Origin of the sequence: Bacillus sp. 196mf (assembly GCF_003217275.1) — a bacterium.
In the GTDB taxonomy this organism is placed as follows: Bacteria; Bacillota; Bacilli; order Bacillales; family Bacillaceae_G; genus Bacillus_A; species Bacillus_A thuringiensis_S.
On record NZ_QJTG01000003.1, the window covers coordinates 115,343 to 230,685 of the forward strand.

Sequence of the window (115,343 nt, forward strand, 5' to 3'; positions counted from 1 at the left end):
TCATTGGAAGTATTCGTTTTATAAATGAGTTAACGGGTGAGAAGGAAGTTTTAACAAATGTGAGCTGGACTTTCTTAATGACGTCTCTTTGCCTAGTAGCTACCGGTATTTTCTTTGCGATTCGTTTGGCGAAGTCTCTTCATAAACCAATTGATCAGTTGAGACAAATGGCACAGCGGCTCGCGAATGGTGATTATAAGAGTAAGATTGAGTTAAATGAGTACGTGGAAATCGCTCAGCTTTCCGCATCTTTTAACGCGATGGCCGATGGAATTGAACTGCATATTAAGCAATTGCAGGAGGAGAAAGAGAAGCAGAAAGATTTCCTAGACCGCATTACGCATGAGCTAAAAACACCGCTAACGGCAATTATCGGTTATGTTGATTTAATTCCGAAGTTACAATCGAAAGAAGATGTACAGGAAAGTCTTCGTTATGTGGCGGTGGAAAGTGAGCGTTTATTATCACTTGTAGAGGAACTGCTTAAGTCTTCGAAATATGGGACGAGTACGTTTGAGGTGTCTCCTACAGTTGTGAATATAAAGGAATTGGCAGAAGAAGCAGTTTCAATTGTGAAACCTCGTCTAAATCAGTTTGAAATTGAAGTGATAAATGAGTTAACGGATGTACATGTTGTTGCAGATTTTGATAAGACGAAGCAAATTTTCTTAAATGTGCTTGATAATGCAATTAAGTATAGTGATGCTTCGCACATTCGTATGAATGTAATTGTAAATGAGCAGGAGGCGAAGGTTTTTGTTCATGATGATGGGATCGGTATAGATGAAGTGGTGCTTGCAGAGTGGAATGAGTCTCCGAAAGGAAAGGCACTTCCGTCTAGTTACGGGAATGGTTATGGTTTGTATATTTGTCAGGAGATTATGAATAAGCAGGGCGGAAGCATGCGGATTGAGAGTAGTGACGAAATAGGTACTACAATATTCATTACATTTTTGCTTCCGAGAAGGATGGAAGACATAAAAAACTTGAAAGCGGTTAAATGATACATTTATGAAACAATTATGCGGTATTTTCGAAACAACGTTTTTTTATCTTGGAGGTAGGCAGAAATGAAAAGGCTATCATTTCAAATTCTTATGTTTGTCATTTGTATGATTGTTTCTCTTGTTTTGTTTTATGTTATGGAGAAGCAAATCTATAATCGAATTAACATTGTAAATGATAAACAAGCCGTTTTACAAAGGGTGAATGAATCTCTTCCAATTGAAGTGAAAGTAAGACATGAAAAGTGGGGAGAAATTGTTGTAACGGATGAAGTTCGTTTGCATACGATTGTTTCATTCTTTGACCGAATTCGAATAGAGCCTGAGGGCGTTAAGAGCCAAGAACAAGTATTTACTGGAGAAGTAACGTACTTGAATGGACATAAGCGTACTTTTGCAGTAGGTGACTTGTTCCAGTATGGGGAAAATGTATACGGAAAGAATGGCATGGATCCGATGATTTCAGCACTTCAAACGTATTTATTAAGCCTGTATTACACGCCAGAGCGTATTAGTGATTTCTTTGCTTCAGCAAAGGACGTCGTAGTACGTCAAGGCGATGTGGTACGTACTATCAATCTTACGCACATACTTGATTCTATTCGGTACGCAAAGCAAATTACAGATTACGGAGAAATTCAGAAGTTATTACAATCGCAGAATGAACCGATTGCTTATATTACAGCTTATAAAACAGGTAAGCGTGTAAAGAATGATCGTGAAGATATTCTTACGATTTCTGTGTATCCATCGTACTTTGTTGTGCAATATCTCGGTGATAATAACGGGAATGTCATGTATATGAAAGGCTCTCTAGCAGAGTTACTCGTAAAGGAGAATGCGTCATGAGAAAGATAGCCTTTTTCTTCTTTTTGCTAGTAATTGGAGGAGCGATGTCTAGTTGCTCTCGAGATACAACCTCTATTAAATATAGTAAAAATGGTCTCCCTATTTTGGATGATCGTCATATTGTTGCGTATGTAGCGGCTCGTGAGGAAGTTGGTGAAGCGTTACTTTCATCATTTTGTAAACCGCGCGGATGTACGTATGAATTTATTCGTCTTTCAACAGAAGAACTTCTTCGTAGAGTGGAAGAAGAAGCTGGCAATCCGAAGGCGGATATTATTATTGGCGGTACAGTAGATGCGCATCAAATGATGAAGCAAAAAAATCTTTCTATTCCTGTGATAAGCCAACATGCAAATCGTATTTCGAAAACCGTTAAAGATAAAGATGGTTATTGGTACGGTTATGAAGTGGAGAAGCTGGCAATTGCGATTAATAAAGAGCGGTGGAACGAGGAAATAGCGCCGCTCGGTCTCTCGTATCCATTAAGATGGAAAGATTTATTGAATCCAGTATATAAGGGAAAGATTGTCATGCCCGATCCAAATGTTTCAGGTACAGCATATACGTTTTTCCAATCACTTATTGATACATTAGGTGAAGAGGAAGCGAAGGAATATGTGAAGAATCTGGCAGAACAAGTGGGAGAAGTAACAGTGAATGGTTACATCCCAGCAGAACTTGTTGCGAGTGGTGAATATATGATAGGCATCAACTTTATGGGAGATCAGAGAATGCTTCAAAAACAAGGCTTTCCGATTTTAAGTAACGAACCTGAGCAAACAGGGTTATCCGTTAATGCAATTTCTAAACTAAAACGTGCACCGAGTGGTATTATTGCGGATTTATTTATTGATTATTGTTTATCAGAAGAAGCGGGTCACATTTTAGAAAAAGTGTCGTTTGGCGTACCAACGATGTTTGCGAAGAATGAGAAAGAAATAGAAGGACAGCCGGTTAGAAGGACGAATCAAAATATATCAAATAGCGGAATAATCGAGATATGGAATAGACAGCGTCTCTCTCTGAAGTGAGAAAAGGAGACGAAAATATATGTTTAAATGGCTCAAGCCAGCACCTGCAATTGAAAGATTGCCAGCGGATATGATCGACCGTGTATATCGATTACTACGTATTCGTGTGTTAATCGGGATTTCAGTTGGATATGCTGCTTATTATTTAGTTCGTAGTAACTTTAATTTATCTACTACGTATTTAGTAGATGAGTTCGGATTTAGCACTACACAAATTGGATTATTAGGTGCAGTAATGGCTGTTGTTTACGGACTTAGTAAATTCTTTATGGGTAATTTATCGGATAAGGCATTTGCTCAACGATTTATTGCAGTAGGTTTATTTTTATCTGGGCTTGTTAATATTTGTTTCGGTTATGCATCTTCCTTTGGGATGATTTTAACATTACTTGTTCTAAACGGTATTGTACAAGGTATGGGAGCACCACCTTGTAGTATTGTTATGACGAAATGGTTCTCGAAGAAAGAACGTGGGACGAAAACAGGTCTTTGGAATATTTCACATAACGTTGGTGGATTACTTGTTCCACCATTCATTGGAATTGGTGTAGGTATCTTCGGTGAAAGTCATTGGCAAGGTGGCGTATTTATTTTCCCAGCGATTATCGCAATGGTAATTGCAGTTCTTGTTTGGATTAATGCGAAAGATACGCCAGAATCTGAAGGTCTTCCTCCAATTGATGAGTATCGTAATGACTATGAAAATCTTGAAAAAGCAGATAATGCTAACAAGATGTCTCCAAAAGAAATTTTAATGAAATATGTAGTAAAAAATAAATTTGTTTGGTTCTTATGTATTGCAAATGCATTTGTTTATTTAATTCGTTTCGGTGTTATTAACTGGGTACCGATTTACTTAACTACAGTTAAAGGTTTTACGAAAACAGAAGCACATGCAGCATATTCAATATTTGAAGCAGCAGCGATTCCAAGTTCTTTAATTGTCGGTTTTTTAAGTGATAAATTGTTCAAAGGAAAACGTATGCCATTATGTGTTATTAGTATGGCTGGAGTTGTTGTTGGTACAATTGTATATTGGCAAGCAACTAGTATACTTGTTGTAAGTATTGCAGTTTCTGTAATTGGTTGTTTAATTTATGTACCACAGTTCTTAATCGGTTTAAGTGCAATGGAATTAGTACCGAAATTTGCAGTAGGTACAACAGTTGGTATGTGTGGTCTGTTCGGTTATGTTGGAGGTAGTTTCGTAGCAAACGCAGCAATTGGTATTATTGTTGATCGTTCTGGCTGGGATGGTTGCTTCATGTTACTGTTAGCAGGCGGCATATTAGCAACGATATTCTTACTGATTGTTCAAATGGGACATGAGAGAAAAGCTTCTAAGGTAGCATAATATTTTATTTGAAAAGGCTATCCAATTGTGCGTGATTGGATAGCTTTTATATTAGAAAAAACAAACAGTATGTAAAATTGCAATTTAATATATAAATGATTTTTGTTAATTAATATAATTTTTTTAGATTTAATAAACCAATTACGTACATAGTTAGACCGAAAAATCCGCCAGCGCAACCCCAAAGCACAACATCAAATAAAGAAATAGAGATTTCTTCTGAGCCTACATAGGGAAGGATATAATTCATAAAAACAAACATTTGAAAGCCCCAAAGCAGACCTGCTTTTAAGCCAGCTTTTCTTAATTTTTTCTTGTGTTGTAAATATTCTTCTTTTGTTGCACATTCAGTATCACTTAAACTTTTTTTCTTGAATTTAAAGGCTAAGTAATTAGCGTAAATCATATTAGATAGAAAAATGAATATTGTCCCTATAGATATTGTGTGATTCATAGTATCAACAAGTAACATAATAAGCATTACCAACATATTTAACCACCACAAACCAATTCCAGCTACAGATAACTCTTTATTGATTTCTTGTTTTTGGTATTCATCTCTCTCACTTAGTGTTCCAACAAAACTATTATAAACTCTTTCTTTCCATTCAATTTTCATCATTTAATCTCCCTCCCAAAATAGACTATTTAAATCTGTTTTTAGTGCTTTTGCTAATTCGATACATAAGGCTAAAGAGGGATTATATTTATTGTTTTCAATTAAATTTATTGTCTGTCTCGCTACGTTAACTTTTTTAGCTAATTCTAGCTGCGATAGGCCTTCAGATTTTCGATATTGTTTAACGTTATTCAAATATAACCCTCCCATTGATGGTTGTAGACCTCGTGTACCGAAATGTCATTTATATGTGACATTTTATAATTGAATAGATGAAATGTCAAATATATATGACAAAATAGCGATGGTGCAATTAGGGAAATGATTTTAATAATTCATTTTGGCAAGAAGTTTGTTAATAAAGAATGGCTTCCATTCAATTAAAATTGCTCTTTTTCCTTTCCTTAAATCTATCTTAAAAGATATAATGTCATATTTCTAATCATTGGAATTTTTGTTACAATATAAATGGATGTGTAAAACTTTGTAAAAAGATTGTAATAATATACAGTTTATTTTCAGAAAGTTTTATACAATTATGTTATTTATTAAACTATTAATTTATAAAGGGAGAGAGAATATGTTACCAAATACGGTTCGTACTCCAAACAAGAAGAAGAAATGGATTATTATTGGGGTTATTGCACTAATTGTTATTGTAGCGGCAATTAATATTTTTGTTATGCAAGGTAAGAAGAAGGGTGCATCAACAAATGCTGATGCTGTAAGTTTTGAGAAAGTGACAGAGCGTAAGCTGAATAATACAAAGTTAATTTCTGGTCAGGTGAAGCCTGGTAATATCGAAAGCTTCTATGCAGATCCGGCCAAAGGAAAAGTGAAAGATATTGAGGTAAAAGAAGGGCAAGAGGTAGAAAAAGGTACGAAGTTATTCTCTTATGACAATGAAGAGATTAACCTTCAAATGAAGCAAGCTGAGCTTGATCAGAAGATGGCGGATATGCGTTATGATCAAGGAAAGAAAAAGATTGATTCGCTCAAGAAAGAAATTAAGAAGGCAAAAGATAGCGGAGCTGGAAAAGAAGTAACAGATCCGATGGAAGAGCAAGTAAACGAGTTAGAGATAGCTCAAAAGACAACTGACCTTGAGAAAGAAAAAGGAAAGTTGCAGAAAGAAGAGTTAAGTAAGAAGCAGAAAGAGCTTACGATCTATAGTAATTTCGCTGGTGTTGTTCAAAAGTTAGATAAAGATGCGACACAAAGTTCATCTCAAGCGTTAGGTGGTCAAGGAAAAGCGTTTTTACAAGTAGCTTCTAAAGATCCATTCCAAGTTCAAGGTACGTTAACTGAGCTTCAGAAGTCACAAATTCAAAAGGATCAAACATTCACTGTAACAGCGAAAGCAAATAATAAGAAGAAGTGGACTGGTAAGATTACAGAGGTAAGCGAATTCCCAACAAGTGCAGAGATGGCGCAAGCTGGCGGCATGGGTGAAGCAACTCAAAATATGTCCCAATATACATATAAAGCTAGCCTTGATAGTCAAGATGGTTTATCTCCAGGTTATCACGTTTCCCTGCAAGTAAACTTAGAGAATAAGACGATGATTGCTGTTCCAAGTAAAAGCATTGTAGAAAAAGGCGATGATGCATTTGTTTATGTTGAGGATAAAGGGAAGCTTCGTAAACAAAATGTGAAAAAAGGTTCTACTGATGGAGACTGGACAGAGGTTGTAGAAGGCGTAACAGTGGGGCAAAAGGTGGTTAAAAATCCTTCCGACGATGTGTATGACGGAATGGAAGTGAAAGAGAAATGATTACGTTAAATAATATTGCTAAAACGTATTATCAAGGAAAATTGGCGGTGCCGATTTTGCATGGTATTAGTTTAACGATTCAGAGCGGTGAGTTCGTTTCGATTATGGGACCGTCTGGTTCTGGTAAGTCGACGCTTATGAATATTATCGGTTGTTTAGATCGTCCAACAGAAGGCGAATATATGCTGAATGACGTGAATATCTTAACAGCAGACGAGTCAAAGCTTGCTTTAATTCGTAATGAATATATTGGCTTTGTATTCCAGCATTTTAATTTACTGCCTCGTCTTTCCGCAGTGGAAAATGTTGAGCTTCCGCTCGTATACGGTGGCGTGAAGAAAGCGGAGCGTCGCAAGCGTGCTTTGGAGGCGTTAGGTAAAGTTGGATTAGCAGACCGCGTGCATCATTTACCAAATGAGTTATCCGGTGGACAGAAGCAGCGTGTAGCGATTGCAAGAGCGATTGCGAATAACCCAACGTTCATTATGGCCGATGAACCGACTGGTGCACTTGATACGAAGTCTGGTGAGCAAGTTATGGATATTTTCACGAAGCTTAATGCAGAAGGTACAACAATTGTTATGGTTACGCATGAAGAGGAAGTAGCAGCGTATTCTTCCCGCCGCATTGTACTGCGAGACGGGAAAGTTACAGAAGATAGAAGGTGTGCGGTATGAGTTTACTAGATAGTATAAAAATTGCCCTATCTTCTATTTTAGCTCATAAACTACGTTCAGCTCTTACGATGCTCGGTATTATTATCGGGGTAGGTTCGATTATTACTGTCGTTGCAATTGGGCAAGGCGGGGAAGCTGCATTGAAATCGCAGTTTGTTGGGGCAGGTAATCAAACGGTTCCGATTCATTATAGTGCAGATATAAACGATCCTTTCGGTATGGGAATGGTAGAAGCACCGAAGATAACTGAAGAAGACATTTTTGAAATTAAAAAAATTCCAGAAATCGCACATGTGGTAACAACAAATTCAACCATGGAACCACTTGATATTGAAGATAAAAAAGAAATGGTGAGTATTACTGGATTAGATAGTGAGTACTTTGCAGTAAATAAAGTAAAGTTGTTAAAGGGACGTTCTTTACAAGAATCAGATGTGGATCAAGGTAATAACGTTGTCATGATTAGTAAACAAATGGAAGAAAAGGTGTTTAAGGATGCCAATCCAGTCGGTAAAATTATTGAAATGAAAGGTCAACCGATGCAAATTATCGGTGTCTACAAATCAGATAATGAGTTTATGGGAATGGGACCATCAGAAGCACTAGTTCCAATTTCGTTATGGCCGACACTGTATGGGAAAGATGAAATTCAAAATATCTCTGTTCAAGCAAAAAATGTAGATAATCTAGAAAAAGCAGGTAAAAAAGCTGCAGATGTATTAAATAGTCGTAAACCGACTGATGCAACTGGTAAATATGAAGTTATGAATTTAAAAGAAATTCAAGAAGGTATTTCGAAGATGACCGGTATTATGACAATGATCATCGGTGGTATCGCTGGTATTTCATTAGTCGTTGGTGGAATTGGTGTTATGAACATCATGCTTGTATCTGTAACGGAGCGTACGCGTGAAATTGGTGTACGTAAAGCACTTGGAGCAACGCGTAGTAAAATTTTATTACAGTTTTTAATTGAAGCAGTTATGTTAACACTTCTAGGTGGTTTGATCGGAATTGGTCTTGGGTATGGCGGAGCATATATCGTTTCTACATTCGCAAAATGGCCACCACTCGTTTCATGGGAAGTTGTCGTTGGGGGCGTACTGTTCTCGATGACACTTGGTATTATTTTCGGATTAATTCCAGCGAACAAAGCTGCGAAATTAGATCCAATTGAAGCATTGCGTTATGAATAATTAATAGTGTGGTAGAACTACACATTACCGTTCTAGTGGGCGGTTCGTAGCCTCTTGCATGAGGAAGTGAACCGCCCGTTAGAACGGGTTATATAAATAGAAGGAGGCGTTATAATGGAAGCGAATATTAATACGCAAGATGTAGTTTCAAAAAAGCCATCATTATTTGGAATGATTACTTCTCCAGGTGAGCAGTTTGAGAGAATGAAGACGAGTAATGCAGTTTGGGGTGCATTTTGGCTACTTGTTTTAATAGCTGGGCTTGTTGGGGGATTTGCTGCTTATGTATATTCTCTAACACCTGAGGCAATTAACCTTAATAAGGAATTAGGTGTTACTGTTTCAGCTGCAATGACATACGGTATGGGATTTGGGGTAATTGCTATTAGTATGGCATTTGTCTTTCTACTTAGTGCCGTGGTGTATAAAGTGTTAATGGTGTTTATAAGCAATGATACTTCTTATAAAAAATTATTAGCGATTACTGTATATTCAAGTGTTATTTCATTACTTGGTTTATTAATAAATACGATTTTAGCATATATTTTAGGTGGAACGGGTCAAGAAATGTACACTGGCCTAGAACCGATTTTCGCCTCAAGTAGTGGTGTTGTAAAAGGTATTGTAAGTAAATTTGAAGTGTTTACAATCTGGGGATATGCAGTTACATGGCTAGGTCTTCAAATTACAGCAGGTTTAACTAAAAAGCAGGCAACAATTATTACTATTGTTTTCTTTGTTTTAACTCTTGGAATGGGAGCTTTACAAGGTATGTTCCAATAAGGAAATAAAATAGAAAGGGTGACTCTTCAAGAGAGTCACCTTTTTTATTTTTACCCTTATTTCAAATACCACCAACAAAATTTCAAATACTACATAGTGTAATTTCAAATTCCGTCGGTAGTATTTGAAATTACCCACAGTGAAATCTTTTCTTTATTTTTATATTGTGAAGGTACCGCGGAATACTAGAAAGGTATACCTTTTAGAAACGGGTACTGTGTGAAGCCAGCGACTTTTACAGAGGCAGTTGTTTTGTATGAAGGGATGATTGTAAATCAAATAAAGAAATTAGGTATTCGCCAAGATTATGAAGAGTATTATCAATGTGGTTTAATTGGTCTTTGGCATGCATATGAAAGATTTGATGCGGAGAAGGGGTGTTTCCCTGCATATGCACTTGTAACGGTGCGTGGTTATATATTAGAAAGATTGAAGAAAGAATCTACTGTACAAGAAAGATGTGTATGTGTAGGTGAGTATGAGGATATTTTTCATTTTGAAGATGTTGAAATAAGAGTGAAGGATTTTATGAGTGTGTTAGATGAGAAGGAGAAGTATATTATTTTTGAACGTTTTTTTGTAGGAAAGACGATGGGAGAAATCGCTTTAGAGACGGAAATGACATATTATCAAGTAAGATGGATGTATCGGCAAGCACTCGAGAAAATGCGAGATAGTGTAAGAGGATAAAAATAGCAAATAGAATGGAAGGTAAGGAAATACTACCTTCCATTCTATTTGTTATTAAGGTGATGAATCTTGCATGTTCATTTGGGATAATACATATCCAGCTTTCCATAATTGCTGACTTAACTTATGGGAACTAATTTGTATCGTTACGGTAGCTCCGTTTGAAAAATGAATTTTAGCTTGTTTAGCTTTTTGGAAAAATTCTATTGTATGAACATGTTTGAAGAAAAGCCAAATACAATTTGGAGAAGCAGGAGATTCTGTTGGGAAAGCACAAATATATTCTCTATGGTTGATCGGAATTGGGACGTTTTGTTTAAATTTAAATTTTGTTTTTACGGCATTACGTCTCCCTTGATAAGTAGAATGAATATTTGTTAGACAAGATTTCTGTATAAGTTGGAGAGCAGTCTGACAGGAGTAAAGATGGTTTCCGCTACTGTCGATGATTTTTGTACGGTAATAAGGGTGTTTACATGGTTCAAGCATCATTGTAGAACTAGAAATAAAAATGTTGTTTTCATTATCCATAATTTTATATCCTCCCTTATAATTCTCATTCTGAATATAATTATATATAAATTAAGTAAATTAATTGTTAATATTCTATTTCATATTGTAAATTTTGGCTATTCGTTTACAATCAATAGGTGATAGTCTTTCTAATTTGCATCGCTTGTACATATATATGAAAATAGAAAAGAGTAGGCGGTGATATAGTATGAAGAAAAAGTATATTATTATGGCTTTAGTTGTCATTCTCCTAGTATATTTAGCAAACAGCAATCCGAGTAAAGGAGAATATACAGAATGGGCAGCGAAGCAGTTTATGAAGCGTAATGATGTGAGTAAGAAGCTAGATGAAGTTCAAAAAGAGAATGAAGAGGGTCTCCTTGGCGACTTGGCATCGGCCGGTAAAAAGTTAGCGAAAAAGTATGTTGAGCCACAAGTTGGGTTATTAATTGATCATTATACGAAGCGAAATGATTATATATTCTTCTCAACATATACGACTGAGTTTGATATAGGTGAAGAACATTATAAGTACGTATGCGTCGGTTTTTCAAAGATTTTTATTCCGATTGAAATGCCGAAGAAAAAAGACGAATCTGCAAAATGATGCAGATTCGTCTTTTTCATTTTATAGAGTAATTGGAACTTCAGATACATTTTTTTCTACAAGGCGAGCTCCCTTTTTTCTTGTATTTTCATCAATGGATGAAAATACAGATGAGGCAAGGATTGTATCCATTACTTGATTTACGACTTGTGCATCGATTGGTGTGATGGGCGTATTGATAGAAAAAACGACTGTTTTTCCATCTTCTTTCGCGAAAATTAACTCTAGTACTTGCATGTGTTATTCCCTCCTTTGTATTTATCCCGCTATTTACGGGACTCGGGTCTGCTGGTTAAATTGCGGCTAATAATCAGCGGGGATGAATAAAATCCCCACTGATCCGAGTTTTACTTTATAGTTTAGAAAGATCTGATGTGCTAACAAGTTGTACAGCGTGAAGTGGTGATGCTTGTAAGGAAGCGAGAGCATGAGCTACGTTGTGTACTTGATCTAAGCTCGCATTTGTTTTAACACGTTTAAATTGTTTGCTCTTGAAAACTGTTTTGCCGTTCTTATCTAATCCGTTGTTTAAGACAAGACGTAAAGTTAAATCCATTACGATTGTTTCAATTGCCATGTGTATCACCTCCTTTCACTTTATAAATAGGGTACAAATGTCATGTTTTGGCGTGAAATTTTTTCTTTTTTTTGGTACCCTTAAAAGATTAAGAGAGGAGAATTCTGGATAATGAATCGTAAATGGTTATTTTGGATTCCTGTATTACTATGGATGGGGCTGATTTTCTATTCTTCGGCACAACCATATAAAAAGCAGGATATGCGTTCAGATATTGAACAATATGTAAATGTTGAATTTGTGAAAGAGCATTTTTCATGGGTATCTATCGATTATGGTGGAGGAACCCCTGTTAGTATTGCGAATAAAGGTGTAGGCGGATTTATTGAGTTTTTCCTTCGTAAAGGTGCTCATTTTATGGTGTTCTTTATGCTAGGTTCATTGATTTATTACGCTTTTCATCGATCAGGTCATTCGAGGAAAAGATGTTTTATATATGCCCTTCTTTTCGTTACAGGTTATGCAACATTTGATGAAATCCATCAATGGTATACGGGGGACCGTACACCAATGTGGCAAGATTCATTGCTTGATACGTGCGGCGGATTAACCGGGATTATAATAAGTAATTGGTTTTGGAATAGAAAAAAGAGCTAATCTCATTTCGAGATTAGCTCTTTTTTTGCGGGTAGTAAAATTTCCCGTAACTGGCCTGATTAAAGTTTCACTTTATCCCGCATTAACGGGCAGTAAGACCCCCACCTCAAAATTCAGCGAAAGCAAAGGAGTTAGGGAGGTGATCAACTGCCCGTAAAAGCCCGATTGGTTCAACTAATAATCAGTGGGGATGAACAAACCCCCCACTGATTAAAGTTTCACTTTATACACCAAGTAATTCTTTTAGTTCGTCTGTTGATAGTTCAGTCATCCAACTATCGCTTGTGATGACCGCATTGTTTAGAGATTGTTTTCTTTCTAGCATTTCATCAATTTTTTCTTCTAATGTTCCTGTTGTAATGAGTTTGTGAACATGAACAAACCGTTTTTGACCAATGCGATATGCGCGGTCTGTTGCTTGATTTTCCACAGCTGGATTCCACCAACGATCGTAGTGAATGACATGGTTGGCAGCGGTTAAGTTTAGTCCTGTTCCGCCAGCTTTTAAGGATAAGATAAAAATGTCATACGTTCCATTTTGAAATTCCTCAATCATCTTGTCACGATCTTTTTTCGGTACACTACCGTTTAAGAAGAGGACACGCTGGCCGAATTTTTCTTCTAGCACACGTTTTAGCATGTTCCCCATGCCGATGTATTGAGTGAAGATGAGGCAACTTTCATTTTGATCTTTTATATTTTCGATGAGCTCCATTAATATTTTTGTTTTCATGGAGCGTTCAACGACATTTTGTGGCTCTTCTTCTTTTAAATAAAGAGCTGGATGATTACAAATTTGTTTTAGCTTGTTCAGCATAAGTAATATAAAGCCGCGTCTTTCAATTCCGCTTAATCCTTCTACATTTTGCAGTGTATCTTGAACAAGTTGTTCATATAAGGAAGCTTGTTCACCAGTAAGAGGACAATAAGCTTTTTGTTCTTGTTTATCTGGTAAATTTAATGCGACTGTTTGATCTTTCTTCGTTCGGCGCAGTAAAAATGGTGAGATAAACCGTTGAACTTGCTGGATTTTTCCTTCATCACGATCTTTTTCAATCGGTGTGACGAAGCGGCGCTGGAATTGCCCTAAGCTTCCGAGATATCCATGATTAATAAAGTCAAAAATGGACCAAAGTTCAGCGAGGCGATTTTCCATCGGCGTACCAGTTAAAGCGATTTTGTGATTTGCTTGCAAGTTTCGTACTGCTTTCGACTGTTTCGTATGTGGGTTCTTAATATTTTGTGCTTCATCCAAAATAACAGCATCCCAGCATAATGAAGTTAGTTCTTCCTCATCGAGTTGAGCCAATGCATAAGATGTTAATACAACATCTGCTGATTGAAGGAAATCTTCAAATGAATTGCCCTTATCTCTATTACTTCCGTAATGTAATTGAACACGTAAATTCGGTGCGAAACGCTCAAATTCTTTTTGCCAATTTCCAAGAACAGATGTCGGTGCTACGATTAATGCAGGGCCTTTTTTGAGATTGTTTTCTTTTATATATAGTAAGTAAGAGATTGTTTGAATACTTTTCCCGAGTCCCATATCGTCAGCTAGCAATGCTCCAAATCCAAGCTTTCGTAAATATAATAACCATTCAATACCGTGTTGTTGATACGGACGAAGTGTTGCGTTTAGTGAAGTAGGGACATCTACTTTTGGAATATCTCCAATATGAAGCAGCTTCTGGAAGAGTTCTTCATAATATCCATCTAGTTCGATTTCAATATCAGTAAACGGGCTATTATCTTCTACAATTTCCGTTTCAGCCGTATTTGATAAATGTTGCTGCAGGACATCTTTCATCTCTAGTCCGTATTTATCGGCACGGTTCATGAGTTTTCTTACTTCTTCGATAAAGGCTGGATCTAGTCGCATCCATTGACCGTTTATATTAAATAGACGTTTGTTTTGTTCAACGAGTTCGAAAAATTCGCTTTCCGATAAATCAATGCCGTTCGTCGAAATGCGCCAGTCAAAATTAACGAGCGTATTCATACCGAAGAACGATTGTGTTTGTGCTGTATTTTGCTTCAACTGAACACGTAATTTCGGTTTTGTTGCTTTTAAATTTTGCCACCATGATGGTAGTAAAATTGTAATGCCGGCTGCAAGTAATTCATTGCTTGCTTCTGTTAAGAAGTTCCACGCTTCGGTTTCAAAGAGCTCATTTCGGAACGTATCTCCTTCTTTTAACCACGGTATGAGCTTACTAAAACCTTCTTGTGTCTCTGTAATCCGTTCTTCGTAATCGTGCCATCTTTTCGGTAAGGAATCGATGTTTTCATATACATATATGCGATGCGCCCCGCGCTTTGGTGTCACAATTGTTTCAAGCTTCCACATTTCAAATTCTTCTTGTGGTTCTTGCAATCTTAGTCCGATTGTAAACGGAAGATCATCTTCAATATAACCAATTTTTCGAAGCCAATCTTCTTCATGTAGTGCTGTTTCCAATTGTCTTTTCGTAAAGTCGTAATGTTCATATAGTCTTTTGGCATCTTCCCAGCCGTCATTTGAGCGATTATCTTGTAATATGCTTTCATTAACTGCTGCTGAGAAAAGAGATGCTAATGTGTCATCTTCAATTGGTGTATTTTGAACTTTCCAAGATGGTTGTTTGGACCAATGATTCATATCTGGTACGAAGCTACCACTCGTAAAGGCATCCCATAATTCATTTGCATCTTTCGTAAGGGCTGTAATAGGTCCGTTTATTTGCATATGTGCAAATGAATTCATCGGTTTGTTTGCAATGTATTCAAAGGCTTGTGCATTTGTTAGCAGCACACCTTGTTTTCCTTCGAAGGTTGCTTCTTTTAGAGAAGTACCGTAGAAAGAAGTGGAGTGCCATGTGAATGCATTTCGTTTCCAACTTGTTACGGATAATGGAGTACCGCTGTCATCTTCTCCCCAAAGGAACCAACCTTGACTAACATGCTGGAGCCTAATTGTTACTTCAGTTTGATTGATCATCGATTAATTTTCCTTTCCGTAATTCCTCTTGTAGTGCACGCAGACGTGAATGGAGATTGGCGATGTGAATAATGAAAGCATCCCATTCATCGGTGCGTTTTAATCGTTTATATAATGTGCGTAATTTCTTTAAGTAACGAACTGCGCGTTTATATGATTTGCGATTTCGTTCTTCAATCGCCTCTACAGCAGCAAGATGGTAAAGAGGAAGTGCCGCTTCTGGCGCTTCTTTTTCAATATCTTTCAGTGGCTCTTTTAACAGTTCAATTGCTTCAAATCCATATAGGAGATGAAGCTCTGCCCATGTGCGATACTGTTTTTTCGCGAGTACGTACTGTTCATAGTTTGTGAAACTATACGGTAATAGTTCTTGTAAGATCATTTCGAAACCCGCTTGTTCATTTGTATGTGTTGCATATGTTTCATACATGATTACAAATAGGCGAACGACATCTTTTATAAAAATCGTATTTTCGTGATCTTGGATTGTTTTCTTTACTTGTTTATACGTAAAGGAAAGCCAATTTTTCGCACGATCCCACTGCATGGCACTTAATAGTTCTTCTAACCAATAGAAGTATAGACTCACAACAGAAGCAGGCTGTTTTTTTAGTAAGTCCATCGCTAGTAGATCTTCGTCATTCAAAAAGAGAAGATGGGAAGACGCTAACGCTTTGGATAGTGGATTGATTTTCGTATCGATTCGTTTTTCTTCTTCTTGTATTTTCTCTTTATTGTTTAAAAGTTCACTCCATATGTGACGATAAATGAAAAATCGCTCTTGCGTATAAGTGTCGGTAGAGAAGAATACTTCATGAACGAGACGAGCTGTTTCTTGTAAAATTATTTCAGACTCTGAAGGAATCGCTTCTGATTGTAAGTCCCGAACGATGGATTCCACTTTGTCTACAAATAGGCGAATGACATTAACAGGTTGGTGATAAGAATACGTTTTGTTTGCGTCGAATGCCTGAATTTCTTCTAATAACTTTTGAAAGCAGTAAAGTGCTGCGTGTAACCTGAATAATTCATGTATCGCAATGACACGCGGAGCTTTCCGCTCAAGTTTCGTATAGAAATCTGTAAAGATACTCATAAGAAAATACATTTGTTTATAAGTAAGCCGAGCTTGTTCTTTTTTAAATGATTCATATTCTTTTTCAAAATACGATTGCCAACTTTTATAATCGGTTTCTTCAAAAGCTGATGATTGCAATACTTGTCTTGCAGTTCGAATAGGAGGAAGGGAAGGTTTCGTATTATTTTTAAATAAAGTTAATACATCTCCTACTTGCCCGAAACTAGACGCTGCAGATAGTAATACAGCAAGCATATGCTCACATTGTGTTGGTGCGAAGCAATCACAATAACTTTCAGCGACGTTACGAATCGGAATATGAACGCAAAATACGTTGCCTTCCGCATCTACAGTTCCTGATAGTGTATAACCATCAAAGTCAACATTGTAGACAACACCACTACGATATAGGTGCCGAGCTGTAGCGACATGTTCCTGATCAGCTGTTTGCTGTGGATCTAGTCCTTGAACGAACTCATTCGCAATCATCATAATTTCATCTTTCGTAATTGAGTGTTGCAGCATAATATTCCTCCGTACACATATTTCTTTCCTTTACCATTATAAACAAAAAATGCTCAAAACAGAAAAAATGAAATTTGGATTACATAACTTGAAAATCATGGTAATATATAAAATGTTAATTTTATATATGAATATATACGTATAGGAGGAGAAATGATTTGTCAGATTTACAGACGAAGTTAGGTAGTGGAATGAATAAGTTACAAGAAGGAATAGAACAAGGGAAAATGAAGTTGCAAGTTGCACAAGAAATTGCTCAATTGAAAAAAGGAATGCAAGTGCAAATGCAGAAAAAAGCAGAGGTTCTATTAGAGGTTGGACAGCAAGTGTACGTTCAATTAAGAGGAAATGGAGTAAATGAAGCGAGCTTAAAAGAAATGATTGCTCCAGTTCAAGAATTTGATGTAGCTATTTATCAAGCAAGAAAACGCATTGTTGAATTGCAAAAACAACAAGGTGAAAAAGCTACATGTGAATGTGGTGGACCTTTATCAATAAATGATAAGTTTTGTGGTTCGTGTGGAAAGCCTAACCCGATGTTAGCAGTAGAAAATGAAGGTGAAACGGTAAATTGTATTTCATGTAATGAGCATATCGATAAAAACTCTACTTACTGTCCAGTTTGTGGAATTAAGCAAAGTGGGGAGTGAATTAAATGTATTGTCGCACATGTGGAAAACAACATGGTGAAGAAGTAAATTATTGTCCAAATGAAGGTAGTATGGAGATTGCAGGAGCTATAGATGCAATAACATTAGAAAAAGATACTGCAAAATACTGCAAAGGTTGTGGCAATGAAAATGCTCAAAAAAATTTATATTGTCAAAAGTGTGGGTATTCTTTATTTGTTGCGAAGAAAAAAGAACAATCTGTAAAATTGCCTACAATGGATGGTGCTCCTAAAGTTGAATTTAAAGCAGATAAAGCCGTTTTACAAAAAGGTTTTATTGGTGGGGCTGTTGCAAGTATTCTCATGTTAATTGCTGGTTGGATTGGTAGTTTATTATTTGCTTCTATAATAAGTGAGATGTTTAGCAAATTTGCGAAAGAATTAGATATGTTGCCGAATTTTTATTCGAGTGCAACTTCTACGATGTTAAGTTATCATTTACTTGGTTTTACAGCTAACGACGATAGTGGATTGATATTTTCTTTATCTTGGCATACTCCATTTACATTACTATTAATCATTCCATTTATTATTTTCGCTGGTACAGGAATTTGGTTAGGGAAGCAGCATGTTGCGAAAACGATTAAAGATCAAATTTTTATGGCATCAACAGTTGGTATTATTTATGGCATCTTTTTATTCATTATAAGTTTTATAGCATCACAATCTTTTGCAATTCCATTCTCAGAAGCAGGTAAGATTACGGTTGGCTATTCAGCGATTAAGAGTTTATTGAGTGGTTTTGTATGTGGGACATTATTTACTTTATTAGGATTTATTGCTCATACAAGCAAAAACAATATGGCAGCAGCATTTCAAGAGTTAATGCCATATGGAGCGTCTGTTTATTACGGTGTTTCAGCTATGATAAAAGGACTTTTAGTAACAGCAGTAGCGGTTTGTATTATGGCGTTAGTAAGTAAGGAAGATGGTATTGAACCATTAAAAGAAATAACAACTTTAAAATCAGAAAGTACATTATTAGCATTAGAGTTAACACCTCAATTATGGAGTATGGCTCATTTTGCGCCGTTAGAAGTATCAAGTCCAGCACTTAGTAAGGAATTTACTGGAATTGGTAAGAAATCAAAAGCATATGAGAGCACACTATCGTTTTCATTTATATCAGGCGTCTCTGTAAATGGCGTAGAGCTCAGAGAGATATTGATTTCAAAAGGAGCAAATGAGGAAAGCCTTGCAGAATTTGATAAAGTGAATAACGTATTCCATTATGGTTTATTACTGCTTATTATTCCATTGTTCTTTATGTTTAGAGCGGGAAGAAAGTTAGCTAAATTACCGACTGCCAATATATATATTACATTAGCGGTATGCAGTGGTTCTTACACAATTATGATGATTATAATGAATATGATTTCTAAGTTCCAAATTAATGTTTCAGGAACTGTAACAGGTTTATTTGGAACAAGTGGAACGGTATTATCTATGCAAAATTCATTTATATATTTAACTTTGTTTAGCTTGATTGTGACATATGTAGCAGCATTTGCTGGAATGAAATTAGCTAAAAAATAGGAGGAGAGCACGTTGAAGTTTTGTGGAACATGTAAAAAGAACGTTGCAGACCATTTGAACTTTTGTCCTGAGTGTGGGAGTAAAGTAGAAGTAATCGTTGATAACACTGCTGCTTCATATACAGAATTACAAAGTGAGACAAAACCAGTGAAAAGTAAGAGGAATTTATTTTTAATCATTGGTTTTGCTATTATTGTTATTTTATTATTTGGGGCATATAAATTTGGAGCATATAAGTTTTCAAAAGAAAAGCAAGTAAATGTAATGATTGAAGCATTCCAAAAGAAAGATATTAACGCAATTGATGAGTTTGTGAAAGCAAATGATTCAAGTTTAAAGATTAAGACAGAGGATATTAAAGCGTACATGCGTTATTTAAAAGAGAATCCTTCTTACAACAAACAATTGTTGTCTTATTTACAGAAAGAGACAGTAGATCAAAAGTTAACAAAAGATAAACCTGCATTTAAAGACGGGGAAATAGTAGAAGAGGGAAAAGAGTGGTTCTTATATCCAAAGTATAAGTTCAGCATGAAATCTTATTATATGAATGTAAGTACAACTGCAAAGAATGCAGAAATATATGTGAATGACAAAAAAGAAACAGAGCTTTCTAGTGATAAAAATTCGAAAGAGTTGGGGCCATACTTCCCAGGTACATATGTTGTAAAGGCAACGGCGAAGACAGAACTTACTGAATTAGAAACAGAGAAAGAAGTAGATTTAGCGGATGAGCAGAGTGAGAAAGTGAAAATTGATTTATCGCTTGAAGGCAAGTATGTAAGCATTTCTTCTGATGAAAGTGATGCAACTGTATTTGTGAACGGGAAAAAACGTGGAAAATTAAGTTATGGAAGTTATAAGCTTGGTCCTGTATCCACAGATGAAACAGTAGAAGTACATTTAGAGAAAACTACTGATTTTGGTGTGATGAAATCTGAAAGTATTAAAATTGGAGACCAAAGCACGTATTACTTAAAATTCCCGAAAGAAACATCAAATTCAGCAGTGGGCGAATTTGTAAAAAATCATATTTATGATAACGTACGTGCAATTTCATTAAATGATTTTAGTTTAATTGAAAATAATTATGATAAGAGCGGGAAATCGTATAAGGAAGACCGTGATTATATACAGTATTTACACAAAAAAGGAATTACAGAAGACTTATTAACGATGGAAGTTCGTAATGTAGAGCGTCAAAGTGATACGAAATATAAAGTAACGACATATGAAGAGTATCACATTCGTTACGGTGATGGATCTGTGAAGTTCAAAAGTTTTAATAACGAACATATTGTAACTGTGAATGGAAATGGAAAGATGTTGTATCATTCTCTTGGTGCAAATAATACGTTGAAATCAGAAGATGTATCTGGTCCAACTCGTTAATATGAAAGAGGCTGTTCAATATTTGAACAGCCTCTTTATTTTGTAGCTAAATCGATATTTCGTGTCAAACCGTTGATATATCGTAAGTTATGATAGATATAATTGAAAAATCGTTGATATATTGCGATTTATGATAGATATATTCGAAAAATCGTTGATATATCTTTTTTTCAATTATAAGTGCGTTTCTTTTAATATCGCTTGTACATACGGATCATGTAATATTTGCTCTATAATTGGCAACATATTTTGTTCAAATGGAATGTCGATAGGAAATGGTTTTTGAGAGCCTGGTTTTATTCCATATTGCACAATTTTGTAATGTGTATTGTTTTCAGACTTGAGCACAATTAACTTATAGCGATTATCATCGCCAGCAAGTGAGAAATCAATAGAAGTAGCGTTATATGTTACTTCATCTTTATATATGTACGGCTTTGGCGTACCAATCCAGTCTACTTTTGCTTGTACATTCATGGGCATAGCCTCCTTATATGTATTATAAATAAATAAAAGCCAGCTCTCAATAAAGAGAACCGGCTTGTAATTTAGCAGTCATTGGTTATTTTAAAATTTTCACTTTAACAGTTTTGCGTCCCCATTTTTGAGCAGCGCTATCTGATCCAAGTAAGATGTCGATACGGTTACCTTTAATTGCACCACCAGTATCTCCAGCGATAGCTTCTCCGTAACCTTCTACCCATACTTTAGATCCTAATGGGATTACTTTCGGGTCAACAGCGATCATTTTCATGTTTGGATTCGCAGTTAAATCATGACCCATTGCAGTTAATACACGGCCGCCATATGTGCCACCGTTTTCGCTCGGGTGAGCTGTATATGCTGTAGCTACAACTGTTAACTCACGACCACCAGATGGTGTGCTAGTTTCAGCAGCTTTCACAGCAGGCTTAGCAGCTGGTTTTGCTTGTGCTGCAGGTGCTTGAGCCTTAGCTGGTGCTTCAGCTTTAGCAGGAACAGTCGTTTCTTGTTTCTCAATTACAGGTGCTGTACCTGTTAAGAAAGGAACATGAACATAAGCTGTTTTCCCGTTATATTCAAATTGTAACCACTCATTTTGTACTTGGTTCGTTGTTTCGATTACATCGTCTTTCTTCAACTTTCCAAGAATTTCTGAGTTTGTGTTCGCTTCAGCACGTACGTTTAATACGTTAGCTGTTACGTAGTAGATGCTTTTTGTGAACTCTGCACTTACGAATGCGTCTTTACCGTCTAAAGTAACTTTTGACCATCCGTTCTCTGTATTTTGAACATCTATCTTATTACCGTTTAGTAATTTACCGACAACTTTTGATTCCGTAGTAGGGTTTTCGCGTACGTTTAGTACGTCTGTTGTTACAACAGTTTCTGCATTAGCAGATGATGTGAAAATCCCAAGACCAAAAACTGCTGCTGTTGCTATACCAATTAATTTTTTCATGATAGCCTCCATTGCGTTTGTTTTCGTGTCCTCATTATAGCAACAGATTTTTTCGGATTTGGGGAAAACACACAATTACAAACCATTCGTAATAAGTCGTTAACATCCTGTAATATAACAAAAAATATAGGAAAGCGTTTTTCATTCTATATGACTCATAGGTTTCTAGTTATATTCAAAATATTTAATACAACATGTTTTTTTCGACGTAAATAAGAATATTACAGGGATGTTACATGATGTTTACTAAACGATTACATTCCTTGAGTGTTTTACCGTTTTATGGGTAATATAGTTATATAAACATAAACATTTTGTTTGTGAAGCTATAAACACGTGCTATATACTAGCAAAAAAACCGCATAATTGTTACAAAACGAAAGGGTTGCAAGGAAGAACTTTGCCCTTTTTTACATATGTAACACATCCTTTTTTAGGAAAATACATTCCTATCCGCGTTTTTCTCACACAATTTGACAGCAGTATTTCTAACTTGTAGCTCTTGCAGAGTGAAAAGGTTATACGAAAGGTAAGGCTGTCCATAAGAATTCGAATTGGTGAAGGTGAAAGTAAGAAAATCACCGCAAAATTATAGTTTTCTATCCGATTTTACATATCGGAATTTATGTTATTTACAAAAACGAAACCTACGAAGGGGGATTTGATGAGGAAACTGACAAAAACATTCATCGTTTCATTAACATTATGTATTGCATTTACAATTTGGGGGATTATTCCCGAATCTATTATTGGAAAAGGTAGCTTAGGAAATGTAACAACCGCAATTCAAACTGCATTAGTTAGTAAGTTTGGATGGTTTTATATTATTTCCGTTTCTATTATTTTAGGTGTATCTATCTTTTTAATTGTTTCGAAATACGGTTCTATTCGTTTAGGTAAAGATGATGACGAACCTGATTATAGTTATATGACATGGTTTGCTATGTTATTTAGTGCTGGTATGGGTATTGGCTTAGTTTTCTGGGGCGTTGCCGAACCATTAAACCATTTATACGCACCTCCGTTTGGGGATAGTGCAACTGAGGAAAGTGCGCGCCTTGCACTGCGTTTTTCATTTTTCCATTGGGGATTACATCCTTGGGGACTATATGCGTTTGTAGCGTTATGTATTGCTTACTTTACCTTTAGAAAAGGAAAAGCAAGTACGATTAGTGCGACAGTAGGCCCGTTATTTAAGGGCGGGGAACACGGGCGTATTGCTCATTCATTTGATGTGTTAGCTGTTTTCGCAACTGTGTTTGGTGTTGCAACATCATTAGGTCTCGGTGCAAAACAAATTGCAGGTGGTGTTAGTTATTTAACATCTATCCCGAACTCATTAACGACTCAGTTAGTTATTATTGCAATCGTAACAGTATTATTTATGTTATCTGCGCAAACAGGTCTTGATAAAGGAATTAAATATTTAAGTAATACGAATATTATTTTTGCGTTTGCACTTATGATTATTGTATTATTTGCGGGTCCAACAAACTTTATTATGAATTACTTCACTTCAACAATCGGTTCTTATATTCAGGAATTACCAAGCATGAGCTTCCGTTTAAGTCCATTAGACGAAGGTGGAAACCAATGGATTCAATCGTGGACAATTTTCTATTGGGCATGGTGGATTGCATGGTCACCATTCGTAGGTACGTTTATTGCTCGTGTTTCACGAGGTCGTACGATTCGTGAGTTTGTTATCGGTGTGTTACTTGTGCCGACCGTAATTGGTGCACTTTGGTTCTCTGTGTTCGGCGGTACTGGTATTCATATGGAGCTGTTTGGTGATGCACATATCTTCGACAAAGTGAAAGAAATGGGAACAGAAGTAGGATTATTCGCTATGTTCGATCAGATGGGCAGCTTTGGATCAGCTTTATCGGTTTTAGGTATTTTACTTATTGCAACATTCTTTATTACATCTGCAGACTCTGCAACATTCGTTTTAGGGATGTTAACGACACATGGTAGTTTAAACCCACCAAATCGTATTAAAATGATTTGGGGTATCGTTCTAGCCGCGATAGCTTCTACGCTATTATATATTGGCGGATTAGAAGCCTTACAAACGGCAGCTATCATTGCAGCATTCCCGTTCGTCTTTGTTATTTTCTTTATGATGGCAGCATTATTTAAAGAGTTACAAAAAGAAGGACGTATGAAGCGTCATTAATAATAGAAGGAAAAGAGCTGATTTCATATCAGCTCTTTTTTTATCCCTCTATTTGCTGAGCAGTAAGAACCCCACCTCAAAATTCAGCAAAAGCAAATAAGTCGAGCTGCTTGTAAAAGCCCGATTGGTGATGGCTAATGAAAGTTTCACTTTATATAGAAGGAATTTGAAATGCGGGTAGGGGAAATAAAATACTTTACCATATAAGTAGTATGCCTTTTATACGAAGAAAAAACGATAGGTTTCGACAATATTCGATACCTTACGAATTCTATTCGTATTTTTGTCAAAAATATGTCGGAAATGTGTTGTCACGTTTATATATATGTGCTATATTATTTCCTGTAAGCGATTTCAAATAGTTTTAAAGCGCATTCAAGGGGGACATCTAGAATAATGAAACGTTACGAAAGAAAGTGGAAGCATATTTGTTTGAAACGTGTGGCACATCGTAGTGTCCAAGAAAGCACGGAACCTAAGACTGAAACGCGCAAAGAACAGCAAGAGAAGCAATTGGTTCTACAAAAATAGCAATCACTTTTTCGTATATAAATGAAGGTCGATCGTTCGTTGGGGGATGGACGTGAAATTACTTTCAGCTAAGGGGTATTGTCTGATATATAATTTATACGGCAATAAATAAGCACAGAGCATACGGCGCTCTGTGCTTATTTTTATTTATCTTTTTTAAATCGAACTGTCTTATCCCAGCCAATGACCTGTTTCTTGCTCTTCGCACGTAAGTATAAGATTAAGCTGCGAATAAATAAGTACGTAAAGAGCTGTGCGTACGTAAAGTACATAATAACGCTAATAAAAATATTAGTCGGTGTAAAGGTTCGTTCGACACTCTGGGCACTAAATAATTGAGAAACATATGTAATATATGCGACATACCACATAAATAGTAGCGGAATGCTATATTGAATTTGGAATATCCCGAGTAGCCCAATTACAAACCAAACGTTCGAAATGATTAGGAATAGCCAAAATACAACATACACTAGAACTTGTTGTAAGGAATGGACGAGAAGTTTTCCTTTAAAGAAACTTAATGATGAGAACATTTTTTCTAAAATGTATAAATTCCCTTGGAGCCAACGTGTACGTTGTTTAATAAGGATTTTTAAATGCTCTGGTTCTTGTTCCCAAGTAACTGATTCTGGGACGATTGGTAAGAGATAACCTTTTTGTGTAATTCGTAATGTTAATTCGGCATCTTCTGCAATTGCATAAGGGTCATAGCCACCAAGCTCTTCTAGTGCAGAGCGACGAAGAAGCATGTTTGTTCCTGTCAGTGAGCCTGTTTGGAATAGTAACCAGCGTCCAGATTGCATAAGGAGCTGGAAGATTTGAAATTCTAGCGAAATCATTCGCGTCAGCCAGTTTCTTTTTTCGTTTACTGTACGAACATGTCCAACAGCCCCAACAGCATCTTCAGTTGTTTCAGCGTGCTCTACAAGCATTCGCAGTGCGTGTGGTTCAGGTTGGTTATCTGCATCGTACACACAGAAGTATTCACCATCTGAAATACTAAGGCCGTAGTTTAATACGCGTGATTTACCCTTCGGTTCACCGGACGGAACACGAATGTGACGAATGTGGGCATAAGCTTTGTCGAAATCATCGCCGATTTCAGGTGTTTCATCTTGAGAGTTATCATTTAATAGATAAATGGTTAGCTTTCCTGGATATTCAATCTTCGCCATTGCCTCTAAAGTATCTTTAATAACGACCCCTTCATTATGAGCAGGGATGAAAATATCAACGCTCGGATAATGTTCTAGCGTACGATCTTTTCGTTTACTATTTCGGTGAATTAAGCCCGCGATTGTTAAGAAAGAGTAGTAAACGAGTAAGCCAGAGAATAGAAAGGCCGTAAAAATAAGAACATATTTAATTGAAAATGTGATACTGATCCAAAAAACGAGTACGCAAAACAGAAGAAATAAAAGAAGTATAACGAGAGTCATCATAACAATGTCTGTCCTTTGTTTCCAATTTGCTCACGTGAAATTTTTATATCTCGGATTGCTTCAGCTGCAAGCCATTGCTCCATTTTTGGCTTTAGGCGGTTCATTACAATATCAGCACCAGCTTCATTTGTGTTTTGTAATAAAATAACTAGCGTATTATTATCATATTCAGCAGCAAGGTCAAAATCATTCCTTACGGTTTCAACTAATAAGGAAGCTACACGGTCCATAACACTTTCCTTCGTATATTTACTAAAGGAAGTGAAATCAAAGTAAACAATAAAGCCTGTTTCGTTACGACGATTCATTGCAGTCGTTAATAAAGCTTGGCGTCTCTCGAATTCTTGTCTCGTTAGTAATTTTGATTCTCCAATATATTGTTCCAACGTTCTCACACGCTCAGTCAAAGTTTTATTTTCATGAATCACTTTTTTCAATAGGTGAGTTGTTATGTATACAATGAAGAAGTTAGCTGCCATCAGGAAGTGGGTAATCATATATTGCCATTGAACTGATGTACTCCATAAATGAAGCCATGCTTCATAAAATAAATAAAATACGGAAATGATGGTTCCTAGTATGAAGAAAATAAATGCTGTTTTGTCAGCTAAAAATAAGAATAGTACATTTACGATTACGTATATTATTGTAAAAATGAGCGCATGCTCATAATTCGTCACATGTACAGTAGTAAAATAAAATACAATTTGTAGAATCCACATAGAGAGGATTTTATAGAACTTATCTTTCACAAAACTTTCCTCCTTAAAGCTATTTCATCCATAGATACTTGTAGTATGCGCAATTATTAAGAAATTGACTATGTCGTTAAATTCTTTTGAAGGGCAACAACAAGTAGTATTTCTATTTTCATCAGAAAAATAAAAAGATCTAAACATTATTGTATCATAATGTTCTTATATTTGGGATAAGGTGGTTGATAGATATATATAATACGTTTGGATTGCATGAAAAAAGTCTTCTCTTGGAGAAAGAGAAGACTCTATATAAGTTTATAGGAACATCATACCTGCAACTGCTGCGTTTAAGAAGTTCGCTAATGTACCAGCGATAACTGCTTTAATCCCTAATTGTGCAATTTGTTTACGGCGAGTAGGAGCTAAAGTTCCTGTTACACCTAATTGAATTGCGATAGAAGAGAAGTTTGCGAATCCACAGATTGCAAATGTTAAAATTAGATTTGTTTTGTCAGAGAACTCTGCCATGTGTGGCCCTAAGTTTGCGTATGCAACGAATTCGTTAATTGCAAGTTTTTGACCGATAAAGCTTGCTGCTTGTACAGCTTCACCTGGAGAAACACCGATTAAGATTGCAAATGGTGATAATAAGTAACCGAAGATTAAATCAAGGCTAAGTTTAATATCGAACCAAGAACCAACCCATCCTAATAATCCATTTAATAAAGCGATTAATGCGATGAAAGCCATTAACATTGCTGCTACGTTAATAACAAGTTGCATACCTTCAGATGCACCGCGTGCAGCTGCATCGATAACGTTTGCATCTTCACGTTCTGTAGAAAGTTCAACGTTATTATCTACTTTTTCTGTCTCTGGCATGATTAGTTTTGCAATTAATAAGCTTGATGGAGCTGCCATAATTGCAGCTGCTAATAAGTGCTCTAACGGAATACCCATTGCTGCATAGCCGACAAGAACGGATCCAGCAACAGCTGTCATACCGCTTACCATAATAGTGAAGAATTCACTATTTGTTAAGCGTGCTAAGTAAGGTTTAATTAAAATTGGAGCTTCAGTTTGTCCTAAAAATACAGTCGTTACTGAGTTTAAGCTTTCTGCTTTAGAAGTACCAAGAAGTTTACTTAATGCACCACCAACGACGCTAACAAATTTCTGCATAATACCGAAATGATATAAGATTGCTACTAATGAACTAATAAATACGATTGGAAGTAGTGCTTGAATAAAGAATACAAATCCCCAAGGTCCTTTTGCGTTGACTAAATCCCCAGCAACGAACTTAATTCCCTCGTAAGAAAAATTAATTAATCCTTGAACACCGTCAGCAGCGTGTTTTAAACCTGCTTTACCAGCATCCCATCGTAATACGATAAATGAAAATGACATTTGTAATGCTAGCGCAATTAAAATTGTGCGCCAATTAATAGCTTTGCGGTTGGAAGATAGTAAGAAAGCAATTGCTAATACTCCAATCACGCCGCCAATTCCCCATAAAAGATTCATGCAGTGTATGCTCCTTCCTCATAGTAAAAAAAGTGTATAAACCAGTTGTCTATACTTTTGCGAATATACATCTTAAGTAACTTATCATAATGGACATCGGAGGTCAAACGTCTAACGAAAAGTTTAAATAAAAAGAAAATTCTTCAAAAAAACACATATGAAATGAATGGACATGAAATAGGTTATGTTTTTTATGAGAATATATACATTATGATAACGTTATGGATTATTTTTGCAGAATAAAGTGTATGAAATGGAAGAATGGATACATTATTTTTATAGAGAGAAGGTAGGAGAAAGGGAGTAATATGTTGAACTCATAGCAAAAAGCCTTCTAGTAAACTAGAAGGCTTGGAAACTATTAATTAAGGTGCTTTCGTGTATCCTAAGAAGTGGCTCTTCCAATAAGAGTTACTTAATGAAGCGATTGCTACACCTTTATCTCCAGCTTGGATAAATGATCCGCCCCCAAGGTAAATACCCATGTGAGAAGGACCTGATTTATAAGTGTTTTGGAAATAAATTAAGTCACCTGGTTGTGGATTTGAAGTTTGTGGTAGGCTACTCCAATATCCCGCAACACTTTGACGGCTAATGTTATGACCAAATTTCTTAAATACGTGGTAGATGTAGCCACTGCAGTCTACGCCGTTAGCAGAAGTTCCGCCCCAAACGTATGGTACACCTTGCATTGATTTTGCATATGCAAGTACGGAAGAACTGTCGCCACTATTATTGCCTGTATTATTATTGTTGTTATTGTTTTGATTGTTATTTTGGTTATTGTTAGGCTTATTATCTACTGCGCCTCCAACTGGTGTTTTAGATAGGTAACGTGTTCCGATATAACCATTTTGACCGTTGTAGTTAATTTTGCTCCATCCAGAGTTTTCAGAGATTACTTGAACCTTCTGACCTTGTGGAAGTGCGCCTATGATTCTATAATTTGTACCTTCGCCGCTACGTACATTTAGTGCAGAAGCATTAATGTAATAGTCGCCAATTGCACCTTGGTTAGGTTTTTCAGGTTGTTTTGGTTGCTCAGGAGTAGTAGTGCCACCTTTAACGAATTTTACAAATTCGCTACTAACAAATCCTGTTTTTCCTTGGTAATTTACTTTAAACCAACCGTTTTCAGATCCAACTACGTTTAATGTTGTACCGTTTAAAACGCCACCAATTACACTATGGTAAGCGGCAGGGCCTGTACGAACACGTAAAGATGTAGCGTTAACTACGTAAGAACCACCAGTTTGAATAGTTCCATTATTATTGTTTTGCTCTTGTTTGTTGCCTTCTGTAACGTTTTCGTTAGAACCGCCTTTTGTTACGTAGTCTTTGCTTATATAAGCAGTTTGTCCTGCGTAATTGATTTTGAACCAATCTTGAACTTCGCCGACAACTTGTACTACTTGTCCTTTTTTGACAGAACCTACAGTTGTGTGAGAAGTGCTAGGACCTGTACGAACGCGAAGGGAAGATACATTTACTGTATAGTTTCCGCTTGCTGGTTTTACTTCTTGGTTGTTATTATTCGTATTGTTGTTTGAAGAACCCCCATTAGAAGAAACGCCAGATACGAATTCGCCACTTACATAACCTACTTGTCCATTATGGTTAATTTTCACCCAACCATTTTCTTGTCCAATTACGTTTAATGTTTGTCCTTCATATACACGTCCAGAAACAGAACTAGAAGTGTTAGGAGCTGTACGTACACGTAATACATCAGCAGTAACTTTATTGTTTCCACCTGTGCTTACATTGTTGTTTGCTGCTCCACTTTTTGATACAAATTCGCCACTAACAAAGCCTGTTTTTCCGTTAATGTTAATTTTGAACCAACCATTTTCTTCGCCAATCACGTTTAGTGATTGACCGCTATAAACGCGTGAGATGATGTCGTGAGAAGTGCTTGATCCTGCACGAACATGTAATACGCTCGCGTTTACCTTATAAGATGAGTCGTTTGATGCAGAAGCTTGGACAGTTGTAGCAGCTTTTTGTGTATTTTGTTCAGGTGCAGCTTGAACACTATCAAGTGTAGGTGCTGCTCCCCCTGCTACAGACACTGCCGCAAGACCGGCAAGGTACTTTTTCATAATTTGTCGATTCCTTTCTGTCTGTAATGTAGTGAAGAAATATTTACCAACTGTTAAAAATTCTAAAGAGCATGTCGATTACTGTCAAGACTTATATAGGAATCTGAATATGACAAAAAGATTACAAGAAAAAAATCAAGGCATAAAATTACACCTTGATTTCCATTTAAATGCATATATTGAATATGAAAGGACAGAAATTATTCGTGTTTAAGAAGATGCCATATTGGATTGTAACAAGATTTGATTAAAAGATTTTTGCAGTTTTTTGGTGATAGGTCCAACTTGCCCATCTTGAATCGCGGTTCCATCAAGGTGGGTCATTGGTAAAATTTCAATCGTTGTGCCTGTAAAAAAGCATTCATCTGCTTGATAAACGTCACGAACGCTGAAAAGTTCTTCCTGTACAGGAATGTGAAGAGTATTGGCTAAAGAAAGGACATATTGACGAATAATACCATTTAAAATAAGGTGATTGGCTGGATGTGTGTAAAGAGTTCCGTTTTTAATTAAGAAGAAGTTGGAATGGCTTCCTTCCGTTACAATACCATTCCTTACGAGAAGTGCCTCTTTACAGCCTTTCCGTTCAGCTTTCGTAGCAGCTAGTACGTTTGGTAATAAATTTAATGATTTAATGTCACAGCGTAGCCATCGTGTATCGGGTTCTGATATAGCGCGTATACCATATTCGATCCATAACGCTGGCCTTTCTTTTTTTGTAATATAGGCATAAATTGTCGGAGGGTTGTCATATGAAAATATATGTGTGCGAGCTTGTACACCGCGAGATACTTGCAAATAAATTGTGCCATCTTCGTGGAAATGGTTTCTTTCAATTAATTTGTAAAGTAAAGTGATGAGTTCAGCTTTTGAGAAAGGGAGCGATAATTCTATTTCTTCCATGGATCGATATAATCTCGTTATGTGCGGATCTAATAAGTGAAAGTTCCCTTTATATAGGCGAATAACCTCGTAGACACCATCTCCGAACTGCAAACCTCTTTCTTCAAGTTCTATGTACGTTTGTTGTTTTGTTGTATCAATAACTTCATCATTCCAAAGTACAAATTTTTCGTATGCCAATTTCCGTCCCATCCTTTCGTAAGTACGTAAGTAACGTGAAACTTTCATTCATGCGAGATAAGAATCACTATAGTAATTTTTATGTAAGTAATTCTCTACATATGCCCGTAAATGCCCGATTGGTGAGGGCTGATTAAAGTTTCACTTTACAGCATTTTGTATATACAAATTCGAAAATAAGAATGAGAATCCTGCTTTTAAATAAAAAAAAGCAACATTCTTATGGAATGCTGCACAAGGAGGGTAGCTATCTTTCATAGGGACATTGTCTCGTTGAATGCTTTGTGTATGGAAACAAAACATGTTGAAAGACAATTATAAGAAAGTAGAAACAAAAGATTTACACATTTCTTTAAGGGATCTTACGAAAGATGAGAGATAAGAAATATGTAGAACCTTGTTTATATATTTTATTATAGAGATTCTCCATTAACACTATGTGAATATTTGGTAAAGGTTATGTAATTTTAAAGTTAATGAATATAAGTAGTTGTATGGAAGAAAATAAAAAAAGAGGCTGAGATTACTCAGCGCTCTTCTTTTCTTCTTTAATAGCTGTTTTTACTTCACCAGTTTTGATCTTATTACTTTCAGAGAAGCGAAGTAAGTCACCTTCAATGATTTTATCAGACATGTTCAATTCATTTTGGGCACGATCAATTAGTGGTTGAGATTCTTCTTTCGGTAATTGTACAACTTCGCCAGTAGCACGGTCGTAGAATGTACTGTTTGTGTACATGTATTTATCTGTAACGAAGCTACCGTCACGAAGAACAACAAATCCTTTATTATCAGGTGAGAATACATCATGACCGAATCGAACGTCATTTGTAGAATCTACACCAAGTAAGTTTAGAATAGTTGGTTTAATGTCAATTTCACCAGTTGGTTTCGAAATTGTTTTACCTTCTTTTTGACCTGGAACGTGAATAAACATCGGTGTTTTTTGTAAGTTCATATGGTCAAATGCAGTGATTTCTTCTTTTCCTAAGAACTGTGCCATTGCACGGTTATGGTTTTCAGAAATACCGTAGTGGTCACCGTAGAATACGATTACTGAGTTGTCGTAAATACCTTCTGCTTTTAGACGCTCAATAAAGTGTTTCATTGCTTCGTCTAAGTAACGAGCAGTTACCATGTAACGGTCAAATACTCCATCACCAGAATTATATTCGTCGATTAATTTTGTACTGTCATCGTAAGTGAATGGGTAATGATTCGTTAAAGTAAGGAAGCGAGTATAAAATGGTTGCTTCACTTCTTTCAACATATCAATAGATTGATCGAAGTATTCGATATCTTTTAATCCCCAGTTTAATTTTGTTTCCGGCGTAATCTTGTAATCAAGCTCGTTGTAGTAACGATCATAACCAAGTGCTGGATACATAATGTTACGGTTCCAGAATGTTGCGTTGTTTGCGTGGAATACCGACGTGTGATACCCTTGCTGACGTAAAATTTCTGGAGTTGCTGTATATTCATTGTTACCGTGTGTGAAGAATACAGCACCGCGGTCTAGTGGATATAAAGAAGTATCTACTAGGAATTCAGCATCAGATGTTTTACCTTGCCCAGTTTGATGGAAGAAGTTATCAAAGTAATAACTTTCTTTCGTAAATTGGTTTAAGAATGGTGTAACTTCTTGTCCGTTAACTGTTGCGCCAATTAAGAATGTTTGTAATGACTCAAGAGAGACAACAATTACGTTTTTCCCTTTTGCAGTACCGAACATATTTGGATCTGGTTTACTTTGTGTTGTTTTCACGTAGTTTTCTGTTTCTTGTAATTTACTACCGTCAGCGAATGCTTTTTGTGAACTTGATTTCGCTTGTAAGCCAAGATCGTATACTTGGTGTACATATAATCCTAAGTTTTTAACAAGCATAACGCGGTCGAATGAACGTGTTAATAGTTCTGGGCGTTCAGCTTCTGCAAGTCCTAAGTTTGCGAAGAAAATAGCAACTGTTGATACGAAGTATAGAGAACGCATCGGGCGTGCTACACGCTCTGTAGGTGCAAAGTTTTTCATTTTCTTCAATAGAACGAAGAATATGATAATGTCTGCAAATGCAAGAATAATTTTGTAGTTAAATAATTCTTTCACACTAGAACCTAAACTTCCGAAGTTAGATGTTTGTCCGAGTACTGGTAAAGTAACGAAGTCATTGTAGAATCCGTAGAACATTACGTTACCAACAAGAACGATTGTTAAGATAAAATTAATTCCAAGTGCTATATAGTTACGTTTTTTCCCTTTTGCAAATAATGCAAGACCAACAAGCAGTAATGATGCTGCTAATGGGCTAAGGAATAAAATGAATTCTTGCATGAAAGATTCAAGTTTTAAATCAAAGCTTGTACGTGTAATAATGTAAGTTTTCAGCCATAAGGCTAATGCTACGAATACAGTGAAACGCACATTTTGAAATTGTGATTTCAAGGTTTCTTTCATTCATTTCCACCCTTTCTCTATCAGGCTTGGTCGATTTTGGAGCGAAAAATGCTAAAATAAAAAATACATAGTTTTCTTGGCCATAATTAAAGGTTCTATATTCACCCATATACGACTATAACTATGCATACCCTTTTGGTTTCTTTTGTTGCTCATAAGCATAACGTCATTTCTGTATTATACAACAAAATTCATTTCTGAGAAACACTATAACATTTTACATTTTTTGTATAAGATTTGTCACTACCAGAGAAAACTTTAACATTCGTTTATATGTCCGTCAACTAGAAAATATAACAAAGATAGAGCAGAATGTTAAGTAGAAGTGAAAATTTTCTTTGTTGAGAAATAAGAAACGAAGATGGGTAAGGGTTATCTAGAAATCTATTATATGAAGGAAATTGTGTAAAAATTAACGAACACTTGTTCTTTTTCGGTTTGTTTGTTACAATGAAAGTTCATTGATAGGTTTTGTGTAATTTCTATGAACTTTTACTGATAACATATTGTAGCTTATTTCTTTTTAAAAATAGGGAGGCTTTTACATGAAACAAAAATTTTCAGTTGAAGCGTTTTGGAAGAAAGTAAAACATGTTGCAAAGCAAGCAGGGCAGTCGGTCATTTATACAAGTTTATTACTGTTTTACGTTTTGCAAAGACCCGATGTTCCAAAACGAGTGAAAATTATTGTAATTGGAGCACTTGCTTATTTTATTGCACCGATTGATGCGATTCCAGATTTCATTGCTGGAATTGGCTATACGGATGATTTAGGGGCGTTAACGGCCGCACTAATACAGGTGTCGTTATACGTCAATGAAGATGTGAAAGATAAGGCACGAGTGAAGTTGGCAGAATGGTTTGGTTCGGATATAGACACAACATTTATCGATCAGAAATTAGGTCAATAGGTGAAACCTGTCATAAGGTGACAGGACGAACGTAAGCGAGGAAGTGCATTATGCCATCAGGAAGAACGCATACGAAAATAAACTTAATATCCCTTCCGGTTGTTTTGTTTTTGCTTTTTTCGTATGGATTAACAAATTTTGATTTTTTATTAACTTTTGCAATTGGTTTTTTAGTAGGTACTTCATTTTTAACACCGGATTTAGATACGTACAGTAATGCTTATAACAAATGGGGTTTCTTACGTATATTTTGGTATCCTTATAAAAAAGTAATGCCGCATCGATCTTTCTTTACGCATACGATTATACTTGGTGATGTGATTCGTATTGCGTACATGTTAATCGTCTTTTCTCCATTTTTATTCCTATTAAATGTAATCGCACTGGATGGTAATTTAATAGAAATTGCGAAGAAACATGAGGTTGAAATTGTAACGTTCTTAATGGGAATTGTTGTGGCAAGTACGCTCCACATTATAGCGGATAAAGTGAATACGCGCCGAAAGAAAATGATGAGAAAAAAGAAGAAACGCAGAAGATAAAGTGAACGGAAAAGGACCCTTGCAATTTGCAAGGGTCCTTTTTTAAACAAACGTTTGTTTAAAATTAAGCTTTCAGTACTTTAATTCCTTTTACAATGTTCCAGATGAAGTAGTATAAGCTGATGATTCCGCAAATAGCTAAGACAATCATTGATCCAATTCCAAGTGTTACATCTGGTTGATCAGATCCAAGACCCATAATTCCTAAAATAGTTAAGCCAATGAATGTAGCGATACTTGGAATGATGTGTGTCCATAGAGCACGTTTTGCATGTGGTTTTGTTTCAGCGTCTCCTACAATCCAAACGATAATAGGGAATAAGATAGGGGCAAATAGTACACTAAAGTATGATAACGCAGCTAATATTTTATTTCCGTTCATATATATCACCTCATGAATAATTTCTGTTGTTATACTATTATTATGCAATAATTTTGGCAAACTTCCTATCGATGAACATTACAAGAACGTGACGATTTTGTAAGATTTCCTGTTAAATAATAAAATTTTCAAAAAAATCTTTTTTAATAGAAATTGTTATGGTACAGTATAAATGAAAGTTTTTGAAAACGTTTTCTTAAACGTTTTTTTATTTTTAGACTTAAAGGTATGATGACCTGATAGTCTATTGATAAGGTTGTATTTATTTAAAAGGGGATTCTTTAGGGGGAGAGGACAATGAACACATGGACACAAGTTTATGATCCGTTCGGTAATATTTGGATTTCAGCAGCAGTAGCACTTATTCCGATTATCTTTTTTTTCTTAGCTTTAGCAGTTTTCCGCATGAAAGGGTATGTGGCAGGATTTATTACAGTTGTACTTACAGTTTTAGTAGCGTTATTCGCTTATAAAATGCCGTTCACGATGGCAATGGCAGCGACCGGATATGGTTTCTTATACGGATTATGGCCGATTGCTTGGATTATCATTATGTCGGTATTTTTATATAAAATTTCTGTAAAAACAGGTCAATTCGATGTGATTCGTGCATCGGTATTATCGATTACGAACGATCATCGTCTACTCGTTATTTTAATTGGATTTTCATTTGGAGCATTTTTAGAAGGAGCGGCAGGATTTGGGGCACCAGTAGCGATTACAGCAGCGCTTCTTGCGGGGCTTGGGTTAAATCCTTTATACGCAGCAGGTCTTTGTTTGATTGCAAATACTGCACCAGTGGCGTTCGGAGCGATGGGAATTCCGATTACAGTTGCTGGACAAGTAACGGGTATTGATCCACATAAAATTGGACAAATGGCTGGACATCAATTACCGTTCCTATCATTATTTGTTCCATTCTTTATCGTATTTTTAATGGATGGATTTAAAGGGATAAGACAAACGTGGCCTGCGTTACTTGTAGCGGGTAGTTCATTTGCAATTACGCAGTTCATTACAGCGACATTTTTAGGGCCGGAACTTCCGGATATTACATCGGCACTTGTAAGTTTAATTAGTTTAGCGCTGTTCTTAAAAGTTTGGCAGCCGAAAGAAATCTATCAATCCGAGCAAGCAAATAGTGAAGTAGCAGCAACAACGACAGCAGCATCGATGCCGAAATTAACGTTTGGAAAAGTAGTAAAAGCATGGTCTCCATTTATCGTATTAACGGTTATGGTAGTCATTTGGAGCCAAAGTTTCTTTAAGGCATTATTCGCTCCAGGAGGGGCTTTAGCAAGTCTTGTATTTAAGTTTGAAATTTCAGGTCTGCATAATCTAGTAATGAAAGCAGAGCCGATTGTAAATAAACCAACGCCTTACGAGGCAATTCTGAAGTTTGATGTATTATCAGCAACCGGAACGGCGATTTTAATTGCTTGTATCATTTCCATGTTTATTTTGAAAATGAATGTAAAAGATGCAGTAGTGACATTTAAAGAAACGTTAAGTGAATTAAAAATGCCAATTCTATCAATCGGATTCGTACTAGGGTTTGCATTTATCGCAAACTATTCTGGTCTATCTTCTACGTTAGCGTTAGCACTAGCAGGAACTGGCGGACTATTCCCGTTCTTCTCGCCTTTCTTAGGCTGGATTGGCGTATTCTTAACAGGGTCTGATACGTCTGCGAATGCACTGTTCTCGAATTTACAAGCCATTACAGCGCAGCAAGTCGGCGTATCTGAAGTGCTTCTTGTTGCAGCAAATACAACAGGCGGTGTAACAGGTAAAATGATTTCTCCGCAGTCGATTGCGATTGCTTGTGCAGCAGTTGGTCTTGCTGGAAAAGAATCGGATTTGTTCCGTTTTACAGTGAAGCATAGTTTGTTCTTCGTAATTATTGTTGGTATTATGACTTATGTTCAGGCTTATTATTTAACGTGGATGATTCCATAAACAACAAAAGAAATAAACTTTTAATTTTCCAAATTATGGTGTATGATGGAAAAGTATTGAAAATTAAATCAGTGATAAACTAGGGGTGCCTAACGTATGCGTAGGCTGAGAGAGAAGCGCGTGAACTTCTTAACCCCTTTGGACCTAATCTGGCTCGTACCAGCGTAGGGAAGTTAACGGCTTTACATAATGATGTCTTTATGAGCCAGGTCCTTATTTTTTTATGGACCTGGCTCTTTTTATGGAAGATGCGCAAATTGGGAATACCGACAGTAGTGGATAGGGTTGTTCAACAAGCAATCAGTCAAGTGCTTGGTTCAATATTTGAAAAACAATTTAGCGAATCTAGTTACGGCTTTAGACAAGGGCTCTTTTATGTTTGTATTTCGGAACTTCATCATATTTCTTTAAATAATAAGCACGGTAAGTAGCTTCACGAAGTTGTACAGAGTTGGCAGCTTCAACCATGTAATAACGAAGATACTGGTTTCCCGTTCGTGTCATGGGTGTTCGTTCCGATTCAAAGTTTCCAGATTGCGATTTTTTCTAGTAAAGACCGGTGTATTTGGCCAATTGTGCTTCGTTCTCAAAGCGTTCAATTTGTCCAACTTCCGCAATGATTCCCGCGGCGTATACGACTCCAATGCCTGGAACACTTGTTAAATATCTCGCTTCTGGAATGGCTTAGAATAAAGCAGTAATGATTTTTTCTATCTCTTTGATTTGTTTTTTCAATGTTTGAATCAATCGTGCATAAGTGGCTAATACAACGTCCACAGAGTCTTGAACGACCTTACCTAGTCGGTAGGAGTCACGTATGGCTTTCTTGATGGTTTTCGCTAAATCTTCCGGGTCGCTAAAGCGTCCTTTCTCCTTTTTCTGAAGAAGAGTAGCGAGTGCTTCTAGATCCATTTCTGCGATTTCATCCAACGAAAGGGAATCTGAGAGTATTTCCATCATCGTCGCACCAAAAACAGAGGTATTTAACTCTTTCGATAACGTATTACATTTGTAGTAAAGGTTCTTCAGAAAGTGTTGCTTACATTCTGTTTGCTGGTGAACGAGTTGATATCTAGATCGTGTTAAACGTTGAAGGGCAACGTATTTTTCCTCCTTGATAAGAAACTTATTATACCGTCCGATTCGTAAAAAATCGGCAATACGGAAAGCATCTATTTTATCGGTCTTATCTTCTTCAAAGAGTTTTTTATACCGATGGATGGCTTTTGGATTTTGTACGACCACTTCCACGTCTAAAGCCCTCAAATCCTTATCTTCCGTTAGGAACATGGAAGGATGGAAACTATAGACGGAAGTAGATTCCATGCCAATGACAATTTTTTTATAGTTGTACAACTGGTGAAAATGGAGAACATCCTCCTTAATGGCGTTGGCACCATTCACATCGTTTGAAAGACAAATTTCTTTCAAAACAGTGTCATGACTGTCAAGAAAACATACATCAAGTTTTTCAGAGCTTACATCAATAGCTACGAATAATCTCAAAGAAAGGACCTCCTTTCTTTGAATAGTATTTGGAATGAGCTTGGATACTGTGGGATCTTCCTAGAGTCCAAAACATAGCCACAACCTCGCGTATGAGTATTCAATGATTGCCTTCATCTAAGCTGCCCTCCCACCACTATGAGAGGTAAGTGAAGGAAACCGATACAGCTTGTGCGTATGCAGTGCATTTTGGTCTGGGTCACAGTCTTTTAACGTGGTCGAACTACAGGAGGAGTAAGCATATTCCCGATGGGTCCATTTCCGCACTTCCATTATCTGGAGAAATCCCCCAGTATCCAAGACTAAATTTTACCCATACATCATTTTTTTGATGTAGCTCTTGAAGATAAAAACTATTTAATTTTCAAGGAACAGTTATTAACTTAAAACTTATTATACGAGGAGGGTGTATCATGAAAAAAATATGCTTTGTATTAATTGTCGACGCTGGTATAAATTATGGTTCAATATTTTCTCTACCATTTTTAAGGAATCAGAATGATTTGAAGGAATATTTTTCTAAGTATTATGATGTTTCAATTAATTATATCAGGGATAAAAACTCAGTTGACTATTTGGTAGTTCCCAAACCGTGTCCAGCTTTTGATAATGAAAATAATCTTCCAATAATTGAAGTACCAGCAATCTTATTTATGGAAAAGAATTTTGAAAAAATAAAGACTTATATAGACAATTATTTTTCTAATAACTCATAAAGAAAATAAAAGTACAGTAAAAAGAAGTCCGATAAAAAACGAGTGGTGTAGAATATTTCTACTAATCATTCGTTTTTTTTTATATTTACATATATTTTTTAAAAGAGGATTATAGACGTTCTGAAAAAAATTAATTATAACAAGAACAGTGTTCGTGCTACTATCTACGGTTATTTTTTATACTAAGTACCCCTTTAACTAACAAGACAACAAAAAAATATTAACATATTAAGGAAAAAGATTAACATATTAAGGAAAAAGATTAACATATTAAGGAAAAAATGTTGCAATAAATGTAAGAGCTTTCTCTTTGATTTTTAGCTCTGAATAATAAAGATAGTTAAATCACTAAATGGAGGAGAAAGTAATGACTAATTTATTGCGTAAACTAACAGATGAAGAAATGGAAACGTCGCTACCTAATGGAGGAGCAAGTTACCTTTGTTCCTTGTATAGTAAATTGTTACCTATCGCTATAGCAGGTTGTATGGCAAAAAACGATAGCAGTTGTAACGAAATGCAGCATTACACAGACTTTCTTCGTAAAAACTGTTAATAATAATTATTTTTTCAAAGTAAGATAATACAATAATATGGAGGAGCAGGTCAATTTTGTTCCTTGTATAGTAAATCGTTACCTATCGCTATAGCAGGTTGTATTGTGGGGAACAATAGCAGTTGTAGCGAAATGCAGTAGTACACAGAATATCTTCATAAATACTGTTAATAATAATTTATTTTTCAAAGTAAGATAATACAATAATAGAAAAGTGATTTAACTATCTTATTATTATAATTTTAGGAGGATGAAATGAGTCAATCATTTTCAATAGTCGTTATATGTAAAAATGAAGAAAGAGTAATAGAGAGATGTATAGAAGCTATACATGAGGACTTACGAGAAGGTGATGAAATAATAGTTGTTGATACTGGTTCAACAGATAATACATTGAGTATCTTAGCTACAATGGAAAATATAAAAATCTTTCAGTTCGATTGGAACGATGACTTTGCAGAAGCTAGAAATTTTGGAATCTCTAAATCCAGTAAAGATTGGATCTTTTTTATAGATTCTGATGAAATTTTAGTAAAAGGTAGTATTGATCATCTTGATGATGCTATTAAAAATACGTTGAAACATGCTAACAATAGAGAAAGAATTGTTTTTGCACCGAAAATAATAAATACAGATGATTCTGTTCTTTATAATGCTGGTAGAATTCTGCCTAACGATAACACCGTTAAATTCGAAGGAGTTATTCATGAATACCCTATTGTGATAGAGGAAAGCTTAAATCTAGTGTCTATAAAAATATCTAAAGTAGTGGTAAAACATGATGGGTATGAAGATGTCGTGATAAAAAATAAGAATAAAGCACTCAGGAACACAACTTTAATAGAAAAAATTCTTAAGCAAAATCCCAATAATTCTAGGTACTATTATTTTTACTATAGAGATGCTAAGCCGATGTTGACTGACCAAGAGTATGAACAAGGAATGCTTAACTTTTTAAAAAAATTTCCTGATGACTCTTATAGTAACCAGGTTGCTAAGGATTTAGGCTTTTATTATTTAAGCAAAAATAAAAATGATGAAGCAGAAAAGTATATTACTATGCTTTTTGAAAGTGCTGAGAGGGGAACTGTGGAAGATCGTTCTGTAGCAATATATCTCACAGGAATAAAAGAAATTCAAAAATTGAAATCCCAACAAAAAGAATTACTTAGGTTGCTAATTTATACTAGAGACAATGTTTTAAATCAAGAAGAATCACTGTTTGAAAATGGATATGCATTTGATGATTTAATAGGATTATTATTTTTTGAGTTGCAAGATTACAAAACTGCTTATGAAATAGCTCATAAGCTCAATTCAAATAATTTTTCTTCTAATCTTTCAAAAATGTTAAAAAAGCTTGGTCAGATATATGAATAAATTCAAAAAAATCACTTAATATAATTTTCAATAACATTAAAAAGTAACTGATTTTTCAGTGTAAGGAGAGTAATTATGAAATATGAAGTCATTCCTCAGATTGGTAAGGAAGACTGTGGCGCCGCGTGTGTCGCTATGATAATGAAGAACTATTTTGCAAAAAAGTCTCAATCTGTGAAGTGCGACCATTAATTAAAAATAATTCGTTGGGGACTAACTTTTTGGATTTAAAAAGAGGTCTAAAACGTTTGGGAATTAATGGAACTGTTTCACAAGCAACTAAGCAGAGAGAGGTATTTGATGAAGTTTCTTATCCGTTTATTACACAAATTGAGAATGAAGAGGGAATACATTTCGTTACAGTTTTTGAAAAGAAAAAATCTAGTTTAATTATTGGAGATTCTACTAAAGATAAGCAACAAGTAATGACAATAAAGAAGTTCATAGAAATATGGCAACCGTATGTATTAGAAATTGATTTAGAAAATTCTGAAATAAAGTGCGAAATAGAACAAAACACTAAAGAAGTAAGTATCTGGAGAATTTTAAAATTAGTAAAATGGCAACTTGTTATATCATTTGTCCTATCAATTGTAATTTATCTCCTGGGTGTAGTGCTTGCAAATATTTATTCTCTGTACTTCAACTTTCTGATACCACAAAAGCTAAGTGCACTTGTATTAGAATTAATGGGTGTTTATCTAGTGATAAATATCTTAAATTTCGTATTATCTTTTACTAATAATTTTATGTATAACTTGATGAGTAAAAAAATTGACAAAATAATTATTGAAAAATATTTTAAAGGCTTGTTAGCTAAACCAAATATGGCAATTGAATCTTATGAGGTAGGAGAATTGCTTACTAACCTCTCAAACGTATTAATGATCCGACAAAGATTTTTAACTTATCTTCAAATGATTCCGGTGAATGTTATAACTATGGGATTCAGTTTTTATTTGTTATTCAAATCTGAAAGTAGATTATCCGGTCTTGTTCTTGTATTAATTGTTACGCTTTTGCTTGTACTTTATTTATCGCAAGGACGTTATGAAAAATTGAGTAAATCGTTGGTCAAAACGGGCCAAGAATTTAATACTACAGTAGTCAATATTTTTAGCAACATGAGTATTATTAAACAGCTTAGTTTAGAAACTGAATTTGGAAACAGAGGAGTAGATAAACTTACGGACTATATTGGTACGAGAACAAAAATGTTTAATTTTGATTCTATGCAAAATCAACTTAAAATATTTATTTTATCTTCATTTAACATTTTGCTATTTTCATGCGGAGTGTATCTAATTATTAATAACCAATTATCAACGGGTGTTCTGCTAACATTTAATGCATTACTTTCTTATGTGACAAATCCAATTCTTAATCTTGCTAACTTACAGTCATCACTGGTACAAGGAAAAGTAGCACAAGCTAAACTCTACAATATAATTGAATCAAGAATTAAATTTTTTGGAGATGAGGTACTTGAAATACCCGCAGAAGATATAGAAGTTAGTTTTGAAAATGTATCCTTTGATTATGATTCAACAGCTAAAATATTTAGAAATCTTTCAATAGATATTAAGGGTAATAATCTTGCTATTAGTGGATTAAATGGGGTAGGAAAGTCAACAGTTGGTAAATTGATCGCTCGTCTTTATATTCCTGATAATGGGAGTATTAAGGTTAATGGACAAAACTTACAAGAGTTTTCAGAAGAATCTATCAGAGATAATATTATTTATGTAGATGGACGTGAGAGTTTATTTGAGTCTGATGTTTTAGATAATATCAAGTTAGGACGGGATATTGAAGACAAATATATCATAGAAACTATAAATGAACTCAACGCTGATTCTGCTTTTCAAAATATAGACTTTGAAAATGTAGATGGTACACAGTTAAGTTTAGGGCAAATGCAAATTGTTAAAATACTACGTTCTACATTGATCAAAAAGAAGATTTATATTTTTGATGAAATTACAAATGGTTTAGATGAAGATGTAAAATTATCTGTTATTAACTATTTGCTAAACTTAGAAGGATTGAAAATTTTTATAACACACGATAAAGAGGTAACAGAAAAATGCTTGGAAGAATTTATTGTCAAAGATAACAATATAATAAAGAAGGCGATAATATGAAAAAAATAATTATTAGTATTTCAATTCTGGTGTTAGCAGGTTTTTTTGGAATGTTTATGTATCACAAAATGACCTATGAAAAGACTAATTATGAATATACAAAGTTTAATCAAATTCCGAATATAGTAGAAGAAAATGAAAAAGTGATTATTTTCGTGAAGCAAGATGGTTGCGCACCTTGCAAACTAGTTGACCCTATTGTGAACGATTATGCAAAGAGAAATAAAGGGATAGTATACACTATCATTGGAAACAAAGACAAAGATTATGTCAGCCAATCAAAAAAATATCATATTGAGGGAACCCCTACATTAATATTTTATCGAAATGGAAAGGAAGTTCAACGTCTGAATACTGCTTTTACTGACACAGAATTTCAGCAAACGATAAAGGAAGTGGACTTCTGATATGAAAAAATATGGAGTTTTAGGAGTAATTATTATTATTTTTTTGCTAAGTATTTTTTTTCTTTATAGAGAAAATACAGTGTTAAAAAGAAATAATTCTACTTTGGAAATAGAAAAACAAATTGTTATTGATAATACAGGAAGTTATGATTATCTCAATTCAATTACAGTAGATTCATTTGAAAAAAGAATTAAAAATGGGGATGATATTTTTGTTTATATCGGAAATAGTCAGTGTTCCGATTGTTCTTTTTTCTCAAAAATATTAGAGAAGGAAGTTAAAACTTTTCCTCTTAAAGACTCACTTTATTTAGTAAATATAAGTAATATACATCAAGATAAAAATAGGTGGTTAGCGTTCAAAAAAAGATACGGTTTTGATCAAACGCCAGCATTTTTATTATTTCAACAAGGTAAAGTAAAAAGCATGATTCAGTGGGATGAAAAAAATGGCTTGAGTGAAGAAATTTTTCATAATTGGTTAGAAGAGAATGAAACATTTATTAGGAAACTTGAAATGAAATGATTTGTCACGTTTAGAATTCCAAAAAAATTACCTTCGCAAGATTTTTCAAAATTAGATTATAGAAGAAAAGTTCATAAATGACTATAACAAAGTATGTTAACGAACGAAATGAAATAGCAAAATGCAGCAGAGACAAAGGCTCTTTGTCAAACGGGACTGATGAATGTATTTGGCAAGTAAAAAATGGTTCTTCCCGGAGTTAGTTGAAAAGTCTCATTCTCTCCAAAAGTAGAATCTTTGTCCGCAATGTGGAGAATTGGCATCGACCATACATGATTCTTTTAATAAGCTTTAACTTGTTTATGCTCCCTTCGGCAAGACCATTATTATTCTCATAAGTTACCGCATTTCTGACAGCTTCAATATCCCGGGCTAATCCATTCGTAAAGCTCTTAAACTCTTGTATATTAGTATTCTTAATTTTCTCGATACAATGATCGAGATTCTCAACACTCTTTGTGGTGAAGATGTTTTTAAACTCACATGTTAAGTCATAAACTATTTTTACAATAGGGTGTTCTTCACAAACACGTTCAAATTGCTCTTGTGTAATAGCTTCTACCTTTTCCAGTGGCTTGTAAAGGAGTTTTAAGATATTTGAACGTTTTATGGTTTCGGTTAGAGTATGTGATTCACTAAAGGTTTGAGCGCTCTCTCTCTTCCTCTGCTTTAATTCATGTACATATTTTCGCAAGTTAGATGATGAGCCGTTATAACCCTTTTCCTGGATTATTTTTTCTATTTTCGAACTCATTAGCCCTCGCTCGAATAAATCTTTAATCTCCTCTTTGTAAGGATCCAATTTACTACTCCGTTTTTTTCCATAAGAAGCATGTACCGGCGTGAAGTCTTCATCGAAATACCGCTTTATCGTTCTACGATCAAAGCCCGTTCTACGGGATATTTCCTTATTACTAAGCCCAAGCTTCTTTAACTCTCGTACTTCATTTATATCGTTCATTTTCCTTTGTACCTTTTCTTCGTGAATAATCGTTGCTTGCTTTTTAAATTTTTTCTGCTTTTCCTCTTCTGATAGACGTATTAATTTGTCATATGTCCGAACGTCCATATTTAGCTGGCTACATATCCAGCTTTTACTGTTCCCATCAGCTTTATATTGAAGTGCACGTTCGTACTTTTCCTTAATAGTTAGTTTACGATTGATATTGCTTTGCGGGATATTATCTTGTTGCGTACAAGTTTCCTCACATTTTGATTCATCCACAGGGATTTTTACGGAGTTCTTTAGTTCCTTCTTTAATACATCAGACGCATAATCTGTTAGATTTTTTAAAATGTGGAAGCAATCGCTTACTTGTACAGCTTCTGGGTGTGCTTCGGTTATTGCGTTATGATATGTGATAGAACCATCTCTTGCTACAATTTCCAGGATGGATCGGTGTATTCTTAACAGGGTCTGATACGTCAGCGAATGCACTGTTCTCGAATTTACAAGCGATTACAGCGCAGTAAGTCGGTGTATCTGAAGTACTTCTAGTTGCAGCAAATACAACGGGCAGTGTAACAGGAAAAATGATTTCACCGCAATCGATTGCAATTGCTTGTGCAGCAGTTGGACTTGCTGGAAAGGAATCAGACTTATTCCGCTTTACAGTGAAGCATAGTTTATTCTTCGTAATTATTGTTGGTATTATGACGTATGTACAGGCATATTATTTAACGTGGATGATTCCATACACAACAAAAGAAATAAACTTTGCATTTTTCAGATTATCGTGTATGATGGGAAAGTATTGAAAATTAAATCAGTGATAAACTAGGGGTGCCTAACGTATGCGTAGGCTGAGAGAGAAGCGCGTGAACTTCTTAACCCTTTGGACCTGATCTGGCTCGTACCAGCGTAGGGAAGTTAACGGCTTTACATAATGATGTCTTTATGGGCCAGGTCCTTATTTTTTTATGGACCTGGCTCTTTTTATTTTGGCATGCGCTGGCCATATCTTGTCCTTGTCACGAACAGGGGGGCAACAAAATTTATGAAACAATCTGTTTCAGCTGAGCAAATTGAATTGAAGTCGAGTTTACCAGGGAGTAAGAAAGTATATGTGGATGGACCACGAGAAGGTATGAAAGTGCCGATGCGTGAGATTGAACAAAGCGAAACGAATGGCGTTCCAAATCCACCAATCCGTGTGTATGATACGAGCGGTCCTTATACAGATCCTGCGTATAAGGTCGAGTTGGAAAAAGGAATTCCAACGCCGCGCCACTCTTGGATTATGGGGCGTGGTGATGTAGAAGCATACGAAGGGCGTGAAGTGAAACCAGAGGATGACGGTGTGAAAGTAGCTTCGAAGCATACACCTGTTTTCCCGCAAATGGATCGCCAGCCACTTAGAGCAAAGCAAGGTGCAAACGTTACGCAAATGCACTATGCACGTAATGGCATTATTACGTCTGAGATGGAATACGTTGCGATTCGTGAAGGGGTAGAGCCGGAGTTTGTTCGTAAGGAAATCGCAGAAGGCCGCGCTATTTTACCAGCGAATATTAATCATCCAGAAGCTGAACCGATGATTATCGGGCGTAACTTCCATGTGAAGGTAAACGCGAATATCGGAAACTCTGCTGTATCTTCTTCTATTGCAGAAGAAGTAGAAAAGATGACGTGGGCTACTCGCTGGGGTGCAGATACGATTATGGATTTATCTACAGGTAAAAACATTCATACGACGCGTGAGTGGATTATTCGTAATGCGCCTGTACCAGTTGGAACTGTGCCGATTTATCAAGCGCTTGAAAAGGTAAATGGAATTGCAGAAGATTTAACGTGGGAAGTGTACCGTGATACGTTAATTGAGCAAGCGGAGCAAGGCGTTGATTACTTTACAATTCACGCGGGCGTATTACTTCGCTACATTCCGATTACTGCAAAGCGTACGACAGGTATCGTTTCACGCGGTGGTTCGATTATGGCACAGTGGTGTTTATTCCATCATAAAGAAAACTTCTTGTATACTCATTTTGAAGAAATTTGTGAAATTATGAAGCAGTACGACGTTTCGTTCTCTCTTGGAGATGGATTACGTCCAGGTTCGATTGCAGATGCAAATGACGAAGCGCAATTCTCTGAACTTGAAACACTTGGTGAATTAACGAAGATTGCTTGGAAACATGATGTGCAAGTTATGATCGAAGGACCTGGACACGTACCGATGCACTTAATTAAAGAGAATATGGAGAAAGAGCTTGATATTTGTCAGGGCGCGCCGTTTTATACACTTGGGCCACTAACGACAGATATTGCACCAGGTTATGACCATATTACATCGGCAATTGGAGCTGCGATGATCGGTTGGTTTGGAACGGCGATGCTTTGTTATGTAACGCCGAAAGAACATTTAGGTTTACCGAATAAAGATGATGTACGCACGGGTGTTATTACGTACAAAATTGCAGCGCATGCGGCTGATCTTGCAAAAGGACATAAAACGGCTCATCAGCGTGATGATGCACTTTCAAAAGCACGTTTCGAATTTCGTTGGCGCGATCAATTTAATTTATCTTTAGATCCTGAACGTGCGATGGAATATCACGATGAAACGTTGCCTGCAGAAGGGGCAAAGACAGCTCACTTCTGTTCAATGTGTGGACCGAAGTTTTGTAGTATGAGAATTTCACATGATATCCGTGAATATGCAAAAGAAAATGATTTAGAAACGACAGAAGCAATTGAAAAAGGAATGAAAGAGAAGGCAGAAGAATTTAAAGAAGCTGGTAGTCATTTATATCAATAACACATTACACCTCTTTACTTGATTGATCACACTGTAGTACCTAACTTTATTATAGAAGAAGCCCCATTTGCTAAGACGGTAGCAAATGGGGCTTCTGTTGTTTATCCCGCTATTTGTGGGCAGTAAGACCCCCACCTCAAAATTCAGCGGAAGCAAAGAAGTTAGGTCGGGGTCGGGCTGCCCGTAAAAGCCCGATTGGTTAAGGCTAATAATCAGTGGGGGATGAACAAAACCCCCACTGATTAAAGTTTCACTTTATAAGGCGAAGAAGAGATGTACCCAGTAGAATAAGAGGAATAGTGTGACCACTGTTGTGAGCGGGATAACGATAAGGGATACACTTAAATAGTCTTTCCATTTTACTTTAATTTTGTTTTGTTTCAGAATATACATCCAAATGAGTGAAGCTAGTGTACCGATTGGTAGTAATAGTGAACCGATGTCACTACCAATGATGTTTGCAAGATAGATTGTTTTTAATGTGACTGGATCTAGTCCCATTTCTGTTAATGTAATTGTACCAATCATAAGGGCAGGATGGTTATTGAAGACGTTAGAGAGGATGGATACAAGTCCGCCCATTGCAAAGCTAGCATAGAGTAGATGCTGATTCACAATTGGCTCGAGCCATTGTACAAGTGCAGCTGTTAATCCTGCGTTGTGGAGTCCGTAAATAATGACGTACATAGAGAAGGCGAAAATTAAAATGTGCCACGGTGTCTTTTTCAAAATGTCGACAGGATTTGTTCGTAAGTAGTACCATCTCCAAATGAGAAGAACTAGTGAACCAAGTACTGCAACGATTTCAATTGGGATGGATAAGAAGGATGCAACGAATAGAAGACAGCGCATAAGGAAGACGAAACCTAATACTTTTAACATGAATCTTGTCCGTTTTTGTTTCGTATCAACAGAATTATTTCCTTTTAGTGGATGGAAGTTTTTCGTGAAGAAAATTTCTTCAATATCATATGAAGAAACAGGTAATTTTTTCGGAAGTTTTTTCTTCAAAACTGTATACATGAGCCATGACATAAATAATAAGCCTAATGTTGCAGGTACAAACATCATAGCAGTATGCATATAAAGAGTCATATTAACGATATTTAATGCGATTAAATTTACGATATTACTTACACCAATTGGTGCACTAGATGCCGTAGCGATTAAAGCACCACTTAATAAATAAGGAATTTGCTGATGAGGTTTTAATTGAAGATTTTTTAGAAGAAGAATTAAAATTGGAGTTGTAATTAAAATACTACCGTCGTTATTGAATAAAAGAGTCATGAGAAAACATAATAATTGAATATACCAGTATAAGCGGCGTCCAGAACCCTTTGCTAGATTTGCTAGTTTCGCTGCGGACCAATGGAAAAAGCCGAAGCTTTCTAATATAACTGCCATGACGATGGTCGCTAATATTGTTATGGAAGCACCGCCAATTTTACTTATAATATCCATGACGTCTGGTTTTGATACAAGTCCAGTAATTATGATGATACCAGCTCCGATTGCTGCTGGCCACGCCTCATTTAAACCTCGAGGCCGCCAAAAGATAACAATCATCGTTAAGAAGAATACAATAATAGTAATCCATATTTCAATGCTCATATTTTGCCTACCTTTCTATTTTCCCTTGAATAGATGTAGCTTGTCTCAAGGTTATATTGGTAGTATATTCAGCAAAAAATAAGAAGAACTAGACGTATAACGAGATGAAGCGAATATGTGTTTTTCATGCTAAAGGACAAGTGTCATTAGTAGTGAAATAACTATTGTGATAGGAGTCTATAAATTGATTGGGTAGTAAGGTAGTAAATGAGATTTATATAGGTGTAACTGAAAATATATCAGCGATTATTGAAATATATCGGCGTAACTCAAAGTATATCAGCGATTTTTAAAATATATCGACTTATCGACAAAACATGACAAAAGGAGCCCATCCCAAAATGCCTTTTGGAACAGACCCCAAGACTATATTATTTTTCCTTCAAAAAAGTACGATCCTTCAAGAATAAATTCCAGAAGAAAATAAATCCTGGTAATAAAATTGCAATCCCAATTGCGTATAGAATGAGCAGTGCATAGAACGTTTCTGTCGTTGTAAAGCTTGTAAATACAGTTACGTCAGGATAAATAATATAAGGTAAATGCGCGACGCCGTAAGCGTAGCTTGCAAATGCATATTGAGCGACGACAGCTAAAACGGCAATACGAGGATATCCTAGTGTATTGTACTTTTTGTTTGTCCACCAAAGGGACGAGTATCCGATAACGAATAAAACAATAGAAACTGTAAACCACGGGAATTGCTTTATTAATCCTTGCATAAGCCAATGTGTTTCAGGATCCATTACAACGAGGGCGATGATCGCCGTAACGAGCGTTGCAGGACCAAGGATGATGGCATTTCTTCTATAAATTCTATACGTATCTTCTGAACTTTGTTCTCTCGCAAAATCAGCAAGAAAGAGAGAGGAGAGAAATAGTTCAGACGTTATTCCGAAGAGCATATAGCAATAGATAACCGGGCTAGAAAGAAGTTTTCCATACAGGAGTACTTCTTTCCCTTCAGACATTGTAATATAGGCTCCCTCTGTAACGGGTAAAACGGTAATTAATAGTGCTGGAATTAAGAGACCAGTAATACCTGAAATAACCCGAAGAAGGTACTGATATTTTGGCAAGGAGTAAGCAAATACCATAAATGTACTACGTACTGCAACGAGCACTAAAATTAACATAACTGGTACGAACATTACTGTCGCAAGAGTAAAGGCTGCTTTCGGAAAGAAGCCGAGAAATGCGACAACGACGAAGACGAGAAACGTATTTGTTACTTCCCAAGTGGGTGATAAGTACCGATTCGCAAGTTTAGCAGCGAGCGTTGGATGTTTTGCGTATACCATGCCCCAAAAACCAGCTCCAAAATCGATGGACCCTAGTATACTGTATACGAAAATAAGGGCCCATAAGATGATGATTGCAATACTTTCCTCATGCATGAGAATCGCCTCCTTGGTGTTGTAAATCATTCTTTAATGGATGTCTTCTAAAGAATGTCCGTAGAACAAAGACTGTTAAAATAGCGAGTCCAATATATAAAATGATGAACAAAATAAATAAAGGACCGACGAAATCAGCGCGTGTAGCTGCATCGACGGTACGTTGCATACCATAAATTGTCCATGGTTGACGACCGCTACAACTGAAAATCCATCCGAATTCAATACCGAGCATCATAATTGGTCCGCATGCGGCAGCCCCCCAAAGTAGCCACTTCGGTAGTTCTGTTCCCTTTTTTCGGTACACGAAATACCAATATAAGAGTGCAATTGCTGCAACTGCAAAGGTGAATGCAGCAGTGCCGACCATTAAGTTGAATAGTGTATGTGTATAAAATGGTGGCCATGTTTCTTGTGGGAATTCCTTTAAACCTTTTACGACAGTGCTAGGGTCTAGTCCCACTAATAAGCTAAGCATGTTTGGAATTTCAAGTGCGTAGTTTAGTTCAAGTGTATTAGGATCCACAACTCCGCCAATGGATAGCGGTGCGTGTGATGTCGTTTCAAATAAAGCTTCAGCAGATGCAAGTTTTTCAGGTGAGTGTTTATGTAAGGCAATCGCTGATTCATGTCCTGAAAGCCACATCGTAGCGCCTGTAATAAATGTAACGACAAGCCCTAATAGTAGCCCTTTTTTATGATAAGCAATTTCACGTGTACTTAAATTTTTCTTCAATAATTTAAATCCAGCGATAGAAGCAATGACAGCCGCACCAGTTGCATAAGCCGTAATAACAACATGGAATGCACTTGTGCCAAAACTCGGATTAAAGAAAGCTTTCCACGGATCAACGTTAAAAACAGATCCATCTGGATTCATTGAAAATCCTGCTGGTGTATTCATCCATGTGTTTGCTGATGTAATAAGCACGGCGGATGCTGTGGCACCAAGCATGACGAAAAATAGCGAGATTAATCTCATAAATGGAGGAAGTTTATCGGCTGCATATACGTAAATCGACATGAATAAAGCTTCCAAAAAGAAGGCGAAAATCTCAATTTGGAAGGGAACAGAGATAACTTGCCCAACAATTTTGGCGAAACCAGGCCAAAGAAGTGAGATTTGCACACCAACAATTGTTCCAGTTGGAATTGCTACACCGAGAAGAATAGCAAAAGCCTTTGTCCATCTTTTCGCCATAATGGCATAGTCGGAGTCTTTCTTCCAGTGATAGAGTATTTCGCTTATAAAAATCATCAATGAAAGTCCGACGCCAAGTGTTGCAAAGATAATGTGGAATGCTAATGAAGAACCAAAAAATGCTCTTGCTAATGTTACCGTATCCATATGTAAACTCCTCTTCTTTTTTGCCATTATTTTCTGATTGAATTGGAAGATTTATTCAAAAAAACTACCAAAAATATATATGTATTTAAAAAGTGAATATGATAATATAATGTTGTAATATTTTGAATAGAAAGAAATAAATAGTTGGTCATGTTTTGTTTGTTTTTTGCTCAGGAATCTTTTATAATCTTTTATGCGAACATAAGTTCTGTTTTTCGGAATCAAGAAGTTTATGTGAAATGGAGAGGGTGTTTTATGTATCCTGAAGTCATTAAAAAGATGGCATTTTCAAAAGAGCATAGAGATTTATTATTGAAGCTATATAATAAAGAAATTACGCGTCGTGAATATGATCGACTTGTACAATCGCTATATAAACCTTCTAAAGAGGTTTGCGGGGGATAGAAATGGGGGAGACAATCTAATAGATTGTCTTTTTTAAATTTATGTATGTTCTGATAAAATTAAGGTTAGCCTTACTAGGGAGGTGAAAAGATTGCGGAAACGTTTATATATAGGGATTGGAGTTATCTTCTTAATCGCTTTAGGTGGAATTGTATTTTGGTCAGCTTTACAAGGAAACCGTACAGAAAATTTTATTTTAAGACATATGGTGAATGACAATGGAACACTTGCCACGTATCGTTTGGTAGATACTAAGGCAGGTACGGGTGAAGCTAAGGGACGTGAAGCTTTATCAGAATCGGCGGGATTATGGTTACAGTATACACTTGATAAAGATGATCAGGCGTTATTTGATGAGCAAGTAAAGGTTATTCAAGATAATTTCATATATAAGAATCATATCGTTTTATGGAAACTCTCTGAAAAGGGAGAGAGGCAGTCAGCTACAAATGCACTTATAGATGATCTTCGTATTATAGAACAATTATATCGTGCTTATGAAATGTATAAGGAAGAGCGTTATAAAAACCTTGCCGATCAATTAAGTGATGCTGTACTTCGTTATAATAAAAAAGATAATTATTATGTTGATTATTATGATGCAGATGCAGGGAAACAAAATAATTTTGTAACAACATCATACATAAATCCGCGTGCATTCTCCTATATGAAGAAGTACGGCAAAGTTTCTGCTCAGCAATATCAGGAAGTTGTTCAATTTTTAGCAGATTATCCAAGGCATGGCTGGGCATTCCCAAAAGAGTATAAAGAAGATGGTACATTTACGTACGATAAAGAAGTGAATCTTATTGACCAATCATACGTTGCATATCATCGGAGTTTAGGAGGTCTTTCATCAGCTGCTTATTTGGAATTTATAAAGAAGAAGTTCCAAGCGGATGGAAAGCTATACGGTCGTTACAATTTAGAAACGGGAAAACAAACTGTGAATTATGAATCGCCAGCCGCTTACGGACTAACGATTTTGTACGTACTACAAACAGGTGATACAAAGTTTGCGAAGGAATTGTATGATCATATGTCCACATTCCGAAATGACAACGTATTTAGTAGATATTACGGTGGATATGTAACAGGTGAAAATAATAATACGCATATTTTTGATAATGTACTACCACTTTTAGCTGAAATGGAATTAAAAAAGAGTGAACAATAAAAAGTGCCACCATATGAGGGTGGCACCTTTTATTTGTTCATATAATTTTACGTCCTAATATTAGAGAAATAGTCAATCACGAATTCACGGAATTGCTGAGCTGTTTTTGATAAGTAGCGTTTTTTTGACCAACTTAATCCGATGGTTCGCTGACAAGTGGGTTCAATAATACGCAACTTGCTTGATGCTAAAGTAGAGTTTTTTAATAAAGTTAAACTTGGAACAAAAGCGATGCCGAGACCTTGCTTAATGAGGTCGCTAATCACGGTCGGTTCATCTACTTCAAAAGCAATATGCGGAGTGAAACCAGCTTCTTTACAAAATTCATCCGTTAAGTGCCGAAATCCGTAGCCAGTGTTCATACTAATAAACGGTTCGTCTTTTACTTCATGCAGGTGGATATTTTCTCGGCCGGATAAACGGTGGCCTGAAGGGACGACTAAGAAAATTTCTTCTGTAATAAGTGGTTCCCAAACAACCTCCTCACCTTCAATTGGCACAGAGGAGATACAAAAGTCAATTTCTATATTATCTAGTTGTCGTTTCATAGAAGGAGTGGATGCAAGAAATTGTTGGAACCGAACGTTAGGATGTTCTAGTAAAAAAGAGCCAAGTAGTTCTGGTAATATTCTCGGAATAGAAACGGCCAGTGTAATAGAGCTTTGTTGTAATTCGGCTAAATCTTTAATTTCTCGTTCCCCTTCACTTAATTCATGAAAAATACGTTCTACTCGTTTTAAAAATACTTTTCCGAAAGAATTTAAAGTAATCTGTCGGCCTTGGCGATCAAATAAAGGGACGCCTAAATCCTTTTCAAGTCTAGCGATTGTTTTGCTGAGTGAAGGTTGCGCGATATGCAATTCTTCAGCTGCCTTTGTCATGTGTTCTAGTCGTGCAACTGTCTGAAAGTATTTTAACTGGAGCAGTTCCATTTCGAGTCTCCTTTCTATAGACCAAAAGGAATGAATTAATAATTAAAGATGTATTATACAGTATGTAAAGTGACGTGTATAGTAAATCTGTTAAACCATTCGAAGGGTGTTAAATTAGAAGAGGAGTATGTTTCATGAAGGGAATTAAACTTATATTTAAAGATTGGAAAGCGATGTGGCACCATAAACATGGACGTATCGCTTTAATTTTTTTATTAATCGTTCCGTTAATTTATTCAGGATTCTTTTTAGCTGGGTATTGGGATCCGTACGGAAAATTAGATAAATTACCTGTTGCGGTTGTGAATTTAGATAAGGGTGCTATGATGGATGAAAAAACAATTCATGCAGGAGACGATTTTGTTAAAAATTTAAAAGAGAATAAGGAATTGGCTTTTCATTTCGTATCAGAAAAAAATGCGGATGAAGGGTTAAAAGAAGATAAATATTATATGGTTGTTACGATTCCGGAAGATTTCTCTAAAAAGGTAAGTACACTTATGAATGAGAAACCAGAGCCAGCAAAGTTGCAGTACAAAGTAAATCCAGGTAAAAACTTTGTAGCGGCTCAAATTGGAACGACAGCTGTTGAAAATATGAAAACAAAAATCTCAAACAGTATTACGAAATCTTATACAGAAGGTGTCTTTTCAAAGTTTCAAGATTTGGCACAAGGGTTGAGTGATGCAAGTAATGGTGCTGGGAAGTTACATGAAGGAACGACCGATGCAAGAAATGGAGCGAATCAGCTTGCGGATGGTATTGATCGTTTAAGTGATGGGACATCGAAATTGAAAGAAGGAAGTGAAAAGCTTGCATCCAGTCAATCTGCTTTAACCGGGGGAGCAAATGAGCTGAGTCAAGGAGCGACATCACTTCATAGTGGTATGGAGTTATTAGCACAAGGTGAAAAAACGTTACAATCAGGAGTTAGTGAATTAAGTGCCGGTACAAATGAATGGGTGAGCGGAAGTGAGAAGCTTGCTGAAGGGCAAGTAAAAGCGGATGGTGCAGCTAATAGTATAAAACAACAATTAGAAGAGTACGTGAAAAATCATCCAGAAGTGCAGCAAGATCCCGCCTTTCAAAAAATCGTTGCTACGTCTAATGGACTAGCTAAAGCAACAAGTACTTTAAATAATAGCCAACAACAATTGACACAAGGTGCGAAGAAGCTTACTGACGGCCAACATAAGATTGAAGAAGGCATAAATACATTCGGAGTTAAGTTAAATGAAGCTACTGCTGGAACGCAAAAGATAGCAGATGGTGCATCGAATTTGGCTGATGGATTTACGAAGTGGGGAAATGGATTTACATCATTGCAAGAAGGTGTAAACCAGCTTGCGAGTGGTGGAACGGAGCTGAATAACGGTGCTAGTAAATTAACAAATGGACTTGTTAAACTGGATGATGGTGCGAAAGAACTTTCTGCGAAATTGGGAGAGGGTGCAGAGAAGATAGCGAATGTTCGTAATGATGATGCACGTAATACGATGTTCTCAGAGCCAGTTCAGTTAGTGAAGTCAACAGTTTCTGACGTTCCTAACTACGGTTCAGGCATTGCACCATATTTCTTATCGCTTGCATTTTATGTTGGCGGAATTATGGCATCGAATATTTTACCGCTTGGTCGTAGACAAAATATGAAGGTAAGCGGAACGGTACATTTTATTAATAAACTAGGATTGGTATATTTAATTGGACTTATTCAAGCGCTACTCGTAGATGTAGTTGTGCTAGGTGTTATGAAATTAGAAGTTGCCAGTGTACCACTCTTTGTTTTATCAAGTATTGTGATTTCTTTTACGTTCATGACATTTATTCTTATGTTAGTAACAGTATTTGGTCTTGTTGGAAAGTTCTTAGCAGTAACGCTTCTTGTCTTGCAATTAGCGACAAGCGGGGGGACTTTCCCAGGAGAATTAAATATAGCTGTTCTTAGTAAAATTGGACAGTTTCTCCCAATGTCTCATTCTCTTAGAGGATTACAAGATGTTATCTCTTTAGGAGATTGGTCGCAATTAAAAATGCAAATTTTAATATTGTTATGTTATCTCGTTGTTGCGGGTGGAATTGCTTGGATCACGAGCCATATACAGCATAGAGAAACGAATGTAGAACAAGTTTCTTAAAATGAAAGAAGCTATCCGATTTTTTCGGATAGCTTCTTTTTTATTTACGTTCCATTACTGCAAAGTAATTATTTTCATTATCAGCAAAGTTGAATGCTCTACCAGTAGGTAAATCTACAACCTGTCCAACTGTGACATTTTTCTCAGAAAGGTCTTTATATAGACGGTCTAAGTCATTTGAGAAGAACATAAGTGAAGGTGTATTAAGGTTTAGTTCAGGTTGCATCTTCGCGATTAACGCTTTATCGTGAAGGACGATGCTTGTTCCTGCTTCTTTCGCCGGTGTAATTTCAATCCAGCGGAATCCGTTTCCGTTATTCTCTTCCGCAATGATTTGGAATCCTACTTTTTCTGTCCAAAATTGTACTGTTTCGTCTTGGTTATTTACATATAGCATAATTTGTCCAACTTGATTAATCATAGGTGTCTCTCGCTTTCTTTTTATATGCGTATCATTATATCAAATATATGGCTTGAATAGTTTTTTATGATTTTTTCGGAATACAACCTTCGTCCATTTCATCTTTGTTGTAGGAGAAGGACCTGTAATCCAAGTATGAAATGGTATTGTGCTACAAATGACCATTGTTGAAATAGAGATAATAGCCGTTAACACAAATAGTAATAGGCTATATAATATAGTATTTTCTTGCAGCGTGAATAAGGAAAGAAGTTTTGTGCATAGTTGCAAGAAGAATAAATGAGCTAAATAAGCACCATACGTGTAATTTCCAATGAAACGTAACGTTTTATATAAGAAACCACGACGCTGTACTATCATAATAGATAACACATACAGTATGATAATTTCGCATACGATATATAAAAACATAGATGGTTTTAAATAGGTAGAAACAGTTAAATGAATAGAGTTTGCTCCGTAAAAACTAAACAACTCATAATTGATGAATAAAAATAAGATGAAAAATAATATTGTTATAAGCGGGATATGTTTCATGACGAATAGCCGCCAAGTTTTTAGTGCTACAGCGGCAATGCCGCCCATAACGAAATAGAATGAGTAGAATAGAAATGATCGATCTGTATAATGTAAAATTGTTGAACTTGTTAATTTTTCTCCATTAAAAATATAGTGAGAAGAGAACCACATTAATAGAAAATATAGGCAAGCGAAAAAGGTCATATATTTATATATGTCTTTTTTATTTTCTGTTCGTTTTTGAAACCAATAAAAAAGTGTGCATAGTAAAGGGAACAATAAGTGAATTTGGAACATCATAATAACGTACCAAAGATGGGGCGCGGCTGTTCCGAGTAATAAACTTTTTATTCCACTTTGTAACGTAATAAGATCATTTGTTGTTAATAAGTAAAGAATAGACCAAAAGAAATAAGGAATGAGTAAGTGTGTCGCTTTTTCAGAAATATATTCTTTATATACTAATTGCTTCGTATAGTGACGAATTAAGTGAAATCCAACGATAAATATGAATGCTGGTGCTGAGAATTTTGCAAGATTAAATAGCATGCCCATAATGAGGGATTGCTCAAGTAAGACATTTCCTTGATTCATTGTATATAATAAAGAACTTTGCAAAACGACAGCGAGAAATGCAATGCTTTGCAAAACTTTAAATTCAGGTGCGCTTTGTGTCATTATTTCCATCTCCTTTTCCATACATGATTATAGTACGGAGAATGGATAATGGATGTGGAATATTTGTGAAGATTTTAACAAATTTGTGGCGAGAGGAAATATCAACTTATCAACAAATAACGACAAAAAGAGGATGCTCGTTTAGAGCATCCTCTTTCTAGCTATTAAGCAAATTTGTTTTTGATCCAATTCTTACCTTCTACAAGGCGAGCTGTCATTACCGCACAAGCGTTATCTGCTGTTACGTTTAACATCGTTGCAGGTGGATCAATGATTGTACTAATTGCTGCGATAATTGGCAATGCTTCTGGCGGGAAGCCGTATAGAGAAACGATTAACATTTCACCAATCATACCGCCACCTGGAATAGCGCCCATTACTGTTCCTACTAATAGAGAAACAACAAGTGCGATTGCTAATGTTTTCGGTCCTTCAAATTCCATGTTGAAAATACCGAATAAGAAAGCAATTTTTAATACGCCGCCTAAAACAGAGCCGTCTTTATGAAGTGTAGAACCAAGAAGGACAACTGTTTCACGAACGTCTGAAGAAATACCCATTTTCTTCGTTGCTTCTAAGTTCGCTGGAATACTTGCGGCACTACTACAAGTTGCAAGTGATGTAACTGTAGGAGAGACCATGTTCTTCCAAAATACTTGTACACCTTGTTTGCGACCTGCAAGGTATGCATAGAATGTGAAGAATACAAAGAAATAAATTAGAGAAGCTGGATAGTATACCATTGCTGCTCGGAAGTAAGTTCCAAGAAGTTGTGGTCCGAATTCACCAACTAATGCTGCGAAGTAAGCAGCAAGTCCGATTGGAGCGTAGTACATAATGAAAGATACAACCTTCATTGAAATCTCTGCACCAGCTTGTAGGAATGTAGCGAATGGTTTTCCTTTTTCGCCAACTGCTGAAGTTGCAATCCCCATTAAGATAGAGAAGAAAATAAGAGCTAACATATTTTCACGAGATAGTAACTTCGAGAAGTCAGATACTGTTAAAATACCGACGATTTGATCTGCAACACTAACAGCTTTGCCGGCTTTGTCAGGTTGTGTTAGTTCTAGTACAACACCTTGTGCTGGCGGGAATACTTTCACGACAATAATCATAAAAATAGCAGCTAAAATACTTGTAAATAAGAAAGTCCCAGCCATACTAGACATAATTTTACCGAAACGTTTTAATCCATCCATATTAGCAATAGACGATGCGATGCTAAAGAACACTAGAGGTACAACAATCGTAAACATTAAGTTTAAGAAAATGTCACCAAGCGGCTTTAAAGCAACTGCATCGGCACCCATGAAATAACCAATGAAACCACCAATTAGGATAGAAGATAATAAAATAAGTGGAAAGCGATATGCCTTCATAAATATATCCTCCTATCAATTAAAAAATCATACTGAATCATTATAGCGAGTTAGAGTCCTCTTTACTAGGAGAATACGGATAAATGGAATAGCGTGAAAACCAAGAAATTTTTGTTTTTAAGCTCGGCATACAGCAGGAAATCTAGACATATATATTTGTAACCTAGTGGTGGCAAGGGATGCACCATAACTTAGGTTTAGAAAAAGGGGGAGGGAAGCGGAATGAATATTTTGCTTTGCTGTGCAGCGGGAATGTCTTCCAGTTTGATTGTTACAAAGATGGAGAAAGCAGCAGAGGCAAGAGGGATAGAAGTAAAAATCTGGGCAGTATCAGGTTCTGAAGTGAATAGTCATATTGATAAAGCTGATGTCCTTTTACTTGGACCGCAAGTACGTTATTTATTACCGAAAATGAAAGAATTATGTAAGGATAAAGGGATACCTGTTGATGTCATTCAATCCGTTCATTACGGACTTTGTAATGGAGAAGCTATCTTGCAAGCAGCTTTGTCAATGAAACCATGAGGAGAGTGGGATAGATGATACGGTTTTTAGAGAAGTACGTGATGCCGGTAGCAGGGAAGGTTGCAGAGCAGAGGCATTTGCAAGCAATTCGAGATGGAATTATTTTAACGATGCCTTTCTTAATTATTGGATCGTTTTTCCTCATTATTAGTGCACTGCCGATACCTGGATATAACGAGTTTATGGCAGGTTTGTTTGGTGAGAATTGGCAGAGAGCTTTAGGGTATCCAGTTAGTGCAACTTTTAATATAATGGCTTTAATAGCTGTTTTTGGAATCGCTTACAGGCTTGGAGAGTATTATAAAGTGGATGCTTTAGCATCCGGGGCATTGTCGCTTGTGACGTTTTTACTTGCGACTCCATTTCAAGTTGCATATATTATACCAAGTACAAAAGAGAGTGTACTTGTAGAAGGCGCTATCCCAGCAGCATTAATGGGAAGCCAAGGGTTATTTGTAGCAATGATTATTGCACTTATATCTACTGAACTTTATCGGTTTATTGTACAAAAAAAGATAATTATAAAGATGCCAGAGACAGTTCCACCAGCTGTCACGCGTTCATTTGCCGCACTTGTTCCAGGATTTATTGTTGTAACAGTTATTTGGATTTTACGCTTAATTATAGAAAATACTTCTTTTGGCAGTATCCATAATATCGTAGGACAAATTTTACAGGAACCACTTAGTGTACTTGGTGCTAGTCTTTGGGGCGCAATAATAGCAGTTATTCTCGTTCATGTTCTTTGGTCGTGTGGAATTCATGGTGCTACTATTGTTGGTGGTGTAATGAGCCCCGTTTGGTTGTCGTTAATGGATCAAAACCGAGTTGCTTTTCAAGCTGGGCAAGATGTACCAAATACAATTACGGCACAGTTTTTTGACTTATGGATTTATATGGGCGGTTCTGGTGCAACGCTTGCTCTAGTTGTCGGAATGTTACTATTTGCACGAAGTCAACAATTAAAAAGTTTAGGGAGATTGTCAATTGCACCTGGTATATTTAATATTAATGAGATGGTAACTTTTGGTATGCCGATTGTAATGAACCCACTTTTACTAATTCCATTTATATTAGTTCCAGTTGTGTTAACAATTGTTTCTTACTTTGCAATGGAATGGGGATGGGTCGCACGTCCGAGTGGGGCCGCTGTACCTTGGACGACACCTATTCTTTTTAGTGGATATTTAGGATCGGGCGGGAAAATTTCAGGTGTTATTTTGCAACTTGTTAACTTTGCGCTAGCATTCTTCATTTATTTACCGTTCTTAAAAATATGGGATAAACAAAAACTGGCGGAAGAAAAGGGGGAGTAAATAACTAAAATGGATACGATAGAGACGAAAGCTTTTCATTTAATCTTGCATGGAGGAAACGCGAGAAGTTGTTCAATGGAAGCAATTGATTGTGCGAAGCGTGGGGAGTTTACAGAAGCTGAAGCTAAATTACAAGAAGCACTAGAGGAATTAAAAGAGGCGCACCGTGTACAAACGGAGCTTATCCAGAAAGAAGCTGGTGGCGAGAAGACCGAAGTTACTCTTTTAATGGTACACGCACAAGACCATTTAATGAATGCAATTACGGTGAAAGAATTAGCGAGTGAGTTTGTAGAGTTATATAGGAAGATGTCGGTGGATGAATGAACCTTGCTTATGCAAGGTTTTTTTATCTCGAATTAACGGGCAGTAAAACTCCCAGTAATTAAAATTTCATTTTATGTATGTGCCTGTACCATCAGTGGAATGTTCATCCCACTGATGGTATTTACAATCCTCCTTTTTTCAGATGAGTAAGAGTTATAATTAATCGGCAGTAACAATTTCTCCTATACCACGAATTAATCTTTTTATATGCATCCGTTCCGGTTTTAATATATTTACGATATAATCAATCGTTATTTGTGGTTCAACGGTTGTACCGCAAGTATAACAGTCAATAGCTGCAAAATTTTGTTCCGGGTAAGTGTGAATGGAAAGATGGCTTTCTGATAATAACACTAATACAGTAACACCATATGGCTGGAACTCTTTTTTACTTACGTTTAAAACATGGGCACCAGAGCAATCTGCAGCGTTAACTAAATGGTATTCTAAAAAGTGAATATCATCTAATAGGGAAAAATCCACTCCCCATAAATCCACTATTATATGCTTGCCAAAGGTAGAGTATTCCATAGGGCAGCACTCCTTACTATTAATATCGTCAAAACTTCATTTCCTGTTTGTAGCATTGATGTAAGATAAGATTTGATTCTGAATTTAAGAGAGCGAGGTTACGTTGTTCTAGATGTTCTTCTTTAAATTGGAATAAAGGAAAAAGAAGAGAAGGCAATGTTCGAGGATTTGGTACTACATATAATTGTTCAATTTGATCGAGTATATGTGCAGAATTAGTAGCAAGATGAAATCCCCAGTCAGTTCCGAAAGAAGGAACTATTGTATGATAACTTTTCACAGTTAATCCAGCGTGTTCAATTGTATTACCGATACTCCAATATACTAGAGGTGCATCAGCAGGTGAATTAGATTGACAGACGAAAGCACCATCTTCTGTTAAGAATGTAGCTATACGAGCAAATAGTTCGCTTGTATATAAAGTACTTAGCAACTCTGTCGCTGGGTCTGGAAAATCAATAATGATTACATCATATAAAGATGAAGGTGAATTTAGAAATTCTTTTGCATCGCATACGTGCACGTTCACTCGATTATCAAAAAAAGCGTTTTTGTTTAAAGATACTATTTCTGGAACATTACGTGCCATATTAATCATCGCCTCATCTAAATCAACAAGGTCTACATGTAGCACAGTTTCATATTTCAAAACTTCTCGTAAGGCAAGACCATCGCCACCACCTAATATGAGAACACGTTTTGGATCAATTACTTTTGACATAATTGGATGTACAAGTGCTTCATGATAAATTTGCTCATCAACGGAACTAAATTGTAGTTGCTTGTCCAAGTATAATCGAACATCGTTTACTTGGACTAAATTAATATTTTGATAATTACTCTTTTCTTCAAATAGGTTCTTATGTTCACCAGCTTGTATTTCCTTTAGAGAAATTTCATCCCACACATCTAAGCTGTGTGAATCTGTAGGTACTATAATTACATTTTCCGATTGTACTTGCTTATCTTGCTTATTCTGCTCATTCTGTTTGTCCTGTTTGTCTTGTGTATCATGCTTGTCCTGCTGTTCTAGTTCAAATTTGTCAGAGTCTAATTCAGAACGCTTGTCCTTTTTATAGCTTGTTATTCTATAAATCTTTATTTTGCTTTGTTTTCTATGTTTTGGCATAGGAATCCCCTTTCGAATTGTGTTATTTTATTTTATTCTATTTTATTTTATGTAATTTAGTAGAGTGTGCTTGGACAATAGAATAGATAGAAGACTGAGCTCAAGAAAATGTTGTTTTTTACTAGATTTCTACGATAAAAAAATTTTTTTAGTGTTTTTTCATATTAAACATAACTAGACAACTAAACACTAATCTATTTTCATACAGTTATGTGCTAAAAGCGTGTTGTTTTATAACACAATGTGTGTTTTTTGGACGACACACTAATTGAAAGCGTTAACACACAAAGAAAATGCTCGAAAAAGCACTGATTTTAGTGGTTTTAAAAAGTTGGCACGCTAATTGCATTAATAAATAGCGTAAAGAAAAATAAATAAACATAAATTTTTTATACTACACAAGGGGGATTTTCAAATGAATATTTTATTATGTTGCTCAGCAGGGATGTCTACAAGTTTACTAGTTACAAAAATGGAAGCGGCTGCAAAAGCTCGCGGTTTAGAAGGCAAGATTTGGGCTGTATCTGGGGATGCAGTAAAAACGAATATCGATCAAGCAGATGTATTATTACTAGGACCACAAGTTCGTTACATGCTCTCTTCAATGAAAACGCTTGCTGACGAGAGAAACGTTGGAATCGACGTTATCAATCCAATGCACTACGGCATGATGAATGGGGAAGCAGTTTTAGATCACGCATTAACACTTAAAAAATAATTAGGGGGGAAGCGAAATGCAAAAGTTTATTGCATTTATGGAGAAATATATTGTTCCTGTCGCTGGTAAAATCGGATCGCAACGTCACTTAGCTGCAATCCGTGACGGATTTATTGCAGTTATGCCACTTATTTTAGTTGGTGCACTGGCATCACTAATTAATGGTTTTCCGTCTGAAGCTTTCCAAGATTTCATGAAAGGTATGTTTGGTGAAACGTGGAAACAAGTCGGCGGTGGAATGTGGACGGGTTCTTTCGCGATTCTAGCACTAATCATAGCATTTACAACAAGTTATAACTTAGCAAAATCTTACGGCGTTGATGGTTTGTCAGCAGGTATTATTTCATTTGGTGCGTTAATTATTCTTACGCCAACAACACCGAAAGAAGGCGGATTGAGCTTAGCTTGGACAGGTGCACAAGGGTTATTCGTAGCAATTATTGTGGCGCTCCTTGTTACTGAAGTATTCCGTTTCTTTGTACAAAGAAACATTACATTTAAAATGCCTGATGGAGTACCACCAGCAGTTTTAAGATCGTTCGCAGCTATAGTTCCAGCATTTGTTATCTTAACAGTAGTTGCAGGTATTCAATTAGCAGTGAAATTAGCTGGTACAAGTGTTCATGAATTTATCTTTAATACGATTCAATCACCACTGCAAAGTTTAGCAGGGACATTACCAAGTGCAATTATCATTGTAATCCTTGTTCATCTTCTTTGGTTCCTCGGTTTACATGGTCCAAATATCGTTGGTGGTATTATTGAGCCATTATACTTACCGGCATTAGAGGAAAACATGAAGTTATTCAAAGGTGGTACATCTGCATTTGATGTTCCAAACATTGTTACAAAACCATTCTTTGATACTTTCGTATATCTTGGTGGTTCTGGTGCAACATTAGCGTTCTTAGTAGTTGTGTTACTTGTAGCGAAAAGTGCACAATTACGCGGTGTATCTCGTTTATCAATTGGTCCTGGTGCATTTAACATTAACGAACCAGTAATCTTTGGTACACCAATTATTTTAAACCCAGTTTTATTCTTACCGTTTATCATAACACCAATTGTATTAGTAATTACTTCTTATACAGCTATATCTATTGGCTGGGTACCAAAAACAGTTGGGATAATTCCATGGGCAACACCACCAATTATTAGTGGTTATCTTATAACAGGTGGACATCTTTCAGGTGCACTCCTACAGTTATTCAACTTTGTAATTGCGATGGTAATCTATTATCCATTTGTTGTATTATGCGATCGTTCTGTTGTTCGTACTGAAAAAGCAGCAGCACAAGGAAATAATAACTCTGTACCTATGTAACATAGTAATTGTTCTCACAGATAACACTATCTGTGAGAACAATCACCTTTATATCATGTTCAAAAAGATGAAATCCATCTACAAGAACACCAAACTATCATTCATAAAATAATAATGTAATAGAAATGTTCAAACTGAAGGGGTATGTAAATCGGTTGAACCATAATAGAGAGGGCGGTAATTATGATGACTACAGCAGAACAAATTCCATTCCAATTGATTTTAAATAGTGGTAACGCACGAAGCTTTGCGATGGAGGCACTTCAATTTGCCAAACAGGGGAAAATGGTAGAAGCAGATGAAGCGATGGTAAAGGCAAAAGAAGCGATTAATGAAGCGCATCATTTCCAAACAGAGCTCATACAATCAGAAGCAAGAGGAGAAAAAACAGAGGTTAGTGTTCTTTTAATTCACGCACAAGATCATTTAATGAATGCGATTACAGTGAAAGAATTAGCAGCAGAGTTTATCGATCTTTATAAAAAGCTTGAAGCGAAAGGGGAATAAAGCATGACTGGAATTAAAATTGCTACAATCGGCGGTGGATCTAGTTATACACCAGAGTTAATTGAAGGATTTATTAAGCGTTATGATGAGCTTCCTGTTCGTGAAATTTGGTTAGTAGATATTGAGGCAGGAAAAGAAAAGTTAGAAATCGTTGGTAACTTAGCAAAACGTATGGTGAAAAAATCAGGTTTACCAATCGAGGTACATTTAACACTTGATCGCCGTGAGGCATTAAAAGATGCTGACTTCGTAACAACACAACTTCGCGTTGGTTTATTAGAAGCACGTGCAAAAGATGAAGCAATCCCGTTAAAATATGATGTAATCGGTCAGGAAACAAATGGTCCTGGTGGTCTATTTAAAGCGTTGAGAACGATTCCTGTTATTTTAGATATTTGTAAAGATATGGAGGAGCTCTGTCCGAATGCATGGTTAATTAACTTTGCAAATCCAGCTGGTATGGTAACAGAGGCTGTCCTTCGTTATACAAATATTCAAAGAGTAGTTGGTCTATGTAACGTTCCAATCGGAATCCGCATGGGTCTTGCAAGATTACTTGAAGTAGATGCAAGTCGTGTCCACGTTGATTTCGCAGGTTTAAATCATATGGTATACGGACTAGATGTATACTTAGATGGCGTAAGTGTAATGGATCGTGTGTTAGAGCTTGTGACAGATCCAGAAAAGCAAATTACGATGGAAAATATCGCAGCGCTTAACTGGGAACCAGACTTTATTCGCGGCCTTCGTGCAATTCCATGTCCATACCATCGTTACTACTACAAAACACGTGAAATGTTAGAAGAAGAGAAAGAGGCTTCTGTTGAAAAAGGTACACGTGCAGAAGTAGTAAAACAATTAGAAAATGATTTATTTGAGTTATATAAAGACCCAAACTTAGATATTAAACCACCACAATTAGAAAAACGTGGCGGAGCTTATTATAGTGATGCAGCATGTAGCTTAATTACGTCTATTTACAATAATAAAGGTGATATCCAGCCTGTTAATACACGAAACAACGGAACAATTGCAAGCTTACCACATGATTCAGCTGTTGAAGTGAACTGTATTATTACGAAAGAAGGCCCAAAACCAATTGCAGTTGGAGATCTTCCAGTACCAGTTCGCGGTTTAGTACAACAAATTAAATCATTCGAGCGCACAACAATTGAAGCTGCTGTTACAGGGGATTATCATAAGGCGCTGCTTGCTATGACAATCAATCCACTTGTACCATCAGATAAAGTTGCAAAACAAATTTTAGATGAAATGTTGGAAGCACATAAAGAGTATCTTCCACAGTTCTTTAAAAAGGTAGAGAAGTAAAAGCGGCGCTATTTAGCCCGCTTTTTTTATTCTATTAGGAGGTATTATGATGATTAAGTTAATTGTAAATGCAGATGATTTCGGTCTTACAGAAGGTACAAATTACGGCATTATTGATGGGCATATAAATGGACTTGTAAATTCAACGACGATGATGATGAATATGCCAGGAACAGAGCATGCGGTACGCTTAGCAAAAGAGTATAAAACGTTAGGGATAGGAGTACATCTCGTATTAACAGCAGGGGAACCACTTCTTGGAGACGTACCATCACTTGTAGGTAGCGACGGATCGTTTCATAAACAAAGTGTTGTAAGGGAAGGGAATATAAATCCAGAAGAAGTTGAGAGAGAATGGACTGCTCAAATTGAGAAGTTTTTATCTTACGGATTAACACCAACTCATTTAGATAGTCATCATCATGTGCATGGTTTACCGATTTTACATGATGTTCTTGAGAGATTAGCGGCTAAATATAATGTTCCGATTCGTCGTTGTGAGGAAGATAGAACGGTGCATCCATTTTCTGATGTGTTTTACAGTGACTTTTATGCGGATGGTGTGACGGAAGATTACTTTGTGAAGTTAAAAGAAAGAGTACAAGGTGAACAAACGGTAGAAATTATGGTTCATCCAGCTTATATTGATCCAGAGCTTGTGAAGCGTTCTTCTTACGTAATGGATCGTGTGAAGGAATTGCGTATTTTAACAGAGAGTGAGTTGCCAGAAGGAATAGAGCTTGTGAAGTTCTAATAGAAAAACGACGGCTACATCATGCCGTCGTTTTTTCTATTTATAAAATGGACAGAATATATCCGCCAAAGGCTCCGAGTATAACGATAACCCAAGGTGGTGTTTTCCAAAAAGCTAGTAAGCAAAAAAGAAGCGAAGCGAAAACGAAATCTGAAGTATTTATAATTGTACTCGTCCAAATGGGATCGTAAAAAGCGGCAATTAAAATACCAACAACTGCGGCGTTAACACCAAGTAGTGCGCCTTGTATGAATGATATTTTTCTCACACTGTTCCAAAATGGTAAAACACCAATAACGAGTAAGAAAGCAGGGAGGAAAATCGCAATTGTTGCGAGTATTGCCCCAAGCGTCCCGTTTAACACTGCTCCTATATACGAGGCGAATGTAAATAGTGGTCCTGGTACTGCTTGTGTTAATCCGTATCCAGCTAGGAACTGTTCTTTCGTCATCATGCCGTTTTGTACGAACTCACCTTCAAGAAGGGGCAGCACGACGTGTCCTCCTCCAAATACAAGTGCGCCAGAGCGATAGAAACTATCAAATAAAGCGATGTAATAAGAGAAAGGTCTTAATATCGGTAGCAGTAGTAAGAGTCCAAAGAATAAGACGAGACAAGAAACTGCTATCTTTTTTGAAATAGGTACTTTTATATGCTGAGATTGGCTAATTGGTTGGTTGCGATATAAAAACCAGCCGATAAAGCCACATATTATAATGAGGATCACTTGCGTCCAGCTACTTGGCCATAATAAGGCGATTGCGGCAGTTACAATCGCAATCGTCGCACGGTTGCGATCTGGAGTTAACTTTTGCGCCATTCCCCATATGGCGTGAGCGACAATAGCGACTGCTACAAGTTTTAGTCCATGAATCCAGCCAGCACTCCCAAGATCGAACTGATTAAGGAATGAGGCGAAGAAAACTAAAACAAGGACAGACGGTAAAGTGAATCCAATCCATGAAATAATAGCTCCTAAAAGCCCGCCCCGTAATAATCCAACCCCCATACCGACTTGACTGCTGGCAGGACCAGGAAGGAATTGACATAGCGCTACTAAATCTCCATAGCTTCGTTCATCCATCCATTTTCTTTTTTGCACGTATTCGTGGTGAAAATAGCCGAGATGAGCGACAGGACCGCCGAATGAAGTAAGTCCTAATTTAAATGAGACGAGAAAAATCTCTAATAATATTTGAAAAGTGTATTTGTTAGTTTTCAATGGAACCCCCCATAATGTTTTTTCTATGTGCATTATACAAGAGACTGTAAATCTAAAGGAACAATTTCAATGTAAAGATTTTGTGAATCTTTTCTTTGTAATTAAAATTGAAAAAGTCATAAATGATTATGTCTAAACCATAAAGTAGTAGAAGTAGTGCTGGGAAATTTATATAAGGAGAATGCCTTATGACAACACATTTCTTTGCCAGGTTAACAGGTAAGAGGGAAGTGCCTCCTGTAAATACAGAAGCTTTTGGGGTAGCAGAGTTTATTTTTAGTGATGATTTAACGAAATTGCATTACAGAGTAATACTAAAAAATATAGAAAAGGTTACATCGTGTCAAATTCATTTAGGGAAGTCTACTCAAATTGGTCCTGTTGTTTTATATTTGTATGGTCCACTGGAGCAAGGGATTAGCTTGAACGAGGGAAGTATTACTGGTGTAGTGAATGTGGAGGATTTTGAGGGACCTTTACAAGGGAAATCATTTGTACATTTACTTCAAGAAATTATTCAAGCAAACGTATATGTTAATGTTCATACGAAATCACAAAAAAGAGGAGAAATAAGAGGGCGAGTTAGAAAAGTAAAGAAGTAGAGGAAAAGGCTGTCCATATGTTGGAACAGCCTTTTCTCATTATATAAGGTGCTAGTTTTAGCGATTATTGTCGGTAAATCGATATATTTTGAAAATCGCTGATATAACTCGCGTTACGCCGATATATTTCAATAATCGCGGATATAACTTGCGTTACGGTCGATATTTTTAAAAATTGCCTCGATTAATTTTTCACAGGTTGATTTTTAATAAAGAAGTCCATAACGTAAAATACTTCGTCATCAGGTATTTGTATTTCAAATGTATTTTCAATTGGTTGCAATGCTTTTTTTACTTTCATATACATCCAGTATTCATCTTGTCTTCTTTTCTCTTTATCAGGGTGAGGAAGAAGGCTTTCTCCTTTTTGAAGACGGTCAACCATACAGCTCATATGCAGAATAACACCCATTAAGCTATCAGGAGTTAGCTGTAAGGAAATTAATTCTTGGATTGTATTTAATGCGTAACGAATTGTTTTAATCAGTAATGCCCCATCGTTACGTTGCATTTGTTGTTCAAGAATATCCGCCATTTTTGCATATGTTTCTTCATACGTAATTAATTCTTGAATGGGCTGAATCACTGTGTAGTTTACGATGTCTTGGAAATGATATGTTAAGCATGGTACTTGCACATCGAAATTCGTAACGATACAAATGATGTTACGCTCTTTTTTTATGTTCTCGATCATTTTCGTTAAATCTTTTTCATGGACGATACTAATCGGAATAATTTCAATTAAGTCTTTATCAAATCGTAAATAGTTCTCTAACATTTTTTGAATAGCTAAAGCACTTCCTTCACCAGTTAAACAAGCTGTTAAAATAACAGATTTCATTGGAGAGAGAGGTTTTTTCTTTTCTTCTTGTACGTTTAAGTAAAACGGTGTTAAATTTTTTACTGTTTCATATAGCGCATCTAATGAATAACCGAGCTGAGCTTTTCGAGCTGCTTCTAGTGCATGTGGTGTGCTCGTCATCGAGAGAACACGTACAGGAATTTTGAATTCCGTTTCTAATATGTCACCGATATAAGCAAGTGACCCCATATCAACAAGTAAAAGAAGCCCATTTACATTTTGGAGTGTTTTCATATAAACTTTCACACGCTCTAAGAAATCTTTCGGTGATTCGTGTAACGGCATATCAATACCGGTTACTTCCTCAATGCCGAGAAGTTCGTTTGCAACGTTTGCCATTTCAGTTGCGATGCCATTACCGTGTGCTAATATTAATACTTTTACTTCTGTTTGTGAGGCAGGAATTGGATCAACAACGAAGAACATTGTTAAAAAGCCAGCTTCATCAATAGGCATTGTTATTTGTAATTCTTCCTCCAGTAGTTGAATGCATTGCATGGCTACGGAAAAAGCTTCTTTATATTTCGTACGAATTTGATTTAATTGTGGGTGATATATTTGTTTTCCGCTTTGTAAACGTTGTAGAGTTGTCTGTACATGTAAACTTAAAGCGAGAAATACTTTTTCATCAAACGTCTTAGATAAATGCTTTTCAGCAAGTTCCGCTATTTTTTCACATACGGAAACGATATTACGATCCACAATTTTAAAAACATTTTCATGGCTTGTTTTTTTTGATATTTGGTTAAAATATTGTACGAAAAAGCTTTGAACATCATTTTCTATTAGTAATTCTAATTCTTCCTCTTCAATACCACGTGCTTGAAGTTCTTCGTATTTATAGTCAATATAATCGTAAATAGAAGAGCGTTTTTCATCTTCTGTTTTATGATTACTCCAACCTTCATCACCTGTAAATACAAATGTTTCATTTGGTATTTGGTATAAGTGACGGCTCTTTCTTTCGATGAACAGCCCCTCTTTCATATACCAAGGTAAGTCTGTACTTGAAACATAGACAGAATCACGTTTCTTTGTTACGAATTCAGAATAGGCTTTCGCACAGGCGATTTGTACATCCGTTTTTAATTGACCGATGTTATTGGGACAATTGTAAAAGACGAAAGCACGCATTGCATTCGGACTAACGTGAATTTCTTTTCGTAGACGAATTGCTTCATTTGTAAAAAATAGTTGTAGTAAAGCAAAGCGCTCTTTATGTGTACGCTCACGAAGTGGTGGCAGCGTGATAGTCATCGGTATACGTCTTGTAAATGTTTTTAATAAAAATGAATTTGGTTCTTCTGTTGTTGCAGTAATGATTAATACTTGTGCTTTACGCTCGTTCTCTGTTTCTCCAAGGCGGCGGTATACTCCGCGGTCGATAAAGGTGAAAAGCATTTCTTGGCCTTCTGGAGGCAGACGATGTACTTCATCTAAGAAGAGAATTCCTTCATGAGCTTTTTCAATTAATCCTTTTTGATCACTTGCACCTGTGTAAGCCCCTTTTTTAATCCCAAATAACTGTCCAAGTAGTAGTTGTGGATTGTTTGCGTAATCAGCACAGTTAAAGACGATAAATGGTGCATTTTTGGGAAGCTGTTCAACTTCAATTGCATATTCGTGCATTAAAGAAGCAAACATAGACTTTCCGACCCCTGTTTCTCCCAGTAGTAAAGTATGCATACCGTTTGGAGGGTAGAGAATAGAAGCTTTCGCTTTTTCAATTGCGATTTTAAGGCTCGTATTTTCAATTGCAAATGTATCTAATGAAGTTATGTCTTTTGAATGCGTTTCCAACGAAGTGTTCGTTTCTATGTAAAAACGAACAGGTCGCGTATTTGTTTTTAATAACCGTTTATCTTTTACAAGTTTGTTTAAGTCGCTACTTACATTGGCGCGATCTAGTTGTAGAAATGTAGCGAGTTCTGATGCGGTTACACCTTCTGTATAATTTCCTTCTTGTATTGCATTAAAAATGAGATCTATTCGTTTCATTTCCATTCACCTCGAAACTTCATCACTATTTAAAATTTTACACAAAAATGGGAAGGGTGGGAAGAGAAAAATAAAACAGCTTTAGTCTAGAAGTACTAAAGCTGTTACAATCTTGTGTCTTTCCAAAAATTTACCTCGAGATGAGAAGATGGATTATAGGGAAGAAGTTTGTATCCTTGTGACTGTAAATAATCAATTACTTTTGGCAGTATTTGTACGGTCACACTCGAATCATGCATTAAAATAACTTCGACTTGTTCATCACTTTGATTACGCACTCTTTCGAGTATGGCAGAAGGATTATCATAGCTTTTCCAGTCATAAGTATCGATCGTCCAATCCCACATTTTATACTGGGCTGATACAAGTGCGTCACGGTAATTCTTTTTTAAGTAAGGCATACTACCATATGGAACGCGAACGAGATGTGTATTTAATTTCGTAACTTGCTGGACAATACTTTGTGTTTGTTCCATTTCTCCAATTAAAGTGGAAGGGTCACCAGTGTAAAGGCGTTTTACATCATGTGACATGCTATGGAGCCCGATATAATGTCCTTCTTTAATTAATCGTTGCATCGTTTTTCTGTAATGCGGCACTTTTCCGCCAATAACAAAGAAAGTTGCTTTTCCGTTCTTTTCTTTTAAGATGTTTAAAATTTGTGTAGTATATTTGTTTGGCCCGTCATCAAATGTTAAGTACGCAATTTTTTGTGTAGGAGAGGTCGTTTCAGTATTTGGATGATGTTCAGCAGGAATAACGGTTGTTGCTTCAGTATTAGATGATGCGTACATAGTAATTGTTAAGAATAAAATAATACATTGAAATATTCGCTTGATCATAACATTCACCCTCAGTTTGACAATCAAGATGTAAAAAAACTTGATACTTTTCTTATTATGTATATCTTTCTCCAATAGAGGAACTCTCAAACAATCTATATTTTGGAAATATAAAATAAGGAATAAAAAATAGCATCCTAAAGGATGCTATTTGAATATTTCATAATGGTAAAGGCTATACTACAATTAGTCTTCGCGTTTTTTCACTTTTTTATAAAAGGAAATAAGTGGTTTGTAACGTTCATGTACAAGCCCGATTATTTCAGCAATGATTTCTGTGAAGAAAATCAAAGCGAAAAGAAGAATAATGGATAACCATAACGTTGCACTAGTGAAAATAATGGCATTTACACTAAAGAAAATACCGAATGCGTATATAATTAGTACCGTTTTACGATGAGAGAATCCCATTGCAAGTAAGCGGTGATGTAAATGCGATTTATCTGGTGCTGAAATAGGTTTTTTATTTACGATACGACGGATGATTGCAAATATCGTATCAAATATAGGTACACCTAAAATGATAATTGGAACGATAAAACTGAATAACGTTACACTTTTGTATAATCCAAGTAACGATATAACAGAAATACAGTATCCTAAAAATAGTGCTCCTGTATCTCCCATGAAAATTTTTGCTGGATGGAAGTTGAAGAATAAAAATCCAATTGTACTTGCTAATATAATTAATGCGAGTGGCAAGATAATAGCTGTTCCAGTACCCCATGGGCTAGTGAAGGCCATATATGCTAGCGTTGCAAGTACGATAGATGAAATACCAGCAGATAATCCATCTAAGCCGTCAATTAAGTTGATTGCATTCGTAATACCTACAAGCCAAAATACTGTAATTGGATAAGCAAGCCATCCAAGTTCAGTATCCCCAAGGAATGGGATATATAATACTTGCACTAATAATCCACTTTTTACAATCATAATGGCAACTAACAGTTGTCCACTGAATTTTACTTTTGCAGATAACTCGTACATATCATCTAAAATTCCGATGATTACAATGATAATCGCACCTAGTGTTATCGATAACATTCTTTGCTCATATAAGCCGCCGACCACAAATCCTACAGCTACACCAATAAATATTGCTAACCCGCCAAGACGTGGCATAATCTTTTGGTGCACTTTACGTGCGTTTGGCTTATCTGTCGCTCCTATTTTAAAAGCTAATTTAATAACTAAAGGAGTAACGACGAGTACAGTGATGAAAGATGCCAAAATGGCATAAATCACTTGTGAGTCCATTAATACCCCACCCTTTATATTCTAACGTAATTTTTTTTTTTGAAGATATATTTATCTGAAAATTATGATGTTTATTTACAGGCTCATAACATATGGTATCACAAAAAGATTAGAATTCAATCTTTTTTTCTCTTTACGGTTAATGGAAGCGGATAGAATATATGACAATTGTATATAGAATGTTGCATCATATGAGAAGGTTAATCGTACTGGACTTTGGAATATGACATTTCCTTTTTTTCTTCGATAGTGAATACTTTTAGTTCAGTATTATAAGTGTTACACGTAGAAATGAGTAAGTTTCATGTTAAAATGTGGGAATTTATCTCGCGTCAACTAGTAGCCCCGTTCCTACTAATTAAAGTTTTACTTTATCCCGCATTAACGGACAGTAAGACCCCCACCTCAAAATTCAGCGAAGCAAAGAAGTTAGGTGGGGATCAACTGCCCGTAAAAGCCCCACTGATTAAAGTTTCACTTTATATTATAGTGCATTTAATTTTACAAAAACTTTAAAAAGAATGAGGGAAGTAATTCATATAATGAAGAAGGAAAAGGGTTTTCTCATTTTTAATGTGAGAGGGGGAAGCACAGGGAGAATTCTGTATTTCATATCTTTTCTATTGTAAATTCCTGTGCGAAAAGGAAATGAAAATTACGATAGTAGGTACTGGATATGTTGGATTGATTACAGGAGTAGGATTGGCAAAGTTGGGGCATTCAGTTACATGTTTTGATATAGATGATGAAAAAATTGAACGGATAAAACAAGGGGATTTACCTATTTATGAGGTTAGATTACATGAATTAATAAATTATGCATATGAGAATAACGCTTTAACTTTTACATCAAATAAAGAAGAGGCATTTGATGATGTAGAGTTTATATTTATTGCAGTTGGAACACCATCTTTATTAGATGGGACGGCGGATTTAACGTATATTCAGAGTGCTTGTAAAGATATTGGATTATATGCGACAAACGATATTATTGTTGTTACGAAAAGTACAGTTCCAGTAGGTACAAATGATGTAATGAAGGGATGGATTGAGGGGAATTTAAAAGGGAGGCATACAGTACATATCGTATCGAATCCAGAGTTTTTGCGTGAAGGTTCAGGTATTTATGATTTCTTTCATGGAGATCGTATTGTAATTGGAGCGGATAGTGAGGAAGTAGCAAGAAGAGTAGAGAGTTTGTATAGCCAATTATGCTTAGAAACGTATGTTACAGATATTAAAAGTGCAGAGATGATTAAATACGCATCGAATGCCTTTTTAGCTACAAAGATTAGTTTCATTAATGAAATTTCAAATATATGTGAGAAGGTAGGCGCAAATGTATTGGATGTTGCCAAAGGGATGGGAATGGATAAGAGAATTGGTGCATCTTTTTTAAATGCGGGCATTGGATACGGGGGATCGTGTTTCCCGAAAGATACGAAAGCACTGGTGCAAATTGCGGGAAATGTTGCTCATGATTTTCGTTTGTTAAAAGCGGTTATTGAAGTAAATAATAAGCAACAGCTGCTATTGATTGAAAAAGCGAAAAAAGTTATGAACATGAATAAAAAGCGGATTGCAGTTCTTGGCGCGTCATTTAAACCGAATACGGATGATATTAGAGAGGCATCATCTCTTATTATAATAGAAGCATTACTTAATATAGGTGCAGAAATTGTTCTGTACAATCCAAAAGCAATTCAATATGTGAAAAATATATTTGGAGATGCTATACAATATAGTAGATGTATAGATGAATCGATTAGAGATGCGAGTGCGGTTTTTATCGTAACAGAATGGGAAGCTATTCGAGTGTACCCATTAGGAAAGTACGTACAACTTATGAGAGAGCCTATTTTATTCGATGGGAGAAATTGTTATACTGATGAAGATGTTAAGAAACAAAAGATAGATTATTACTCGGTGGGCAGAAAAAGTATTTGTAATAGAAAAGTTTCTGTTATGCGTTAAAAAGGGATGTACTCATGCATATTTTTATATGTCATAATAGAAGCTGTAATTAGTGAAAGAAAAGAGGCAATCACATGACTGAACGTTTAAAAGTAATGACAATTTTCGGGACACGTCCAGAAGCAATTAAAATGGCACCTCTTGTATTAGAGTTGCAAAAACACCCAGAAAAAATTGAATCGATTGTGACTGTAACAGCACAGCATCGCCAAATGTTAGATCAAGTATTAAATATCTTTGGAATTACACCAGATTTCGATTTAAATATCATGAAAGACCGCCAAACTTTAATTGATGTTACAACACGCGGTTTAGAAGGTTTGGATAAAGTAATGAAAGAAGCGAAGCCGGATATTGTACTTGTACATGGTGATACAACAACAACATTTATTGCAAGCTTAGCTGCTTTTTATAATCAAATTCCAGTAGGTCATGTTGAGGCGGGCCTTCGTACGTGGGATAAGTATTCTCCATACCCAGAAGAGATGAATCGTCAATTAACAGGCGTAATGGCGGATCTTCATTTCTCACCAACAGCAAAATCAGCAACGAACTTACAGAAGGAAAATAAAGATGAGTCACGTATTTTCATCACAGGAAATACAGCGATTGACGCGTTGCAAACGACTGTAAAAGAAACATATAGTCATCCTGTACTAGAGAAACTTGGAAATGATCGTCTTGTACTTATGACAGCTCACCGTCGTGAAAACTTAGGTGAACCTATGCGTAATATGTTCCGTGCAATTAAGCGTCTTGTTGATAAGCATGAAGATGTACAAGTTGTGTACCCTGTTCATATGAACCCTGTTGTTCGTGAAATAGCAAATGAAATTTTAGGTGAACATAATCGTATTCATTTAATTGAGCCGCTAGATGTAATTGATTTCCACAATGTTGCAGCTCGTTCATACTTAATGTTAACGGATTCTGGCGGTGTACAAGAAGAAGCTCCATCACTTGGGGTACCAGTTCTTGTTCTTCGTGATACAACAGAGCGCCCTGAAGGTATTGAAGCAGGTACGCTGAAATTAGCAGGAACAGACGAAGAGACAATCTTTGGTCTTGCAGATGAGTTGTTATCAGATAAAGAAGCTCATGATAAGATGGCGAAAGCATCTAACCCTTACGGTGATGGTCGTGCATCAGAGCGCATTGTAGAAGCAATTTTACAACACTTTAATAAGTAAATAAAAAAGGCCCAATCGGATAGATTGGGCCTTTTTGTTACGGCTGATTGCGCATAATCCACTCTGCATGAGCATTTGTAGAAGGTGGCGGATCAGTTGGTGTTTTATTTTGGTTTGTTTCTTTTTTTGCTTGTTCGTTAGAATTAGAATTAGAACTTGAATTTGAATCAGGATTTGAGTTGTTTTTTGTAGTTGGATTTTTTGCTTTTTCCCCTAATTCTTTTTCAATTTCGTTACGCACCGTTTCTACACTGATTGGATCTGGAAGGAAGTAATAAATACCGCCTATCTTTTTGTCTTCGCCTTCAAGCTTTAACGTTTGCATTGTAGAAGGATCAAATCCAGAAAGTTTATTGTAAAGAGCAAGTCCGTCTGAAATAGGAATGTCGGTTTTTATATATTTTCCAACGACAGCTGTTAAATCTTTAATTTTAAATACAGTAGAGGTGGAGTTTAACTTTTGGGCAACAGCGGCTAGTAATTGTCTTTGTCTAGCAGCTCGACCATAATCGCCATTTGGATCTTGTTTTCGCATACGGACGTAAGCAAGTGCTTCTTCACCGTTTAAGTTTTGCTGTCCTTGCTTAAATTGAATTTTTTTGTAGTAATCTACGTCAGAGCGCTCCCAGAAATCGAAGGGTACGTCAACCGTAACGCCGCCGACAGCATCAACGATACCTTTAAAGCCTTGGAAATCAATTTTAAGATAATGGTCTACAGGAACTTTTAGAAAGCCTTCGACAGTTTTGATTGCCATTTCTTCTCCGCCGTAAGCATGGGCAGCGTTAATTTTGTCTTCCTTATTTTTACCAACAATTTTAACTCGAGAATCACGAGGAATACTCATAAGTGAAATCTTTTGAGTTTTCGGATTGACTGTTGCAAACATTAATGAGTCTGTACGACCATTTTGACCGTCTGTCGCATAATCTTCTATACCCATAATGAGAATTGTAAAAGGTTCCTTTGTAATTTCTACATCTTTGTTTCTTAAATCCGATTTTTCACGAGTAAAACCACTATACATCCCCATAAGAGAAGAGTAAGAATTTAACACATAAACTCCTATGCTGCCAAATAAAAATGCGAAAATAAGGAAGAAGAAAAGTTTCCTTCTTCGCTTCTTTTTTATTCTGCTATTTTGGAGATGATAATAACGTTCTTCCATATATAATCTCCTTAGTTCGTTAGTTCATTTGTAGGGAAGTAATTCACTACATTAATCTTTGAAGGTGATAAAAGAGTTATGCTTAGATAACATCTTGTTCTAAGTACAACATATCTCCTTCTGTAATTGTACATTTCCCGTTTGTTAATTCAATCATCCAATTTGTAAATGCTTGTTTGCCGTCTTCTTCTACATAAGTATCAAATGTGACATTTTCTAGATAATGTATATCTTTAATGGCATATTTTGAATTACGTAATTCATTTTCTACTTTGCCAAGTAATGTGTAATCAATCTCGGTTTGCATCACACGCATTAGTTTTCGCTGGACGACACCGACATGATTAATGCCTTCGCTTGTACACTTTCCATATGCACGAATTAATCCACCTGCGCCAAGTTTAATGCCACCAAAATAGCGTGTTACGACAACGACGGTATCTTTTAGCCCACGTTTTTTTAGTACTTCTAGCATTGGTACGCCAGCTGTACCGCTAGGCTCGCCGTCATCATTTGCTTTTTGAATATGATCTTGTTCGCCAATTAAATAAGCGGAACAATTATGTGTTGCATTCCAATGCTGTTTTTTTATTTTTTGTATAAATTCTTGAGCCTCTTCCTCAGTCGTTGCTCGGCTAATATAACAAATAAATCTTGATTTTTGAATGACGATTTCGTGTTCGCCGTAGTCTTTGATTGTTAAATATTGTAATAGCACTTGTATACGCCCCTATCTATCAAAATGACTAGTACTTTCCATTTTAAAAGCGAGCCTTTTTATATTCAAACATTTTTTCTAAATAGGCTGAAGTTTTTGGTGAGTATTTTATCTTTTTGTTGTAATTTGTCGAGATGGTGAGTATAATTTCAACCGGCATTTCCCTGTATGGATGCACCATTTGTAGTTTTCGTGTAAAATTAGGAAATAAAACTTTTTATAAGGCAGGTACGAAAATGAAAATAGCTATTGTTACTGATAGTACAGCATATATACCGAAGCAAATCCGTGATGAACTCAATATATATATGATTCCATTAAACGTTGTGTTTGGAACAGAATCTTATCAAGAAGAAGCTGAAATTTCAGCAGATGATTTTTATGTGAAAGTACGTGAACAAGAGGAACTTCCAAAAACTTCTCAACCAGCAATCGGAAAGTTTGTTGAGCTATATGAAGAACTAGCTAAAGATTATGATGCAGTTATTAGTATTCACCTATCAAGTGGAATTAGTGGTACATATCAAACATCAACGACAGCTGGACAGATGGTAGAGGGTATTGATGTATACACGTATGACTCTGAAATTAGTTGTGAAGTACAAGGATTTTATGTGCGTGAAGGTGCAAGGTTAGCAAGTGAAGGAAAGAGTCCAAAAGAGATTATTGCTCGTTTTGATGAAATGAAGAAAACGATGGACGCCTATTTTGTAGTTGATGATTTACATCATTTACAACGTGGTGGTCGATTAAATAGCGCGCAAGCTTTCATCGGCAGTCTGTTACAAGTGAAGCCAGTTTTATATTTTAGAGATAAAATCATTATTCCGTTTGAAAAGATTCGTACACGTAAAAAAGCATTAAAACGTATCATTGAAATTTTTGATGAGCAAGCAAGTAAAGGTGTACCTATGGAAGCAGTTATCATTCATGCGCAACGTGAAGAGGAAGCGAATGAATGGAAGAAAGAATTAGAAGCAAAATATCCTCACGTCACAATTCGTACAGGTTATTTTGGAGCTGTAATTGGTACGCACTTAGGTGAAGGTGCATTAGGTCTTGGATGGTATACGAAGTAATAAAGATATAAAAAGCTCTCTTTTTAAGAGGGTTTTTTTACGGGTATGTTACGTTTAGTTGACAAGTTAATATTTGGAAATGGTAAAATGTACGTAAAATAAAATAATGAGGAAAGTTTTATAACTTACTTTTTACAAGAAACTATATTATAATAGAAGAGAGGTGAAACATATGGAGCATAATTCTTGTTTATGTCCAAAGTTTGAGTCAGCTTTTACTCTGCTTAGTAAGAAGTGGACTGGCTTAATTATTAAATCTTTGCTTGAAGAGTCGAAACGTTTTAGAGAAATCGCAGATATTATCCCAAATATGAGCGATCGTATGTTGTCAGAGCGTTTGAAGGAATTGGAAAGCGAGGGCATTGTAGTTCGTAATGTCTATCCAGAAGTACCAGTTCGAATCGAGTATGGCTTAACTGACAAGGGAAAAGCGTTAGAAAGTGTTATGGATGAGGTCCAAAATTGGGCTGAGAAATGGATGAAGTAGCATTTCATTTGTATTCGTATATTTAATAAAACGTAAGGGATTCCTTACGTTTTTTCTTTGTTTATAGAAGTAAGAAAATTATATAAATTTCTACACACACATACAAAAATATACGAATTTTGCGCTAGAGCTACATATAATATTACATTTGTTTTACAAAAACGTAACATTAGCAAAAAAAATCCCGAATTATGGTATAAATTTTATAGGTTATATACGGAAAAAGAAAAAAGAAAGCGGTGTAAAAAATAAAATGAAAAAGCTAAAAATGGCATCTTGCGCATTAGTTGCAGGGTTAATGTTTTCAGGGCTAACACCAAATGTATTTGCAGAAGATAAAATTTCTGACGTGAAATCACAAATTAATACACAAAATGACACTTTACATAAACAACAACAAGAACGTGATGAATTACAAAAACAAATGAATGAATTAAACAAAACAATTCAAGGTTTAGATAAGTCTGTTCAAGAGAATGCTGCAAAGCTTGATGAAACAACGAAAAAAGTTTCTGATACTGAGCAATTAATTGAAAAGAAAAATAAAGATATTGCAGAATTACAAACGAAGATTGCAAAACGTGAAGAGTTATTAAGAAAGCGTTTAGTTGCACTTCAAGAACAACCAAATACGAACGTTGTAACAGAAGTTCTTGTAAACTCTAAAAACGTTGCAGATTTAGTTGATCGTTTAACTTCTGTCTCTAAAATTCTTGAGTCTGATGAAGATATCATGAAAACACAGCAAGAAGACCAAGCTAGTGTGAAAAAAGATGTTGCAACGGTAAAAGAGAAACAAAAAGAATTAAAAGAAGCACAAACTCAAATTGAAACTGCTAAGAAAGAACTTGACGCTGAAAAAGAGAAAAAAGCAACAGCGGTAAACGATTTAAGCGGTAAAATGGATACAGTTGTAACTACAATGACAAGTACAGAAGGTCAATTGAAAGAGCTTGAAAAACAAGCGTTACAATTACAACGTATTGCAGAAGAAGAAGCACAAGCAAAAGCTGCACAAGAAGCTGCTGCTCAAAAACAAGCAGAGCAAGCTGCTAAAGCTGCGCAAGCTCAGCCAGCACAAGCACCTGCAGAGCAAGCTGCACCAGCAAACAATGGTGGACAAGCTCAAAAAGAAGAGCCTAAAAAAGAAGAACCTAAAAAAGAGGAACCAAAAAAAGAAGAGCCTAAGAAAGAAGCACCTAAACAAGAAGAGAAAAAGCCAGCTCCAAATGTGGGTGGCGTAATTGGTAAAGCGCAAAGCTACTTAGGTTTACCATATGTTTGGGGAAGTGCATCTCCATCAAACGGTGGTTTTGATTGTAGTGGATTCATTTCTTACATTTTTGGTGTAGGTCGTCAAGACGTTGCAGGTTACTGGAACTCAGTTTCTAAAGTAGGTAGCCCACAACCAGGAGATTTAGTATTCTTCCAAGGTACTTATAAAGCAGGTCCATCTCACATCGGTATTTACGTTGGTAATGGCCAAATGATTCATGCTAGTGATAAAGGAATTGCGTACGGTGATATTAACAGCTCATATAACCAAAAACATTTCTTAGGTTACGGTCGATTCTAGGATTTATAAAAGAATAAAAAACGTGTATAAAGTCGATAGCTTACTATTTTATAAGTAGGTTATCGGCTTTTTTGAGTTTTTACGGGATTTGAAGAAGGGTTTATAGTAGTGCTGGAGGTGATTGTCGATGCTACCGGGGAAACAGTTGCTATTAGACGAACTTTCTTCAGATTTACAGAGGGAATTAAATGATTTGAAAAAGAAGGGAGAGGTCGTGTGTGTACAAGGTGTAAAAAAGAAGGCTTCTAAATATGTATGTCAGCGTTGTGGAAATATAGAACAGCGGCTATTTGCGTCGTTTTTATGTAAAAGGTGCAGTAAAGTGTGCACATATTGCCGGAAGTGTATAACGATGGGGAGGGTAAGTGAATGTGCTTTACTTGTTCGCGGGATTGCTGAAAGAAAGAGAGAAAAGAATTTAAACTTGTTACGGTGGAGCGGAACGTTGTCTACTGGTCAGAATTTGGCGGCGCAAGGAGTTATAGAGGCTATTAAGCGAAAAGAATCATTTTTTATTTGGGCTGTATGCGGGGCTGGGAAAACAGAGATGTTGTTTTACGGTATTAACGAAGCGCTTCAAAAAGGAGAAAGAGTTTGTATCGCAACGCCGCGAACGGATGTTGTTCTGGAATTAGCACCGAGATTACAAGAAGTATTTCCATATATAAAGGTAGCGGCTTTATATGGAGGGAGTGTGGATAAAGAAAAAGATGCAGTACTAGTCGTTGCAACCACGCATCAATTATTGCGTTATTATAGGGCGTTTCATGTCATGGTTGTAGATGAGATAGATGCTTTTCCATATTGTGCAGATCAAATGTTACAGTACGCGGTAAAACAAGCGATGAAAGAAAGAGCGGCGCGTATTTATTTAACTGCGACTCCAGATGAAACGTGGAAGCGAAAATTTAGAAGAGGTGAACAAAAAGGTGTTATTGTTTCTGGACGATATCACCGTCATCCTTTGCCAGTTCCTTTGTTTTGTTGGTGCGGGAATTGGAAAAAAAGCCTCATTCATAAAAGAATTCCTCGAGTTTTACTACAGTGGTTACAAACGTACTTAAATAAAAAATATCCTATTTTTTTATTTGTTCCCCATGTGCGATATATAGAAGAGATAAGCCTGTTGTTAAAGTCATTAAACAAGCGAATTGAAGGTGTACATGCAGAAGATCCGGGTAGAAAAGAAAAAGTAGCGGCTTTCAGAAAAGGAGAAATCCCATTATTAGTTACAACGACAATTTTAGAGCGAGGCGTAACAGTAAAAAATTTGCAAGTAGCGGTTTTAGGGGCGGAAGAAGAAATATTCTCAGAAAGTGCACTCGTACAAATTGCGGGCCGAGCAGGGCGGAGCTTTGAAGCACCGTATGGAGAGGTCGTTTATTTTCACTATGGTAAGACAGAGGCGATGGTGCGCGCGAAAAAACATATTCAAGGTATGAATAAAAATGCGAAAGAACAAGGATTGATCGATTAATGCATTGTTTACTTTGTGATGAGTGTTTTGTAGAAACGGTTAGTTGGTACAATTTTTTTGTAAAGTGTCATAGAAAATATATATGTGATAGATGTGAGCAGAAACTTTCCTATATTATAGGAGAAATTTGCATGGAGTGTGGGCGGCCTTTAGAATATGTTCCTGCCTCATTTCAAGAAGACGGTATTTGTATAGATTGTCTAAGGTGGATGAAAGAGGCGAAGTATCGTTCTTTTAAAAACCGTTCGTTATATATGTATGATGATGAGATGAAAGAAATAGTAGCGCAGTTTAAGTTTCGGGGGGATGCAGAGTTAGTGCGCATTTTTTATCGTCCTTTTCGAAGTTTATTTCAAAAGTATTTTGCTAATGTTTCAACCGTTATCGCTGTTCCGCTTAGTAAGGAAAGGGCAGTTGAACGTGGTTTTAATCAAGCTGAGTTATTAGCAACTTGTTTACCTGTCAAAATTTCTTATCCATCATTAAGAAGAAGGGAAACAGAAAAGCAAAGTAAGAAGACACGTAAAGAAAGGGTGTCAGGAAGCAATCCTTTTTATTTTCAGGGAGAAGAGATGTTTTCTGGGCAACATATTTTACTCGTTGATGATGTGTATACGACTGGAATTACAGTTAGGCAAATCGGAAGTTTGTTATATGAAAGAGGGGCAAGGGAAGTATCTAGTTTGACACTTTGTAGAAGTTAATATGGCAGTGTCGAAAGGGATAATAAAAAGGCGATAAGTCTTCTTTGACTTCATATGTTGTCATTCGTTATAGTCAAAATATGGGGCGAATGCCCTGATTTTTAGAGTGAAGGGAATGGAATGAACATGCAAGGAAGAGTGAAATGGTTCAATGCAGAAAAGGGATTTGGGTTTATTGAGCGTGAAGATGGTGACGATGTATTTGTCCATTTTTCTGCTATTCAACAAGATGGGTATAAGTCATTAGAAGAAGGGCAACAAGTAGAGTTTGACATTGTAGATGGAGCACGTGGACCACAAGCAGCTAATGTTGTGAAACTGTAGGGGATATTGTTTTGGGAAGAGAAAGCTGCGTTTGTGGCAACGTTATATATATGTAGTAGAACCTCTTGTTTTTCGCAAGGGGTTTTTTGTTATAGGGTAAGTTGTCAAAAAGTTGTTTCTTTTCTGTAACGAATTGTCCACAGTTATATTCGTTATTCACGATGTTAATAGGATAAAATAAAGATAGAAACGATGCATCTTTTCATTGCAACAAAAAACGATAAAAAAATCGCAATTCCACTAATTTTTTTAAAAAAGTTAGAAGGAGTTTTTAAGCCAGTGTCGAAATTATAGTACATAGGCTTGAAAGGAGGAATTCATCTATGAAATTCAACATTCGTGGTGAAAATATTGAAGTAACTCCAGCATTAAAGGAATATGTAGAGAAAAAACTAAGTAAGTTAGAGCGTTATTTTGATACATTCCCAGAGATTAAAGTTAATTTAAAAGTATACTCTGACAAGCAACGTGTCGAGGTAACAATACCATTTACTGATTTATTACTTCGTGCAGAAGAAACTAATAGCGATATGTACGCTGCTATCGATTTAGTAGTTGATAAACTTGAGCGACAAATTCGTAAACATAAAACAAAGGTAAATCGTAAGTTACGTGAGAAAGGTTCTGTGAAAACGAACTTTATCCTTCCAGAAGCAGTAGCTGTTCTGGATGCGGTAGAAGAGGATGAATTAGAACTTGTACGTACAAAACGATTCGATTTAAAACCGATGGACGTTGAAGAAGCGATCCTACAAATGGATATGCTAGGACATAATTTCTTCGTCTTCACAAATGCTGATACAAATGAAACTAATGTTGTATATGGCCGTAAAGATGGGAAATACGGTTTAATCGAAACTAAATAATAATTCAAAAGCGCAGCCGAAATGGCTGCGCTTTTTTGTATTGAGATTTTGAATATGATTATCTCCATAAGTATGTACTTGTTAGGAGTATACTAATTTTGTTTAATTTAACAATATTTTATAATTGTAAATAAAATATTAAGTTTTCTGGAATCAATTGATAGTGTATTTTGCTTTTGTTATCTTTAAATTGAATTATATAGATTTACTTTGTTTCTTTAGTAAAAAAATAAAATCGATATAATGCTACAAATTATCGGAGGTGCTTTTAGTGAGCATTAAGAAAAAAAGTCGTTTTATGTTTGGATCTGTTTTATCGTTAGGTATTTTAGCTAGTACTTTTGCTTTAACCGAACCTGCTAAGGCTGATACAAAGGATGATCATGTAGAATTTACCTTTAGACTTTGGAATGCATATGATTTTACTAATGCACGTCCTAAAGAGACACCTACTTCTATGTATATGCGTGTAAAGAGTAGTGAGAAGGGCGGTGGTTCTTTTAACGTTTGGACAGAAGCTGATAAAAATAAAGGTAAAGGTAATAGAGATTGGGTAAATGTTTCAGGTGAGTCGGGTAAGCATGAAGGAACGGTGAAACCAGGTAAAACGTATCTTTTCCAAAATTACGCATATGAAAACTATGGGAAAAATGTACCTGTGAGATTTGGTGGTTATTCTAGAGAAAATAATGCTTATCCTACTGCTTGGAGTCCTGATAGTGTAAGACCGAGTGGACCTTACACTGAATATTGATTTAGAAATTATAAATTGAAATTATTTATTGTGTAGTACTAGAAAAAGTCGTATAGTTCCGAGTCTTGATTATACGGCTTTTCCTGCTATTTCATTTTTAAAATAGGAGGAGTTGTAATGAGGTTTATCTCAAGATATATTTTAGTTTGTTTTTTTATATTGAGTATTAGTTTCTTAGTTTCTTGTCAAAAGAAAGTAGATGAACCGATTGTAAATATTGAAGATACTTTAACGGAAAAAGATAATTTGAAAAGTATTCAGTTACAAGAAATTAAGAAAAATACTATTGTTGAACAAGTGTTTTTAAAAAGTGAAAATGGTCATGATTTCTTTCAAGGTCAAATAGAAAGAAATGATAGCTTAATAGAGGATAAGCTTTCAAATAAAAAATTAAAGTCAGGAGTTATACCAGAAAATTATTATGTTTTTTTAACGGGTGTGACGAATAAGAAAAAACCAACGTATCTTTTGGGACGGATTGAACAAATTGATGGAAAAATAATTCAGTGGAAACAAGAAGTTAAGAGTGTAAAAAGAAAAGGTACAAATGATGTTTATCAGTATGAAGTTGAGTTTCCTAAATTTGAAGGAGAGAGAGCAAATGTTTCTTTTCGTTACATTTGGTTAAATAAAGAAAATAAATGTTATGGTGTTGCGGATCAACTTTTCATATTAAAAAAGATTTAAATTTCATTAATGGTTTATGGAGGAGTTGTAGATGAGTTACTTTTTTAGGAAGGATTTTAAAAGGTAGGATGTTTTGGTTGTCTGTATTTATTATGTTAGTAATTGTCATTGCTCAATATATTGCTATGTGTGTAACAACGAAAGGATTTAATGATGCTGGGATTATAAAGGTATCTCCATATTTATCTAACATTTTACATTTTAATAGACTACCATTTTATAGTGAATTTTATCTACTTATATTTCCTATGATTTCTGCAATGGCTGTAGCTGGGATTTATAGAATTGATAAAAATTATGGATTTATTTATCCTGTCATTTCTAAGATGGGAACGCGTCATTATTTTAGATTACTTTATTGTATTAATTTTATAGTATCTTTTTTTATTATAAGTGTCCCTTTACTATTTCATTTTTATTTATATGCGATGACTTATCCGACAGTTGCTCCGCATCCGATATTAAATTATATGGCGGCTACTGTTTCACCAACAGCTCAATTTAATACGGTTTATTATGAGTATCCTACTTTATATTTTCTAATGTATGTATTTTTAAATAGTTTATACGGTGCGGTTTTTTCGAGTTTGGCTTTATCAATTTCGTTTTTTATAAAACGAGTTTATTTTATTTATTTAGTTCCATTTGTTTTACATATTTTTTGGCTTGGTATTGGAAAAGGGATTCTCAATCCTAAAGATTATTTAATTAAAGATTTTGGCTTTTTTGAATTGCAAATTTTTCTTAGTGTCCTGTTATGTATTTGGTTTTGTTCTGTAGTTCTTTATTTACGGGGGAGTAGGAAGCATGTTCTTTTATAATGTAATGAAAGAAACTATAAGGATGAAATATGTTGGGTTAAGTATTCTCTTTTTACTTAATGTTAGTATCATTGGTTGCTTGTTCAATTATTTTGAACAGGGCATTGTAAAAGAGAAAATGAACGAATTGGAAACTTTGTATAAGGTTATGTCGTTTTATAATTTGTCGACTATATTTATTCCTTTAACAATTGTTTTTTCTGTATATTCTATGTCGAATTTTTTTAGTATTTATGTTGTTTACAGAGTGAATAATGTATTGAAATTAGTTTCCATATATTATATAAAGTTATTCGTTTTTGTTTCCTTTTTTGCTGGGAGTATGATTTTACAGTTGTTTTTGATGTCAAATAGGATGGCTATAACTAGTGTTGATGTAAATTATCCATTATTATTTTGCATTCAATTATTTGCGAGTGTTTTTATATGTATGATAAGTGCTTTATTGCAATTATTTTTACCTAGTTTACTTGTAATAATATGTATGATTACTGCTGTTTTATTAGATAGATTTATATTACATGGATTTTTATTTACAAATGCTTTTTATATAAATGTGTTTGAAGATGCTACTGGTTTATTTATACGCTTATTTGGCTGTTTTTTTATCTTTTTTATAAGTGTATGGATTTTATCTAAAAAAAGTTATATTTCTATGAATGATGAGACAGAGGTGATCTAGTTTACATTATGATCTTATATTATTTGTTAAAAAGAGATTTACATGTAAGGTTTCGAGATTCCATCAAGATAATGGCTTTTTTATTCTTAATTTACGCTATTATTGCAATTGCTTTTTTATACAATCAGCCTCTTAGTAATGGTAAAGAATCTGTATTAGTAGATGTTACCTTTTATCGATTTTTTCATGAAGTAGACTTTGTGGATTTATCTTATTTTTATAAGGAGGGGCGATTTTCTATTCCTTTTTATTGGATATTCTTTCAAATCACTCCTTTGTTGCTTGTAGGGAATTTTGCTTTTTCAGATATTCAACAGAATGGTGTTTATTTACTTCCTCGTGTTAAGAAGAAGCATTTTCTGTGGTTAACGAAAATATTATCTTTGTTTTTTTATATAATTATTATTTGGATTGGTATGTATTTTATTTGGTTTAGCGCTTACTATTTGCTTTCTTTAGGAGAGTATAATTTTTTAAATTTATATAGTCAATTTCCTTATAAGATATTAGGTACTATGCTAATTCAAATAATTATAAGCTTTTTATTAGCTTTGATTTTTGAGTTTTTAACGTTTTATATACCGATAACTATTGTTTTTGTACTAATGTTGTTGTACCTATTTTTGTCTATTTTCTTTCATAGTATTTATTTTTTAGGATCTTTTGTTATGCCAAATCGTTGGTATTTTGTTGATCACAGTTCAATTCAATTGACTTTAGGTAATAATCAATCTATTCAATGGAATGATTTACTTCTAATAGGAGTAGTAATTGTTGTTGTAATGATTTTATTAGGTAGTTTTTGTTTTAAAAAACTAGATGTGATAGGTGAATAATTTATGGACAATTATATTAAATGTGAATGTATGACGAAAAGATTAAAAGGAAATATTGTGTTAGATAATATTAGTTTGTCAGTAAAAAAAGGAGAGTTTTTAGTTTTGAAGGGGCATAATGGTTCTGGTAAAACAATGATTTTACGTGCTATATCAGGATTAATGCGTTTAAATTCTGGAGTTGTTTATATAGATAATGAAATGATTGGAAAACAAAAGCAATTCCCTGATTCTATGGGGATATTGATTGAATATCCAAGTTTTATTCCAGGGTATACTGGTTTTCAGAACTTGAAGTTTTTATCATCGATTAACAATAAAATCTCTGATGAGGAAACTTATAATATTATTCAAAGGGTTGGACTTGATAAAACAGATAAGAGAAAGTATAAAAGATACTCTTTAGGTATGAAACAACGTTTAGGGATAGCGCAAGCTTTAATGGAACAACCAACACTATTGTTATTAGACGAGCCAACTAATGCTTTAGATAGTGATGGGATAAAAGATGTTTTAGATATTTTGGAAGTAGAAAAATCTAAAGGAACGACTATTATAGTAGCTAGTCATGATGTGCATGTCCTGGATAACGGTATAGTAGATCGCATTGTACATGTTAATAATGGAAAGTTGGTAGATTAAGAGTGACAAGAAATCATGTCTTAATAATCATTGGATTGTGTCTGTTACTATGTATATTTGCTAGTTTATTTAGATTTAAAACATTAAATCTAAATAATGAATCTTATAAAGTGGTAAAAGATGAATTTTTATCTAATAGAACTTTTGAAGATGGACAAGGAGTTACGTTTCATGCTCTTGATCCTCTTGATCCTACAAAAGTTTATGATCCTTATGAAGACCGTGAAGTAGTGACGTATGTTTTACCTTTAAATATTACAAATACAACAAATCGGGATATTAACTTGCTTAGTAATGAGTCTATTTCCGATACATTGTTTTATTCTAAAATAGGCGAGTTTTATAATGTAATTCCGTATGCAATGGAGTTACCTAAACAATATCAGTTTGATCCTGTAATACCTGCTGGTAAAACAGTACGAGGATATATAGGGACAAATTATTTTATAGGAGATGACCCTTATAAAAATTATAAAAACTTTTCAAATGAATCAACTAAGGTGAAATTTATTTCTTTTATGAAGGATAAGAAAGGGAAATATCATGAATTAGAAATACCAATAAATTAATAAAATTCGTGATTGATCCAGATATATTTTAAGGGTGTTTTTTGCTGTGGTTGAGTAGATCTTGCAACATAACAGTATCGTTTAAAGTCGGAGTTGTTTCGCAGGTGTAAGTATCTATGGATGCTGCACCTGCGGAATTTCCGGCTTTTTGTAATTGTTCATTTAAAACTAATAGATTTCCTTCGATTATCCTCTTTTAAAGTGGGATATTTAATACGGAATTTGCAATAGAGGGATAGAGAAAAGACATATTAGTTTGTTGGAACAAATGAAATGAAAACTTTTTTGAATATAAGGCCTGACATTCGGCCGATTGTTGTCATAGTTATAAGACAAGTGTTACAATTATCATTAGGTATATACATTTTAGTTTTTTTAATTAGGAGAAAAATTGGCATAACATACATTTGATTTTTACAACGACTGATTGTAATAGAGAAAAAGAAAAACAATCGGAAGTTTTATTTTAATAAAAGAGGAGCGTATTTCCTATGATCGGTATTTTAAAAAAGGTGTTTGATGTAAACCAACGCCAAATTAAACGTATGCAAAAGACAGTTGAGCAAATTGATGCATTAGAGTCATCTATTAAGCCACTAACTGATGAACAATTAAAAGGAAAGACGCTTGAATTTAAAGAACGTCTAACAAAAGGTGAAACAGTAGATGATCTACTACCTGAAGCTTTTGCAGTTGTTCGCGAAGCGGCAACTCGTGTTCTTGGAATGCGTCCATATGGCGTACAGTTAATGGGTGGTATTGCCTTACATGAAGGGAATATTTCTGAGATGAAAACGGGTGAAGGTAAAACGTTAACATCTACATTACCTGTATATTTAAATGCTTTAACAGGAAAAGGTGTTCACGTTGTTACAGTCAATGAATACTTAGCACAACGTGATGCGAACGAAATGGGACAACTTCATGAGTTCCTTGGCTTAACGGTAGGAATTAACTTAAATAGTATGTCACGCGAAGAGAAACAAGAGGCTTATGCTGCTGATATTACGTATAGCACAAATAATGAGCTTGGATTCGATTACTTACGTGACAACATGGTTTTATATAAAGAGCAGTGCGTTCAACGTCCACTTCACTTTGCTATTATCGATGAAGTCGATTCTATTTTAGTCGATGAAGCGCGTACGCCGCTTATTATTTCGGGACAAGCTCAAAAATCAACAGAGCTATACATGTTTGCAAATGCATTCGTTCGTACGTTAGAAAATGAAAAAGAGTATTCATTTGATGTGAAAACGAAAAATGTAATGTTAACAGAAGATGGTATTACGAAAGCAGAGAAAGCTTTCCATATTGAAAACTTATTCGATTTAAAACATGTAGCACTTCTTCACCATATTAATCAGGCGCTTCGTGCACACGTTGTTATGCATCGTGATACAGATTATGTTGTACAAGAGGGCGAAATCGTAATTGTAGACCAATTCACTGGTCGTCTTATGAAAGGTCGTCGCTATAGCGAAGGTTTGCACCAAGCGATTGAAGCAAAAGAAGGTGTAGAAATTCAAAATGAGAGTATGACGCTTGCGACAATTACATTCCAGAACTACTTCCGTATGTATGAAAAATTATCTGGTATGACTGGTACAGCGAAAACGGAAGAAGAAGAATTCCGTAGTATTTACAATATGAATGTTATCGTAATTCCAACAAACAAACCGATTATTCGTGATGATCGTGCCGATTTAATCTTTAAATCAATGGAAGGTAAGTTCAATGCAGTTGTTGAGGATATTGTGAATCGTCATAAACAAGGGCAACCTATTCTTGTAGGTACAGTTGCAATTGAAACTTCAGAGCTTATTTCAAAAATGTTAACGCGTAAAGGTGTACGTCATAACATTTTAAATGCGAAAAACCATGCGCGTGAAGCAGATATCATTGCAGAAGCTGGTATGAAAGGTGCTGTAACGATCGCAACGAATATGGCTGGTCGTGGTACAGATATCAAGCTTGGAGACGATGTGAAAATCTTCGGTCTAGCAGTTATCGGTACAGAACGTCATGAAAGCCGTCGTATTGATAATCAGTTACGTGGTCGTGCTGGTCGTCAAGGGGACCCTGGTGTGACGCAGTTCTACTTATCAATGGAAGATGAATTAATGCGCCGATTTGGTTCAGATAATATGAAAGCAATGATGGATCGTCTTGGTATGGATGATTCTCAGCCAATTGAAAGTAAAATGGTTTCTCGTGCGGTAGAGTCTGCACAAAAACGTGTTGAAGGAAATAACTATGATGCACGTAAGCAGTTATTACAATACGATGATGTACTTCGTCAGCAACGTGAAGTTATTTATAAGCAACGTCAAGAAGTAATGGAATCGGAAAACTTACGTGGCATTATTGAAGGTATGATGAAATCTACAGTAGAACGTGCTGTTGCGCTTCATACACAAGAGGAAATTGAAGAGGATTGGAACATTAAAGGTCTTGTTGACTACTTAAATACAAACCTTCTTCAAGAAGGAGACATAAAAGAAGAAGAATTACGTCGCCTTGCTCCTGAGGAAATGAGCGAACCGATTATCGCGAAATTAATAGAGCGTTATAATGACAAGGAAAAGCTTATGCCAGAAGAGCAAATGCGTGAGTTTGAGAAGGTTGTTGTATTCCGCGTTGTAGATACGAAATGGACAGAGCATATTGATGCGATGGATCACCTTCGTGAAGGTATTCATTTACGTGCTTACGGTCAAATTGATCCACTTCGTGAGTACCAAATGGAAGGATTCGCGATGTTCGAGTCAATGGTTGCTTCTATTGAAGAGGAAATTTCTCGTTACATTATGAAAGCTGAAATTGAACAAAACTTAGAACGTCAAGAAGTTGTTCAAGGTGAAGCTGTTCATCCATCTAGCGATGGCGAAGAAGCGAAGAAAAAGCCAGTTGTAAAAGGTGACCAAGTGGGCCGCAACGATTTATGTAAATGTGGTAGCGGTAAAAAATATAAAAACTGCTGTGGTATTGTTCAGTAATATAGGGCGGTAGCTTTGGCTGCTTTGCAAACTTTTATATCAAAAATGTATAATTAAGAAGAATTAAACTCTCTCCGTAATAAGTGGAGAGAGTTTCCCTTGTTTTCATACGAAAGTAACAGCAATTACATAGAGGTGAAGGAAATGGAATTAGTAGAAATTAGACAGGAATTAGAGAAAATGGCTAAGCGATTAGCGGCTTTTAGGGGGTCTCTTTGACCTCCCTACTAAGGAGAACCAAATTGCAGAATTAGAAGAAAAAATGATGGGCGCAGGATTTTGGGATGACCAACAAGGCGCACAAGTTGTAATTAATGAAGCGAATGCGTTAAAAGATATGGTTGGAAGTTTCCGTCAGTTAGATGAGACGTTCGAAAATTTAGAAGTAACGCATGAGCTTTTAAAAGAAGAATATGATGAAGATTTACATGAGGAATTAGAATCAGAAGTAAAAGGCTTAATTCAAGAAATGAATGAGTATGAGCTTCAGTTACTATTAAGTGATCCTTATGATAAAAATAATGCGATTTTAGAATTACATCCAGGTGCAGGTGGAACTGAGTCACAAGACTGGGGTTCTATGTTATTACGTATGTATACACGTTGGGCTGAAAAACGTGGATTTAAAGTAGAAACGGTTGACTATTTACCAGGTGATGAAGCTGGTATTAAGAGTGTAACTTTATTAATTAAAGGTCATAACGCTTACGGTTACTTAAAAGCAGAGAAAGGTGTACATCGTCTTGTACGTATTTCACCATTCGATTCTTCAGGTCGTCGTCATACATCGTTTGTATCTTGTGAAGTTGTACCAGAGTTCAATGATGAAGTTGAAATCGAAGTACGTACAGAAGATTTAAAAATTGATACGTACCGCGCAAGTGGAGCGGGTGGACAGCACGTAAATACGACAGATTCAGCAGTTCGTATTACACATACACCGACAAATACAGTTGTAACGTGTCAGTCAGAGCGTTCACAAATTAAAAACCGTGAGCATGCGATGAAGATGTTAAAAGCGAAATTATATCAAAAGAAACTAGAAGAGCAACAGGCACAATTAGATGAAATCCGTGGGGAACAAAAAGAAATCGGATGGGGTAGCCAAATCCGTTCTTACGTATTCCACCCGTATTCTCTTGTAAAAGACCACCGTACAAATACGGAGGTTGGTAACGTACAAGCAGTTATGGATGGAGAGATTGATCCATTTATTGATGCTTACTTACGTTCTCGCATCTAATAAGCGAAAAAAAGCCAACAAAATTGTTGGCGCATGCTGAGGATATAGAGGATATAAGGCATTTGATTTTATTTTTATAGATGAAGTAAAGAGGAAGAGAAGTTGGAAACGACAACTTCTCTTTTTGATGGGATTATATGTAGATTACAATGCTGTGTATTGTTTTGTAAAAAGTAGAGAATAGTAAAATAGAGCGGTAATAGGGTGAAGATTTATATAGAACTTTTCTAATTTTCCTTTTAAAAAGGATTCTTTATAGAAGTTTTTTAAGTTGTTCACAGAATTGAAACAACTTATGAAAGCTTTATTTTATCAAGGTTCTCACTGTATTTTTGAGGAATATGAAATACACCTTAGTTTTTCTATATAAAGATAATGCTTATAATGAAAATGAGTGTGTTAGGAATAAAAAGAATATCAACAATGGGGAGCGATAGAAGTGAAAAAGAAATTGTTGGCTATTGCGCTAGGGACATCGGTTGTTTTTACTTTAGGAGCATGCGGAAATAAAGAAGAGAGTAAGTCTTCGAAACAGTCTGCAAGCACAGACAGCGCAGAACAAATTTTCCAAAGAAGTTGTGCTGGATGTCACGCAACAGATTTATCAGGGGCAACTGGACCTGATTTAAGAAAAGTGGGCGGTAAGTACGACGCCGCAGATATCGAAGAGATTATTAAAAAAGGCCGCGGTTCAATGTCACCAGGACTTATTCAAGGTGAAGATGCGAAAAAAGTATCTGAATGGTTAGCAGAACATAAATAAAAAAGGTGAAATGGACGAGTTGATAATATATTCAACTCGTTTTCCTTTTTCTGGAATGTAACATAACTGTAACAAAAATGTATCCAAATTGGAAACCGTTTGATGTTACAATGGGGTTTGTAGAATTTTGCTGAAATATATTACATAGAGTGGTATTGCTTATGGGAAAGCATAAGTAAACTACCTTCAACAAGGATGAATAAGTGAAAATGAAGGATGTCTTTTATTTTCAGATGTACAGAAAAGTATTTCGAAAAAAATCATTAAGTATTGGGTGATAAATAATGATAAAAATGACGAATGTTTATAAGGAGTACCCGAATGGTATGAAAGCCATTGCTGGTCTTACAGTTAACATTAAACAAGGTGAATTCGTATACGTAGTTGGACCGAGTGGAGCCGGAAAATCTACATTTATTAAAATGATGTATCGTGAAGAGAAACCATCTACAGGATCTATTAATGTAAATGGACTTACTATCGAAACATTGGCAGAAAGAGACGTTCCGTATTTTCGTCGTCAATTAGGCGTAATTTTCCAAGATTTTAAATTGCTACCTAAATTAACGGTATATGAGAATGTTGCGTTTGCTTTAGAAGTAATTGAAGAAGAACCGGATGCAATTCGTGAGCGTGTAACAGAAGTTCTAGGTCTTGTAGGCCTTGAAGATCGTGCAGACGCACTTCCAAGTGAGCTTTCGGGCGGGGAGCAACAACGTGTGGCTATTGCAAGAGCAATTGTAAATAGACCAAAGGTTGTAATTGCCGATGAGCCAACAGGTAACTTAGATATTGAAACAGCTCTTGATATTATGAATATTTTTACTCGCATTAATGAGCGCGGCACAACGATCGTTATGGCGACGCATAATGCAGATATCGTAAATACAATCCGTCATCGTGTAATCGCGATTGAAGGCGGAAAAATTGTTCGAGATGAGATTGAGGGAGGATACGGATATGAAGGCTAAGGCCCTTAGTCGACATTTGCGAGAAGGTGTAAAGAATCTATCACGTAACGGATGGATGACATTTGCTTCTGTTAGTGCAGTAACAGTTACATTATTACTTGTAGGTGTCTTTTTAACAGCGATTATGAATATGAACCATTTTGCGACGAAAGTAGAGCAAGATGTAGAGATTCGTGTACACATTGATCCAGCTGCAAAAGAAGCGGATCAAAAGAAATTAGAAGAAGATATGAGTAAGATTGCAAAAGTAGATTCTATTAAATATTCTTCTAAAGAAGAAGAGTTAAAACGTTTAATTAAAAGCTTAGGTGATAGTGGAAAAACGTTTGAGTTATTTGAACAAGATAACCCACTTAAAAACGTATTCGTTGTAAAAGCAAAAGAACCAACAGATACAGCGACAATCGCGAAGAAAGTTGAAAAAATGCAGTTTGTCAGTAATGTTCAGTACGGAAAAGGGCAAGTTGAACGATTATTTGATACTGTAAAAACTGGTCGTAACATTGGGATTGCGTTAATTGCTGGTCTTTTATTCACAGCGATGTTCTTAATCTCTAATACAATTAAAATTACAATTTATGCTCGTAGTACAGAAATTGAAATTATGAAACTTGTTGGTGCAACAAACTGGTTTATTCGTTGGCCATTCTTGCTAGAGGGATTATTCTTAGGAGTATTAGGATCAATTATTCCAATTGGCCTAATTCTAGTTACGTATAATTCGTTGCAAGGTGTGTTTAACGAAAAACTTGGCGGAACAATTTTCGAGCTTCTACCATACAGTCCTTTCGTATTCCAATTAGCTGGTTTACTAGTGTTAATCGGTGCTTTAATCGGTATGTGGGGAAGTGTAATGTCAATTCGTCGCTTCTTAAAAGTATAAAAAGTTGCAAACATAATTCGTACAAGCTTATCATATAGTAGAAATAGGTAAAGGCATCACACACTGTGTGATGCCTTTTGCTACACCACCTGTGTGTTTTGGAAAGGGGAATTCCGCATTGAAACGTAGAGTTGCAATTATTGGAATGGTTGTTGCATTTTTAATTGGTGCTGGCGGAATGTTTGCAGGCATGTCTGTATTTGGGGTTACCCCAGCAGAAGTAACGCAAACAATTTCGAGTGGGAATGCTAGCACTGCGCAAGGGAATTTGGCAAAAATTAATGAGGCGTATGCACTAATTGATTCACGTTATGTGGAAGACGTGAAAGATGAAAAGTTAGTTGAAGGTGCAATACAAGGTATGTTGTCTACGCTGAAGGACCCTTATTCCACGTATATGGATAAAGAAACAGCCAAACAGTTTAGTGAATCGCTTGATCCTGAATTAGAGGGGATTGGGGCTGAGGTGAACAAGACGGACGATAAGCTTATTATCGTATCGCCAATTAAAGGTTCACCAGCAGAAAAGATAGGAATTAAACCGAATGACCAAATTTTATCTGTAGATGGAAACAGTGTGAAAGACTTATCACGTGAAGAAGCGGTATTAAAAATTCGTGGTAAAAAGGGAACGACTGTCGCAATTGAAATTAAACGTGCGGGAGTAACTGATCCGATTGTATTTAAAATTAAGCGTGAAAAGATTCCAATCTTTACAGTGTTTAGTTCTGTGAAGCAAGAGAGTGGAAAAGATATCGGTTATATGCAAATCACTTCTTTTGCTGAGAATACAGCGAAGGAATTTAAGGATCAGTTAAAAGAGTTAGAGAAGAAAAATATAAAAGGCTTAGTTATTGACGTGCGTGGTAATCCTGGTGGCTATTTAAATAGTGTAGAAGATATACTAGGGGAAATTATGACGAATAAAAAGCCAATGCTACAAGTAGAGCAACGAAATGGTGAGAAGAAGAAATTCTCTACGGAACTGAAAGAGAGAAAACCATATCCAATTTCAGTATTAATTGATAATGGAAGTGCTTCTGCTTCAGAGATTTTAGCGGGTGCGCTGAAAGAAGGAGAAGGATACGATTTAATTGGTGAAAAAACATTTGGTAAAGGTACTGTCCAGCAAGCTGTTCCATTTAAAGACGGCAGCAACATTAAATTAACAATGTTTAAATGGTTAACACCGGATGGGAACTGGATTCATAAAAAAGGAATCGCACCAACAGTAGAAGTGAAGCAACCAAATTATTATCATGCGACACCAATTCAAATTGAAAAAACACTTTCATACAATTCAAATGATGTACAAGTAAAACATGCTCAAGAAATGCTTAAGAGCTTAGGGTATGTACCAGGTCGTGAAGATGGATACTTTAGTAAAGAGACAGAATCGGCGCTGAAAGCATTCCAAAATGCGAATGAGATGGAAGCGACAGGACAGCTTGATAAAAAGACAGCCGAAGCGATTCAAACTAAAATTATCGAAAAAATCCGTTCTGGAGAAAATGATTTACAATTACAGTCAGCATTAAAGTTAATGGCAAAATAAGAAGAAATACAGGCAGTTTGCTGCCTGTATTTTTTTGTGTTAAACAAACGTTTGTTTAGTTGTGATAATATAAAAAGAAAGAATGATATAAATGGTGGTGAATGAGTTCGTGGAGGCGTGGATTTTTGAAATAATGCGGGCAGTTGGACGTTTTTTCTTACACCCTGCTGTCTATATATTTGTAATAAGTAGTATCTTCGTTGGATACTTACGTATGTTAAGAGAACGAAAAGATTTTTCTTTTAAAGTTTATGATATTTGGTTTGAACTGCGAACCTCTCTATTTGCAGGGATTGGATACGGATTAGTAGTATCTATTATTACGATTGGGCTTGGACTTGTTGTTTCTAAAGCAAGCTTATGGGCTATTTTAATTTGGACATTACTATTTGGATTAACGGCTATGTATCGATATTTATCGGCAGCTTATACATTTAGCATTGCGATTGTATGTGTTCTATTATCTTCTAAGCTACCAGTTTCCTTCTTACAGCTTCGAGAAGGTGAAGAGAATACCATCGTATCCCTTGCTATTTTACTAGGCGTTATGCTTATTGTAGAAGGCTTATTGATTTCTAAAAACGCGGTAGGATACTCTACACCGAAGATTAGGAAGGGGAAGCGTGGATTAAAGATTGGTTTACACGAATCAAAGCGTTTATGGATCGTTCCTATTTTTATTCTTGTACCGGGTGATGCGGTAACGCAGTTTATTTCATGGTGGCCTGTCGTTTCAATAGGTTCAAATACATATTCTCTATTCCTCGTTCCATTTTTAATTGGATTTATGAGACAGATTAAAAGTTATGAGCCGACGGAAGCTTTATTATTTACAGGAAGACGTGTTTATGGATTAGCAGGACTTGTGCTCGTTTTAGGAATCGCAAGTTACTGGTGGCACGTACTTGCAATTATCGCGATGGGAGTCGCGATGCTTGGGCGTTTCACAATTTCGATGCAAGAGAAAATTGCCGATGAAACAAGACCAGCGTATTTTGCTGCACGCAATGATGGGCTCGTTGTACTAGATACAATTCCAAATACAATTGGAGCAGAGCTGAAATTACTGCCTGGAGAAATTATTACGAAAGTAAATGGAGTCATTCCAAAAAGCGCCGAGGAATTTTATGATGCGCTTCAAACGAAGACGACAGGAGCATTTTGTAAATTAGAAGTATTAGATACAAATGGTGAGCTTCGTCTTGCACAAACTGCATTATATGCTGGTGGACATCACGAATTAGGTATTGTATTCGTTGAACAGGAGCATGAGTGGGATTCAGAAGCGATGTAATAGAAGGAATGGTATCACCTTGTGGTGGTACCTTTTTTGTTTTTTTTTGGGGGAGGGTAGTTAGTAAATGAAATTTATATCGGCGATTTTGCAAATATATCAGCGTAACTCGAAATATATCGGCGATTATTCGAATATATCGACTTTCCGGCCAAAAACGACAGCTATCGCAAAGCTTATTTTCAGTTTTATAGACGGATAACTTGAATAATTATTTGATAATGGTTATCATTTAGGGAGTCTTTTTAATTTTGGAAAATGGAGGTAAGATATGCTGCGTAAATTTTTCTCGTACTATAAACCGTATAAAGGTTTATTTATACTCGACTTTTCTTGTGCGGTTGTCGCAGGATTATTAGAACTCGGCTTCCCGCTTATCGTAAATCAATTTATTGATAAGTTATTGCCAGGGCAAAACTGGACGCTTATTTTATGGGCTTGTTTCGGTTTACTCGCAGTTTATATGTTAAATGCAGGCTTACAATATGTCGTTACATATTGGGGACATATGCTTGGTGTTAACATTGAAACAGATATGAGGCAGAAATTATTTGATCATATTCAAAAGCTATCATTCAGATTTTTTGATAATAATAAAACAGGTCATTTAATTTCGCGCCTTACAAACGATTTAATGGAAATTGGGGAAATTGCTCACCATGGACCAGAAGATTTATTTATCGCCGTAATGACTTTAGTTGGGGCATTCTCATTTATGATGATGATCAACTGGAAGTTAGCGTTATTAACGTTCTTCGTCATTCCATTCCTATTATGGTTAGCACTTTACTTCAATAAAAAAATGACAGGTACATTTAGACGTTTATTCTCAGACGTTGCTGATTTCAATGCATGTATTGAGAACAACGTTGGTGGTATTCGCGTTGTACAAGCATTCGGAAATGAAAAGTTTGAGAAAGAGCAATTCGCTGTGAACAACGCTCGTTTCCGTACAACGAAATTAATGGCGTATAAAATTATGGCTTTAAATTCATCGATTAGTTATATGCTCATGCGTCTCGTAACGCTCTTCGTATTAATATGCGGTACATGGTTTGTTCTGCAAGGAGAATTAACATACGGTGGATTTATCGGATTCGTTCTATTAACGAATATTTTCTTCCGTCCAATTGAAAAAATTAACGCGGTAATCGAAAGCTATCCGAAAGGAATCGCTGGTTTTAAAAGGTATGTAGAGCTTCTTGAAACAGAGCCTGACATTGTAGACTCTAAAGATGCAATGGAAGTTAAACAGGTACATGGTGATATTCAATATAACAACATTACGTTCGGATATGAAAATAAAGAACCGATTTTAAATGATATTAGTTTGAACATACATGCAGGTGAAACGGTTGCGTTCGTTGGACCATCAGGAGCAGGGAAAACGACGTTATGTAGCCTGTTACCACGTTTTTATGAGCAATCATCTGGATTAATTCAAATTGATGGTATTGATACGAAAGATATGACATTATCTTCACTTCGTAAGCAAATTGGAATTGTGCAGCAAGATGTGTTCTTATTCTCAGGAACAATTCGTGAAAATATTGCTTACGGGAACTTAAAGGCGTCAGAAGCTGAAATTTGGCAGGCAGTAAAACGTGCGCAGTTAGAAGACTTAATTTACTCACAACCAGACGGTTTAGATACTGTTATCGGTGAGCGTGGTGTAAAACTTTCTGGTGGACAGAAGCAGCGTCTAGCAATTGCTCGTATGTTCTTGAAAAACCCGCCAATTTTAATACTAGATGAAGCTACTTCCGCACTAGATACTGAGACGGAACTTGCAATTCAAAAATCACTTGCTGAATTAGCAGCTGGCCGTACAACGTTAGTTATCGCTCACAGACTTGCAACGATTAAAAATGCAGATCGAATTGTCGTTGTAAATAAAGACGGTATTGCAGAACAAGGTTCACATGATGAATTAATTGAGCAAGGCGGAGGATACAGTAGGTTATACGAAGCTCAGTTTAGTTCGTAAATATAATTTGTACTGAATTAGTGCACCATAAGTAGGTAAAAATCTCATATGGGAGGCTATAGAGTATGATTGTAACAACAACGTCTACAATTCAAGGAAAAGAAATTATTGAGTATATCGATATCGTCAATGGAGAAGCGATTATGGGCGCGAATATCGTTCGTGACCTCTTCGCTTCTGTCCGTGACGTTGTCGGCGGTCGTGCGGGTGCTTATGAAAGTAAATTAAAAGAAGCACGTGACATCGCAATGGAAGAGATGAAAACTTTCGCAAGACAAAAAAATGCAAATGCAATTGTTGGTATCGACGTGGATTACGAGGTAGTTCGCGAAGGGATGCTAATGGTTGCTGTGAGCGGGACTGCTGTTCGTATATAAAGTGAAACTTTAATCAGTGGGGGTGTTTGTTCCCCACTGATTATTAGTTGAACCAATCGGGCATTTACGGGCAGTTGGTCTCCCATCTACCTTCTTTGCCTTAACCGAATTTTGAGGTGGGAGTCTTACTGCCCGTTAATGCGGGATAAAGTAAAAAGCCGTGCTGATGCATGGCTTTTTACTTTATATGTCGAAGTTTCAATATTTCTTGGGAAATGCGGAAGGTCCCGTCGATATATAGGGAAGACATTAGAGCGCTTCTTTACATTTCCGTATTTGAACTAATAATGTTTCGTATTCTTGGTTGAGAGATGTGATGTCATCGTGATGATTTTGTATGGAAACTCGGCCAATGATTTCTGTTAGTTTTGTTTGTAATCGTAATAGTTCTTGTTCAGTAACGTTTACAGAATCCCCCGTTGTTCTTTTTGTGTATTGTTCGTAATTACCGTGGAATACCCTTGGTTCACTCTCGTCTACTTGTAGAATATGGTCTGCAACAGAGCGAATAAAGGCACGATCATGGCTAATGAAAAGTATTGTACCAGGGTATTCTTGTAACATGATTTCTAATTCTTCTTGCGTCGCTAAGTCTAAATAGTTTGTCAAACTTATTTCAGCTTGTGATTTTTGAATTCGTTATTATAAACTTGTGCCTTAGCTATCGCCTCAGCATCATTTTGAATTTCATCTAACCCATTCGCATCTCCAATAACATAACCTTCAAATGAAGAACCAACAAAATCAAAGATATATTGGAATTGAGCAATAAGCGGTAATGCTTTTAGCTTTGGATTATCCCCGCCAACGATGACAACATACATCTTTTTATCTTTCATTTTCTCTTTGAAATGAAGAGATGTATCGCGCAAGCTTTGTGACCAGCGATCAACAAAGTTTTTCATATGTCCACTCATTCCGTACCAATATAATGGTGTAGCAAAGATAATTGTGTCGTGCTCTAACATGCGTTTCGTTAACTGCTCGTAGTCATCATTTACAGGTTGGAATCCTTCTGCATCATGACGCTTATCTGTAATAGGATAGACTGTGTGATCACGTAAATAAATTTGTTCTGTTTCAATTCCATCAATCATCATATGTGTTAAAGCTTCCGTATTTCCGTTTTGTCTTGAACTGCCATGTATAACAAACATGTAATCATCCCTTTTCTTTTGCTTGTTTTAGGAGTGAAACGTGTTTTTGCAAATTCGTTTGGATGTTGGAAAGTAATGTGATTTGCTTTGTTACTTCATTGAGTTTATCTTCGTAAAGCGTAAGGATACTGCTGCACGGATTGTCGTACAGGTGCGGTTCAATTTCAAGGCAGCGCAGCATCCTTGCCGTCTCTTCTAAATTTAAGCCAATTTGTAAGTACATTTGAATAAGCTCCACTTTTCCGATGGCACTTTCATCAAAATCACGGTAGCCATTTGCGAGGCGCCTAGAAGGGAGTAATCCCTTTTCTTCGTAATGTCTTAGTGATCTTTCACTAACGCCAGTTTCTTTTGATAATTCTCCAATTCGCAATGTGTTTCACTCCTTTTACATGTATTGTAAACCTTCACACTAATGTGAAGGTCAATGCTGTTTTTTCGCAAAAGAATTTACATGATTTAAGAACACTTGAATGGCTTTAGATGGAATGAAATATTTGCCGCGAACGATAGAGAACGGACGGATTAGTTGTTCATTTGGAACTTCGACGTGGAATAGTTCTTTTGCTAGTAGCTCTTTCCGTACAGTCCAATCAGAAAGTATAGCGATGCCAAGACCGGCACTAACAGCTTCCTTTACGCTTTGGATACTACTGAATGTAAAGAATCGTTTCATTTTTAAATGGTGTTGATGAATAAAGCGGTCACTATAAGCGCGTGTACCAGAACCACTTTCTCTTAGTACCCATACTTGATCTTGGAGTGTGCTTTCATTTATTTCCTTTGTGCGGAGTAGTGGATGATTTGGCGGAACGACGAGCTTCATTTCATCTTGCATAAATGTTTCAACGTTAACATCAGCGTATACGACTTGCCCTTCCACTAAGCCGATATCAATTTGATTAGAGCGAAGACTTTGCAAAACTTCTTCTGTATTTGAGATAAAGGTATGCACTTCGACGCGTGGATTTTCATTCGCATAGTTAGCGAGTATTTTTGGAAGTAAGTATTCGCCAATTGTAAAACTAGCACCGATGCGAAGTGTTCCTGTTACAACGTTATGTAGTTCATTAATTTCTTGCTTAGCATCTTCGTAAAGAGAGAGCATTTGCTTTGCATGTATATATAATATGTTTCCAGCTTCCGTAACTTGGACATGCTTCGGGGAGCGTTGAATAAGTGTAGTGCCAAATTCGTTTTCTAAGTTGCGTATATGCATACTTACTCCGGGCTGTGAAAGGTTTAATAATTCTGCTGCACGGGAGAAGTGTTTCTGTTCAACGACAGTAACAAAAATTTTTAAAATGTCTACGTTCATATAATGGGCTCCTTTCTGTTCTATCATCTTATCATAAGTATTTCTGATGATAGAGATTCGGTATTGGTATTAAACTTATTATAGAAACTCTCTTATAATGTAAGTAGAAAGAACATGCATGTTCCAATACGATTATTGGGGTGGTACAAGGTGGAACAAACACTTGTTATACAAAAGAAGAAGGGCTTTGGATTTTCGCAAGGAATTGGGATTACATTATTAATCGCAATTGCCGCGAAATATTTAGCGGAGCTTCCATTTTTAAATATTATGGGACAATTAGTAATTGCTATTCTAATTGGGATGGTTTGGCGCGCTGCAATTGGAGTTCCTCATGATGCCATTGCAGGAACGAACTTTGCGAGTAAGAAGTTACTGCGCTTTGGGATCATCTTACTTGGAATGCGATTAAATCTTGTTGATATTGCGAAGGCGGGGCCGAAAGTATTGGTCATCGCGGCGGTTGTTATTACATTTACTATTTTTGTTGTGTACGGACTAACGAAAGTATTTAAAGTAGAAAAGAAACTTGGGATTTTAACAGCATGCGGTACGGCAATTTGCGGCGCGGCCGCGGTCGTGGCAATTGCACCGCAAGTGAAAGCAAAAGATGACGAAACAGCAGTTGGAGCGGCGATCATTGCAATTTTAGGTACAATATTTACGCTTATTTATACGTTATTATATCCAGTGCTTGGTCTATCTCCATACGGATATGGAGTGTTCTCAGGGGCGACACTGCATGAAATTGCTCACGTAATTGCGGCTGCGGCGCCAGGAGGAAGCACGGCTGTAGATATCGCAGTTATCGTGAAACTAACGCGCGTTGCAATGCTTGTACCAGTAGCGATTTTAATCGGATTATGGTTTGGTAAGAGTGAAGGTAGCGAGGAAAAAAGATCATGGCGCGACCTTCCAATTCCGTGGTTCATCTTCGGGTTTTTAGCAATGAGTGCAGTGCATTCGCTTGGGATTATTCCAGAAGTTGTTGCGGGGTACATTGTTGTCATTGCTTATATGCTAATCGCAATGGCGATGGCAGGGCTCGGTTTAAATGTAGAGTTTAAAACTTTCCGTAAATTAGGAAGTAAAGCATTTGTGGCAGGGCTGATTGGCTCGGTTTGCTTATCGGTTCTTGGATACGTTCTTGTATGGGGATTAGGATTTATGTAAGTAGGACGAAGAAGCTGTTCCAAAAGATATTTTGGGGCAGCTTCTTTCTTATGCTTATGGTGCTACTGATTTCGATATTTGTCGGTAAGTCGATATATTTTAAGGTGCGCTGATATATTTAAAAAATCGCTGATATAAATTGAATTACTCTTGTACTTTGTTAGGGTAGATGTTCAATGAAACGTTTTTCTAAAATTTGTAAAGATATCTTTACTTATAACTGGAAAATATTTATAATTTAAGTAAAGATATCTTTACTTTTGAAGGTGGATCCTATGGGTGTGAAAAATAAAATAAAAGAGTTAAGAAAGCAAAATCATATAACACAAGTTGAAATGGCAAAGGCGATGCAGGTGACGCGGCAGACGATAGTGGCGATTGAAAATCATCATTACAATCCGAGTCTAGAGTTATCCTTAAAAATCGCCAAGTATTTTGGAGTGAAGGTGGAGGAAATCTTTACGCTGGAGTAAGGGGAGAGAAATGGTAGGAAAACGAGCATAGCGATAGGGGGAATAAAAAATGCAGGATGAGTTTGAGAGATTTCAGTCAGATAAAGCGTTTAAATATGTAGGGTTATTTTTTACGATTAGTTTAGCGATATGGAGTTTATATAATTTAATTGTTGATGGAAATGCTGGTATGCCGTTTGTTTTATTTGTACTAGGGTAGTGGGTGTATTTTCTTGTGAACTATTGGCCGAAGTGGAAATATAGAAATCGAAAAGAGGCTGATCATGTATGAGTAAGAGAGAGGTCATGAGATTCGTAGGGAGTTTGCTTGTAGCAGGAATTCTTTTAAATACGAGTTTAATGATTTTAAGTATTTCGTGGGGAACTATTTTTATATCGAATGTAGCGCTAGTCATTTTATATGGAATTTCGGAATATAAAGAGCAGAAGCGTTTGAAAGAAGAGGGAGTACCATCGATTGATGAGCGGGTTGTGAACAAGATGAAGTCATATTTTACGATTTGTATTACAAGCTTCGTTTTCTTGTTTATTATGTATCTTTGTGTAAATAAGTATTTAGATAGGCAAGCAGTACATGTAACTGAGCTATTATATATTGCTATTTTTGGTGTATTAATAAGTATCGCATCAACGAGCGTGTTAGCAACAAAGAATAATAGATAGAAAAAGGGGAACTGGGATGGAATTACCGGTGTTATGTGTCGCTACAGCTATATTTGCGCTTCTTTGGGGAATGCAAAACTTTTCTCGTAATCCAGTGCCAAGTATTTGTATTATGATTGGTACTGTAGGTTTATCGTATTATTTATTAGTATTAGCCCATTATCATAAAACGGCAACGAGTGTTGTTGTTGGAGCACTTATTTTATTTTGTGGGCGCGCCATACAAAAGGGGTTATTTCCATAAAAGCTGTTTATACACTTTGTATAACAGCTTTTTGTATTTTTTTACAAAACACTTGAAAGTTACGTAACGTCATCTTCTATAATGAGGGGGAAGAGGTGATGGTAGTGATTTCAATACAAGAATTGACGAGAGAAACAGGGGTTACAGTACGTACACTACGTTATTATGATCAAATAGATTTATTAAAGCCGAGCGGAAAAACAGAGGGTGGGCATCGGTTATATAGTGAAGCTGACGTTATTCGTTTGCAACAAATTTTATTTTTAAAAGAAATGGGATTTTCATTAAAAGAAGTTGCGAATATGTTAGTAAAAGGTGAGCTGGATTTGAAAAAATCACTTGAAAACCAACTTCGATTTGTACAGGAAGAACAAAAGAAATTTAATCGAATGGAGCGTGTTTTACAAGCGGTTGTTTATTCGGTAGATGTAGAGGGAGAACTTGATTGGAAAGTTATGTTTGAACTTATTCAGCTTTCAAAACAGTCTCCTCGTATACGTGAAATATTTCAAAATGAAGTATTTTCAAAGGAAGAACAAAAGTTGCTTCATAATTTGCCGAATATGAGTGAGGAAGATCCGAATGTTTTAGAATGGGTAGATTTATTAAAGCAATTACGTATTTTTATGAAAGAGGGTAAAGAAGCCACTAGTGATGAAGTACAAAGGGCAATGAAGAGATTAATGCAGAAGTGTTTAGAAATGGCTAATGGTGACGAAGTGTTTTTAGATAAGTTATGGGAAGTTAGAAAATCAAAGGAAGATTCACAGAAAATGAGCATGTATCCAATTGAAGAAGAGTTTTTATTATATATGGATGAAGCTTTTCGTATTTATGATGAAAGGGAGAAGGATAAATGAGCATACTCGCAGAATATCGTTGGTATTTTTTAATTGGAGCAGAGATCGTATTTTGGTTATCGGCTATCGGTTTCTTTTTACTCCGTTACGGATTCCGTTTGAAGAAGGCGAGCTTTATTATGGGGATTGTACTCCTCGTAAATGAAGTGTTTATTTTAACATTAGGGGCAGTGGACTATTATCAAACAGGAAAGTTCTCTAATTTTCAAATCATTACTGTAATTATTTTACTGTATGCGGTTTTCTACGGGAAAAAGGATTTGAAGAAGCTTGATATATTTGCGCAAAAGCTAGTTGCGAAATGGCGTAATGAACCGGCGCCTATTATTGAAGAACAGGTAGAATTAACAGGTATGGCCTATGCAAAGCAGGAAATAAAAAATTGGGTATTACATCTTGTTTTATTCGTTGGTGTGCACATATTCTTTTTCTTCGCGTATGGATTTATTCCATTTGAACAATGGGGTAATTGGTTAGAATCGGGAATCGTTTTAAATAAAGCTGCAAGTCGCGTGAGCCAAGTGTGGGCAATTATATTTTTAGTTGATACAGCGATTTCATTTTCATATGTGGTTTTTCCGAAGAAGGAGAAAGGAAAAGAAAAGCTACTTTCATAGTTGAAAGTAGCTTTTCTGGTATACAAATAATTTTTATAGGAGAGGATGACAATAGAAAAAAGAACCAGCTTTATATGTCTATTTCTCTTTAGTTTAGTAGCATGCTCATCATCTAACACTACAATTGATAAGAAGAACGATGTCATTGTAAAGGGAACCAGGATTTCCAATCTAGATAAATTTGAAAATTTCGTTTTGAATGTCGAACAAAGGGAAGTTGATAAAATAAGAATTGTACAGTATACCCTTGAAGGGGACCCGATTTTTCAAACGTTAGAGTATAGTGGGAACGATATATTTTATGTTTCAGATAATAGAAAAGACAAATTTGCTGGGAAGGATAAAGGGTTACATAAAGATAGTTGTAAAAGTATTGTTAAAGAGCAGCGCGAATCAGAAAGTACTTATCGGTTAATAGATTGTATGAATGAAGCTGGGCGCAATGGATATGACTTAGTATATGTACCTAAAAAATAGAATTATTAGAGGAAGGAAGTATTTACTCCTTCCTTTTTCTATGTGTATATTGTCGAAAACTTTACCGAATATCTGTTCGTTTTTTTAGGTTTTTTATAGGCATTCGTGGTAAAATAATAATACAGATTTTTATGAGGAGGTCGGATTTTACTTGGAACATCAATTTGAAATTATATCAGCGTATTCCCCGCAAGGTGATCAGCCGGTAGCTATAGAGAAGCTTGTAGAGGGAATTAATAGTGGAAAGAAAAAGCAAGTGTTGCTTGGAGCGACAGGAACGGGTAAGACATTTACGATTTCAAATGTCATTAAAGAAGTGCAAAAGCCAACACTTGTTATGGCTCACAATAAAACGTTAGCAGGACAGTTATATAGTGAGTTGAAAGACTTTTTCCCGAATAATGCAGTTGAGTATTTTGTTAGTTATTACGATTATTATCAGCCGGAAGCGTATGTACCACAAACAGATACGTTTATTGAAAAGGACGCGCAGATTAATGATGAAATTGATAAATTGCGTCACTCGGCAACGTCTGCATTATTTGAACGGGACGATGTAATTATCGTTGCGAGTGTATCGTGTATATATGGTTTAGGTTCTCCTGAAGAATATCGCGAGTTAGTTGTATCACTTCGAGTTGGTATGGAGAAGGACCGCAATCAATTGCTTCGTGAACTTGTTGATGTACAGTATGGACGTAATGATATTGATTTCAAGCGTGGTACATTCCGTGTGCGCGGAGATGTAGTTGAAATCTTCCCGGCATCACTTGATGAGCATTGTATTCGAATTGAATTTTTCGGCGATGAAATTGATCGTATTCGTGAAGTAAATGCGTTAACAGGTGAAGTATTAGCAGAACGTGATCATGTAGCAATCTTCCCAGCATCTCACTTCGTTACACGTGAAGAGAAAATGAAGGTCGCTATTGAAAATATCGAAAAAGAATTAGAAGAGCGTTTAAAGGAGTTAAATGATAACGGTAAGTTGCTAGAAGCACAGCGTATAGAGCAACGTACACGTTATGATTTAGAAATGATGCGCGAGATGGGCTTTTGTTCAGGGATTGAAAACTATTCCCGTCATTTAACACTTCGTCCAGCGGGTGCAACACCGTATACGTTATTGGACTATTTCCCGGAAGATTTCTTAATTGTTATGGATGAGTCGCACGTATCAGTGCCACAAGTAAGAGCGATGTATAACGGGGACCAAGCACGTAAGCAAGTGCTTGTGGATCATGGATTCCGTCTGCCGTCAGCTTTAGATAATAGACCGCTCATGTTTGATGAGTTTGAGGAGAAAACAAATCAAGTTATTTACGTTTCGGCGACGCCAGGACCGTACGAGTTAGAGCAGTCACCAGAAGTAATAGAACAAATTATTCGTCCAACAGGGCTTTTAGATCCACCAATCGATATACGACCTATTGAAGGGCAAATTGACGATTTATTAGGAGAGATTCAAGATCGTATTGCAAAAAATGAACGTGTATTAATTACGACTTTAACGAAGAAAATGTCAGAGGATTTAACGGACTACTTAAAAGATGTAGGAATTAAAGTTAACTATCTTCACTCTGAAATTAAAACGTTAGAACGTATTGAAATTATCCGCGATCTTCGCCTCGGTAAGTTTGATGTACTGGTCGGTATTAACTTATTACGAGAAGGATTAGATATTCCAGAAGTATCACTTGTAGCGATTTTAGATGCTGATAAGGAAGGGTTCTTACGTTCAGAGCGCTCATTAATTCAAACAATTGGTCGTGCCGCGCGTAATGAAAACGGCCGCGTTATTATGTACGCAGATCGTATAACAAGATCAATGGGAATTGCAATTGAAGAAACGCAGCGTCGTCGTACTATACAAGAAGCCTACAATAAAGAGCATGGTATTACGCCGAAAACGATTCAAAAAGGCGTACGTGATGTAATCCGTGCAACGACAACTGCTGAAGAGACAGAAACATACGAAGCAACTCCTGCTAAGAAAATGACGAAAAAAGAGCGTGAAAAGACAATTGCGAAGATGGAAGCAGAGATGAAAGAAGCAGCAAAAGCGTTAGACTTCGAGCGTGCAGCTGAACTAAGAGATTTACTATTAGAATTAAAAGCGGAAGGGTGAAAAGAGTGAGTAAGAGCAAGGATTTTATCGTTGTAAAAGGTGCTAGAGCACATAACTTAAAAAATATTGATGTAACCATTCCGAGAAATCAGCTTGTCGTTGTAACGGGATTGTCTGGTTCGGGGAAATCATCATTAGCATTTGATACGATTTATGCAGAAGGGCAGCGCAGATACGTAGAATCGTTATCTGCGTATGCGCGCCAGTTTTTAGGACAAATGGATAAGCCGGATGTAGATACGATTGAAGGATTGTCACCAGCGATTTCAATCGATCAAAAAACGACGAGTCGTAATCCACGTTCAACTGTCGGAACGGTAACGGAGATTTATGATTATTTACGTTTATTATTTGCGCGAATTGGTACGCCAATTTGTCCAAATCATGGGATTGAAATTACATCACAAACAGTAGAGCAGATGGTAGACCGTGTTCTTGAATATCCTGAACGTACGAAATTACAAGTGTTAGCTCCTATCGTTTCTGGGCGTAAAGGTGCACATGTGAAAGTACTTGAAGATATTAAGAAGCAAGGATATGTTCGTGTACGTGTTGATGGTGAAATGCTTGATGTGTCTGAAGAGATTACGTTAGATAAAAATAAGAAGCATTCTATTGAAGTTGTAATTGACCGTATTGTTGTAAAAGAAGGAATCGCAAGCCGTCTTGCTGATTCACTTGAAAGTGCATTAAAGCTTGGCGGAGGCCGAGTGTTAATCGATGTAATGGGAGAAGAGGAACTTCTATTTAGTGAACATCATGCTTGTCCGCATTGTGGTTTTTCAATCGGAGAATTAGAGCCGCGTATGTTCTCATTCAACAGTCCGTTCGGAGCATGTCCTTCTTGTGATGGACTTGGTTCAAAGCTAGAGGTAGATTTAGAGCTTGTTATCCCGAACTGGGATTTATCATTAAATGAACATGCGATTGCACCTTGGGAACCGACAAGTTCACAATACTATCCACAACTTTTACAATCTGTATGTAATCACTACGGCGTTGATATGGATATGCCTGTGAAAGATATACCGAAAGATTTATTTGATAAAGTGTTGTACGGAAGCGGGGAAGAGAAGGTTTATTTCCGCTATGTAAATGAATTCGGTCAAGTAAAGGAAAATGAGATTTTATTTGAAGGTGTTATTCCAAACATTGAACGTCGTTATCGTGAAACGAGTTCTGATTACATTCGTGAGCAAATGGAAAAGTATATGGCAGAACAAGCTTGTCCGAAGTGTAAAGGCGGCCGCTTAAAGCCTGAAAGCTTAGCTGTTTTTGTTGGTGATAAAACGATTGCTGACGTAACGAAGTATTCAGTTCAAGAAGTACAAGAATTTTTCTCGAATGTAGAGCTAACGGAGAAGCAACAAAAAATAGCTCATTTAATTTTAAGAGAAATTCAGGAGCGCGTTGGATTCTTAGTGAACGTTGGTTTAGATTATTTAACGCTAAGTCGTGCGGCTGGTACGTTATCAGGTGGTGAGGCGCAGCGTATTCGCTTAGCGACGCAAATTGGTTCTCGTCTAACTGGCGTACTTTATATTCTTGATGAGCCTTCAATTGGTTTACACCAGCGCGATAACGATCGTCTTATTCGTACATTGCAAGAAATGCGCGATTTAGGTAATACATTAATCGTTGTTGAGCATGATGAAG

110 protein-coding genes, 4 pseudogenes and 2 riboswitches (2 of these 116 running past the window's edge) are annotated in these 115,343 nt (G+C 36.0%); of the genes and pseudogenes, 75 read left to right on the forward strand and 39 right to left on the reverse strand.

The genetic code is table 11. From position 1 onward, the window contains the following. The 4 genes from ATL10_RS07265 to pgtP all read left to right on the forward strand — a co-directional run. A protein-coding gene (locus ATL10_RS07265) for a HAMP domain-containing sensor histidine kinase (protein WP_097877317.1) crosses the window boundary here: on the forward strand, positions 1–1,004 show its 3' portion. The gene continues 427 nt to the left of window position 1, outside the view; the window shows 1,004 of its 1,431 coding nt (coding positions 428–1,431); the start codon falls outside the window, past its left edge; its stop codon occupies positions 1,002–1,004. 66 nt (positions 1,005–1,070) lie between these two features. Further along, positions 1,071–1,853, forward strand: coding sequence for a DUF3919 family protein (locus ATL10_RS07270; protein WP_000826619.1), 783 nt, complete (start codon positions 1,071–1,073; stop codon positions 1,851–1,853). Then, positions 1,850–2,884 (forward strand): ABC transporter substrate-binding protein, encoded by a 1,035-nt coding sequence (locus ATL10_RS07275; protein ID WP_001225641.1) that lies wholly within the window; start codon positions 1,850–1,852, stop codon positions 2,882–2,884. Before ATL10_RS07270 ends, ATL10_RS07275 begins: the two co-directional genes overlap by 4 nt. 19 nt (positions 2,885–2,903) lie before the next feature. Further along, positions 2,904–4,238 (forward strand): MFS transporter, encoded by a 1,335-nt coding sequence (gene pgtP, locus ATL10_RS07280; RefSeq protein WP_000477584.1) that lies wholly within the window; start codon positions 2,904–2,906, stop codon positions 4,236–4,238. Positions 4,239–4,347: 109 nt separating this feature from the next. On the opposite strand, the gene ATL10_RS07285 is transcribed toward pgtP, so the two are convergent. Continuing rightward, the gene (locus ATL10_RS07285; protein ID WP_098284361.1) at positions 4,348–4,860 is read right to left on the reverse strand and encodes a DUF3278 domain-containing protein; all 513 of its coding nucleotides are present in this window, start codon (positions 4,858–4,860) and stop codon (positions 4,348–4,350) included. Next, entirely contained in the window at positions 4,861–5,052 is a 192-nt protein-coding gene (locus ATL10_RS07290) for a helix-turn-helix transcriptional regulator (RefSeq protein WP_001067016.1), read from the reverse strand. It abuts the gene before it with no gap. A gap of 385 nt (positions 5,053–5,437) precedes the next feature. On the opposite strand from ATL10_RS07290, the gene ATL10_RS07295 reads away from it, so the two are divergent. The 5 genes from ATL10_RS07295 (at position 5,438) to ATL10_RS07315 (ending at position 9,977) form a co-directional block, all read left to right on the forward strand. After that, positions 5,438–6,631 carry an efflux RND transporter periplasmic adaptor subunit gene (locus ATL10_RS07295; protein WP_098284360.1) on the forward strand — a complete coding sequence of 398 codons (1,194 nt, stop codon included), beginning with the start codon at positions 5,438–5,440 and terminating at the stop codon, positions 6,629–6,631. Continuing rightward, a complete protein-coding gene (locus tag ATL10_RS07300) occupies positions 6,628–7,308 on the forward strand; it encodes an ABC transporter ATP-binding protein (protein WP_000631624.1) in 681 nt (226 codons plus the stop codon). Before ATL10_RS07295 ends, ATL10_RS07300 begins: the two co-directional genes overlap by 4 nt. Then, complete coding sequence (locus ATL10_RS07305) at positions 7,305–8,504, forward strand: ABC transporter permease (protein WP_053563340.1); 1,200 nt, start codon at positions 7,305–7,307, stop codon at positions 8,502–8,504. The genes ATL10_RS07300 and ATL10_RS07305 overlap by 4 nt, the downstream gene beginning before the upstream one ends. Positions 8,505–8,618: 114 nt before the next feature. After that, entirely contained in the window at positions 8,619–9,287 is a 669-nt protein-coding gene (gene yknW, locus ATL10_RS07310) for a YknW family membrane protein (protein ID WP_061660879.1), read from the forward strand. Positions 9,288–9,506: 219 nt separating this feature from the next. Continuing rightward, positions 9,507–9,977 carry a sigma-70 family RNA polymerase sigma factor gene (locus ATL10_RS07315; protein WP_071713997.1) on the forward strand — a complete coding sequence of 157 codons (471 nt, stop codon included), beginning with the start codon at positions 9,507–9,509 and terminating at the stop codon, positions 9,975–9,977. 54 nt (positions 9,978–10,031) lie between these two features. Here the strand turns inward: ATL10_RS07315 and ATL10_RS07320 are convergent, their stop codons facing one another. Then, on the reverse strand, positions 10,032–10,508 hold the full coding sequence (locus ATL10_RS07320) for a competence protein ComK (RefSeq protein ID WP_029443634.1): 477 nt from the start codon (positions 10,506–10,508) through the stop codon (positions 10,032–10,034). A 190-nt stretch (positions 10,509–10,698) separates the two neighbouring features. Between ATL10_RS07320 and ATL10_RS07325 the strand changes: the two genes are divergently transcribed. Continuing rightward, positions 10,699–11,097, forward strand: coding sequence for a DUF4359 domain-containing protein (locus ATL10_RS07325; RefSeq protein ID WP_000731400.1), 399 nt, complete (start codon positions 10,699–10,701; stop codon positions 11,095–11,097). Between the two features lie 21 nt (positions 11,098–11,118). Here the strand turns inward: ATL10_RS07325 and ATL10_RS07330 are convergent, their stop codons facing one another. Together ATL10_RS07330 and ATL10_RS07335 are read right to left on the reverse strand one after the other, a co-directional pair. Further along, positions 11,119–11,334 carry a DUF2922 domain-containing protein gene (locus tag ATL10_RS07330; protein WP_078384754.1) on the reverse strand — a complete coding sequence of 72 codons (216 nt, stop codon included), beginning with the start codon at positions 11,332–11,334 and terminating at the stop codon, positions 11,119–11,121. Positions 11,335–11,449: 115 nt separating this feature from the next. Further along, entirely contained in the window at positions 11,450–11,674 is a 225-nt protein-coding gene (locus ATL10_RS07335) for a DUF1659 domain-containing protein (RefSeq protein ID WP_000963861.1), read from the reverse strand. Positions 11,675–11,785: 111 nt separating this feature from the next. On the opposite strand from ATL10_RS07335, the gene ATL10_RS07340 reads away from it, so the two are divergent. After that, the gene (locus ATL10_RS07340; RefSeq protein WP_098390426.1) at positions 11,786–12,271 is read left to right on the forward strand and encodes a VanZ family protein; all 486 of its coding nucleotides are present in this window, start codon (positions 11,786–11,788) and stop codon (positions 12,269–12,271) included. A 223-nt stretch (positions 12,272–12,494) separates the two neighbouring features. Here the strand turns inward: ATL10_RS07340 and ATL10_RS07345 are convergent, their stop codons facing one another. Continuing rightward, positions 12,495–15,251 carry a DEAD/DEAH box helicase gene (locus ATL10_RS07345; protein WP_090978557.1) on the reverse strand — a complete coding sequence of 919 codons (2,757 nt, stop codon included), beginning with the start codon at positions 15,249–15,251 and terminating at the stop codon, positions 12,495–12,497. Then, entirely contained in the window at positions 15,235–16,854 is a 1,620-nt protein-coding gene (locus tag ATL10_RS07350; protein ID WP_110496653.1) for an SWIM zinc finger family protein, read from the reverse strand. Before ATL10_RS07350 ends, ATL10_RS07345 begins: the two co-directional genes overlap by 17 nt. A gap of 158 nt (positions 16,855–17,012) precedes the next feature. Here ATL10_RS07350 and ATL10_RS07355 point away from each other — a divergent pair, with 158 nt between their 5' ends. The 3 genes from ATL10_RS07355 to ATL10_RS07365 are packed head-to-tail and all read left to right on the forward strand — an operon-like array spanning position 17,013 to position 20,452. Continuing rightward, entirely contained in the window at positions 17,013–17,504 is a 492-nt protein-coding gene (locus tag ATL10_RS07355; RefSeq protein WP_001281749.1) for a zinc ribbon domain-containing protein, read from the forward strand. Positions 17,505–17,509: 5 nt separating this feature from the next. Beyond that, the gene (locus ATL10_RS07360; protein WP_098834908.1) at positions 17,510–19,060 is read left to right on the forward strand and encodes a zinc ribbon domain-containing protein; all 1,551 of its coding nucleotides are present in this window, start codon (positions 17,510–17,512) and stop codon (positions 19,058–19,060) included. A 12-nt stretch (positions 19,061–19,072) separates the two neighbouring features. Next, a complete protein-coding gene (locus ATL10_RS07365; protein ID WP_090978561.1) occupies positions 19,073–20,452 on the forward strand; it encodes a zinc ribbon domain-containing protein in 1,380 nt (459 codons plus the stop codon). Between the two features lie 174 nt (positions 20,453–20,626). On the opposite strand, the gene ATL10_RS07370 is transcribed toward ATL10_RS07365, so the two are convergent. Together ATL10_RS07370 and ATL10_RS07375 are read right to left on the reverse strand one after the other, a co-directional pair. Then, positions 20,627–20,929, reverse strand: coding sequence for a DUF3910 family protein (locus ATL10_RS07370; protein ID WP_090978563.1), 303 nt, complete (start codon positions 20,927–20,929; stop codon positions 20,627–20,629). A gap of 85 nt (positions 20,930–21,014) precedes the next feature. Further along, the gene (locus ATL10_RS07375) at positions 21,015–21,893 is read right to left on the reverse strand and encodes a cell wall-binding protein EntA (RefSeq protein ID WP_000733343.1); all 879 of its coding nucleotides are present in this window, start codon (positions 21,891–21,893) and stop codon (positions 21,015–21,017) included. 664 nt (positions 21,894–22,557) lie between these two features. On the opposite strand from ATL10_RS07375, the gene opuD reads away from it, so the two are divergent. Continuing rightward, positions 22,558–24,072 (forward strand): glycine betaine transporter OpuD, encoded by a 1,515-nt coding sequence (gene opuD, locus ATL10_RS07385; RefSeq protein WP_001229103.1) that lies wholly within the window; start codon positions 22,558–22,560, stop codon positions 24,070–24,072. A 674-nt stretch (positions 24,073–24,746) separates the two neighbouring features. On the opposite strand, the gene ATL10_RS07395 is transcribed toward opuD, so the two are convergent. The 6 genes from ATL10_RS07395 to ATL10_RS07430 form a co-directional block, all read right to left on the reverse strand. Continuing rightward, a complete protein-coding gene (locus tag ATL10_RS07395) occupies positions 24,747–26,048 on the reverse strand; it encodes a glycosyltransferase family 2 protein (RefSeq protein ID WP_000988755.1) in 1,302 nt (433 codons plus the stop codon). Further along, positions 26,045–26,800, reverse strand: a complete 756-nt coding sequence (locus tag ATL10_RS07400; protein WP_000653228.1) for a nucleotidyl cyclase domain-containing protein — start codon at positions 26,798–26,800, stop codon at positions 26,045–26,047. Before ATL10_RS07400 ends, ATL10_RS07395 begins: the two co-directional genes overlap by 4 nt. Before the next feature lie 261 nt (positions 26,801–27,061). Further along, positions 27,062–28,273, reverse strand: coding sequence for a NupC/NupG family nucleoside CNT transporter (locus tag ATL10_RS07405; RefSeq protein WP_001051020.1), 1,212 nt, complete (start codon positions 28,271–28,273; stop codon positions 27,062–27,064). A 365-nt stretch (positions 28,274–28,638) separates the two neighbouring features. Next, complete coding sequence (locus tag ATL10_RS07410; protein ID WP_098566681.1) at positions 28,639–30,375, reverse strand: C40 family peptidase; 1,737 nt, start codon at positions 30,373–30,375, stop codon at positions 28,639–28,641. A gap of 210 nt (positions 30,376–30,585) precedes the next feature. Beyond that, positions 30,586–31,470, reverse strand: coding sequence for a D-amino-acid transaminase (locus tag ATL10_RS07420; protein WP_074593743.1), 885 nt, complete (start codon positions 31,468–31,470; stop codon positions 30,586–30,588). Between the two features lie 511 nt (positions 31,471–31,981). After that, positions 31,982–33,910 carry an LTA synthase family protein gene (locus ATL10_RS07430; RefSeq protein WP_000665343.1) on the reverse strand — a complete coding sequence of 643 codons (1,929 nt, stop codon included), beginning with the start codon at positions 33,908–33,910 and terminating at the stop codon, positions 31,982–31,984. 545 nt (positions 33,911–34,455) lie between these two features. Here ATL10_RS07430 and ATL10_RS07440 point away from each other — a divergent pair. Continuing rightward, entirely contained in the window at positions 34,456–34,821 is a 366-nt protein-coding gene (locus ATL10_RS07440; protein ID WP_000810378.1) for a YkvA family protein, read from the forward strand. A gap of 50 nt (positions 34,822–34,871) precedes the next feature. Then, positions 34,872–35,363: a metal-binding protein gene (locus ATL10_RS07445; protein ID WP_001139059.1), complete on the forward strand. Its 492-nt coding sequence runs from the start codon at positions 34,872–34,874 to the stop codon at positions 35,361–35,363. A 64-nt stretch (positions 35,364–35,427) separates the two neighbouring features. Here the strand turns inward: ATL10_RS07445 and ATL10_RS07450 are convergent, their stop codons facing one another. Then, entirely contained in the window at positions 35,428–35,745 is a 318-nt protein-coding gene (locus tag ATL10_RS07450) for a magnetosome magnetite crystal formation protein family (RefSeq protein ID WP_001014092.1), read from the reverse strand. 297 nt (positions 35,746–36,042) lie between these two features. On the opposite strand from ATL10_RS07450, the gene lldP reads away from it, so the two are divergent. Further along, positions 36,043–37,704, forward strand: a complete 1,662-nt coding sequence (gene lldP, locus ATL10_RS07455) for an L-lactate permease (RefSeq protein WP_098566680.1) — start codon at positions 36,043–36,045, stop codon at positions 37,702–37,704. A 71-nt stretch (positions 37,705–37,775) separates the two neighbouring features. Beyond that, a riboswitch (TPP riboswitch) is annotated at positions 37,776–37,892 on the forward strand. A gap of 169 nt (positions 37,893–38,061) precedes the next feature. Here lldP and ATL10_RS32310 read toward each other — a convergent pair. Beyond that, positions 38,062–38,385: pseudogene (locus tag ATL10_RS32310) on the reverse strand (transposase). A gap of 3 nt (positions 38,386–38,388) precedes the next feature. After that, complete coding sequence (locus tag ATL10_RS07465; protein ID WP_423231317.1) at positions 38,389–39,210, reverse strand: IS110 family transposase; 822 nt, start codon at positions 39,208–39,210, stop codon at positions 38,389–38,391. A 413-nt stretch (positions 39,211–39,623) separates the two neighbouring features. Between ATL10_RS07465 and ATL10_RS07470 the strand changes: the two genes are divergently transcribed. The 7 genes from ATL10_RS07470 to ATL10_RS07500 all read left to right on the forward strand — a co-directional run bounded on the left by ATL10_RS07470 (position 39,624) and on the right by ATL10_RS07500 (position 44,939). Beyond that, positions 39,624–39,926, forward strand: a complete 303-nt coding sequence (locus ATL10_RS07470; RefSeq protein WP_089171997.1) for a hypothetical protein — start codon at positions 39,624–39,626, stop codon at positions 39,924–39,926. Positions 39,927–40,293: 367 nt separating this feature from the next. Then, on the forward strand, positions 40,294–40,482 hold the full coding sequence (locus ATL10_RS07475; protein ID WP_110496657.1) for a hypothetical protein: 189 nt from the start codon (positions 40,294–40,296) through the stop codon (positions 40,480–40,482). Positions 40,483–40,737: 255 nt separating this feature from the next. Beyond that, positions 40,738–41,862 carry a glycosyltransferase family 2 protein gene (locus tag ATL10_RS07480; protein WP_110496659.1) on the forward strand — a complete coding sequence of 375 codons (1,125 nt, stop codon included), beginning with the start codon at positions 40,738–40,740 and terminating at the stop codon, positions 41,860–41,862. Between the two features lie 75 nt (positions 41,863–41,937). Next, the gene (locus ATL10_RS32315) at positions 41,938–42,054 is read left to right on the forward strand and encodes a cysteine peptidase family C39 domain-containing protein (protein WP_110496661.1); all 117 of its coding nucleotides are present in this window, start codon (positions 41,938–41,940) and stop codon (positions 42,052–42,054) included. Continuing rightward, on the forward strand, positions 42,033–44,006 hold the full coding sequence (locus tag ATL10_RS07490; RefSeq protein ID WP_481747227.1) for an ATP-binding cassette domain-containing protein: 1,974 nt from the start codon (positions 42,033–42,035) through the stop codon (positions 44,004–44,006). The genes ATL10_RS32315 and ATL10_RS07490 overlap by 22 nt, the downstream gene beginning before the upstream one ends. Further along, positions 44,003–44,413, forward strand: coding sequence for a thioredoxin family protein (locus ATL10_RS07495; RefSeq protein ID WP_181419320.1), 411 nt, complete (start codon positions 44,003–44,005; stop codon positions 44,411–44,413). The genes ATL10_RS07490 and ATL10_RS07495 overlap by 4 nt, the downstream gene beginning before the upstream one ends. Before the next feature lies 1 nt (position 44,414). Beyond that, positions 44,415–44,939 (forward strand): thioredoxin family protein, encoded by a 525-nt coding sequence (locus ATL10_RS07500; RefSeq protein WP_110496665.1) that lies wholly within the window; start codon positions 44,415–44,417, stop codon positions 44,937–44,939. Positions 44,940–45,138: 199 nt separating this feature from the next. Here ATL10_RS07500 and ATL10_RS07505 read toward each other — a convergent pair whose 3' ends face one another. Further along, positions 45,139–46,164 (reverse strand): transposase, encoded by a 1,026-nt coding sequence (locus ATL10_RS07505; RefSeq protein WP_481747228.1) that lies wholly within the window; start codon positions 46,162–46,164, stop codon positions 45,139–45,141. A gap of 54 nt (positions 46,165–46,218) precedes the next feature. Then, positions 46,219–46,377: pseudogene (locus ATL10_RS32320) on the reverse strand (transposase); the annotation flags it as partial. Here ATL10_RS32320 and ATL10_RS07510 point away from each other — a divergent pair. Both ATL10_RS07510 and thiC read left to right on the forward strand, forming a co-directional pair. After that, a pseudogene (locus ATL10_RS07510) lies at positions 46,323–46,697 on the forward strand (L-lactate permease); the annotation flags it as partial. The pseudogenes ATL10_RS32320 and ATL10_RS07510 overlap by 55 nt on opposite strands. A gap of 11 nt (positions 46,698–46,708) precedes the next feature. Then, positions 46,709–46,824: riboswitch (TPP riboswitch) on the forward strand. Between the two features lie 112 nt (positions 46,825–46,936). After that, positions 46,937–48,697, forward strand: a complete 1,761-nt coding sequence (gene thiC / locus ATL10_RS07515; protein ID WP_000814479.1) for a phosphomethylpyrimidine synthase ThiC — start codon at positions 46,937–46,939, stop codon at positions 48,695–48,697. Positions 48,698–48,952: 255 nt separating this feature from the next. Here thiC and ATL10_RS07520 read toward each other — a convergent pair whose 3' ends face one another. The 3 genes from ATL10_RS07520 to cydA all read right to left on the reverse strand — a co-directional run bounded on the left by ATL10_RS07520 (position 48,953) and on the right by cydA (position 53,056). Next, positions 48,953–50,311 (reverse strand): arsenic transporter, encoded by a 1,359-nt coding sequence (locus ATL10_RS07520; protein ID WP_000021123.1) that lies wholly within the window; start codon positions 50,309–50,311, stop codon positions 48,953–48,955. 371 nt (positions 50,312–50,682) lie between these two features. Then, the gene (locus ATL10_RS07525; protein ID WP_000544183.1) at positions 50,683–51,708 is read right to left on the reverse strand and encodes a cytochrome d ubiquinol oxidase subunit II; all 1,026 of its coding nucleotides are present in this window, start codon (positions 51,706–51,708) and stop codon (positions 50,683–50,685) included. Next, on the reverse strand, positions 51,701–53,056 hold the full coding sequence (cydA, locus tag ATL10_RS07530; RefSeq protein WP_000381975.1) for a cytochrome ubiquinol oxidase subunit I: 1,356 nt from the start codon (positions 53,054–53,056) through the stop codon (positions 51,701–51,703). Before cydA ends, ATL10_RS07525 begins: the two co-directional genes overlap by 8 nt. A gap of 255 nt (positions 53,057–53,311) precedes the next feature. Between cydA and ATL10_RS31150 the strand changes: the two genes are divergently transcribed. Beyond that, on the forward strand, positions 53,312–53,461 hold the full coding sequence (locus tag ATL10_RS31150) for a hypothetical protein (RefSeq protein WP_000283180.1): 150 nt from the start codon (positions 53,312–53,314) through the stop codon (positions 53,459–53,461). Between the two features lie 91 nt (positions 53,462–53,552). Beyond that, the gene (locus ATL10_RS07535; RefSeq protein WP_065229573.1) at positions 53,553–54,638 is read left to right on the forward strand and encodes a transcriptional regulator; all 1,086 of its coding nucleotides are present in this window, start codon (positions 53,553–53,555) and stop codon (positions 54,636–54,638) included. Positions 54,639–54,685: 47 nt separating this feature from the next. Here ATL10_RS07535 and ATL10_RS07540 read toward each other — a convergent pair whose 3' ends face one another. Beyond that, positions 54,686–55,570: a LysR family transcriptional regulator gene (locus tag ATL10_RS07540; RefSeq protein WP_000421929.1), complete on the reverse strand. Its 885-nt coding sequence runs from the start codon at positions 55,568–55,570 to the stop codon at positions 54,686–54,688. A 134-nt stretch (positions 55,571–55,704) separates the two neighbouring features. On the opposite strand from ATL10_RS07540, the gene ATL10_RS07545 reads away from it, so the two are divergent. After that, complete coding sequence (locus ATL10_RS07545) at positions 55,705–57,705, forward strand: YhgE/Pip domain-containing protein (RefSeq protein WP_110496669.1); 2,001 nt, start codon at positions 55,705–55,707, stop codon at positions 57,703–57,705. 40 nt (positions 57,706–57,745) lie between these two features. Here the strand turns inward: ATL10_RS07545 and ATL10_RS07550 are convergent, their stop codons facing one another. The 3 genes from ATL10_RS07550 to ATL10_RS07560 form a co-directional block, all read right to left on the reverse strand. After that, on the reverse strand, positions 57,746–58,126 hold the full coding sequence (locus ATL10_RS07550; RefSeq protein WP_098508377.1) for a VOC family protein: 381 nt from the start codon (positions 58,124–58,126) through the stop codon (positions 57,746–57,748). Between the two features lie 39 nt (positions 58,127–58,165). Further along, positions 58,166–59,323 (reverse strand): acyltransferase, encoded by a 1,158-nt coding sequence (locus tag ATL10_RS07555; RefSeq protein WP_065229570.1) that lies wholly within the window; start codon positions 59,321–59,323, stop codon positions 58,166–58,168. Between the two features lie 164 nt (positions 59,324–59,487). Next, the gene (locus tag ATL10_RS07560) at positions 59,488–60,705 is read right to left on the reverse strand and encodes a dicarboxylate/amino acid:cation symporter (RefSeq protein ID WP_000649376.1); all 1,218 of its coding nucleotides are present in this window, start codon (positions 60,703–60,705) and stop codon (positions 59,488–59,490) included. Between the two features lie 222 nt (positions 60,706–60,927). On the opposite strand from ATL10_RS07560, the gene ATL10_RS07565 reads away from it, so the two are divergent. The 3 genes from ATL10_RS07565 to ATL10_RS07575 are packed head-to-tail and all read left to right on the forward strand — an operon-like array spanning position 60,928 to position 62,873. Continuing rightward, entirely contained in the window at positions 60,928–61,230 is a 303-nt protein-coding gene (locus ATL10_RS07565; RefSeq protein WP_001023543.1) for a PTS sugar transporter subunit IIB, read from the forward strand. A 14-nt stretch (positions 61,231–61,244) separates the two neighbouring features. Then, entirely contained in the window at positions 61,245–62,546 is a 1,302-nt protein-coding gene (gene celB / locus ATL10_RS07570; RefSeq protein WP_000617789.1) for a PTS cellobiose transporter subunit IIC, read from the forward strand. Between the two features lie 9 nt (positions 62,547–62,555). Then, the gene (locus ATL10_RS07575; protein ID WP_000379645.1) at positions 62,556–62,873 is read left to right on the forward strand and encodes a PTS sugar transporter subunit IIA; all 318 of its coding nucleotides are present in this window, start codon (positions 62,556–62,558) and stop codon (positions 62,871–62,873) included. Positions 62,874–63,032: 159 nt separating this feature from the next. On the opposite strand, the gene speD is transcribed toward ATL10_RS07575, so the two are convergent. Both speD and ATL10_RS07585 read right to left on the reverse strand, forming a co-directional pair. After that, on the reverse strand, positions 63,033–63,404 hold the full coding sequence (speD, locus tag ATL10_RS07580; protein WP_016513236.1) for an adenosylmethionine decarboxylase: 372 nt from the start codon (positions 63,402–63,404) through the stop codon (positions 63,033–63,035). 28 nt (positions 63,405–63,432) lie between these two features. Beyond that, positions 63,433–64,533 carry a polyamine aminopropyltransferase gene (locus tag ATL10_RS07585; RefSeq protein ID WP_097846185.1) on the reverse strand — a complete coding sequence of 367 codons (1,101 nt, stop codon included), beginning with the start codon at positions 64,531–64,533 and terminating at the stop codon, positions 63,433–63,435. Positions 64,534–64,948: 415 nt separating this feature from the next. Here ATL10_RS07585 and ATL10_RS07590 point away from each other — a divergent pair, with 415 nt between their 5' ends. The 5 genes from ATL10_RS07590 (at position 64,949) to chbG (ending at position 69,165) form a co-directional block, all read left to right on the forward strand. Beyond that, positions 64,949–65,251: a PTS sugar transporter subunit IIB gene (locus tag ATL10_RS07590; protein ID WP_001023569.1), complete on the forward strand. Its 303-nt coding sequence runs from the start codon at positions 64,949–64,951 to the stop codon at positions 65,249–65,251. A 16-nt stretch (positions 65,252–65,267) separates the two neighbouring features. Beyond that, on the forward strand, positions 65,268–66,575 hold the full coding sequence (gene celB, locus ATL10_RS07595) for a PTS cellobiose transporter subunit IIC (protein WP_110496671.1): 1,308 nt from the start codon (positions 65,268–65,270) through the stop codon (positions 66,573–66,575). A 183-nt stretch (positions 66,576–66,758) separates the two neighbouring features. Then, positions 66,759–67,082 (forward strand): PTS lactose/cellobiose transporter subunit IIA, encoded by a 324-nt coding sequence (locus ATL10_RS07600; RefSeq protein ID WP_000989059.1) that lies wholly within the window; start codon positions 66,759–66,761, stop codon positions 67,080–67,082. A 3-nt stretch (positions 67,083–67,085) separates the two neighbouring features. Then, entirely contained in the window at positions 67,086–68,411 is a 1,326-nt protein-coding gene (gene celF, locus ATL10_RS07605; RefSeq protein ID WP_000145762.1) for a 6-phospho-beta-glucosidase, read from the forward strand. A gap of 49 nt (positions 68,412–68,460) precedes the next feature. Continuing rightward, complete coding sequence (chbG, locus tag ATL10_RS07610) at positions 68,461–69,165, forward strand: chitin disaccharide deacetylase (protein WP_097846187.1); 705 nt, start codon at positions 68,461–68,463, stop codon at positions 69,163–69,165. Between the two features lie 40 nt (positions 69,166–69,205). On the opposite strand, the gene ATL10_RS07615 is transcribed toward chbG, so the two are convergent. Then, positions 69,206–70,387 (reverse strand): chromate transporter, encoded by a 1,182-nt coding sequence (locus tag ATL10_RS07615; protein WP_098361575.1) that lies wholly within the window; start codon positions 70,385–70,387, stop codon positions 69,206–69,208. Between the two features lie 188 nt (positions 70,388–70,575). On the opposite strand from ATL10_RS07615, the gene exsM reads away from it, so the two are divergent. Beyond that, positions 70,576–70,989 (forward strand): exosporium regulatory protein ExsM, encoded by a 414-nt coding sequence (gene exsM / locus ATL10_RS07620; RefSeq protein ID WP_000207046.1) that lies wholly within the window; start codon positions 70,576–70,578, stop codon positions 70,987–70,989. 184 nt (positions 70,990–71,173) lie between these two features. Here exsM and ATL10_RS07625 read toward each other — a convergent pair whose 3' ends face one another. From ATL10_RS07625 to ATL10_RS07635, 3 genes are all read right to left on the reverse strand, one after another. After that, entirely contained in the window at positions 71,174–73,849 is a 2,676-nt protein-coding gene (locus ATL10_RS07625) for a sigma-54-dependent transcriptional regulator (protein WP_110496673.1), read from the reverse strand. A gap of 104 nt (positions 73,850–73,953) precedes the next feature. After that, positions 73,954–74,691 (reverse strand): polysaccharide deacetylase family protein, encoded by a 738-nt coding sequence (locus ATL10_RS07630; protein WP_097846189.1) that lies wholly within the window; start codon positions 74,689–74,691, stop codon positions 73,954–73,956. Between the two features lie 186 nt (positions 74,692–74,877). Then, entirely contained in the window at positions 74,878–75,951 is a 1,074-nt protein-coding gene (locus ATL10_RS07635) for a glycosyltransferase family 4 protein (RefSeq protein ID WP_110496675.1), read from the reverse strand. A 648-nt stretch (positions 75,952–76,599) separates the two neighbouring features. Here ATL10_RS07635 and ATL10_RS07640 point away from each other — a divergent pair. Next, positions 76,600–77,925 (forward strand): UDP-glucose dehydrogenase family protein, encoded by a 1,326-nt coding sequence (locus tag ATL10_RS07640; protein WP_110496677.1) that lies wholly within the window; start codon positions 76,600–76,602, stop codon positions 77,923–77,925. A gap of 74 nt (positions 77,926–77,999) precedes the next feature. Next, entirely contained in the window at positions 78,000–79,115 is a 1,116-nt protein-coding gene (wecB, locus tag ATL10_RS07645) for a non-hydrolyzing UDP-N-acetylglucosamine 2-epimerase (RefSeq protein ID WP_000140121.1), read from the forward strand. A 37-nt stretch (positions 79,116–79,152) separates the two neighbouring features. On the opposite strand, the gene ATL10_RS07650 is transcribed toward wecB, so the two are convergent. Next, a complete protein-coding gene (locus tag ATL10_RS07650) occupies positions 79,153–80,283 on the reverse strand; it encodes an LCP family protein (protein WP_000392801.1) in 1,131 nt (376 codons plus the stop codon). A gap of 82 nt (positions 80,284–80,365) precedes the next feature. Beyond that, complete coding sequence (locus ATL10_RS07655; protein WP_000926670.1) at positions 80,366–81,001, reverse strand: YigZ family protein; 636 nt, start codon at positions 80,999–81,001, stop codon at positions 80,366–80,368. A gap of 236 nt (positions 81,002–81,237) precedes the next feature. Between ATL10_RS07655 and ATL10_RS07660 the strand changes: the two genes are divergently transcribed. The 24 genes from ATL10_RS07660 to ATL10_RS07780 all read left to right on the forward strand — a co-directional run bounded on the left by ATL10_RS07660 (position 81,238) and on the right by ATL10_RS07780 (position 104,577). Beyond that, on the forward strand, positions 81,238–82,080 hold the full coding sequence (locus ATL10_RS07660; RefSeq protein WP_000684727.1) for a DegV family protein: 843 nt from the start codon (positions 81,238–81,240) through the stop codon (positions 82,078–82,080). 172 nt (positions 82,081–82,252) lie between these two features. Beyond that, complete coding sequence (locus ATL10_RS07670) at positions 82,253–82,567, forward strand: winged helix-turn-helix transcriptional regulator (protein ID WP_000400857.1); 315 nt, start codon at positions 82,253–82,255, stop codon at positions 82,565–82,567. A 148-nt stretch (positions 82,568–82,715) separates the two neighbouring features. Next, a complete protein-coding gene (locus ATL10_RS07675) occupies positions 82,716–84,143 on the forward strand; it encodes a C40 family peptidase (protein WP_000499491.1) in 1,428 nt (475 codons plus the stop codon). Between the two features lie 127 nt (positions 84,144–84,270). Then, positions 84,271–85,620, forward strand: a complete 1,350-nt coding sequence (gene comFA / locus ATL10_RS07680) for an ATP-dependent helicase ComFA (protein ID WP_090978133.1) — start codon at positions 84,271–84,273, stop codon at positions 85,618–85,620. Continuing rightward, complete coding sequence (locus ATL10_RS07685) at positions 85,620–86,324, forward strand: ComF family protein (protein ID WP_090978131.1); 705 nt, start codon at positions 85,620–85,622, stop codon at positions 86,322–86,324. Before comFA ends, ATL10_RS07685 begins: the two co-directional genes overlap by 1 nt. Positions 86,325–86,450: 126 nt before the next feature. Continuing rightward, complete coding sequence (gene cspC, locus ATL10_RS07690; RefSeq protein ID WP_001990088.1) at positions 86,451–86,648, forward strand: cold shock protein CspC; 198 nt, start codon at positions 86,451–86,453, stop codon at positions 86,646–86,648. A gap of 323 nt (positions 86,649–86,971) precedes the next feature. Further along, entirely contained in the window at positions 86,972–87,514 is a 543-nt protein-coding gene (gene hpf / locus ATL10_RS07695; protein ID WP_000671193.1) for a ribosome hibernation-promoting factor, HPF/YfiA family, read from the forward strand. 271 nt (positions 87,515–87,785) lie between these two features. Further along, positions 87,786–88,268 carry a hypothetical protein gene (locus ATL10_RS07700; RefSeq protein ID WP_000023374.1) on the forward strand — a complete coding sequence of 161 codons (483 nt, stop codon included), beginning with the start codon at positions 87,786–87,788 and terminating at the stop codon, positions 88,266–88,268. 117 nt (positions 88,269–88,385) lie between these two features. After that, entirely contained in the window at positions 88,386–88,955 is a 570-nt protein-coding gene (locus ATL10_RS07705; RefSeq protein WP_001211060.1) for a hypothetical protein, read from the forward strand. Positions 88,956–89,023: 68 nt separating this feature from the next. Further along, a complete protein-coding gene (locus ATL10_RS07710) occupies positions 89,024–89,776 on the forward strand; it encodes a hypothetical protein (RefSeq protein WP_110496679.1) in 753 nt (250 codons plus the stop codon). Next, on the forward strand, positions 89,763–90,458 hold the full coding sequence (locus tag ATL10_RS07715; RefSeq protein WP_016513226.1) for a hypothetical protein: 696 nt from the start codon (positions 89,763–89,765) through the stop codon (positions 90,456–90,458). Before ATL10_RS07710 ends, ATL10_RS07715 begins: the two co-directional genes overlap by 14 nt. 71 nt (positions 90,459–90,529) lie before the next feature. Further along, positions 90,530–91,294: a hypothetical protein gene (locus ATL10_RS07720; RefSeq protein WP_110496681.1), complete on the forward strand. Its 765-nt coding sequence runs from the start codon at positions 90,530–90,532 to the stop codon at positions 91,292–91,294. Positions 91,295–91,297: 3 nt separating this feature from the next. Then, a complete protein-coding gene (locus tag ATL10_RS07725) occupies positions 91,298–91,936 on the forward strand; it encodes an ATP-binding cassette domain-containing protein (RefSeq protein WP_100910502.1) in 639 nt (212 codons plus the stop codon). A 41-nt stretch (positions 91,937–91,977) separates the two neighbouring features. Continuing rightward, positions 91,978–92,505, forward strand: coding sequence for a hypothetical protein (locus ATL10_RS07730; protein ID WP_029948375.1), 528 nt, complete (start codon positions 91,978–91,980; stop codon positions 92,503–92,505). Positions 92,506–92,996: 491 nt separating this feature from the next. Continuing rightward, on the forward strand, positions 92,997–95,504 hold the full coding sequence (gene secA / locus ATL10_RS07735) for a preprotein translocase subunit SecA (RefSeq protein WP_000579372.1): 2,508 nt from the start codon (positions 92,997–92,999) through the stop codon (positions 95,502–95,504). A 144-nt stretch (positions 95,505–95,648) separates the two neighbouring features. Further along, a protein-coding gene (gene prfB / locus ATL10_RS07740; RefSeq protein ID WP_096001455.1) for a peptide chain release factor 2 occupies positions 95,649–96,747 on the forward strand; the annotation gives its coding sequence in 2 pieces (ribosomal slippage) (positions 95,649–95,720 and positions 95,722–96,747; 1,098 coding nt in all). A 439-nt stretch (positions 96,748–97,186) separates the two neighbouring features. Further along, positions 97,187–97,510: a cytochrome c551 gene (gene cccB / locus ATL10_RS07750; protein WP_000727975.1), complete on the forward strand. Its 324-nt coding sequence runs from the start codon at positions 97,187–97,189 to the stop codon at positions 97,508–97,510. Between the two features lie 284 nt (positions 97,511–97,794). Beyond that, the gene (gene ftsE / locus ATL10_RS07755; protein WP_000594319.1) at positions 97,795–98,481 is read left to right on the forward strand and encodes a cell division ATP-binding protein FtsE; all 687 of its coding nucleotides are present in this window, start codon (positions 97,795–97,797) and stop codon (positions 98,479–98,481) included. Further along, positions 98,471–99,364, forward strand: coding sequence for a permease-like cell division protein FtsX (gene ftsX, locus ATL10_RS07760; RefSeq protein WP_110496684.1), 894 nt, complete (start codon positions 98,471–98,473; stop codon positions 99,362–99,364). Before ftsE ends, ftsX begins: the two co-directional genes overlap by 11 nt. 118 nt (positions 99,365–99,482) lie before the next feature. Continuing rightward, on the forward strand, positions 99,483–100,919 hold the full coding sequence (locus tag ATL10_RS07765; RefSeq protein WP_000830318.1) for a S41 family peptidase: 1,437 nt from the start codon (positions 99,483–99,485) through the stop codon (positions 100,917–100,919). 91 nt (positions 100,920–101,010) lie between these two features. Beyond that, entirely contained in the window at positions 101,011–102,213 is a 1,203-nt protein-coding gene (locus ATL10_RS07770) for a PDZ domain-containing protein (RefSeq protein ID WP_097924524.1), read from the forward strand. Between the two features lie 67 nt (positions 102,214–102,280). Beyond that, positions 102,281–102,415: a hypothetical protein gene (locus tag ATL10_RS31795; RefSeq protein ID WP_254906602.1), complete on the forward strand. Its 135-nt coding sequence runs from the start codon at positions 102,281–102,283 to the stop codon at positions 102,413–102,415. A 69-nt stretch (positions 102,416–102,484) separates the two neighbouring features. Then, a complete protein-coding gene (locus tag ATL10_RS07775) occupies positions 102,485–104,200 on the forward strand; it encodes an ABC transporter ATP-binding protein (protein WP_110496686.1) in 1,716 nt (571 codons plus the stop codon). A 65-nt stretch (positions 104,201–104,265) separates the two neighbouring features. Further along, complete coding sequence (locus ATL10_RS07780) at positions 104,266–104,577, forward strand: heavy metal-binding domain-containing protein (protein ID WP_000637523.1); 312 nt, start codon at positions 104,266–104,268, stop codon at positions 104,575–104,577. A 249-nt stretch (positions 104,578–104,826) separates the two neighbouring features. On the opposite strand, the gene ATL10_RS07785 is transcribed toward ATL10_RS07780, so the two are convergent. Genes ATL10_RS07785 through ATL10_RS07800 form a run of 4 tightly spaced genes read right to left on the reverse strand, consistent with a single transcriptional unit; the run spans position 104,827 to position 107,052 of the window. Then, positions 104,827–105,186 carry a macrolide transporter gene (locus tag ATL10_RS07785; RefSeq protein WP_090978125.1) on the reverse strand — a complete coding sequence of 120 codons (360 nt, stop codon included), beginning with the start codon at positions 105,184–105,186 and terminating at the stop codon, positions 104,827–104,829. A gap of 2 nt (positions 105,187–105,188) precedes the next feature. Further along, positions 105,189–105,734 carry a flavodoxin family protein gene (locus ATL10_RS07790; protein ID WP_053563368.1) on the reverse strand — a complete coding sequence of 182 codons (546 nt, stop codon included), beginning with the start codon at positions 105,732–105,734 and terminating at the stop codon, positions 105,189–105,191. 4 nt (positions 105,735–105,738) lie between these two features. Continuing rightward, a complete protein-coding gene (locus tag ATL10_RS07795) occupies positions 105,739–106,107 on the reverse strand; it encodes a MerR family transcriptional regulator (RefSeq protein ID WP_098235687.1) in 369 nt (122 codons plus the stop codon). Positions 106,108–106,158: 51 nt separating this feature from the next. Then, positions 106,159–107,052, reverse strand: a complete 894-nt coding sequence (locus ATL10_RS07800; protein WP_053563369.1) for a LysR family transcriptional regulator — start codon at positions 107,050–107,052, stop codon at positions 106,159–106,161. 150 nt (positions 107,053–107,202) lie between these two features. On the opposite strand from ATL10_RS07800, the gene ATL10_RS07805 reads away from it, so the two are divergent. From ATL10_RS07805 to uvrA, 10 genes and pseudogenes are all read left to right on the forward strand, one after another. Beyond that, positions 107,203–108,225 (forward strand): YeiH family protein, encoded by a 1,023-nt coding sequence (locus ATL10_RS07805; protein WP_000438414.1) that lies wholly within the window; start codon positions 107,203–107,205, stop codon positions 108,223–108,225. A 275-nt stretch (positions 108,226–108,500) separates the two neighbouring features. Continuing rightward, positions 108,501–108,698 carry a helix-turn-helix transcriptional regulator gene (locus ATL10_RS07810; protein WP_000538364.1) on the forward strand — a complete coding sequence of 66 codons (198 nt, stop codon included), beginning with the start codon at positions 108,501–108,503 and terminating at the stop codon, positions 108,696–108,698. A 49-nt stretch (positions 108,699–108,747) separates the two neighbouring features. After that, positions 108,748–108,969, forward strand: a pseudogene (locus ATL10_RS07815) (hypothetical protein). Next, positions 108,966–109,361 carry a hypothetical protein gene (locus tag ATL10_RS07820; RefSeq protein ID WP_061667785.1) on the forward strand — a complete coding sequence of 132 codons (396 nt, stop codon included), beginning with the start codon at positions 108,966–108,968 and terminating at the stop codon, positions 109,359–109,361. The pseudogene ATL10_RS07815 and the gene ATL10_RS07820 overlap by 4 nt, the downstream one beginning before the upstream one ends. 16 nt (positions 109,362–109,377) lie before the next feature. Continuing rightward, on the forward strand, positions 109,378–109,605 hold the full coding sequence (locus ATL10_RS07825; RefSeq protein ID WP_069356499.1) for a hypothetical protein: 228 nt from the start codon (positions 109,378–109,380) through the stop codon (positions 109,603–109,605). Positions 109,606–109,703: 98 nt separating this feature from the next. Next, positions 109,704–110,465 carry a MerR family transcriptional regulator gene (locus tag ATL10_RS07830; protein ID WP_141541731.1) on the forward strand — a complete coding sequence of 254 codons (762 nt, stop codon included), beginning with the start codon at positions 109,704–109,706 and terminating at the stop codon, positions 110,463–110,465. Continuing rightward, entirely contained in the window at positions 110,462–111,082 is a 621-nt protein-coding gene (locus ATL10_RS07835) for a hypothetical protein (RefSeq protein ID WP_000025200.1), read from the forward strand. The genes ATL10_RS07830 and ATL10_RS07835 overlap by 4 nt, the downstream gene beginning before the upstream one ends. Before the next feature lie 45 nt (positions 111,083–111,127). Then, on the forward strand, positions 111,128–111,559 hold the full coding sequence (locus tag ATL10_RS07840) for a DUF4362 domain-containing protein (protein WP_098566811.1): 432 nt from the start codon (positions 111,128–111,130) through the stop codon (positions 111,557–111,559). A gap of 151 nt (positions 111,560–111,710) precedes the next feature. Further along, complete coding sequence (uvrB, locus tag ATL10_RS07845; protein ID WP_000400989.1) at positions 111,711–113,687, forward strand: excinuclease ABC subunit B; 1,977 nt, start codon at positions 111,711–111,713, stop codon at positions 113,685–113,687. Positions 113,688–113,692: 5 nt separating this feature from the next. Next, positions 113,693–115,343 carry the 5' portion of an excinuclease ABC subunit UvrA gene (uvrA, locus tag ATL10_RS07850; RefSeq protein WP_000045587.1) on the forward strand. Its footprint extends 1,226 nt past the window's final position, so the window shows 1,651 of its 2,877 coding nt (coding positions 1–1,651); its start codon is at positions 113,693–113,695; its stop codon lies beyond the right edge, outside the window.

What these genes read in the sequence shown, in the direction of transcription:
- ATL10_RS07270 (WP_000826619.1), top strand. Translation starts at nt 1,071, where the DNA reads ATGAAAAGGCTATCATTTCAAATTCTTATGTTTGTCATTTGTATGATT.
- ATL10_RS07275 (WP_001225641.1), top strand. Translation starts at nt 1,850, where the DNA reads ATGAGAAAGATAGCCTTTTTCTTCTTTTTGCTAGTAATTGGAGGAGCG.
- pgtP (WP_000477584.1), top strand. Translation starts at nt 2,904, where the DNA reads ATGTTTAAATGGCTCAAGCCAGCACCTGCAATTGAAAGATTGCCAGCG.
- ATL10_RS07285 (WP_098284361.1), bottom strand. Translation starts at nt 4,860, where the DNA reads ATGATGAAAATTGAATGGAAAGAAAGAGTTTATAATAGTTTTGTTGGA.
- ATL10_RS07295 (WP_098284360.1), top strand. Translation starts at nt 5,438, where the DNA reads ATGTTACCAAATACGGTTCGTACTCCAAACAAGAAGAAGAAATGGATT.
- ATL10_RS07300 (WP_000631624.1), top strand. Translation starts at nt 6,628, where the DNA reads ATGATTACGTTAAATAATATTGCTAAAACGTATTATCAAGGAAAATTG.
- ATL10_RS07305 (WP_053563340.1), top strand. Translation starts at nt 7,305, where the DNA reads ATGAGTTTACTAGATAGTATAAAAATTGCCCTATCTTCTATTTTAGCT.
- yknW (WP_061660879.1), top strand. Translation starts at nt 8,619, where the DNA reads ATGGAAGCGAATATTAATACGCAAGATGTAGTTTCAAAAAAGCCATCA.
- ATL10_RS07320 (WP_029443634.1), bottom strand. Translation starts at nt 10,508, where the DNA reads ATGGATAATGAAAACAACATTTTTATTTCTAGTTCTACAATGATGCTT.
- ATL10_RS07325 (WP_000731400.1), top strand. Translation starts at nt 10,699, where the DNA reads ATGAAGAAAAAGTATATTATTATGGCTTTAGTTGTCATTCTCCTAGTA.
- ATL10_RS07330 (WP_078384754.1), bottom strand. Translation starts at nt 11,334, where the DNA reads ATGCAAGTACTAGAGTTAATTTTCGCGAAAGAAGATGGAAAAACAGTC.
- ATL10_RS07335 (WP_000963861.1), bottom strand. Translation starts at nt 11,674, where the DNA reads ATGGCAATTGAAACAATCGTAATGGATTTAACTTTACGTCTTGTCTTA.
- ATL10_RS07340 (WP_098390426.1), top strand. Translation starts at nt 11,786, where the DNA reads ATGAATCGTAAATGGTTATTTTGGATTCCTGTATTACTATGGATGGGG.
- ATL10_RS07345 (WP_090978557.1), bottom strand. Translation starts at nt 15,251, where the DNA reads ATGATCAATCAAACTGAAGTAACAATTAGGCTCCAGCATGTTAGTCAA.
- ATL10_RS07350 (WP_110496653.1), bottom strand. Translation starts at nt 16,854, where the DNA reads ATGCTGCAACACTCAATTACGAAAGATGAAATTATGATGATTGCGAAT.
- ATL10_RS07360 (WP_098834908.1), top strand. Translation starts at nt 17,510, where the DNA reads ATGTATTGTCGCACATGTGGAAAACAACATGGTGAAGAAGTAAATTAT.
- ATL10_RS07370 (WP_090978563.1), bottom strand. Translation starts at nt 20,929, where the DNA reads ATGAATGTACAAGCAAAAGTAGACTGGATTGGTACGCCAAAGCCGTAC.
- ATL10_RS07375 (WP_000733343.1), bottom strand. Translation starts at nt 21,893, where the DNA reads ATGAAAAAATTAATTGGTATAGCAACAGCAGCAGTTTTTGGTCTTGGG.
- opuD (WP_001229103.1), top strand. Translation starts at nt 22,558, where the DNA reads ATGAGGAAACTGACAAAAACATTCATCGTTTCATTAACATTATGTATT.
- ATL10_RS07395 (WP_000988755.1), bottom strand. Translation starts at nt 26,048, where the DNA reads ATGATGACTCTCGTTATACTTCTTTTATTTCTTCTGTTTTGCGTACTC.
- ATL10_RS07405 (WP_001051020.1), bottom strand. Translation starts at nt 28,273, where the DNA reads ATGAATCTTTTATGGGGAATTGGCGGCGTGATTGGAGTATTAGCAATT.
- ATL10_RS07410 (WP_098566681.1), bottom strand. Translation starts at nt 30,375, where the DNA reads ATGAAAAAGTACCTTGCCGGTCTTGCGGCAGTGTCTGTAGCAGGGGGA.
- ATL10_RS07420 (WP_074593743.1), bottom strand. Translation starts at nt 31,470, where the DNA reads ATGGGACGGAAATTGGCATACGAAAAATTTGTACTTTGGAATGATGAA.
- ATL10_RS07430 (WP_000665343.1), bottom strand. Translation starts at nt 33,910, where the DNA reads ATGAAAGAAACCTTGAAATCACAATTTCAAAATGTGCGTTTCACTGTA.
- ATL10_RS07440 (WP_000810378.1), top strand. Translation starts at nt 34,456, where the DNA reads ATGAAACAAAAATTTTCAGTTGAAGCGTTTTGGAAGAAAGTAAAACAT.
- ATL10_RS07445 (WP_001139059.1), top strand. Translation starts at nt 34,872, where the DNA reads ATGCCATCAGGAAGAACGCATACGAAAATAAACTTAATATCCCTTCCG.
- ATL10_RS07450 (WP_001014092.1), bottom strand. Translation starts at nt 35,745, where the DNA reads ATGAACGGAAATAAAATATTAGCTGCGTTATCATACTTTAGTGTACTA.
- lldP (WP_098566680.1), top strand. Translation starts at nt 36,043, where the DNA reads ATGAACACATGGACACAAGTTTATGATCCGTTCGGTAATATTTGGATT.
- ATL10_RS07470 (WP_089171997.1), top strand. Translation starts at nt 39,624, where the DNA reads ATGAAAAAAATATGCTTTGTATTAATTGTCGACGCTGGTATAAATTAT.
- ATL10_RS07475 (WP_110496657.1), top strand. Translation starts at nt 40,294, where the DNA reads ATGACTAATTTATTGCGTAAACTAACAGATGAAGAAATGGAAACGTCG.
- ATL10_RS07480 (WP_110496659.1), top strand. Translation starts at nt 40,738, where the DNA reads ATGAGTCAATCATTTTCAATAGTCGTTATATGTAAAAATGAAGAAAGA.
- ATL10_RS32315 (WP_110496661.1), top strand. Translation starts at nt 41,938, where the DNA reads ATGAAATATGAAGTCATTCCTCAGATTGGTAAGGAAGACTGTGGCGCC.
- ATL10_RS07495 (WP_181419320.1), top strand. Translation starts at nt 44,003, where the DNA reads ATGAAAAAAATAATTATTAGTATTTCAATTCTGGTGTTAGCAGGTTTT.
- ATL10_RS07500 (WP_110496665.1), top strand. Translation starts at nt 44,415, where the DNA reads ATGAAAAAATATGGAGTTTTAGGAGTAATTATTATTATTTTTTTGCTA.
- thiC (WP_000814479.1), top strand. Translation starts at nt 46,937, where the DNA reads ATGAAACAATCTGTTTCAGCTGAGCAAATTGAATTGAAGTCGAGTTTA.
- ATL10_RS07520 (WP_000021123.1), bottom strand. Translation starts at nt 50,311, where the DNA reads ATGAGCATTGAAATATGGATTACTATTATTGTATTCTTCTTAACGATG.
- ATL10_RS07525 (WP_000544183.1), bottom strand. Translation starts at nt 51,708, where the DNA reads ATGCATGAGGAAAGTATTGCAATCATCATCTTATGGGCCCTTATTTTC.
- cydA (WP_000381975.1), bottom strand. Translation starts at nt 53,056, where the DNA reads ATGGATACGGTAACATTAGCAAGAGCATTTTTTGGTTCTTCATTAGCA.
- ATL10_RS31150 (WP_000283180.1), top strand. Translation starts at nt 53,312, where the DNA reads ATGTATCCTGAAGTCATTAAAAAGATGGCATTTTCAAAAGAGCATAGA.
- ATL10_RS07540 (WP_000421929.1), bottom strand. Translation starts at nt 55,570, where the DNA reads ATGGAACTGCTCCAGTTAAAATACTTTCAGACAGTTGCACGACTAGAA.
- ATL10_RS07545 (WP_110496669.1), top strand. Translation starts at nt 55,705, where the DNA reads ATGAAGGGAATTAAACTTATATTTAAAGATTGGAAAGCGATGTGGCAC.
- ATL10_RS07550 (WP_098508377.1), bottom strand. Translation starts at nt 58,126, where the DNA reads ATGATTAATCAAGTTGGACAAATTATGCTATATGTAAATAACCAAGAC.
- ATL10_RS07555 (WP_065229570.1), bottom strand. Translation starts at nt 59,323, where the DNA reads ATGACACAAAGCGCACCTGAATTTAAAGTTTTGCAAAGCATTGCATTT.
- ATL10_RS07560 (WP_000649376.1), bottom strand. Translation starts at nt 60,705, where the DNA reads ATGAAGGCATATCGCTTTCCACTTATTTTATTATCTTCTATCCTAATT.
- ATL10_RS07565 (WP_001023543.1), top strand. Translation starts at nt 60,928, where the DNA reads ATGAATATTTTGCTTTGCTGTGCAGCGGGAATGTCTTCCAGTTTGATT.
- celB (WP_000617789.1), top strand. Translation starts at nt 61,245, where the DNA reads ATGATACGGTTTTTAGAGAAGTACGTGATGCCGGTAGCAGGGAAGGTT.
- ATL10_RS07575 (WP_000379645.1), top strand. Translation starts at nt 62,556, where the DNA reads ATGGATACGATAGAGACGAAAGCTTTTCATTTAATCTTGCATGGAGGA.
- speD (WP_016513236.1), bottom strand. Translation starts at nt 63,404, where the DNA reads ATGGAATACTCTACCTTTGGCAAGCATATAATAGTGGATTTATGGGGA.
- ATL10_RS07585 (WP_097846185.1), bottom strand. Translation starts at nt 64,533, where the DNA reads ATGCCAAAACATAGAAAACAAAGCAAAATAAAGATTTATAGAATAACA.
- ATL10_RS07590 (WP_001023569.1), top strand. Translation starts at nt 64,949, where the DNA reads ATGAATATTTTATTATGTTGCTCAGCAGGGATGTCTACAAGTTTACTA.
- celB (WP_110496671.1), top strand. Translation starts at nt 65,268, where the DNA reads ATGCAAAAGTTTATTGCATTTATGGAGAAATATATTGTTCCTGTCGCT.
- ATL10_RS07600 (WP_000989059.1), top strand. Translation starts at nt 66,759, where the DNA reads ATGATGACTACAGCAGAACAAATTCCATTCCAATTGATTTTAAATAGT.
- celF (WP_000145762.1), top strand. Translation starts at nt 67,086, where the DNA reads ATGACTGGAATTAAAATTGCTACAATCGGCGGTGGATCTAGTTATACA.
- chbG (WP_097846187.1), top strand. Translation starts at nt 68,461, where the DNA reads ATGATTAAGTTAATTGTAAATGCAGATGATTTCGGTCTTACAGAAGGT.
- exsM (WP_000207046.1), top strand. Translation starts at nt 70,576, where the DNA reads ATGACAACACATTTCTTTGCCAGGTTAACAGGTAAGAGGGAAGTGCCT.
- ATL10_RS07625 (WP_110496673.1), bottom strand. Translation starts at nt 73,849, where the DNA reads ATGAAACGAATAGATCTCATTTTTAATGCAATACAAGAAGGAAATTAT.
- ATL10_RS07630 (WP_097846189.1), bottom strand. Translation starts at nt 74,691, where the DNA reads ATGATCAAGCGAATATTTCAATGTATTATTTTATTCTTAACAATTACT.
- ATL10_RS07635 (WP_110496675.1), bottom strand. Translation starts at nt 75,951, where the DNA reads ATGGACTCACAAGTGATTTATGCCATTTTGGCATCTTTCATCACTGTA.
- ATL10_RS07640 (WP_110496677.1), top strand. Translation starts at nt 76,600, where the DNA reads ATGAAAATTACGATAGTAGGTACTGGATATGTTGGATTGATTACAGGA.
- wecB (WP_000140121.1), top strand. Translation starts at nt 78,000, where the DNA reads ATGACTGAACGTTTAAAAGTAATGACAATTTTCGGGACACGTCCAGAA.
- ATL10_RS07650 (WP_000392801.1), bottom strand. Translation starts at nt 80,283, where the DNA reads ATGGAAGAACGTTATTATCATCTCCAAAATAGCAGAATAAAAAAGAAG.
- ATL10_RS07660 (WP_000684727.1), top strand. Translation starts at nt 81,238, where the DNA reads ATGAAAATAGCTATTGTTACTGATAGTACAGCATATATACCGAAGCAA.
- ATL10_RS07670 (WP_000400857.1), top strand. Translation starts at nt 82,253, where the DNA reads ATGGAGCATAATTCTTGTTTATGTCCAAAGTTTGAGTCAGCTTTTACT.
- comFA (WP_090978133.1), top strand. Translation starts at nt 84,271, where the DNA reads ATGCTACCGGGGAAACAGTTGCTATTAGACGAACTTTCTTCAGATTTA.
- ATL10_RS07685 (WP_090978131.1), top strand. Translation starts at nt 85,620, where the DNA reads ATGCATTGTTTACTTTGTGATGAGTGTTTTGTAGAAACGGTTAGTTGG.
- cspC (WP_001990088.1), top strand. Translation starts at nt 86,451, where the DNA reads ATGCAAGGAAGAGTGAAATGGTTCAATGCAGAAAAGGGATTTGGGTTT.
- hpf (WP_000671193.1), top strand. Translation starts at nt 86,972, where the DNA reads ATGAAATTCAACATTCGTGGTGAAAATATTGAAGTAACTCCAGCATTA.
- ATL10_RS07705 (WP_001211060.1), top strand. Translation starts at nt 88,386, where the DNA reads ATGAGGTTTATCTCAAGATATATTTTAGTTTGTTTTTTTATATTGAGT.
- ATL10_RS07710 (WP_110496679.1), top strand. Translation starts at nt 89,024, where the DNA reads ATGTTTTGGTTGTCTGTATTTATTATGTTAGTAATTGTCATTGCTCAA.
- ATL10_RS07715 (WP_016513226.1), top strand. Translation starts at nt 89,763, where the DNA reads ATGTTCTTTTATAATGTAATGAAAGAAACTATAAGGATGAAATATGTT.
- ATL10_RS07720 (WP_110496681.1), top strand. Translation starts at nt 90,530, where the DNA reads ATGGCTTTTTTATTCTTAATTTACGCTATTATTGCAATTGCTTTTTTA.
- ATL10_RS07725 (WP_100910502.1), top strand. Translation starts at nt 91,298, where the DNA reads ATGGACAATTATATTAAATGTGAATGTATGACGAAAAGATTAAAAGGA.
- secA (WP_000579372.1), top strand. Translation starts at nt 92,997, where the DNA reads ATGATCGGTATTTTAAAAAAGGTGTTTGATGTAAACCAACGCCAAATT.
- ftsE (WP_000594319.1), top strand. Translation starts at nt 97,795, where the DNA reads ATGATAAAAATGACGAATGTTTATAAGGAGTACCCGAATGGTATGAAA.
- ftsX (WP_110496684.1), top strand. Translation starts at nt 98,471, where the DNA reads ATGAAGGCTAAGGCCCTTAGTCGACATTTGCGAGAAGGTGTAAAGAAT.
- ATL10_RS07770 (WP_097924524.1), top strand. Translation starts at nt 101,011, where the DNA reads ATGGTGGTGAATGAGTTCGTGGAGGCGTGGATTTTTGAAATAATGCGG.
- ATL10_RS31795 (WP_254906602.1), top strand. Translation starts at nt 102,281, where the DNA reads ATGAAATTTATATCGGCGATTTTGCAAATATATCAGCGTAACTCGAAA.
- ATL10_RS07775 (WP_110496686.1), top strand. Translation starts at nt 102,485, where the DNA reads ATGCTGCGTAAATTTTTCTCGTACTATAAACCGTATAAAGGTTTATTT.
- ATL10_RS07780 (WP_000637523.1), top strand. Translation starts at nt 104,266, where the DNA reads ATGATTGTAACAACAACGTCTACAATTCAAGGAAAAGAAATTATTGAG.
- ATL10_RS07790 (WP_053563368.1), bottom strand. Translation starts at nt 105,734, where the DNA reads ATGTTTGTTATACATGGCAGTTCAAGACAAAACGGAAATACGGAAGCT.
- ATL10_RS07800 (WP_053563369.1), bottom strand. Translation starts at nt 107,052, where the DNA reads ATGAACGTAGACATTTTAAAAATTTTTGTTACTGTCGTTGAACAGAAA.
- ATL10_RS07810 (WP_000538364.1), top strand. Translation starts at nt 108,501, where the DNA reads ATGGGTGTGAAAAATAAAATAAAAGAGTTAAGAAAGCAAAATCATATA.
- ATL10_RS07820 (WP_061667785.1), top strand. Translation starts at nt 108,966, where the DNA reads ATGAGTAAGAGAGAGGTCATGAGATTCGTAGGGAGTTTGCTTGTAGCA.
- ATL10_RS07825 (WP_069356499.1), top strand. Translation starts at nt 109,378, where the DNA reads ATGGAATTACCGGTGTTATGTGTCGCTACAGCTATATTTGCGCTTCTT.
- ATL10_RS07830 (WP_141541731.1), top strand. Translation starts at nt 109,704, where the DNA reads ATGGTAGTGATTTCAATACAAGAATTGACGAGAGAAACAGGGGTTACA.
- ATL10_RS07835 (WP_000025200.1), top strand. Translation starts at nt 110,462, where the DNA reads ATGAGCATACTCGCAGAATATCGTTGGTATTTTTTAATTGGAGCAGAG.
- ATL10_RS07840 (WP_098566811.1), top strand. Translation starts at nt 111,128, where the DNA reads ATGACAATAGAAAAAAGAACCAGCTTTATATGTCTATTTCTCTTTAGT.